Source organism: Luedemannella helvata (genome assembly GCF_039528415.1).
In the GTDB taxonomy this organism is placed as follows: Bacteria; Actinomycetota; Actinomycetes; order Mycobacteriales; family Micromonosporaceae; genus Luedemannella; species Luedemannella helvata.
In genome coordinates this window covers 1-114,370 of the sequence record NZ_BAAALS010000014.1, presented here as the reverse complement: position 1 = coordinate 114,370, position 114,370 = coordinate 1, and the positions used below count along the sequence as shown (strand labels likewise).

Genomic DNA, 114,370 nt, shown 5'->3' with positions numbered 1-114,370 from the left:
TAGTTGACCTTCCGGGCGATCCGGGACGGCCGGCGCTCGGGCTCGTAGGGCGGCAGGCCGCGGTCCCGCGCTCCCCCACCCTCGGGGTACGACGGACCGGCCGGCGGGTAGCCACGCCCGCCGGCCGGATAGCTGCCCCCGGTGGGGGCGCTCGGCGGTCTGGGCGAGCCGTAGACGGGCGGGCTGGCGGGCACGCCACCCTGGGGCGGGTATTCCGGACGACGACCGCTGGTGGGCGGCTGCGGGCCCGGCGGCGGATAGCCGTACTGCCCCGGACCGTGGCTCGGGTAGCCAGCGGCGCCGTAGCCACCCGGCGCGCCGGGATAGGCCGCGTCGTCCCCGCGGTCCGAGCTGTCGAGCTTGCCGTCCATCACGGGAATCAGGGTAGTTGGCTGCGCGCCGTAGCGACATCCGCCTCAGTGGTGGACGTGAGATCATTTTCCGAAACACCACCGGTCAGCGACCGCCATCCCGTGAAACAACCGACGCGAAACGGCCCCCGGACCGAAGTCCGGGGGCCGTCGAGCGAATCACGGTGATCAGGCGGGCTGCTTCTCGCGGCGCTCCTTGATCTTGGCCTTCTTGCCACGGAGCTCGCGCAGGTAGTAGAGCTTGGCGCGACGCACGTCACCGCGCGTCACGACCTCGATCCGGTCGAGGGCGGGGCTGTTGAGCGGGTAGGTCCGCTCGACGCCGACGCCGAAGCTGACCTTGCGGATCGTGAAGGTCTCCCGCAGACCCGAGCCCTGGCGACGGATGACGACGCCCTGGAAGATCTGGATCCGGGAACGGTTGCCCTCGACAACCCGCACGTGCACCTTGAGCGTGTCGCCGGCGGCGAACCCGGGCAGGTCGGTCCGCAGCGACTGGGCGTCGAGGGCGTCCAGGGTGTTCATCGCATGTCCTAGGGCTCACGGCGCGGCGGTACCGCGCGGAAAACGGTCTTGGGTGAAACTGGCGCGCGGCGGAGCAAGCCACCTGCGGCAACCCCACTACTTTGCCACATCGACCTCTGTTACCGGAAATCCGGGTACCGGATAGCCGGCCGAAGTCAGCGTCGTCACATCGTGCTTGCTCAGCTTAGCGGGGTCGAGCGCGGCCAGCAGGTCGGGCCGGCGCTGCGCCGTGCGGGTGAGCGCCGCCGCCCGCCGCCAGCGCGCGATGCGGCCGTGGTCGCCCGACCGGAGGACGTCCGGCACCTCGCGCCCGCGCCACACGGCCGGCTTGGTGTAGACCGGGGTCTCCAGCAGCCCGTCCGCGTGCGACTCGTCGACCAGGGAGTCCGCGTTGCCGAGCACGCCCGGCAGCAGCCGGGTCACCGCCTCCATGATCACGAGTACGGCGACCTCGCCGCCGAAGAGCACGTAGTCGCCCAGGGAGATCTCGCTCACCCGCCCGCGCGCGGCGGCCTCGTCGAGGACGCGCTGGTCGATGCCCTCGTACCGGCCGCAGGCGAAGACCAGGTGCGACTCGGCCGCCAGTTCGTGGGCCGTCCGCTGGGTGAACAGGGCCCCGGCCGGGCTCGGCACGACCAGGTGCGCGCCCGGGGGAAACACCGCGTCCAGCGCCTCGCCCCACGGCTCGGGCCGCATGACCATGCCCGGACCACCGCCGTACGGGGTGTCGTCCACCGTGCGGTGCACGTCGTGGGTCCAGTCCCGCAGGTCGTGCACGGCGACGTCGAGCAGGCCGGCGGACCGCGCCTTGCCGATGAGCGACAGGTCCAGCGGGGCGAGGTACTCCGGGAAGATCGTCACGATGTCCGCGCGCATCCGGAACCCTCACTAAAGATCAAATAAGCCATCGGGCGGGGTCAGCACGACCCGCCCGGCCGCGATGTCGACCTCGGGGACGATCGCCTTCACGAACGGCACGAGAACCGTCTTGCCACCGGTCAGTCGCACGTGCAGCAGGTCGCTCGCCGGTGCGTGCTCGACGCGGACCACCTCGCCGAGCTTGTCCCCCGCGACGTCGACGGCCGTGAGCCCGATCAGCTGGTGATCGAGAAACTCGTCCGGATCGGACGGCTCGGGCAGATCCGCCGTGTCGACGCACAGCAGCACGCCCCGCAGCCCCTCGGCGACCGTGCGGTCCGCGATGCCCTCGAAGGCCACCAGCAGCCAGCCCTGATGCGGCCGCGCGCTGGCGACCGTCAGCGGGCCGGCCGGCGCCGGATCGGTGATGAGCACCGACCCGGCGGCGAAGCGCGCCTCGGGCTCGTCCGTGCGCGGCTCCACGGAGACTTCCCCGCGGATGCCGTGCGGGCGCCCGACGCGCCCGACCACCACAAGCATCGGAGATCAGTACGCGTCGACGATGTCGACCCGCACGCCCCGGCCACCGACCGAGGTGATCACCTGCCGGAGGGCCTTGGCGGTACGACCGCCGCGACCGATCACGGTGCCCAGGTCCTCGGGGTGCACCCGGACCTCGAGACGCTGCCCACGCCGACCGTCGATCATGCGTACGCGGACGTCGTCGGGGTGGGTGACGATGCCCTTAACCAGGTGCTCCAGTGCCGGCCGGAGCGCCACGTCAGCTCTCCGCACCGGCGTCGGCAACGGCCTGCTCCTCGGACGCGGCCTCGGCCGGAGCCTCGGCAGCCTTCTTCTTGGCCGGGGCCTCCTTCTTGGCCTTCGGCGCCTCGGCGGCGAGACCGGCGGCGGCCTGCGCCTCGGCCTCGTACGTCGCGGTGCGGCTGGCCTTCGGCGCGGCGACCTTCAGCGGCTCGGCCGGAGCCGGCAGGCCCTTGAACTTCTGCCAGTCACCGGTCTTGGAGAGGATCGCCACGACGGGCTCGCTCGGCTGGGCGCCGACGGAGAGCCAGTGCTGCACCCGCTCGGAGTTGACCTCGATGCGCGAGGGCTCCTCCTTCGGGTGGTAGAGACCGACCTGCTCGATCGCCCGACCGTCCCGCTTGGTGCGGGAGTCGGCGACGACGATGCGGTACTGCGGGTTGCGGATCTTGCCCATCCGCAGAAGCCGGATACGAACGGCCACGGTTTTTTCGCTCCTGAGTTGGTAAAGCTGAGCGTGCTTCCCGCGCCCGTGGGGTTGGGTGCGTTGGCTACTCGTGGACTGACGCGCCGGCCGGGTAGAGGGCGCGGACGGCTCGTCGGATACCAGCGAACTATTCTGCCAGATCGGACGGGACGACTCGAACGCAGGCGGCCCAGGACAGGAGAAGTGGCGTTATGGCCCTGCATGTGCGCGGCGTCCTGCTTCCCGAGGACGAGACCCGTGATCTGTGGCTGGTCGGCGATCGGGTCAGCCTGACCCCGGTGGCCGGCGCCACCACGGTGGTCGACGGCGGGTTCATCCTCCCCGGGCTCGTCGACGCGCACTGCCACATCGGCATCCGGCCCGGGGGCGCGCCGATCGAGTCCGTCGCCGAGGCCCGCAAACTCGCCACGGTCGATCGGGACGCCGGCGTGCTGGCGATCCGCGACGCCGGCTCGCCCTACCCGTACCCCGAATTGGATCATGATCCCGACGTGCCGCGGCTGGCCCGCGCGGGGCGACACGTCGCGGCGCCGCGCCGCTACCTGCGCGACATCGGCGTCGAGGTGGGCGACGACCGGGTGGCGGCGGCCGTGCGGGAGCAGGCCGGGCTGGGCACCGGGTGGGTCAAGCTGGTCGGGGACTGGATCTCCCGCGAGGCCGGCGACCTGGCGCCCGCCTGGGACGCCGCCGCGATGGCCGACGCGGTGGCCGCGGCGCACGCGGCGGGCGCCCGGGTGGCGGTGCACACGTTCGCCGAGGAGTCGGTCGCCGCGCTGGTGCGGGCCGGGGTCGACTCGGTCGAGCACGGCACCGGCCTGTCGGGCGACGACATCGCCGAGATGGCCGCGCGCGGCACCGCGCTCGTGCCCACGATGATCAACATCGCGACGTTCGGCTCCATCGCGGAGCGGGCGAAGGACAAATTCCCGGGGTACGCGCGGCACATGCTCGCGCTGCGCGACCGCCACGCGCGGGTGGTCGCCGACGCGTACGCCGCCGGGGTGCCCATCTTCGTCGGCAGTGACGCGGGCGGCGGCATCATGCACGGACGCGCCGCGGACGAGATGATCATGCTGAACTCGGCCGCCGGCATGAGCGCGCCCGACGTGCTGGCCGCCGCGTCCTGGGGCGCCCGGGCGTGGCTCGGCTTCCCGGGCCTCGTGGAGGGCGGGCTGGCCGACCTGGTCGCGTACCCGAGCGACCCCCGTCGCGATCTCGGGGTCGTCCGCGCCCCCTCGCGCATCATCTTGCGCGGACGCGTTATTCGATAGCCCCACTTCGATATTTGGGGCACCTCGCACACCACTCTCTGTGAAAGCATGGTCGCCGGAGGTGTGCGCCATGCCGGAATGGAGACAACGCAGGCCACATATGGGCGGACCTCGGCCGGATGGCGCGCCCGCGTGAGCCGGCCGGTGATCCTCATCAACGGCCTGCCCGGCGCCGGTAAGACGACCCTCGGGCGCGGCCTGTCCCGCCTGCTGCGCCTGCCCTTGTTCAGCAAGGACGTCATCAAGGAGGCGCACGCCGACGTGCTCGGCGTCGACGCGCCCGACGAACGCCCCCAGCCGGCGTGGAACCAGGCGCTCGGCGCCGCGGCCACGGAGACCATGTGGGCGCTGCTGCGCCACGCGAACGGCGGCGCTATCTGCGACAGCGCCTGGCTGCCCAACACCCGGGACCTCGTCGTGCGCGGGCTGCGCCGGGCCAACGTGGCGCCCGCGGACATCCTGGAGATCTGGTGCGAGGTGCCCGCTGCCCTCGCCCGGCGCCGCTTCGAGGCCCGCGCCCCCAGCCGCCACCCCATCCACGGCCAACAGGTCGGCCTCGACCGCAAGTGGGCCACCTGGCAGGCCGAGGCCGGCCCGCTGGCGTTCGGTGACGTCCTCCAGGTCGACACCACCCGTGAGGTCGACATCGACGCCCTGGCGGCCGAGGTGCGCGACCGGGTGCTCGCCGGCGGAACGTCCGCGTCACGGTAGGCGGCTAAACTCCGCGCTCGTGACGGGGACATGGCCCGCGGGCCGGTTGGTGCTGCGGCGCCACTTCATGCGCGACAACCTGCTCGCCCGCGTGTGGGCCGGCCGGGTCGCCGCCGACGACGACACCGGACTGTGGCTCTGGATCGCCACGGGCAGCGACTACCGCGACATCGGGGCTGCCGACGGGCGCGCCTTCCGCGAGGTTCCGTTCGGCGAGTGGGGACGCACCGGGAAGGCGCTGAAGTCGTTGACCTGGCGCAACGACGTGCTCATGCTGCACCCGCGCGCCGGGGCGTACTCGCTGTGGTTCTTCTTCTCCCCGACCGGGGACTTCACGGGCTGGTACGTCAACCTGGAGGAGCCGGTCACGCGGTGGGACGACGGCGCGGCGGCCGGCATCGACACGGTCGACCAGGACCTCGACATCGTCGTGGCGCCCGATCGCACCTGGCGGTGGAAGGACGAGGACGAGTTCGCCGACCACCTCGCCCACCCGGACATCTACTGGGTCGACGACCCCGAGTCGGTGTGGGCGGAGGGAAAACGGGTCGTGGGCCTCATCGAGTCGGCCGCCTTCCCCTTCGACGGCACGGGCTGCGACTTCCGCCCGTCCCCATCGTGGACGGCGCCGACCTCCCTACCGGCAGGCTGGGACAGGCCACGCGCGTAGGAAGTCCGCCGCCGAGAATGGCCCTACCGAATTCGGCATCCCATTCGGTAGGTAACTGCCCTTTGGCGCTTTCATTGGCCGGCTGTTTTCTGGGGTCATTCCAGGCTGGTGAGCTGCATTGATGTATTCAATTCTGTAAGTTCCAGGACCTGGTCTTGGGCCTTAGCCCCGCCGCCCTGCGCAAACCCGATCGCGCACCCACTGTCTGATCAGTCAGAGACTTCTCGCCGTCTTCAGCGGGCGCTCAGAATTCATGAACGCCTATCCGTAGAGGTGACCCATGTCGACCGCGACCGAACGCGCACTCATCGCCACGCCGGCGCCGGTGCGCTGGCGAGTTGGCCATGCCGGTTTCGTGGTGGCCGCCTGGCTCGCCGTGGTCGGCACGGCGCTGCTGGTGCGGCCGGGCGACGCCATCCGGCCATACGCGCTGTTCGCCCACCTGATCAGCCTCGCCGTCGGGTTCGGCGCGGTGCTCTGCGTCGAGCTCTACAGCCTCGCCTGGCTTGCCCGGCGTACGACGCTGGAGCGGGTCACCACCCTGGCTCTCACCCTCGATCCGCTCATCTGGCTGGGCCTCGTCGGGCTGGCCGGCAGCGGCCTGCTGCTCGGCCCGAACCTGGCCCGCCCGCTCACGGCCGTCAAGATGGCCCTGGTGCTCGTGGTGGGCCTCAACGGCGTACGCGCCCGGCGCCTGGGCCACGACCTGCGCGGGCTGCTCGACGAGCACACCGCGAGCCTGGGCCGGCACGCGGCCGGGCGGCGGGTGAACCCGGACGCCGCCGTCGCCCTCGAGGTGGGCGCGCCCCCCGAGGCGGTCGCGCCGGCCGCGGCCTCCCCGAAGGTACCCATGAGGATTTTCCTCCGGGCGGCGAGCATCTCGGCCGTGTCCCAGGCCGCGTGGTGGGGTGCCGCCGTGATCGGGTTCCTGACCACGACGGGCCGGTAGCTACTTCTCCGGCCTCTTGTACTTCGAGAAGTCGAGGTTCGGCAGCTTCAGGCCGGGCGGCAGGCCGCCGGCTCCGTCCAGGGCGCCCGGGTCCAGGCCCGGCGGCAACTGCGGCATGCCGGGGGGCATGCCGCCCGGCAGCGCGGCGCGCCCGGGACGGCCGCCCGAGCCCTTGCCGCCCTTGCGCTTGTTCTTGGGCGACTTCGTGGCCTTGCGGCGGCCGGGCATGCCCATCATCGGGCCCATCTGCTTCATCATCTTCTGCGCGTCGGCGAAGCGGTTGAGCAGCTGGTTGACGTCCATGACGGTGACGCCGGAACCGTTGGCGATGCGCAGGCGGCGCGAGCCGTTGATGATCTTCGGGTCGTTGCGCTCGCCGGGGGTCATCGACCGGATGATCGCGGTGACCTTGTCGAAGTGCTTGTCGTCCAGCTCGGCTAGCTGGTCCTTCATCTGACCCATGCCGGGCAGCATGCCGAGCAGGTTGCTGATGGGACCCATCCGGCGTACGGCGATGAGCTGGTCGAGGAAGTCGTCCAGGGTGAAGGTCTGGCCGCCCATGAGCTTGGCGGCCATCTTCTCCTTCTGGTCGGCGTCGAACGCCGACTCGGCCTGCTCGATGAGCGTGAGCATGTCGCCCATGCCGAGGATCCGGCTGGCCATCCGGTCGGGGTGGAAGACGTCGAAGTCCTCCAACTTCTCGCCGGTCGAGGCGAACAGGATCGGCGAGCCGGTGACCTCGCGGACGGACAGGGCGGCACCGCCGCGCGCGTCGCCGTCGAGCTTGGAGAGCACGACGCCGGTGATGCCGACGCCGTCGCGGAAGGCCTCGGCCGTGGCCACCGCGTCCTGACCGACCATGGCGTCGATGACGAAGATGACCTCGTCGGGCTGCACCGCGTCGCGGATGTTCGCCGCCTGCCGCATCATCTCGGCGTCGATGCCCAACCGGCCGGCGGTGTCGACGATCACGATGTCGCGCATGGTGCGCCGGGCGTGCTCGATCGAGTCCCTGGCGACCTGGACGGGATCGCCGACGCCGTTGCCCGGCTGCGGGGCGTACACCTCGACGCCCGCCCGGCCGCCGAGCACCTGGAGCTGGTTGACCGCGTTGGGTCGCTGCAGGTCACATGCGACGAGCAGCGGCTGGTGGCCCAGGCCCTTGAGGTGGCGGGCCAGCTTGCCGGCCAGCGTCGTCTTACCGGAACCCTGGAGACCGGCGAGCATGATCACGGTCGGCGGGTGCTTGGCGAACTGCAACCGCCGCGCCTCGCCGCCGAGGACGTTGACCAGCTCCTCGTGCACGATCTTGATGACCTGCTGGGCGGGGTTGAGCGCCGCGTGCACGTCCGCGCCGCGAGCGCGCTCCTTGAGCCGGGCGATGAACGCCTTCACCACGGGCAGCGCGACGTCGGCCTCCAGCAGCGCGAGACGGATCTCACGCGCGGTCGCGTCGATGTCAGCGTCGGTGAGCCGGCCCTTGCCCTTGAGCTTGGCGAAGATCCCGGTCAGGCGGTCGCTCAGCGTGTCAAACACGGCAGATTATCCCCACAAGTCTGATTCGGCTCGGTCGGCACGCGCCCGACCCCCTCACAGGGTAGCCGCCGCCCGCCGCGCGCCCCGACTCCGTACCCAAAGATCAAGATCATTACGAGTACGCCCGGGAGGGCGGGCACTCCGGGCGCGCATGTGGCCGGTGGAGGGAGTCCGCCGAGCCGCCAAAGGCATGACTTTGGCGACGGCGAGCGGCCCGCACCTCACCAAAAGCATGACTATGGCGGCGGCAAGCGGCCCGCGCCACGCCAAAAGCACGACTTTGGCGGCGGCGCGCGACCCCGACCTCGCCAAAGACACGACTATGGCGACGGCAAGCAGCCCGCGCCACGCCAAAGACACGACTATGGCGACGGCAAGCAGCCCGCGCCACACCAAAAGCACGACTATGGCGAACCCGAACGGCCTGCGCCTCACCAAAAGCATGACTTTGGCGGCGGCAAGCGGCCCGCGCCTCACCAAAAGCACGACTTTGGCGAACCCGAACGGCCTGCGCCTCACCAAAAGCATGACTTTGGCGGCGGCAAGCGGCCCGCGCCTCACCAAAAGCACGACTATGGCGGCGGCGAGCGACCCCGACCTCGCCAAAGGCACGACTTTGGCGACGGCGAGCAGCCCGCGCCACGCCAAAGGCACGACTATGGCGAGGGAGAGCGTGGGACACGCCACCAAAAGCGCGACTTTGGCGAAGGTGAGCGCCTTCCACGCCACCAAAAGCGCGACATTGGCGAGCGGGAGAGTGCGGACCCGCCGGCGCGGAACAGCCACAACGCTGCACGGAGGCGCGTAGGGGTCAGCCCGGGGCCGCCGCCGCCAGCATGGCTCGTTCGATGCGGGCGCGGGCGTCCGGGTCGCTCCAGTCGCCGTTGAGGTAGAACGCGTCCACGACGTCCGCCCCCAGGGTCGAGATGCGGGCCGCCCGGATGTCCGCGCCCGTCTCCTCCAGCGCCCGGGCGATCCGGAACAGCAGTCCGACGTCGTCGCCGGCGCGCAGTTCGAGGATCGTGGCGTCCGTGGCGCCGTCGACCGCCCACACGACGCGCGGCGGTGGGGGTGGGGTGCCGCCGCGGCTCGCGGAGCGCTGGCGGCTGGCCCGGGCGCGCGCGGCCAGGGCGTCGTCGACCCGCAGTTCGCCGCTGACGGCGCGGCGCACGTCGCCGACGAGGCGTTCGCGGTCCGGGCCGGTCGCGTCGCGGGGCTGCACGCGGCAGACCACGACCGCCACCGCGCGGTCGATGTCGCCGCCCACCGGCACGGTCGTGGCGTCCACGGACACGACGTCGAGGCGGTGCAGGGTGAGGCAGCCGGCCACGGCGGCGAGCAGGCCGGGCCGGTCGTGGGCGGCGACGACCACCCGGTCGGGTGCCAGTTCGACCGCGGGCAGGGCGCCTGCGGCGAGGGCGGCGAAGCGGGCGTCCGTGGCCGGCGGCGGGGACACGACGCCGCTCTCCAGCGCCGTACGGACCCGGTGGACGAGGTCGGCGACGAGCCGTTCCTTCCAGGCCGACCAGGCGGCCGGGCCGGTCGCGGCGGCGTCGGCACGGCTGAGGGCGTGCAGCAGGTCGAGGGTCTCCACGTCGCGTACGCAGTCGACGACGTGGCGGACCGTCTCCGGGTCGGCGAGGTCGCGGCGGGTGGCGACCTCGGGCAGCAGCAGGTGCCAGCGCACGAGCGTGCCGATGACGTCGGCGTCCGACTGCGGCAACCCGATCGACAACGCCAGGCGCGTCGCGACGTCGACGCCGACGATGGAGTGGTCGCCGGGCAGGCCCTTGCCGATGTCGTGCAGCAGGGCGCCGATGCTGAGCAGGTCGGGGCGGGAGACGTCGCGGGCGAAGCGGGCGGCGTGGCCGACGGTCTCGATGAGGTGGCGGTCGAGCGTGTACCGGTGGACCGGGTTGTGTTGCGGGGCGCTGCGGATGCGGGCCCACTCGGGCAGCCACGTGCTGACGAGCCCGAACCGGTCGCAGGCCTCCCACGTCTCGACGAGTGCCGGGCCGGAGCCGAGGAGCTGGGCGAACGCCACGCGCGCCGGCGCCGGCCAGGGGCGCGGCAGCGGCGGGCAGCGCCGGGCGAGCCATTCGAGGGTGCCGGGCGAGATGCGCAGCCCGTTGCGGGCCGCGGCCGCCGCCACGCGCAGCGACAGGGTCGGGTCGACCATCGGGGTGACGGCCGCCCGGGCGAGGACGACCTCGCCGTCCTGGGCGACCACGTCGGGCGCGACCGGCACACGTACGGCCGGGGTTGTCCTTCGCGGACCGCGACGCTGCACGGCCAGCCAGCGTTCCGCGGCCCGCAGGGCGTCGTCGACGGCGTACGCGATCGCGCGGGCGTCGTCGGTGACCCGGCGGCGCAGCGCGTCGCCACCGCCGGGAAGCTCCAGCATGGCGCTGACCTCGGCGAGGTCCTGCGCGAAGAGGCGGTCGCGGCGGCGGCCGGCGACGAGGTGCAGGGCGTCGCGCGCGTCGAGCAGGCGGGTGTAGGCGGCGCGTACGGGCGGCCGCCAGGCGTCGGCGACCTGGGCGTACCCGACGCCGCGCAGGACGCGCACGTCGCGCAGGCCGCCGCGGGCCTCCTTGATGTCGCCGTCGAGCAGGAACGCCAGCTCGCCCTGCACCCGCCAGCGGTGCGTGGTCAGCTCGCGCAGCATGGGCAGGTGGTGGCGGGCCTTCTGGCGCCACTGGGCGAGCGTGAGGTCGCGCAGTTGCGCGGTCAGGTCCGCCGACCCGGTGAGGTGGCGCCCGTCGAGCAGGCCGAGCCCGGCCTTCGTGTCCTCGGCGGCGACGCTGAGCGCCTCGTCGAGGGTGCGTACGGAGTGGTCGAGGGTCAGCCCGGCGTCCCAGATGGGATACCAGATCTTCTCGGCGATGGCGCCGATCTCGCGGACGCCCCGGTGGACGAGCACGAGGTCCAGGTCGGCGTAGGGCGCCATCTCCACCCGGCCCAGGCCGCCGAGCGCGACGAGGGCGACCTGGTCGGCGGCGTCGCCCACCCCGGCCTGCGACAGCGCGGCTTCGAACAGATCGGAGAGCCAGACGTCGAGCGCCGCCGCACGCTGCTCGCGTGCGGCGGCGCCAACGCCGGTTCGACCGATCATGGATTTGGGGTCGGACTCCACGGGGTTCGGGTCTCCATATCCATGATCAAGAATGGTCAGGGCTAGAGCGCGTCGAGCCCGCGCTCGCCGGTGCGGACCCGGATCACCTCGTCCACCGAGGACACCCAGACCTTGCCGTCGCCGATCTTGCCAGTACGGGAGGCGCTGACCACGGCGTCAACGACCTTCTCCACATCGATCTCGTCGATGAGGACCTCAACCCGGATCTTGGGCAGGAACTCCACCGTGTACTCGGCACCCCGGTACACCTCGGTGTGGCCCTTCTGCCGCCCGTATCCCTGAACCTCGCTGACGGTCATGCCCGCCACGCCCATGGCGTGCAGAGCCTCCTTGACCGCATCGAGCTGGTGCGGCTTGATGACCGCGGTCACCAGCTTCATGCTCAACCCCTCCATTTCGAGGACGCTCCGTCGACCTTAGCCTGCAACCTTTTCGGCGGGGGTATCCGCCGAAGACTCCGGAGCTGCCCCGGAGGGGGAGATGCCCGCGAGGGCGAAGGCGCCGGCACTGCTGCCGCCGCCGGCCGGCGAGGTGTCGTACGCGCTCTCCGCGTGCTCGGCCACGTCGATGCCCTCGACCTCGGCCTCCGCCGAGACCCGGAACCCGATCGTGTACTTGACCGCCAGGGCGAGGACCGCCGCGATCACGAACGAGTACACCGTGACGATGCCGCTGGCCTCGAACTGCCGCAGCAGCTGCGCGCCGCCGCCGCCGTAGAACAGGCCGTTGTCGGCGCCCAGCGCGTCGGTGATCGCGCCGTTGACGGCGTCGTTGGCGAAGAAGCCCAGCGCCAGCGAGCCGATCCAGCCACCGACGAAGTGGACCGCGACCACGTCGAGCGAGTCGTCGAAGCCCAGCTTGTACTTCAGCGCCACGGCCAGCGAGCAGACCGCACCGGCCACGATGCCGAGCACCACGGCGTAGACCGGCGAGATGAAGCCACAGGCCGGGGTGATGGCGACCAGACCCGCGACCGCGCCGGAGGAGGCGCCGACGAGGGTCGGCTTGCCGTCGCGGATCCACTCGACCAGGATCCAGCCGAGCAGCGCGGCAGCCGTGGCGACCTGCGTGTTGACGAAGGCGACCGCGGTGGTGCCGTCGACCGTCAGCTCGGAGCCGGCGTTGAAGCCGAACCAGCCGAACCACAGCAGGCCGGCGCCGAGGGCCACGAACGGCACGTTGTGCGGCTTGAAGCTCTCCTTCGGCCAGCCGACGCGCTTACCGAGCACGAGCGCCACGGCCAGGGCCGCCGCACCGGCGTTGATGTGGACCGCCGTGCCACCGGCGAAGTCCAGCGCGTGGATCTCGGCGCCGATGAAGCCGCCGCCCCAGACCCAGTGGGCGACCGGCACGTACACGAGGGTGAACCAGCCGAACGCGAACACGAGCCAGCCGGCGAACTTCGTCCGGTCCGACATCGCGCCGCTGATCAGGGCGACCGTGATGATGGCGAACATCATCTGGAAGCCCATGAACGCGTAGACCGGGATGCCGGTGGTGCCCCAGATCTCGGCGAAGATCGTGTCGGTCTTGTCGCCGGTGTACTGGGTGAAGCTACCGATGAACTTGTTGAGGCCCTCACCGTCGTTGCTGCCGAAGGCGAGCGAGAAGCCGTACAGGAGCCAGAGCACGGAGATGAGCCCGATGGACGAGAAGCTCATCATCATCATGTTGAGCACGCTCTTGGACCGGTTCAGGCCACCGTAGAAGAAAGCCAGCCCCGGCGTCATGAGCAAAACGAGTGCAGACGATACCAACAGCCAGGCAGAGTTACCTGTGTCGATCGTCGGTGCTTCAGCGAGCAGGAGCACGCTGCCCCTCCTTGGATTGAGTTTCCTCCCTTCCGACGCTGGCAGCGATGCCGGTACGTCGGATGGCGGGAAGCGTCGCGTACCGCTGTTTCGCGCAAGGTCCCCGATAGGTTTCCAGACAGTCACCGTGTGTTTCGTACGTGTGAAGGCCGACACACCTGTCGGGGTCAGGGGTCATTCACGTGACCATGGAGAGGGTTTACCGGCCGCACTAGCATCGCGGTCATGCCACGACCCCGGGTCCTCCTCACCACCGTGACCGCGCTCCTCGCCGTACTCGCCGCCGTGGGCTGCGGCCCCAAGAAGGAAGCGCCTGCCACCTCCCTGCCGGCCGGATCTGAGCTGCTCACGAAGGCCTCCGCCAAGATGAAGGAGGTGACCGACGCCCACGTCGTCATCACCGTGGACGGCACCCTGCCGGACCTGCCGATGAAGAAGGCGGACGGCGTGCTTACCCGTGCGGGCGATGCCAAGGGCACCGTTCAGTTGGAACAGTTCGGCCTCCTGGTCGAGCTTTCCTTCGTCATCGTGAACAAGACCGCCTATCTCAAGGGCCCCACGGGCGGCTGGGCCACTCAGCCGATGAGCCAGCTGACCGGCGTCTTCGACCCGGCCGCCGTGCTCGACCCCGACCGCGGGGTCGCGAACGTGCTGGCCACAGCCACCAACGGCGCCACCCAGGGCAAGGAGACCATTTACGGCAAGGAGACCTACAAGGTCTCGGCCGCCTTCGCCGACGCCGCCATGGCCCAGCTCCTGCCCGGCATCGGCACCGGGATCACCGGCCACGTGTGGCTCGACACCGCCGACTCGACACTGCGCAAGGCCGCGTTCGTCGTGCCCGGCACGGACAAGCCCGCCACCGTCACGATCACCGTCGACCAGATCAACTCCGGGGCCACGATCAGTGCTCCCTGACCTGGTCGCGGCCCCGCGCGCGGGGCGGCGGACGGCCATCGGCGTCACCGGCGCCGCCGTGCTGCTCGCCGCCCTCGACGCGTACGTCGTCGTGACGATCCTCGTCACCCTGGCCAAGGATCTCAGCGTCCCGGTCAACCACCTGGAGCGGATCACCCCGGTCGTCACGGGCTACCTGCTCGGCTACGTCGCCGGCATGCCGCTGCTGGGCAGCCTGTCCGACCGCTACGGCCGCCGCCCGCTCATCCAGGTGTGCCTGGCCGGCTTCGCCATCGGCTCGGCGCTCACCGCGCTCGCCCCGAGCGTCGGCCTGCTCGTCGCCGGCCGGGCCATCCAGGGCCTGGCCGGCGGTGCCCTGCTGCCCGTCACGATGGCGCTGGTGGGCGATCTGTTCGCCGCCGCGTCGCGCTCCGTCACCCTCGGGGTGGTCGGGGCCGCGCAGGAGCTGGGCAGCGTGCTCGGCCCTCTCTACGGCGCGGGCGTGGCGGCCTGGCTGGGCTGGCGCGGCATCTTCTGGATCAACGTGCCGCTCACGGTGATCGCGATGGTCGCGGTCCATTTCGCCCTCAGACCCTTCCGGGGTACGTCCGGCAGCGCGCCGCCCGCGAGCGCGGACGGTGCCGGCGTCCCGGGAGTCCGCCCGGCGTCCGGCGTCGATGTCGTCGGCGGGCTGCTCCTCGCGGGGGCCCTCGGCCTGCTCGTGGTCGGCCTGCACAACCCCGACCCGGAGCACGCCGTACTGCCGCCGTGGGGTCCGGCCACGCTGGCCGCCGCCGGGGTCGCGTTCCTCGCGTTCCTCGCCTGGGAGGTGTTCGCCGGCCGCACCGGGCGGGCGCGCCTGTTCGACCCGACCGGGGTCGCGCGCGGGCCGTTCCTCGCCGCACTGGGCGCCAGCTTCGCGGCCGGCACGGCCCTCATGGTCACGCTCGTCGACGTGGAACTCGTGGCACAGACCGCCCTGCGGCTGGACTCGACCGGCGCGACGCTCGTGCTGGTCCGGTTCCTGGCGGCACTGCCCGTCGGCGCGGTCATCGGCGGGTGGCTCGCGCCCAGGGCGGGCGAGCGCTGGGTGACGTTCGGCGGGCTGGGCGCGGCCGCCGCGGCGTACGCCCTGATGTCGCGGTGGCCGGGCGACGTGCTGGCCGCACGGTACGACCTGGGGTTCGTGAGCCTGCCCCGGCTGGACACCGATCTCGTCCTGGCGGGCCTCGGCCTGGGCCTGGTGATCGCGCCACTGTCGTCCGTGGTGCTACGGCTCGCCCCCGCCGCCCGGCACGGCACCGCCTCGGCGGCCATCGTGCTCGCGCGCATGATGGGCATGCTCATCGGCGTCGCCGCGCTCACCGCGTGGGGGCTGCACCGGTTCAAGGAGCTGACCGCCGACCTGGCCACACCGCTGCCGTTCGGGGTGACCCGCGAGGAGTTCCAACGCCAGTCGGAGGCCTACGCGGTGGCGCTCAACGCCGCGCTCCGCACGGAGTACTCGGAGATCTTCGCCGTCACCGCGGTGGTGTGTGCGGTGGGCGCTCTGCTCGGCCTGTGCCTGTCGGACCGGGCGGCGGCCGCCGAACCGTCGCCGTAGCGCCGCTCATGGCGGCCGCGTCCCGGGCCGGCTCACGGCCGGCCCGGGACGCGTCGCGCGCTACAGGCGCTGGAGCATCGCCCGCATCGTGGCGATCTCCGCCTGCTGGCTGGTGATGATCTGCTGGGCGAGGGCCTTCGCGTCCGCGTTGGCGCCGCCGGCGAGTTCGGTCTCGGCCATGTCGATGGCGCCCTCGTGATGGGCGATCATCAGCGTGGCGTAGAGCCGGTCGAACTCCCGGCCGCTCGCCGCCCGCAGCTTCGCCATGTCGGCCGCGCTCACCATGCCCGGCATGCCGTGGCCCATGGTGGCGGGCATGTGCGTCGGCCGGCCCCACGCCGTCAGCCAGCCGGACATCGTGGCGATCTCCGGCGCCTGGGCCGCCCTGATCTGCGCGGCCAGGCTCGACAGCTCCGGGTCGCTGGCCCGGCCGGGCGCGAGGTCGGACATTTCCACGGCCTGCTGGTGGTGCGGGATCATCATCTGGGCGAACATGACGTCCTCCTGGTTGGCCACCACGGCGCCGTCCGACGCGATCACCGACGGACCTGACATGTGCGGCATCCCGCTGTGGTCGCCCGCGCAACCACCCAGGACGAGCGCGAGCGCCGCGAGCACGGCGGCAGTACGAAATCGGGACATTTCTGACAAACCTTTCTGGAAATGGGTACGAGGACAGGACGCGCGGGCTGTCCTACGTACGCATCACCGCGACGGTTGCCAGCCGGAGGCCGCATCCTCGGCCGGGCGGCCCCCGGGCCGGTCGGGCCCGGCCGGCGGCAGGGGACGGCGCCTCGGGCGCCACCTGCCGCGCGCCGCGCACCACCAACGCCGCCAGGACGGCCAACCCGACAGCCGCGAGAACGGCGAGGCAGACGCTCCATGCCGGCAGGCCGTCCCGAGGCCCGGGCGCGTCGCGCGCCAGGGTGCCCTCGCCCGCCGGTGGGACAACGGCACCGTCGGGGACCGCGCCGGCGTGGGGGGCGGAGTGTGGGGCGCCGAGATGACCGGCGGCCAGGTGGTCGGGGCCGTGGTGGCCCATCGTGTGCATCGCGGAGACACCCAGCGCCGTGCAGCACAGCAGCACGAAGCGGGCCACCCGCCCGCGAAGCGCCGCCATCACGACCACCGGTTCACGCTAACCCACGCCCGCCGCCGCCCTCGTCACCCGGAGGCGGGTAGGTCAGCGCAGCGCCGCTTCCAGGGCGTAGCGCTCATGGTCAATGAGTCGCAGGTCGCGCATCGGGCGGCGCAGGTGGCCCTTGTGGACGATCCGGACGAACGCGGGTTCGCCCGCGGCCGCCATGCGGCGGATGCCCTCGACGTGGTCGATGATCCGGGCGCGGATGGCGCCGACCAGGCGGTGCCGGTCGCGGGGGATCAGGCCGTACGCGTTGGCGAACAGGCGCAGCCGGCGGGGCCGGTCCGGGCTGTGCCAGCCGAGCGTCACGGAGTCGTTGTCGGAGAACAACGGCACCCAGGTCCAGGCCGCGTACGCGACGTCGTAGATGCGCGCGCCCGGCGAGGCCAGGTCGAAGTCGATCAGCGCGATGGTGTCGTCGGGGCGCCAGATGACGTTGTGCGGGGCGGCGTCGTGGTGGCAGATGACCTCGGTGCCGGGGGGCGGAGGGCCGAACGAGCGCCACACCGCCCCGGGCGGCGGGCGGAAGCCGTACTGGGCGTCGTGGAAGCGGCGCAGCATCGTGGCGACCGCGACGAGGGCCTCATCGGTGACCCAGTGCGGCTGCAGGGGGTACGACCCGCACTCGCCCTCCAGGTAGGAGAGCACCTCGCGGCCGCGCTCGTCCATGCCGAGCGCCCGGGGGGCGCCGGTGAACCCGACGCGCTCCAGGTGATGCAGCAACGAGTGCACGGCGGGCGTCCACGGGCCCGCGTTGCGGCGTACCGTGTCCCCGACGCGCACGACCGTGCTCGTGTTCCCGCCCAGGAGCGGGATCTCCTGCTGCACCAAGGTTCGACGCCCCTCCCCGCGCCCACCGTGCGGCGAGCCGCCCGGGTCTGACCAATCTAGTCGGTACCCACCAGCGGGCGGTCCGACGCATGGCATGCCTCACTCCGCGAGGAGTGCGTCCACGAACGCCGCGGGCTCGAAGGGGGCCAGGTCGTCCGGACCCTCCCCGAGGCCGACCAGTTTAACCGGAATGCCGAGCTTGCGCTGTACGGCGATGACGATGCCACCCTTTGCGGTACCGTCCAGTTTCGTCAGCACGACGCCGGTCACGTCGACCACCTCGGTGAACACGCGTGCCTGCTCAAGGCCGTTCTGACCGGTGGTGGCGTCGAGGATGAGCAGGGTCTCGTCGACCGGCCCCTGGCGGCTGACGACCCGCTTGACCTTCCCCAGCTCGTCCATGAGGCCGACCTTGTTCTGCAGCCGGCCGGCCGTGTCGATCAGCACAGTGTCCACGCCGCTCTCCGTGCCCCGCTTCACCGCGTCGAACGCGACCGCGGCCGGGTCGCCGCCCTCCGGCCCGCGCACGACCTCAGCGCCGACCCGGCTGCCCCAGGTGGCGAGCTGGTCGGCGGCAGCGGCCCGGAAGGTGTCGGCCGCGCCGAGCACGACGGAGTGCCCGTCCGCGATGAGAACGCGGGCGATCTTGCCGCAGGTGGTGGTCTTGCCCGCGCCGTTGACGCCCACGACGAGGACGACCGCCGGGCGGCCGTCCGCCGAGTCGCGGTGCGGCGTGGCCTTCAGGCCCCGGTCCATGCCGGGGTCCAGCGCGGCGAGCAGCTGGCTTGCCAGCATGGCGCGCAGGTCGGCGGCCGTCGCGGTGCCCTGGACGCGGGCCTGCTCACGCAGCTTGCCGACGATCTCGCGGGTCGCCTCCACGCCCACGTCGGCGGTGATGAGGGTGTCCTCGACCTCGTCCCATGTGTCGTCGTCGAGCTTGTCGCGCGACAGCAGCGCGAGCAGCCCCTTGCCCAGCGCGTTCTGCGACCGGGACAGCCGGGCGCGCAGGCGCACGAGGCGGCCGGCGGTCGGCTCGGGCTTCTCCAGCGCCGGCGCGGTCTCCACCGGCGGCGGGGCGGGCGCCGGCGAGACCGGTCGGGTCGGCGCCGGTACCGTGCCGGCCTCGGGCGCCTGCGCCTCCTCGACCTCGGCGGGCGGCGCGGTCGTCAGCGTGGCGTCGTCGCGCTCCCGCAGCCGTTCCCGGCGCTGGCGCCGCAACGCGGGCAGCAGGAACGCCGAGGCCATCAGGGCGAGGAAGATCACAAGTACGATCCACGACTGCGTGTCCATGGGGGAAATCCTGACAGACGCTCCGGCCCAACCGGCATGCGCCGTCGCGCGGCGGGGCGCGCGTCACCCGGGCAGGGCAGGATGGGGTCATGCCTGCCGACATCCCCTGGACCGCGCCGCCGGTCGAGCGCCGCAACGAACCCCTCGTCGCCGACGAACGCGCCATGCTGGAGGGCTGGCTCACCTGGCAGCGCGACACCCTGCTGTGGAAGTGCGCCGGCCTGACCGGCGAGCAGCTGGCGCTCGCCTCGGTCGAGCCCTCCAACCTCACCCTGCTCGGGCTCGTCCGCCACATGGCGGAGGTGGAGCGCGTGTGGTTCCGCATACGCAGCGCCGGCCAGGACGTCGGCCCGCTGTTCCTCACACCCGACAACGACGACGCCGATCTCACGGACGGCACCCCGGCGTCCGCGGAGGCGGACTTCGCCGCGTTCCGCCGCGAGTGCGACCTCGCCGACGAGGCGGCCGCCGGCCTGCCGTTGGAGCACACGTTCCCGTCCCCCCGGTCCGGGAAGCCGATCAGCCTGCGGTGGGTGTACGTGCACATGATCGAGGAGTACGCCCGCCACAACGGCCATGCCGACCTCATCCGGGAGCGCATCGACGGCAGTACGGGCGACTGACGCGCCGGCCCGCCGCCGCGCCCTACCATCGGACGGCATGATCCGGAAACGTCGATGGCTGGTCGGGGTGGCGGCCGCCCTGCCGGCCCTGGTGGTGACCTGCCTCGGCGCGGCGTTCGTACTGCTGCCGGGCGCCTCGACCGAGGCGATGCCGGCGTCGATCACCGAGAACGGCGTGGTCTACGACCGGGCCGAGCTGATCACGTTCCGGACGGTCTTCCGCGACTCCGTGACCGTCCGGATCCCGGTGACCACGCGCCCGATCGTCGTCCGCGGATCGTGCACGCTGGCCCGGCTCCACGGCAGCCACGCCAACTCCGCGCTGCTCCTCGACGTGCCGACCAGCTACGTCGACGGGAGGAACGTCCCGGAGACGAACGGCGCCGACGTGCTCCACTGCTTCGCGGGCCGGCCGCCGGACCTGACGACGACCATCGACCCCGGCTGGCTGCCCCGCGAGGGCGACCGGCTGCGGCTCACCTGGACCGAGCTGGACACGCGCGCCGACGCCCCGGCGGACTCCCCCGCCTCCTGGGCGCTGGCCGTCTACGTGGCGCGCTAGCCCCACAACACCCGTGCGCGAGCGGGTCGCCGGGAACGCTGCCAACGCGCCCGAGCCGCGCGGACGCTCAAGGCGTCCGGAGCCTTGAACCGGCCTGGTAGCCCTGGGTACCGCAGCGGTTCACAGCACCCGCGGGGCCCTCCCCACGCTAGAGGCCCAGCGCCGCCCGCAGGTAGGGGAGGTCGGCGACGCCGTTCCACCGGTAGGCGGACAGCCCCGCCGCCCGGGCGCCGCGCACATTGCGGTCGTCGTCATCGACGAACAGGCAGTGAGCGGGCGACCGGCGCAGCGCGTCGCACACGATCGCGAAGAACTCCCTGCTGGGCTTGTGCGCACCCACGACGGACGAGTTCACGACCACGTCGAACGCGTCGGCGACGCCGAGCAGCTCCAGGTCCGCGTCGAGCCGCGAGGTCGCGTTCGTGGCAAGAGCCACGGGTACCCCCGCCGCGCGCACCTCGGCGACGAAGCGGAGCACGTCCGGGTCGATCTCGCCCCGGTACGCCATCCACTCGGTCACGAGCGCGCGGGCGGCGTCCGGGTCGAGCTGGTGCTGGTGGGTCAGCTCCTCGGCGATCGTGCCGGCCCACTCCTCGTGGCTCTGCTTACCGACAAGCACCGGGTTGAGCACGCGATGGTCGAACGCGACGGCGAGGATCGTGCCCGCGTCGAGGCTGGCGGCGGCCTCCAGCGGCGCGCGTACGGCAGGGTCGAAGTGGCGCAGCACCCCGTCCAGGTCGAGGACGAGGGCGTCGGGGCGGGGCTTCACGACTCATCGTCCTCGCGCAACCGCTGGCTGATGACCTGGGTCACGCCGGCCTTCATGGTCACGCCGTAGAGCGCGTCGGCGATCTCCATCGTGCGCTTCTGGTGCGTGATGATGATCAGCTGGCTCTTCTCGCGGAGCTGGGCCAGCAACGTGATCAGGCGGCCGAGGTTCACGTCGTCGAGCGCCGCCTCGACCTCGTCCATGATGTAGAACGGGCTGGGCCGCGCCCGGAAGATCGCCACGAGCAGCGCCACGGCCGTGAGCGAGCGCTCGCCGCCGGACAGCAGCGACAGCCGCTTGATCTTCTTGCCGGGCGGGCGGGCCTCGACCTCGACGCCGGTCGTGAGCAGGTTCTCCGGGTCGGTGAGGATGATGCGGCCCTCGCCGCCCGGGAACAGCACCGGAAAGACCTGCTCGAACTCGCGGGCCGTGTCGGCGAACGCGGAGGCGAACACCTCCAGGATCCGGTCGTCCACGTCCTTGACGACCGTGAGCAGGTCGCGCCGGGTGGCCTTGAGGTCCTCCAGCTGGTCGGAGAGGAACTTGAAGCGCTCCTCCAGCGCGGCGAACTCCTCCAGCGCGAGCGGGTTCACCTTGCCGAGCAGGGCCAGCTCCCGGTCGGCCTTGGCGGCCCGCTTCTCCTGCGTGGCCCGGTCGAACGGGATGGGCTCCGGGGCCGGCTTGCCGGCCGCCTCGGCGGTCGCGAGGTCGTGCGGGGTCGGCGGGACGAGCTGCTCCGGGCCGTACTCGGCGACGAGGGTCTCGGCGTCCAGGCCGTACTCCTCGGCGGCGCGGTTCTCCAGCGCCTCGATGCGCAGCCGCTGCTCGGCGCGGGCCACCTCGTCGCGGTGCACCTTGGAGGTCAGCCGCTCCAGCTCGACGGCGTGTTCGCGCGCTGCCGCCCGTACCCCGGTGAGTTCGTTTTCGCGGGCGGACCTGGCCTGCGCGACGGCATCGCGGTGCGCGGCCGCCGCCGCCAACGCGCGGCCCGCCTGCCGCAGGGCCACGTCCGCGCCGAGCACCACGGCCTTCGCGATGAGGGCGCCCCGGGCCCGGGCGGCGCGGCGGGCGGCGGTGCGCTCGCGCGCCTGCCGCTCGTTGTGCGCCTGCCGGATGAGGGCGTCGGCCCGACCGGTGATCGCGGCGACGCGCTCCTCGGCCGTTCGCACGGCGAGCCGTACCTCGATCTCCTGCTGCCGGGCGGCCGGCACGGCCGCGGACAGCTCGTCGCGTTCGGCCGTCGACGGGTCCTCGTCCGTGGGGGTGTCCTCGGCGATGCGCAGCCGCTCCTCCAGCTCGGCGAGGCCGGCGAGGTCGCGGTCGCGTGCCTCCTCGGCCTTCTGCCGGGCCTGCACGATGCGGTCGGCCTCGGCCTGCGCGCTGCGGGCGGCGGCACCCAGCTCGGCGAGCTGACGGGCGGCGGCATTGCGCTCGCCCTCGGCGGCCCGCTTCGCGGCGGCGGCCCGGGTGACGGCCTCCTTGGCCTCGGCGGCCTCCTCCCGCACCTCGGCCAGCTGCTCCTTGAGTTCCGCCTGGAGCTGCTCGGCCTCGGCGCGGCGCTGACGCGCCTCCTCCACCGCCGCCTGCACCTCGATGAAGCTCTGCTGCCGGCACGACCCGCCGACGACCTCGCGCACCCCGAGGACGTCTCCCTCGGCGGTCACCGCGCGCAGGTTCGGCGCATAACCCAGCAGAGTACGGGCGGCAGCGACGTCGGGGGTGAACACGACATCGCCGAGCAGGCCGGTCACCGCCGCCCGCAGCGTCGCCGGGGCGCGGACGACATCGAGCGCCCAGCGCGAACCTTCGGGCAGCGCCATGTCCGGGCGTCGCCACCCGGGCGCGGCGTCGGCCGCGCCCGCGCCGGCGACGAGCAGGGCAGCGCGGCCGGCGTCCTCGGTCTTGAGCAGCTCGACGGCGCTCTGCGCGCCGTCCAGGGTGGACACGGCGACCGCGTCGGCGAGCAGGCCGAGCGCGGCGGCCAGCGCCGCCTCGTGGCCCGGCTCGACCGTGAGCAGCGCGGCGACGCTGCCGAGCAGGCCGGGGACCTTCTCAGCCCGGGCGAGCAGAGCGCCCGCCCCGTCCTTGCGCTTGAGGCCGATCGCGAGGGCCTCCTCGCGCGCCTTCCACTGGGTCGCGTCCTTCTCGGCGGCCCGCTCCTCATCGGACAGCCGCCGGATCCGCGCGTTGATCTCCTCAGCCCGGCGCTGCGCCTCGGCGTGGGCGTTGTCGAGCGCCACGTCGCCCCGGTCGGCCTCCGAGGCGCCCTCCTGCGCCACCTCGTACGCCTCCTGGGCGGCCTCGGCGCGCTCCATCGCCTCGCCCAGCGACGCGGTGAACCGGGCGATCTCGTCGGCCGCCGCGTGCGAGCGGGTGCGCATCGCGTTCACCTGCCCGGCCAGCTTGGCCAGGCCCTCCCGCTTGTCGGCGATCGCCTTCACGGCAACGACGAGCGCCTTTTCGGCCTCGGCCAGGCGGCGCTCCAGCTGCTGGCGCTTGGCGACGGCCTCGTCGAGGCGTTCCTGATGCGTCTCCAGCGCGGCGCGCAGCTCCTCCTCCTGCTCGCGGGCCTCCTCGGCCTCGGCGAGCAGCTGCTCGGGATCGCGGCCCGGCCGCTCGTCGTCGACGGCCGTGCTGAGGTTGCGCAGCCGCTCGTCGGCCAGCTGATGGGTGGCGCGCAGCCGCTCCTGGAGGGTGGCGAGCTGGAAGTGGGTGTCCTGCGCCCTGGCCAGCACGGGCGCGTCCTCGGCGAGGGCCGCCTCCAGTTCGGCGAGGCGCTCCTGCACCTCGGCGTGGGCGGCCTCCACCTCCTCGCGGCGGGCCCGCAGCGCGGCCTCGTCGGCGACCTCCCGGTCGACCGTGGTGCGCAGGGAGATGTAGTCGTCGGCGAGCAGGCGCAGCTTCGCGTCGCGCAGGTCGGCCTGGATGCCGGCGGCCCGGCGGGCCACCTCGGCCTGGCGGCCCAGCGGCTTGAGCTGGCGGCGCAGCTCGGCGGTCAGGTCGGTGAGCCGGTTGAGGTTGGTCTGCATCGCGTCGAGCTTGCGCAGCGCCTTTTCCTTGCGCTTGCGGTGCTTGAGGACGCCCGCCGCCTCCTCGATGAAGGCGCGCCGGTCCTCCGGCTTGGCGTGCAGGACCGCGTCGAGCTGGCCCTGACCCACGATGACGTGCATCTCCCGGCCGATGCCGGAGTCGGAGAGCAGCTCCTGAATGTCCAGCAGGCGGCACCCGTTGCCGTTGATCTCGTACTCGCTCTCGCCGGAGCGGAACATCCGGCGGGTGATCGAGACCTCGGTGTAGTCGATGGGCAGAGCGCCGTCGGTGTTGTCGATCGTGAGGGTGACCTCGGCGCGGCCGAGCGGGGCGCGCCCGGACGTGCCCGCGAAGATCACGTCCTCCATTTTGCCGCCGCGCAGTGCCTTGGCGCCCTGCTCGCCGAGCACCCAGGAGATCGCGTCGACGACGTTGGACTTGCCGGAGCCGTTCGGCCCCACCACGCAGGTGATGCCGGGCTCCAGTTTCAGCGTCGTCGCGGAGGCGAAGGATTTGAAGCCCTTCACCGTCAGGCTCTTGAGATGCACGGGTCTCCGTGGGTGGTAGCTGTCCGACCTCTCGGCAGAGTACCCCGAGGAGGGCAAAAGGAAGCGCGCCGACATCGGGGTCGGCGCGCAATCTTCAACGTGTCCTAGCTGGGGCTTACTGCCTGTCTACGAGGTGGTGACGCTCAGGCGAGCGCCGGCTCCTCGATCCGCAACAGGCTATCCGTATCGACCGAAGCCACCAGGCGATCATTCTCCGCCCGCAGCCGCAGTACCTCGAACTCAAGCTCCCGCACGCGGGCACGCAACTTCGTGACCTCGTCGAGCATGCGCCGGTCCGGCGCACCGCCCACGTGGCCGTAGAGGGCCTTCGCCATATCGTCTCCTTGTCAGCGCCACCGGAACCCACCGGTCAACGCGCGCCCCTCATCGGCAGCCAGCACGCACCCTCGTGCGCGCACGGCGGGGCGCGTCTGGCGACACCCCCATAGTCCGCCCGAGCACCGACCTCAGTCAAGTTCCGCGCCGGGACATGCCGTCACACCCCTCCCGCTCTCGATGTCCGTTTACTGACAAAGCCGCGTACGGGGGACAACCACTCGTTGCGACCTATATGACCGTGTCTCTGGCCCCACTCCTGCCGCTGTGCACGCACCCCGACGACGACCCCGGCACCTGGTCGGCCGCCACCCTCACCGCTCCCACGCTCGGCGCCGTCGTCGTCGTGCGGCTGCCGGTCGCGTCCGCGGCCCCGTCCCTCGGCCCGGCCATCGCCCGCATCGTGCGCGCCGGCAGCGCGGTCCTCGGGTACGTGAGCCTCGCATTCGCCACCCGGCCTGTGGCCGAACTCACGGACGAAATCGCCCGCTGGTCGCAGTCGGGCGCCACGGGGATCTTCCTCGATCACGCCCCCGCCGGCCCGGCCCACCTCGGCGCCCTCCGGCTCGCCCAGCGCGCGGCGCTGCGGGCCGGCCTGCGCCGCGTCGTGTTCAACACGGCCGGCCCCGCCGACCCGCTCTGCCGCGAACTCGACGCCGTGATCTGCAGCTTCGAGGGCTCGTGGCCGCAGTACCGCGCCTGGGACGGGTACGGGTCGCTGCCGGGCGACGGGCACCTCGTCTACGGCGTACCGCCCGAGGAGCGCGGCAAGGCGCTGACCCTCATGCGCCGCCGGGGCGCGGGCCTGGGCCTGATCACCGACCTGGGCTGGCCGAGCGGCATGCAGTCACTGCTCGCCGCAGCGGCGGCCGAGGTCCGCTGACCCCGTCAACGGCGAGGGCGGGGTTGGCACTTCGGGCACGAGTACGAGGAGCGGTTCATGAACGGCTCCCGGCGGATCGGGGCGCCGCAGCGGCGGCACGGCTCACCTTCGCGGCCGTAGACGTTCAGCGAGCGTTCGAAGTACCCGCTCTCGCCGTTGACGTTGACGTAGAGCGCGTCGAAGCTCGTCCCGCCGGCCTTGAGCGCCTCGCGCATCACGTCGGTGACGTGGCCGAGCAGCCGCGCCGCCGCCGGCCGGGTCAGGGCGTCCGTCGCCCGGGCGCCGTGCAGGCCGGCCCGCCACAGCGCCTCGTCGGCGTAGATGTTGCCGACCCCGGAGATCAGCGACTGATCGAGCAGGGCGCGCTTGACCTCGGTGCGACGCCGGCGCATCGCGGCGACCACGACGTCGGGGTCGAACAGCGGGTCGAACGGGTCGCGGGCGATGTGCGCGATCTCGGCGGGCAGGTCGGCCCCGCCGACGGAGACTGCCAGCCCACCGAACGTGCGCTGGTCGACGAAGCGCAGCTGAGGGCCGTCGTCGGCGAACGCGAAGCGGATGCGCAGGTGCGGGCCGTCCGGCTCGGTGGCCGGCAGGAGCAGCATCTGGCCGGACATGCCGAGGTGCCCCACGATGGCGTCGCCGCTGCTCAGGGGCAGCCACAGGTACTTGCCGCGCCGGCGTACCCCGACCACCGTCTGGCTGAGCAGTACCGCGGCGAAGTCGGCGCCGCCGGTCGCGTGGCGGCGGACGGCCCGGGGGTGCAGCACGTCGACCGTGGCGATCGTGCGCCCGGACACCCAGCGGTCCAGGCCCTCGCGGACCGTCTCGACCTCGGGCAGCTCAGGCATCCGGCTCGCCCTCCACGGGGGACACCGGATCCAGGTTGAGCGCGAGCCACGCGGCCTCGGCGGCGCGCTGCTCGGCCTCCTTCTTCGTGCGCCCCTGGGCGCCGCCGTGACGGGCGCCGGCCACGACGGCCCAGGCGGTGAACGTCTTCGCGTGGTCGGGGCCGGTCTCCTCGACGTGGTAGTCGGGCACGCCCAGGCCCCGGGCGGCGGTCAGTTCCTGCAGGCTGGTCTTCCAGTCCAGGCCCGCGCCGAGGCGGCCGGCCTGCGCCATGACGGGCCCGAACAGCCGGTGGATCACCACACTGGCCACGGGCAGTCCGTGCTCCAGGTAGACGGCGCCGAGCAGGGCCTCCAGCGTGTCGGCGAGGATGCTCTCCTTGTCGCGCCCGCCCGTGGCCTCCTCGCCCTTGCCGAGCAGCAGGTACGGGCCCAGCCCGTACGCGCTGAGGCCGCGCGCGACATCGGCGAGCGCGCGGGAGTTGACGACGCTGGCCCGCAGCTTGGCCAGCCGACCCTCCGCGAGGTCGGGGTTGTCCTGGTAGAGCGCGGTCGTCACGACCAGGCCGAGGACGGAGTCACCGAGGAACTCCAGCCGCTCGTTGGTGGGCAGGCCGCCGTTCTCGTACGCGTACGACCGGTGGGTGAGCGCGCGCTGCAGCAGGTCTTCGGAGATGCCGACGCCGAGCGCGGCCTCCAGGTGGGTGGTTGACGGGCGCACGTGCCGCTCTTCCGGGGCGGAACGGGACTTCACCAGGGCACCTCCGCGGGCTTGGCCGAACCGCTGACGGACCCGATCCGGCGCGGCATGTCCGCGCGGACGAGGTGGGCGGCGAGCGCGATACCCGAGGCGATGTCGCCGCCTCCGGCCGCGCCGTGACAGACGACGACCGTGCCGGCCACCCCGAGCAGGGCGGCGCCGCGCGGGGCGTCGGAGGAACTGGGGACGCTGGCGTGGCGGCCGCTGCCGCCCGCTGTCGCGATGGCCGCCTCAACGCCCTTGAGCAGGACGTTTCCGGTGAATCCATCGGTGACAACGACGTCGGCGCGGGCGCCGGAAATGACCTCGTCGCCCTCGACCAGCCCGACGTAGCGGGACTGGGCGGGCAGCGGGTAGGTGCGCAGCGTGCGTTCGGTGGCGCGGCGCAGGCGGTCGCCCTTGCCGGGCTCGCTGCCGACGGAGAGCAGGCCCACGCGGGGAGCGGGTACGCCCAGGATCGCCCGGGCGTACCCGACCCCGAGCACGGCGTGCTGCACGAGGTCCACGGGGCGGACCTCCATGCCGGCGCCCACGTCGAGCAGGAGGACGGGCCCGGCGGCGCCGGGCAGGACAGCCGCGAGGGCGGGCCGCCGGAAGCCGGGGGTACGGCCGATGCCGATGACGGCGGCGGTGACCGTGGCGCCGCTGGCGCCCGCGGAGACCAGGCCCTGGGCGCGCCCGGCGGCCACGGCGGACGCGGCGGCGGCGATGGTGGTCGCGTGGTCGGCGCCGCGGGCGGCCGGTTCGGCCATCGCGACGTACTGATCAGCGACGAGAACCTCCACCCGCTCGCGGGTGGAGGTGTCGAGGGCAGCCGTCACCTCGTCGGCCACCCGGCGGGGGCCGACGAGAAGGAGCTGAAGTTCCGGATCGGCTTGGCAGGCTCGCAGAGCGCCGTCAACCACGACGGCGGGGGCATCGTCCCCGCCGAGGAGGTCGACGGCGATCCGCGTCCCGGCAGTCCGCCCGGGCGCAGGTCGCGTCACCCGTGTCCCGGGCTCAGACCTCGATGACCTGACGACCGTTGTACGTGCCGCAGACCGTGCAGACCGCGTGCGGCAGCTTCGGCGAGCGGCACTGCGGGCAGGCGACGGTGGCGACGGGGGTGGTCTTCCACTGCGCCCGGCGCGACCGGGTGTTGCTGCGCGACATCTTGCGCTTGGGAACGGCCACGGCTCTTACTCCTAGGTCAGGCTCGCTGCGATCTTCAGCGAGTCAGGTCGTTCAGTTTGGCCCAGCGCGGGTCGACCGCCTGGTGGCTGTGGTCGGCTGGCAGGTTGTCCCAGGGCTCGCCGCACTCGGAGCACAGCCCCGGGCAGTCCTCCCGGCACAGCGGGTTGGCCGGCAGCGCGAGCACCACCGCGTCCCGCACGGCCGGCTCCAGGTCGATCAGATCGCCCTGCATCCGGCCGACCTCGTCCTCGTCGGTCGTCTCGTCCGTCGTGCTGTGCGCGTAGGCGTACAGCTCCGCGATCGTCACGTCCAACGTGTCGTTGATCTCGCGCAGGCAGCGGCCGCACTCCCCCACGAGCGGCCCGGTGACCTGGCCGGAGACGTACACGCCTTCCGACACGGAGGTCATCTGCAGCCGCAGCGAGAGGTCGGCACCCGCCGGCACTCCGATCAACTCCAGGCCGAGATCCTGCGGCGCGGGCACCACCCGGACAACCTCACGCATAGCACCCGGGCTGCGAGGCAGGTCCCGGGTATCGAGGACCAGCGGCGCGCGCGGGTCGAGGTGGGTTATCGAATGTTCACGCATCGTAGGCTCCGACCAGAAGTGGCCGACGTAAGACACTACCTGAGCGGCGGCGGCACCGTCGAATCGCCCCGCGTCGCACTAGAACGGCAGGGGCCGTTCGTCCTCGTTCGGGGCGAACGTACCGATCTCGCGCAGCGCGTGCATCTTGTCGCGACCGCGCTCGATCGACGCCAGCGACCGGGTCAGGAACTGCTCGAAGTTGGCCAGGGTCGTGTCGACGTACTCGTCGACCTCCTCGCGCAACCGCTGCACCTCCGACCGGGCCTCGCCCATGATCCGGTTGGCCTCGTGCTCGCTGGAGACGACGACCTCGCTGTGCGACACCAGCCGGGCGTGCTCGGCCTCGCCCTCGGCGATGATGCGGTCCGCCTCACGCTGGCCCGCGTCGAGGATCTTGTCACGCTCCTCCAGCAGGGCCGAGGCCCGGCGCAGCTCCGCCGGCAGCTCGCTGCGCAGCTGGTCAAGAAGGCCGATCAGCTCGCCGCGGTCGACCATGCAGTTGCGCGACATCGGCACCTGACGCGCGCCCTCCACGAACGCGATGATCTCGTCGATGCGGTCGATGGGATCCACCGGGCGTCACTCCTCCTGTCCAGGAACTCACCTATTCTGCTGCCGTCGCCATGGCGGCGCCCAGCCGCCACGTCGGTGAGCCTTGGACAGCCGATCGGTCGTCATTGCGGGCGCAACCGGTCGGTCAGCCGCCGGGCCACCGTGTCCGGCACGTGGGCCGACACGTCGCCGCCCCATTTCGCCACGTCCTTGACGAGGCTCGACGACAGGAACGAGTGCACCGGGTTGGTCGGCATGAACAGCGTCTCCACCCCGGCCAGGCCGATGTTCATCTGCGCCATCTGCAGCTCGTAGTCAAAGTCGCTGACCGCCCGCAGGCCCTTGACGACCACCATGGCGTCCTGCGCCCGGCAGAAGTCCACGAGCAGTCCCTGGAACGTCTCGATCCGCACGTTCTCGTAGGGCTTCGTCACCTCGCCCAGCATCTCGATGCGATCCTCGATGCTGAACAGGCCCATCTTCGACTGGTTCACCAGCACCGCGACGATCACCTCGTCGAAGATGCGCGCACTGCGGCTGATGATGTCCAGGTGGCCGTTTGTCACGGGGTCGAACGAGCCCGGACAGACCGCCGCCCGCCTGATATCGCTGGTCACGCTGCGCGACCGTACCAGAGCATGGTCTCGCCGTAGCGGCGACCACGCTCGGCGGTGATCCCGTCCACCCAGGTCAGCTCCGGTGAGCGTGCCGAACGTTCGACCACGACGACCGCCCCGGGCGCGAGCCACCCGTTGCCGACCAGGGCGTTCAGCGCCGCGGTCACCTCGCTGTCCGCGAGGGCATAGGGAGGGTCGGCAAAGACCACGTCGTACGCCGTGTCCGGCGCGCCGGCCAGGACGGCGGCGACCTTGCCGGTGGCGAGCCGCACGGTCGCGCCGAGCTTGAGGGTCGCGATGTTGGCCCGCGCCGTGCGGGCGGCGCCGGGGTCGGACTCGACGAGCAGCACGTGCGCGGCACCTCGGGAGGCCGCCTCCAGCCCCACGGCCCCCGAGCCGGCGTAGAGGTCCGCGAAGTGGCAGCCGGCCAGGTCGACCATGGTGTCCAGCGTGGAGAACAGCGCCTCCCGGACCCGGTCGGAGGTGGGCCGCGTGTCCCGCCCGGCCGGCGCGGTGATCCGCCGTCCGCCGTGCGTGCCCGCCACGATCCTCGTCACGAGCGCGAGGCTACCCGCCCGCCGCCGCTCAGCCCTTTTCGAGGTATTCGGCGCGCTCCTCGTCGACGAGCTTGGCGACCGACGCCGCCAGCGCCGGATGGTCGCTCAGCTCGGGATCGTCGTCGATGAGCCGGATGGCCTCCTCGCGGGCCTCGCCGATGAGCTTGGCGTCGCGCAGCAACGACAGCAGACGCAGGTGGGAGCGGCGCCCGGACTGGCTCGCGCCGAGCACGTCGCCCTCGCGGCGCTGCTCAAGGTCGAGCTCGGCGAGCCGGAACCCGTCCAGGGTGGAGGCCACCGCGTCGAGGCGTTCGCGCGCGGGCGACCCCGGCGGCGCCTCGCTCACCAGCAGGCACAGCCCGGGGGCGCTGCCCCGGCCGACGCGGCCGCGCAGCTGGTGCAGCTGGGAGATGCCGAACCGGTCGGCGTCCAGGATGATCATGACGGTGGCGTTGGGCACGTCGACGCCGACCTCGACGACCGTGGTGGCCACGACGACATCGAGCTTGCCGGCCGCGAAGGAGCGCATGACCGCGTCCTTCTCGTCCGGGGGCAGGCGGCCGTGCAGGGCGGCGATGCGCAGCCCGTGCAGCGGCCCCTCCCGCAGCAGCGGCTCCACGTCGGACACCGCGAGCGGCGGCCGGCGGGCCGACTCGACCGCCAGATCGGCGTCCTCGCCGGTGGCGGCGGCGTCGCCGATGCGGGGGCAGACCACGTAGGCCTGGTGGCCCTTGGCGACCTCCTCGCGCAGGCGCTGCCAGGCGCGGTCGAGGTAGGCGGGCTTCTCGGCGGCGGGCACCACGTGGGTGGCGATGGGCGAGCGACCGCGCGGCAGCTCGGTGAGGCTCGCCACGTCCAGGTCCCCGAAGACGGTCATGGCGACCGTACGCGGGATCGGGGTGGCCGTCATGACGAGCACGTGCGGCGGCCGGTCGGCCTTGGCGCGCAGGGCGTCGCGCTGTTCCACGCCGAAGCGGTGCTGCTCGTCGACGACGACCAGGCCCAGGTCGGCGAAGTCGACACCCTCGTAGAGCAGCGCGTGGGTGCCCACCACGATCCCGGCGGCCCCGGAGGCGACCTCGTCGAGCGCGCGGCGCCGCACGGCGGCGCCCTGCGACCCGGTCACCAGCGCGACCCGGGTGGCCGTGTCGGCGGAGTCCAGCTCCCCGGCCCGGCCGAGCGGCCCGAGCAGCTGGGTGATGCCCCGGTAGTGCTGGGCGGCCAGCACCTCGGTCGGGGCCAGCAGTGCGGCCTGCCCGCCGGCGTCGACGACCTGCAGCATGGCCCGCACCGCGCAGACGGTCTTGCCGGAGCCGACCTCGCCCTGCAACAGGCGGTGCATGGGATGCGGCCGGGCCAGGTCGGCGGCGACCTCCTCGCCGACAGCCCGCTGCCCGGCGGTCAGCTCGTACGGCAGGGCCGCGTCGAACCCGCTCAGCAGGCCGTCGGCCTTGACCGGGCGCGGCGTGGCCGGCCAGTCCGCGGCCCGCCGCTTGCGCTGCACGAGCGCCACCTGCACGGCGAACGCCTCGTCCCAGGCCAGCCGGTGCCGCGCGATGGCCAGCGCCTCGCGCGAGGTCGGATGGTGGATCTCGCGGAGCGCCTCCAGGAGGGGCATGAGCCGGCGCTCGCCCCGGATCCGGCCGGGCATCGGGTCGGGCAGCGGCCCGAGAGTGTCCAGCGCCAGGCGTACGCACTTGCCGATCTGCCAGGTCTTCAGCGCCGAGGTGGACGGGTACACGGGGATGAGCGCCCCCGCGTACTCCGTCAGGGAGTCCTCGCGGTCCTCATCGCCCAGCAGCACGTACTCCGGATGGGTCAACTGGCGGCGGCCCTGGTACTCGCCGACCGTGCCGGCGAACAGTCCCCACCGCCCGGCGGTCAGCTCCTTCTCCCGCCACGCCAGCGCGCCGGCCGACTTGCCGAAGAAGGTGAGCGTGAGGATGCCGCCGGAGTCGTCGCCGACGATCGCGGTCAGGATCGCGCCGGGCCGGTTACGCATGCTGCGCACGCTGGCGCCGTGGACCTGGGCGAGGACGGTGGCCTCCTCGCCGACGGACAGTGCCGCGATGTCGGAGTGCTCGCCGCGCTCCTCGTACCGGCGCGGGAAGTGGTAGATCAGGTCCCCCACGGTGACCAGGTCCAGCTGCGCGGCCAGCGACTTGGCGACGGACGCGCCGAGCACGGACTTGAGCGGGGTGTCCAGCGAGCTCTGCGTGGCGGTCATTCCACTCCCAGCAGCAGCGGGCGATCGGACTGGCCGCCGTGGTAGGCGCGCGCCTCCACGAACGGCCACGCGGTGGCCAGGTGCGCGGTCAGCGTCGCGGCGAGCCCTTCCGGGGCGTCCGCGCCGGTCACGAGCGTGACCAGCTCGCCGCCGCCGGACAGCATCCGGTCGAGCGCGGTGACGCAGACCTCGGTCAGCTCCCGGCCGATGACGTTCACCTCGCCGTCGACGAGCGCGATGTGGTCGCCGGCGGTCGCCCGGCCGGCCACGGTGAGCGCGTCGCTCTCGGCCACGGATATCTCCGCGTACCGGCACGCGCCGGCCGCCTCGGCCATGGCGATGATGTCGTCGCCGAAGCGCCGGCTGGCATCGCGCACGGCGAGCGCCGCGAGGGCCTGCACGGGCGAGCGGGTGGGCACGACCCCGACCTGCACGCCCTCGACCCGGACGGTGTCGGCCGCCGCGGCGGCCGCGGCGCGCGCGTCCGGATCGTCGGGCAGGACGACGACCTGGCGCCGGCCGGTCGCCCGGATGGCGGTGAGCAGGTCCGCGGTGGTCGGGGCCACATGGTCGGTCCAGGCCGCGACGCCTTCGCCGGCGAAGAGGTCCGCGAGCCCGGGACAGCCGCGCGCCACGACGACCACGGCGACACCCTCGGGTACGCCGGCGTGCGCGTGGTTCGCCGCCACCCCGTCGGCGAACCGGGTGACCGAGATGCGATGGGGCCGGCCGGCCCTGATGCCGGCCTCGATCGCCGCGCCGACGTCGTTGACGTGCACGTGGACGTTCCAGACGCCGTCGCCGTCGACGGTGCCCACGGCGTCCGCCCCGACGATGACGAGCGAGTCGCCGAGCGTGGACAGCTCGACGCGCAGCCCCGGCATCCGTGCGGCCGGCGCCTCGAGCAGGTACTGCACCTCATAGGCGTACGCCTCGGAGCCGGTCTCGCGGGCGACCGTGCCGGGCCGCGCGGCCGGGCCGACCAGGTCGGCCGTCGGTGGCCGGTCGGCGATGATCTCGGCCAGCGCCTCAAAGATGATCACCAGGCCCAGGCCGCCCGCGTCGACGACGCCGGCCCGGGCCAGCGTCGGCAACTGCTCCGGCGTGTGCCGCAGGGCCTCGACCGCAGCCTCCGCGGCCGCCACGGCGACGGCGGCGAGGCCGCCCGCGCCAGGGGTCGCCGCGTCCCGCGCGCCGCCCGCCGCCGCCTCGGCGGCCTTGGCTGCGGCCTCCGTGATGCTGAGCATGGTGCCGGGCATGGGGTGGGCGACCGCGGCGACCGCGGCGTCGTGGGCGGCCCGCAGGGCGTGGGCCAGGCCGGCTCCGCCGGCCCGGTCGACCCCGGCGAGCGCGTCGGCGGCGCCGCGCAGGAGCTGGGAGATGATCGCCCCGGAGTTGCCCCGGGCGCCGATCACCGCGCCGCGGGCGAGGCAGCCGAGCGCGGCGCCGAGGCCGTCAAGGTCGGGCCGGTCAGCCAGCGCCGCGTCGGCGGCCGTGACGGTGAGCACCAGGTTGGTGCCCGTGTCGGCGTCGGGCACCGGGAAGACGTTGAGTTGGTCGATCTGGCGCTGGTGTCCGCGCAGCGCCGCCAGCCCGGCCGCGCTCCAGCGGCGGATCACCGCCGCGTCCAGACTCTCCAGCACGGGCTGAGCGTAGTGCGACATGCCGACAATGTCCCCGCACGGGCCGGGTAGGCTCCGGACGAGGTGGCGCCGGACCCGATTCGCGGGCCGGCCCCCGCATCAGCTAACCTAGCGAGGTTGCCTTTTTCCGGGCAGCCGCAGTGTGGCCATGAGACCTGGCCTGATCATCAGAACACCCTTGGAGATACCCGTGGCTAGCGTGTGTGACGTTTGTGGCAAGGGGCCCGGCTTCGGCCACAACGTGTCCCACTCGCACCGGCGTACCAACCGCCGCTGGAACCCCAACATCCAGACCGTGCGGGTGCCCGCCGGTGGTGGCAACCGCAAGCGCCTGCAGGTCTGCACGTCGTGCATCAAGGCCGGCAAGGTCGTCCGCGGCTGATCGCCTGATCGGCGACACAAACCTGACGTACGAACCGCCGGCGCCCCGAGGGGGCGCCGGCGGTTTCGCGCTGCCTACAGGTCGCGGCCGTAGCTGACGCAGAGCGGGTCGTCGCGGTAGTGCCCGTAGTTGGGGATGCGGGTGTAGCCGGCCTTCTCGTAGAGGGCGATGGCCTCCGGCTGCGGCAGGCCGGTCTCCAGCACCACGCGGCGCATGCCGCCCTCGCGGGCGGATTCCTCGATGGCGGCCAGCAGCGCCGCCGCGACCCCGCTCTTGCGCGCGGCCGGCGCCGTGTACATCCGCTTGATCTCGGCGACGTCCTCGGGGATGCCGGGCTCACTGAAGTGCGACAGGGTCCGCCACCCGCCGCAGCCGACCGGCTCGCCGTCGCGCCACGCGACGAGGAACAGGCCCTCCGGCGGGTCGAACTCGACGGCCTCGACGGGCGTCTGGTCGCCCTCGCCGTCACCCCCGTACCGCTCGCTGAGTTCCGCCATAATCGCCGCCACGAGGGAGCGTGCCACCGGCGCCCCGTACCTGGTCGGCTTGATCAAAATATCGCCCACGGCGCATACGCTACGTGTAATTCGGCTCTCTGCAAAAGGGAGTTCCCGTCCGTACCCTGCGCAAATAAGCCGTCGCTGGGCGTCACTAACAGTGACAATCAGCGGAAATGCTCCCAGCCGAGCGGCGAATCAAGGAACGCCCGGCCGTTCACGGTGACCCCCTCCCCCTCCCGCGCGGCACCGATGACCAGCCAGTCCTCACCCAATCGGGTGCCCGCCGGGAAGGTCGCCACGAGAGGGTGATCGTCACCACCCGCGAGCACCCAGGTGTACGGGTCGACCCCGAGCGCGCTCGCGGCGTCCCGCATCGCGGGCGGCACGTCGAACGCCTCCCGCTTGATGTCGATCGCCACCCCGCTCGCGCGCGAGATGTGACCGAGGTCCTGGAGCAGCCCGTCCGACACGTCGATCATCGAGGTGGCGCCGAGGACGGCCGCCGCCGGACCCGCCCAGTAGGGCACCTGCGGCCGCCGGTACGCCTCCACGAGCATCTTGGGCGAGCGGAACCCGCGGGACAGCACCGTGCACCCGGCCGCCGCGTAACCGACCCGGCCCGCCAGCGCCACCACGTCGCCCGGCCGCGCCCCGTCGCGGCGCACGGGGGCACGCCCGCCCAGGTCGCCGAGCGCCGTCACCGCGATGGTGAGCACCGGGCTCGACGACATGTCGCCGCCGACCACGGCCGCCCCGACCAGCTCGCATTCGGCGCCCAGCCCGTCGGCGAGGTCCTCCGCCCAGCTCACGTCGAGGTCCGGCGGCGCGCACAGCGCCACCAGCAGGGCCGTCGCCACGCCGCCCATCGCGGCCACGTCGGCGAGATTCGCGGCGGCGGCCCGGTGCCCCACCTCCACCGCGCTGGACCAGTCGCGGCGGAAGTGCCGCCCCTCGACCAGGACGTCCGTGCAAGCGATGACACGCCCGTCCGGCGCGGCGACGAGGGCCGCGTCGTCCCCGGGGCCGAGCAGCGTGGTGGGCGCGCTGGCCAGCCGGGCCGTGACCTTGGCAATGAGCCCGAACTCCCCCGCCGACGCGACGCTCACGCCGTCACCTCCGCCACGTTCCGGCACGGGTACGAGTTCGACCTGAGCTGATGATCCGCTCGCTGATGATCCGCTCGCTGACGCTCGCTCATTGGTTCGCCTCCATATGGCTGTTTCCTCACTGAAAATGGCCCATTCGTTGATCCTCCCCTCGGCATGGGACCTTATGTTTCGTTAGTCTCACAGCCGGCACGTACGCGGCGAGGGAAGTGGAGACGTGTCGTGGTCCAGGCGTACATCCTCATCCAGACGGAGGTCGGCAGAGCGCGCGAGGTCGCGTCTGTCATTCGAGAGATGCCTGGGGTCCTGCGCGTCGACGCCGTCACCGGCCCGTACGACGTGATTGTCCTCAGCGAGGTGCACAGCGTCGACGAACTCGACCAGCTCGTCCTCAGCAAAATGCACGTCATCGGGGGCATCCAGCGGACGCTGACCTGCTCCGTGGTTCACTTCTGAGGTCATGCCGAAAGATCCTGCCCGCGCCAGCGCCGCCCGACTCGCCACGCTCATCGCGCTACCGGTCGCGCTGCTCGTCGGCGCGGCGTCGCTGTGGTGGACGGGCGCCCTGGGCGGCCGCGAGCCCGCCGCCCCCGCGGCGTCCGGCCCCCAGGCCTCGTCGGCCGTGCGGGTGCCGGAGACGCCGTTGGTGGGCACGGCCGCGGCGGTCTGCCAGGCCGTGATCGCCGAGCTTCCCGACACCGTACGGGCGGCGCAGCGCCGCCCGGTGGAGGCCGACACGGCGGCGGTCGCGGAGCAGGCGGCCGCCTACGGCGACCCCGCGATCGTGCTGAGCTGCGGCGCCCCGGCCGCCGCCAACCCGTCCGGCACGTACTTCGGCCTGTCGGGCGTGTGCTGGTACGCGGCCCAGGCCAGCGCCGACACGACCGTGTGGACGACCGTGGACCGGCAGGTCCCGGTGCGCGTCACCGTCCCGGCCGCCTACGACCCGCCGGGCCAGTGGGTCATCACCTTCAGCGCCCCCATCGCCGCGGCGGACCCGCCGCTGGCCGACCCGCCAGCGGGCTGCGTCAGCGCCCCGATCGCCACGCAGTGAGGCCCCGGTCACAGGGGTCCGGGTGATAGCCTCCGGTCCACCAATTCAACATCCGACAGGGGAGCGCTCGGCGCTGAGAGTGCGGTTCGTCCGCAGACCCTCACAAACCTGATCTGGGTAATGCCAGCGCAGGGAGTTCGGGAGGACAGATGACACACCCCACCCCCACCCGGTGGCGCACGCTGGACATCGTGGTCGCGTCCGTCATCGCGGTCGCGTTCGGCGTCGTCTTCTGGGGCTGGAACCAGCTCTACACCGGCGTCGAGGGCGCCTTCACCGCGTTCCCGCCGGCCAAGGGCGCGATCGCCGGCGTCTGGTTCCTGCCGGCCGTGCTGGGCCCGCTCGTGATCCGCAAGCCGGGCGCCGGCGTGTTCACCGAGACGGTCGCGTCGACCGTCTCCGCACTGCTGGGCGCCCAGTGGGGCTTCACGACCGTGCTCTACGGGCTGTTGCAGGGCGTCGGTGGCGAGGCGGCCTTCGCGGGCACGGCGTACCGCTCGTTCCGGCTGCCGGCGGCGCTCGTCGGCGGCACGCTCGCCGGTCTGGCGGCCGGTTGGCTGGACGTGGTCATGTACTACGCCGACTGGTCGCCCGGCTGGCAGGTGGCGCACGTCGCCATCACGGCCGCGTCCGGTCTGGTGATCGCCGGCCTGGGCGGCTGGGCGCTCACCCGGGCACTGGCGCAGACGGGCGCGCTCGACCGCTTCCCCTCGGGCCGTGACCGGTCGCTCGTCTAGCCCGGTCGCGCACGTCGAGCTGCGCGGGTTCGGCTGGCGGCATGCGGGCCGCCGGGCCTGGGCGCTGCGCGGCGTGGACCTGCGCGTCGAGCGCGGCGAGCGGGTGTTGCTGCTCGGCCCGTCCGGGGCCGGCAAGAGCACGCTGCTCGCCGCGCTGGCGGGCCTGCTGGCCGCCGATTCGGGCGAGCAGGAGGGCACCCTCACGGTCGGCGGCGCGGACCCGCGCGAGCGCCGCCACCGCACGGGCGCGCTCTTCCAGGACCCGCAGACGCAGCTGATCATGGCCCGCAGCGGCGACGACGTGGCCTTCGGTCTGGAGAACCTCGGGGTACCCCGGGAGGCGATCTGGCCGCGGGTGGCCGAGGTCCTGCGCCTGGTCGGCTTCCCGTACGGTCCGGACCGCCGGACCGACGCGCTGTCGGGCGGGGAGCAGCAGCGCCTGGCGCTGGCCGGGGTCCTCGCGCCCGACCCGGACCTGCTGCTGCTCGACGAGCCGACCGCCAATCTGGACCCGGCCGGCGGCGTCCTGGTCCGCGAGGCGGTGCGCGCGGCCCTGGAGGCGGCCGGCGCCACGCTGGTGCTGGTGGAGCATCGCGTGGCCGAGTCGCTGCCGCTGGTCGACCGGGTGGTCGTGCTCGAACCGGGCGGCGGCGTCATGGCCGACGGCCCGCCGGAGGCGGTGTTCGCGGCGCACGGCGGGTCCCTGGCCGAGGCCGGCGTGTGGGTCCCCGGCGTCCCCATCGCGACCCGGCGCTCCACCGTCCCCGCAGGCGACGCCCTGCTCACGGCAGAGGCGGTCGGCTTCCGCCACCCGGGCGCGGCCCGCCCGGCGCTCGCGGGCGTCGACGTGAGCGTCCGCGCCGGCCGCGCGCTGGCCGTGACCGGGCCCAACGGGTCCGGTAAGTCGACGCTCGCCCTGATCCTGGGCGGCCTGCTCGGTCCGACGACCGGCGCCGTGCACGCGACGGCGGCGCTCGGCGCGAGTCTCGTGGGCCGGCCGCCACACCGGTGGCGGGCGACCGACCTGACCACCCGCATCGGGTCGGTGTTCCAGGACCCGGAGCACCAGTTCGTGACGTCGCGGGTGCGCGACGAGCTGGCGCTGGGGCCGCAGCGTACCGGCCGCTCGCCGGCCGAGGTGTCGGCCACCGTGTCGCGGCTGCTGGACAGCCTGCGCCTGGACAGGTTGGCCGAGGCCAACCCGTACACCCTGTCCGGCGGGGAGCAGCGGCGCCTCAGCGTGGCGACCGCGCTGGCCACCGCGCCGCGCGTACTCGTCCTGGATGAACCCACGTTCGGCCAGGACCGCCGCACCTGGCTGGAGCTGGTCGACATGCTGGCGCGGCTGCGCGACGAGGGCCGGGCGGTGGTCGCGGTGACCCACGACCCCGACGTGGTCGAGGCGCTGGCCGACGACCGGCTGGACCTGGCGGCGGCGCCGTGAGGTTCGCGGAGCCGATCGCCGACCCGGCCGCGCCGCTGGCCCGGCGCAACCCGACCGCGAAGGTCGCGGCCGCACTGGTGGTGACGGTGGCGCTCGTCGTGTCGCTGGACCCGGTCGCGCCGGCGGTGGCGCTGGCCGTGGAGCTGGCGGTGCTGCCGCTGTTCGGGCTGCGCTACCGGGCGCTGGCGGCGCGGTTCTGGCCGCTGCTGGTGGCCGCCGGCGGCGCGGCGCTGACCTACCTGGTGTTCGGGCAGCGCACCGGCGAGGTGCTGGTCAGCGCGGGACCGTGGGTACTCACGACCGGCATGCTGGTCAGCGGGGCGAGCCTGGTGCTGCGGGTGTTCGCGCTGGCGCTGCCGGGCATCGCGGTCTTCGCCAGTACGGATCCGACCGACCTGGCCGACTCCCTGGTGCAGAACGCGAAGATGCCGGCCCGTTTCGCGCTCGGCGCGCTGGCCGCGCTGCGCCTGCTCCCCTTACTGGGCAACGACTGGGAGATGCTGCGCATGGCGCGGCGGGCGCGCGGCGTCGACGCGGGCGGCAACCCGCTGGCGCGGCTGCGCATGTTCGCCTCGATGACGTTCGCGATGCTGGTGCACGCGATCCGGCGCGGGACCCAGTTGGCCACGGCCATGGACGCGCGCGGCTTCGACTCGGGGCTGCCCCGCAGCTACGCGCGCGAGCAGCCGTTCCGGGCGGCCGACGCGGCGCTCGTGGCCGGCGCGGTGGCGCTGTCCATCGTGGCCGTCGCGGCGAGCGTCGCCACGGGCGTCTTCAACCCCGTGTTCCGGTAGTCGTGTCCGCGCGACGACCACACGCGACCGGTGCTAGGCGAAGTGGTCCAACGGGCCGTGGCCGGCGCCCAGCGACCATCGCGCGCCGGCGGTGACCGCCCGCTGCACGTAGGTCTTCGCCGCCGTCACCGCTTCGGTCACCGCCAGGCCCTTGGCCAGCCCGGCCGCGATCGCCGAGGCGAACGTGCATCCCGTGCCGTGGTTGTTGGGCGTGTCCACGCGGGGGGCGCGCAGCTCATGGATCGTCGAGCCGTCCCACACGACGTCGACGGCCTCGCCGGCCGCGTCACTCACCGCGTGGCCGCCCTTGACCACCACGACCGAAGGCCCCAGCGCGCCGAGGGCGACGGCCGCCTCCCGTTGCTCGGCGAGGGTGCCGATCGAGCCCTTCACCAGGACCTCGGCCTCCACCAGGTTGGGTGTCACCACGGTGGCGTGCGGCAGCAGCTCGGCCACGTAGAGCCGCTCGGCCGCCGGCTCCAGCAGGCGGTCGCCGCTGGACGCGACCATCACCGGGTCGACCACGAGCGAGGGCAGCCGGCCGGCGGCGGCGAGCTTGGCGACCGCGTGCACGATGCCCGCGGTGGCCAGCATGCCCGTCTTGGTCGCGGCCACGGGCAGGTCCTCGAGGACGGCCTCCGCCTGGGCGAGCACGAACTCGGCAGGGACGGCGTGCACGCCCCGCACGCCGACCGTGTTCTGCGCGGTGAGTGCCGTGATGGCGCTCGTGCCGAACACCCCGAGCGCGGCGAAGGTCTTCAGGTCGGCCTGGATGCCGGCGCCGCCGCCGGAGTCGGAGCCGGCGATCGTGAGCGCGACGGGCGGGTTCATGCGGGCACCTCCGCTAGGGCCGCCAGGTAGGCGGCGACGATGGCCGGGTCGCGCATCGCGGGACCCATGACGGCGACGCCGTACGCGCCGGCGCGCCGGCAGTCGGCGACATGCTCGGGCAGCACGCCGCCCAGGGCGAAGACCGGGACCTGACCGCACAGGGAGGCCAGGCCGGACGGGCCCAGCGCGGGCCCGTAGCCGGGCTTCGATGCGGTCGGGTAGATCGGCGAGACCGTGACGTAGTCGCAGCCCTCGGCCGCCGCGCGGGCGACCTCGGCCGCGTCGTGGCAGGACCGGCCGACGAGCGCCGGGCGCGGCCCGGGGAAGGGATCGCGCGCGGCGAGGTGCACGCCGCCGGCCGGCCAGCCGGGATCGCGGGGCGGCCCCGCGCCGACCGGGCCGCCAGGCACCGCAGCGCCGCCAGGCACGCCAGCGCCGGCCGGGCCGCCGGCCACGATCAGGGTGCCGTCGACCGGGGCGAGGAGGGCGGCGAGGTCGGCCGCGAGCGCGCGCCGCCGCGCGTACGGCTGGTGTTTTTCGCGGAGGACGACGGCGCGCACGCCGCGGTCGATGGCCCCGGCCACGACGAACGTCAGCGGACCCGCCGCATGGGTGGCGTCCGTGAGGAGCAGGAGGCGCGGCAGCATCTACAGCTCCGGGAAGCCCGCGATCTGGGTGGATGCCTCCGCGTGCCAGCGGCGCGGGATGCGGCCGGCGCGGTAGGCGGCGCGGCCCGCGCGGATGGCGTCGCGCATGGCGATCGCCATCAGCTCGGGGTCGCGGGCCCGCGTCACCGCCGAGGCGAGCAGGACCGCGTCGCAGCCCAGCTCCATGGCCAGCGCCGCGTCCGACGCCGTGCCGACGCCCGCGTCCAGGATCACCGGGACCTGCACGGCCTCGCGGATGAGCGAGATGTTGTGCGGGTTGCGGATGCCCAGGCCGCTGCCGATCGGCGAGCCGAGCGGCATGACGGCCGCGCAGCCGATGTCCGCGAGCCGCCGCGCGGTGATGGGGTCGTCGTTCGTGTACGGCAGGACGGTGAACCCGTCCGCGACGAGGCGCTCGGCGGCGTCGAGCAGCTCCACCGGGTCGGGCAGCAGGGTGTGCTCGTCCCCGATGACCTCCAGCTTGACCCAGTCCGTCTCGAACGCCTCGCGGGCCAGCTTCGCCGTCAGCACCGCCTCGCGGGCGGTCATGCAGCCGGCCGTGTTGGGCAGCAGCTTGACCTTGCTGCGCTCCACGACCTCCAGCAGCGGGGTGCCCGCCGAGGCCTCGACGCGGCGCAGCGCGATCGTCACCAGCTGGGTGGCCGACCCCACGATGGCCTTTTCCAGGACCTCAAGGCTGGGTACGCCCCCGGTGCCCAGCAGCAGGCGCGAGGCGAAGTCCTCGCCCGCAATGGTCAGCACGTCATCCATGATCAGCCTCCCGCCACCGGCGCCAGGATCTCGACCTTGTCCCCTTCGGACAGTGCCGTGCTGTCCCACTCGCTGCGCGGGACCACCTCGCTGTTGCGCGCGACCGCGACGCGGCGCTGCTCGTCCGTACGCGCGCGCACCAGTTGACCCACCGACCAGCCGTCGGTGACGTCAGCCGGCTGGCCGTTGATGACGATGTTCATGACCGCTCCCTGAACCGGTCCGTACCGAATCCCCGCGCCGCCTCGGGCAGCGCGCCGTCCGCGATCAGCTCGGCGATGGCCTCCCCGGTCACGGGCGCGAGCAGGACGCCGTTGCGGTAGTGCCCGGTCGCCAGGACGAGGCCGGGCAGGTCGCTGTCGCCGAGCAGCGGCGCGTTGTCCGGGGTACCCGGGCGGAAGCGCACCAGCGTCTCGGTCAGCTCGCACTCGGTCACCCCGGGCACGACCTCGATGGCGTCGCGCAGCAGCTCGTACACCCCGCCGGCCGTCACCGACCGGTCGAAGCCCTGCTCCTCGACGGTCGCGCCGATGATGAGCTGGTCGTCGCGCAGCGGCACCAGGTAGACGGCCCGGCCGCGCACGAGCGCGCGGACCGTGCCGTCGAGCAGGCCGGCCGCCCTGCGCAGCCGCAGGATCTGACCCTTCACCGGCCGTACCGGCAGCGGCGGTACGCCCGGCAGCGACGCGCTCCACGCGCCGAGGGCGAGCACGACCGTCCCCGCGGCGATGGTCGTCCCGTCGGCCAGCCGCAGCCCGGTGGCCCGGCCGTCGGCCGTGACCAGTGCCTCGACCCCGGTCGTGAGGACGGTCGCGCCGGCCTGGCGGGCGGCGACCGTGAGCGCGTCGCGCACGGCGCGGGCGTCGACGGAGTGGTCGGACGGGATGCGCACCGCGCCGCGCACCCGCGTGGTCAGCGACGGCTCGACCCGGCGGGCCTGCGTCGGGGTGAGGCGCTCGGCCGGCAGGCCCAGCTCCAGGTGGAAGGCGTGCAGGTCGTCGAGGACGCGCGTGTCGTCGGCGTCGAAGCCGACCTGCAGCGTGCCGGCCGTGCGCAGGGCCACGTCGACGCCGGTCGCCTGCTGGAGTTCGGCGACGAACGCCGGGTACCGCTTCAGGGACGCCCGGGCCAGGCCGAGCAGGCGCTCCTCCCCGTACGTGGCCTCCGCGACCGGGGCGAGCATGCCGGCGGCGGCCTGCCCCGCGCCCTGGGTGGGGTCGGCGTCGACGACGGTGACCCGCAGCCCTTTCTTCGCGCAGCGCCAGGCGACGGACATGCCGATCAGCCCGCCGCCGGCCACGACGACGTCGTTCATCGCGTCACCGCCTTCAGCAGATCCGCCGTCGCGGCGGCCGGGTCGGCCGCGTCGGAGACCGCCGTGACGACGGCGACGCCGTGGGCGCCGGCGGCCATCAGGTCCGGGACCCGGTCCAGCGTGATGCCGCCGATGGCGATCACGGGGACGTCGACCGCGCGCGCCACCGCGCCGATCCCCCCGGCCCCGAGCGGGTCCGGCAGCCCGTCCTTCGTGGACGTGGCGTAGGCCGGGCCGATGCCGAGGTAGTCCGCGCCCTCGGCGACCAGTCGCGCGGCCAGGACCGGCTCGCGCGCGGTGCCGCCGATGAGGTGCCCCGGCCCGGCGACCCGGCGGACGGCTTCGATGGGCAGGTCCGTGTTGCCGAGGTGGGTGCCGTGCGCGCCGATGGCCAGCGCGATGTCGACGCGGTCGTTGACCACGCAGGTCGCGCCGTACTCGTCGCACAGCGCCATCAGGCGGCGGCCGAGGTCGTAGAGGTCGCTGTCGGTGACGCCCTTGACCCGCAGCTGGGCCACCGGCGCCCCGGCGGCGAGCGCCGCGCCGGTCGCGGCGAGCGCGTCGCGACCGTCGCGGGCGTCCGTGAGCACGTGCAGCCGCCCGATCACGACGCGACCTCCTCGCTGGGCGCCGGGACGGGCACGCGCCGCCTCGCGGGCAGGCACACCGCCACCGTCAGCAGGGCGGCGACCGCCAGGCTGACCAGCGACGCCGACCAGCCGTTGCCGGGGTCGATGCCCAGGTCGGTCTGCCGGGCCGTCCACCAGGCCGTCCAGCCCGACCCCACGCCGGAGAAGTACGTCGGCAGGGTCAGCTGGTACGCCACGAAGCCGGCCACCCAGGGCAGGAGCAGCCACGGGCGCGCCGGGGCGGTGTCCGACACGTCCCACGCGCCGCGCGGCATCACGTAGTACGCCACGAGGAACACCCCGACCAGCGGCACGAACACCGCGCCGATGAGGAACAGGAACGGCTCGTAGGCGGCGATGTCGAAGGTGAAGGCGAGCAGCGTCGCGACGCCGCCGACCGCGAGGGCGAGGATGCGGCGGTCCAGCCGGCCCGACAGGTTCTGCGCCGACACGGCCGTCGAGTAGATGTTGGCGAACGCCTCGTCCACCTCGACGAAGACGAGGACCAACAAGGCCACGAACCCCAGCGGTACGGCCAGCAGCGCGCCGATCACGTCCAGCCCGGCGGCCCCGTACGCGGCCAGGGCCAGCGCGCCGAGGGTGAAGAACGCGATGGTCGCCATGCCGTATCCGACGGAGGTGCCGGCGAACGCCGCCCGGCCGCCGCGCACGTGGCGGGTGTAGTCCGCGGCGAGCGGGAACCACGACACCGGCAGCGCGATGACGATGTCGACCGCGGTCCAGAACGATCCGGCGCCGCCGTCGGTGAACGCGGGCAGCGGGTGGGAGAGGACCTCCACGAACAGGTAGACGACGCTGGCCAGGGCGGCCCACACCGCGTACCGGGCGAGGACCCGCACCGCGCCGAGCGGACGCAGCGCCATGAGCGTGGCCAGCACGCCCGCGCCGAGCACGAACGGCCAGCGCGGCGCGTCCAGCAGGCGCGACGCCGCCTCGGCGATGATGACGATCTCGAACGTGGCCCAGCCGACGCACTGCACGATGTTGAGCGCGGTCGGCAGGTAGGAGGCGCGCCGCCCGAGCAGGCCGCGCAGCAGCACCATGGCCGGCGCGCCCTCCCGGGCGCCGGCGGCGGCGCCGAGCCCGAGCAGGAGCGCGCCGATGACCGCGCCGACGACGATGGCGGCGAAGGTCGGCCCGAGCGGTCGCCCGGGCAGGATGACGTAGGCCGCGGCCACCGGCAGCAACAGGCTGATGCCCAGGTTGCCCCACAGGCCGAGGGTGTCGCGGAAGCCGAGCAGCCGGGGGGCCGGCTCGGCCAGGGTCAGAGGCGCGTCGGCCTCGAGGGTGGCAGGGGTGCCCATGTGAAGAATCTCCCTACGCCGGCATTACCCGGTCAGGTTCCAACGGTCGGCGGAAGATTCATCCGCCCTCTCAGCCCGGTGATCCCCGAGCTCCCGTTCACAACACCCGCCACTGTACGCCAGCGTGCGACCGTGTCCCTATGTCTCTATCATAGAGACATAGCGGGTACCATGGCGTTATGTTAGCGACAAGGTGCTGCGATGATCTACGCTGATCCGCCACTCACCTCCGAGGATCAAGCCGTGCTCGCGGAGATCCACGGCATGCGCCGGGAACTCGCGAGCGTCATGCGCGCGCCGAAACGCTGGCAGGGCGGATTGCGGCGCACCATGCTGGCGCGGGCCATCCGCGGCTCCAACAGCATCGAGGGGTACATCGTCGCGGAGGACGACGCAGCGGCGGCGCTCGACGACGACGCGCCGCTGAGCGCCGACGAGCGCACCTGGGCCGAGATCCGCGGCTACCGCCAGGCGCTGGGTTACGTGCTGCAGATGGCCGGCGATCCTCACTTCACCATCGACACGTCCGCCATGCGCGGCATGCACTTCATGATGCTCGCCCACGACCTCACGAAAAGCCCGGGTCAGTACCGGACGGGGCAGATCTTCGTGCACGATGAGAACCAGGGCGCCGTGGTCTACGAGGGTCCGGAGGCCGGGCGGGTGCCAAGCCTCATGACCGAACTCGCTGCCAGCCTGCAGGCGGACGTCGACACGGACCCGCTCGTGCGCGGCGCGATGGCGCACCTCAACCTCGTGATGATTCACCCGTTCCGCGACGGGAACGGACGTATGGCCCGGGCGCTGCAAACGCTGGCGATCTCGCGGCAGTCCATCATCGAGCCGGCCTTCTCTAGCATTGAGGAGTGGCTGGGCCACAACACGGAGGACTACTACCGGGCGCTCGCCCTCACCGGACAGGGCTCGTGGCGGCCGCGTGGCGACGCGCATCTGTGGGCGGCGTTCAACCTCCGTGCGCACCACATGCAGGCACAGACCGTCGCCCGGCGGATGGACGAGGCGTCCGCCATCTGGATCGAGCTGGACGACCTCGTCAACGCGCATCGCCTGCCCACGCGACTGACCGAGCTGCTCTATGAGCTCGTGCTCGGCTACCGGGTGCGCCGCTCCGGCTACATGCACCTGACCGGGATCGAGACGCGCACCGCGACCCGCGACCTCGGCCGCCTCGCCGAACTAGGGCTCGTGGAGGCCCGGGGCGAGACACGCGGCCGGCACTATGTGGCGGGACAGACGCTTCGCGAGCTACGGCAGCGGTGCCGTGAGCGCCGGCCGGCACTGGCCGACCCGTACCCGTGGATGCGGCGTCATCTCGCGACGGGTGAACACTGACCGACGGCGGCGGTAGAAGTCCCGGCCACAGGGTCCAGGACGATCAACTCTGCGTACGCCGACGACTACCAGAGCTCGAAGTCTGGTCCGGCCGCATGACAGCCGACCCGCCCATGTGCGATTATCGCACTATGGCCGACCAGGGAGAATGGCCGGATATCGGCGAACGCATCCGGACCGCGCGGCTAGCCGCCCGCCTCTCGCAGAGCGAGCTGGCCGCCGCCATCGGGCTCGATCGCACCATGATCGCCAAAATGGAGGCAGGCTCCCGCCGCGTCGACGCTCTCGAACTCGCCAGGCTCGCCACTGCGCTGGGCGTACCGATGGCCACCTTCCTGGAGCGTGGGCCACTCGTGCTGTCCCACAGGTCGATGACCCTCACCGAGGACACCGACACCGAGGCCGGACGGGAAACCGTCACGCTCGACATCGCCCTGGCGACGTGGTTCCGGGAACTGCGCCAGCTCATCGGCATCGGCATGCTCACGCCACGGCCGGTCATGAGTTACCCCCACAAGGTCACCTCCGCGGAGGACGCGCGTCGGGCCGCGATGTGGCTGCGCGACGAACTGCACCTGGCAGACCAACCGATCGACAGCATGATGAGCCTGTGCGAACAGTGTGGACAGCAGGTTCTTGTCACATCGCTGCCCGGCGATGGCGCTTCGGCGATCGACGGCGACCTGGCGGCGGCTGTCGTAAGCCTCCAGGGTGACCCTGGCCGGCGCCGGGCCACAGCCGCCCATGAACTGGGACACATGCTTCTCGGGGACGAGTACTCCAGCGATCTCGGCGTCAACGCCTCGCGCGAGAGCCGGGAGGCGGTGATCAACGCGTTCGCGGCCGAACTGCTCATGCCGATGTCGGCCTTCGCCCGCCACAAGGCGTCCGGCGAGCCGATCACGCGTGATCAGCTCCTTCGGCTCGCCGCGACGTACCGCACCTCGTGGTCGCTGACCGTCCGGCAGGCGCGGGCGGCGGGCCTCGGTCCGTTCTCACCGCGAATGGTCCAGGCAAGTCCGACCCGAGCCGAGTTTCTCGAGGCCATCGGGTGGACTCCGCAACCAGATCTCGATTCCATCCGGGTGCCACCGGCATTCGCGAACGCCGTCATGCGAGCGTGGCGGGACGGCTACCTCACGCGCACCCGCGTCGTCGAACTCATGCACGGTCAGATCGAGGAGAACGATCTGCCGCGAGACGCGGAGGGCGATGTCGCGCCATGACCGCCGCCGCCCCCGGAACGCAGCGTCGCCTGTTCTTCGACACGATGTGCCTGTCGCACTTCGCCCGCGCGGAGCGTTTGGACGTGCTACGGGACCTGACGCTGGACCAGGACTGTTGGACGACAACCGTCGTACGCAGCGAGTTGGCGGCAGGCGCCGTCCACTATCCGGAACTGGCGCAGACGCTGTCCCTCGATTGGCTCCAGATCGCACGGCTGGACGCTCAGGACGACCTGCGGTGTTTCGCCACGTGGGCGGAGCGACTCGGTGCACAGACGCGCGATCAGGGTGAGGCCAGCATCTTCGCCGCCGCTGAGCGCCACTCCGGCATCGCCATTACCGATGACCGCGAGGCGACCAGAGTGGCCCGCCGGTACGGGGCCGAGGTCCACGGAACGATATGGCTGCTCGCCGCAGCCTGTCGCGGCGGCAAGTTCACCGTCGTGAACGCGGGCACCGTCGTTGACGCACTTCGGCGAAAAGGTGCCCGGCTGCCGTGCACCGGCGACGAGTTCGGACGCTACGCCGCCGGCCACGGCCTCCTCGCCGGTCCGTGAGACGGTGCATGTGCCTGGTGATCGCATATGGCTCGGGCGGCGGGTGTGGGACGGTCCAGCACCGTCCGAACGCTCAGGACTCCGGTGGGGGCACCGGGTTGGGGATGGCGCCGCCGAAGCGGCGGTCGCGCTGGGCGTACAGCTCGCAGGCGTGCCAGAGGTGGCGGCGGTCGAAGTCCGGCCACAGGGTGTCCATGAAGATCAGCTCGGCGTAGGCGGACTGCCAGAGCAGGAAGTTGGACGTGCGCTGCTCGCCGGACGGGCGCAGGAACAGGTCCACCTCGGGTACCTCAGGGTGGTAGAGGTAGCGCGCGAAGACCTTTTCGTTGATCTTGTCTGGGTCGACCTTGCCGGCCGCCACGTCGCGGGCCAGAGCGGCGGCCGCGTCGGCCACCTCGGCCTGGCCGCCGTAGTTCACGCAGAACTGCAACGTGAGCGTGGAGTTGTGCCGTGACATCTCCTCGGCCGTCTGCAGCTCGGAGATCACGCTCTTCCACAGCCGGCCCGCCCGCCCGGACCACACGACCCGTACGCCCAGCTCCACGAGCTGGTCGCGGCGGCGGCGGATCACGTCGCGGTTGAAACCCATGAGGAAGCGGACCTCCTCGGGCGAGCGGCGCCAGTTCTCCGTCGAGAAGGCGTAGGCCGACAGGTACGGGATGCCGAGCTCGATGGCACCCTCGACCGTGTCGAACAGGGAGAACTCCCCCCGCTCGTGGCCCTTCGTGCGGGGCAGTCCGCGCTCCTTGGCCCAGCGGCCGTTGCCGTCCATGACGATGGCGACGTGCCTGGGCAGCACCTCGGCGGGCAGCGCCGGCGGGCGGGCCCCGGAGGGGTGCGGCGTGGGCGGCTTCAGAGCGACGGGAGCGGCGGTGCGGCGGCCCCGGCCGAGGGATCTGATCACGTGCGCTCTCCATTGCTCGTACGGTCGACCAACGGCAGCGAGCGTAGTCCCCGTTCCAGGTGCCACTGCAGGTGCGCGGCGACCAGGCCGCTGCACTCCCGGCGCGGGCCGGCCTCGCTGGCGTCCGCGATCTTCCAGTCCCCGTCGGCCAGGGCGACCATGAGCTCCAGGGTCGCGGGGGCGGGCCGGGCGGCGCCGGGCGGCCGGCAGTCCGGGCACACGGCACCCCCGGCCGGTACGGAGAACGCGGCGTGCCGGCCCGCCGTCCCGCAGACGGCACAGGCGCTCAGCGCGGGCGCCCAGCCGGCCGTGGTCATGGCCCGCAGCAGGTACGCGTCGAGCACGAGCGGGCCCGCGTGCTCGCGCAGCGACAGGGCGCGCAGCGCGCCCAGGGTCAGCAGGAACAGCCGCAGGGACGGCTCGCGCTCGATCGGAGTCAGCCGCTCGGCGGTCTCCGCGATGGCCGACGCCGCCGTGTACCGGGGGTAGTCGTCGAGGAAGCTGCGCCCGTACAGGTCGATTCCCTCGACCTGGCTGACCATGTGCAGCGAGCGTTCGATCGTGGCCGGGTTGACCGTGGCCGACCCGGCGAGCTGGACGTCGACGTGGCCGAACGGCTCCAGCCGGGCGCCGAAGCGCGAGGTCGTGCGGCGCACGCCCCGGGCGACGGCCCGGATGCGGCCGTGCCGGCGGGTGAACAGCGTGATGATCCGGTCGGACTCACCCAGCTTCTGCGCGCGCAGCACGATCGCGTCGTCGCGGTACAGCTTCGTGCGCATGCCGGGCATCGGACCATTGTGCCGCGCCGGGGCGCGGGGCGGGCACGCTGACCTGGCGCAGCGGTCCCACGGCCGGCGACACCGGCACGCCGACCAGCGGCGCGGGGACCGCCGCGGCGGCGAGCGCCGGGGCGCGCACGCCCGGGACGGGCAGCGCGGGCGCGCGCAGCGACGGAACGGGCCGGGGCGCTCCCGGCAGCAGCCGCACGGGGCGGCGGGCGGCGACGTCCTCGATCCAGCCGAACGCCAGGATCGCGACGACGATGAGTACCGCCGCGCCGGCCACCCGCCACGCGACCCCGCCGGATCCGACCAGGTGCACGCCCGCGGCGGCGAGCAGCGCACCCGTGCCGACGATGGCCGCCTGGTGCCACAGGTACACGGTGACGGCGCGCGCGTTGAGGACGGCCACGACGCGGCGCACGCTCGGCAGCCGGTCGATGAACGCCAGGTCACGCGGGGCGAAGCCGACCAGCAGGAGCACGAACGCCATGGACCACAGGGCGTCGGCGAGCGGCATGTCGTTGAGGTCCCACGGCCGCGCGCCCGGGTGGGTGAGGCCCCACGCCGCGCCGGCCAGCGCGAGGGCGCCCGCGACGGCGCCGAGCGCCCACGGCCGGACCTTCGCGAGCAGGTTGTCGTGGTGGGCGAAGCCGAGCAGCCAGCACCCGAAGTACAGGCCGAAGTCGGCGACCACGCCGTGGACCGGCAGGCCGAGGTCCACGGCGGCCCGCAGCGCGAGCGGGACGACGAGCATCGGCACCGGCCAGCGCCGGAACGCCCACAACGCGACCGGCGACAGCAGCACGAACCACAGGTACTGGCGGATGTACCAGAGGACGCCGAGCACGCTGGTGCCCCAGCCGTTGGCGACCGGGTCCTGCAGCGGCAGCACCCAGTGCAGCAGGTGCCAGCCGACCGGCAGCCCGCCGAACAGCAGCATGGCCGGCACGAACACGGCGCCGACGAGCCAGAAGGGCGGCAGCAGGCGGCGCAGCCGACGACCGACCGCGCGCACGCCGTGCCGGTCGAGGGAGGCGGCCATGAGCGAGCCGGCCATCGCGAACATCACCCCCATCGCCGGAAAGACGATGGTCAGCGCGGCCCACCCGGTCGCGTGATAGAGCGCTACCCGCACGATGGCGACGGCACGCACGACGTCAAAGTAACGGTTGCGCATCGCCTCGCCCTACCCTGACGGCGCTCGACGGAAACCCGGGTCACCCGCATCCTGGGACAGGGTCATCCGATCGTGGGATCATTGAATTCCCAGGGATTCTACATTGACGCTCATGAATTTTTGAAGGTCCGCCGGGTGACGGCTGCCGCGTCTCAGAAGCCGAGGCGGCGCAGCTGGCGCGGGTCGCGCTGCCAGTCCTTGGCGACACGTACGTGCAGGTCGAGGTAGACGCGGGTGTCCAGCAGGTCCTCGATCTCGCCCCGGGCGCGGGTGCCTACCTCGCGCAGGCGGCTGCCGCCCGCGCCGATGACGATCGCCTTCTGGCTCGGCCGCTCCACGTACACATCCGCGTAGATCTTCGTCACCGCACGCGGTCCGGCGTCCTCGTCCGGCCGTTGGATCTCCTCGACGAGTACGGCGATGGAGTGCGGCAGCTCGTCGCGGACTCCCTCCAGCGCGGCCTCGCGGATCAGTTCCGCGATGAGCACCTGCTCCGGCTCGTCGGTGATCATGTCGGAGGGGTACAGCTGCGGCGACGTCGGCAGGTACGTCGCCAGCACGTCGACGAGCACGTCGAGCTGGTCGCCGCTCACCGCGCTCACCGGTACGACCTCGGCGAAGTCGCCGAGCTGCGAGACCTCGACGAGGCGCTGCGCCAGCTCCGCCTTACCCACGAGGTCGGTCTTCGTGACGACCGCCACGACGGGCGCCTTCAGCTCGGCGATCTCGGCGGTGATGAACCGGTCGCCGCGCCCGATCTCCTCGTCGGCCGGCAGGCACAGGCCGATCACGTCGACCTCGCTCCACGTCTGGCGGACCAGGTCGTTGAGCCGCTCGCCGAGGACGGTCTTCGGCTTGTGCAGCCCGGGGGTGTCGACGAAGACGAGCTGCGCGTCCGGCCGGTGCACCACGCCGCGCACCACGTGGCGGGTGGTCTGCGGCCGGGTGCTCGTAATGGCGATCTTCTGCCCGACGATCGCGTTGACGAGCGTGGACTTGCCCGCGTTCGGCCGGCCGACGAAGCAGGCGAAGCCCGCGCGGAACGAACCCACGCCCGTCCCCCGGTGACCCGCCCCGCTCATGCCCCGACCGGACCGGTGAGCGTGCCGAGCACGGTGCCGTCCGGCGCGGCCGCGTGCACGGGCGCGTCGGCGGACAGGTCGCGCACGGCCGCGTACCCCTCGCCGTCCACGGTGGACGCCTCCGTCACCACAGCGGCCGCCTCGATGACGGTCGCGCCCGCGGACACCGCCTGAGCCACCGCGAGCTGCAGCGCCGACAGCGTCAGCGACGGCAGCCCCACGGTCGACGCCGCGTACGTGCGCCCGTCGCCGTCGCGGACGGCCGCGCCCTCCAGCGCGGTGGTGCGCGCCCGGGCCGACCGGGCGAGCGTCACCAGCTTCGCGTCCTCGGCGCTCAACGGGGCGATGTCGGTGTCCAGCTCAGGCATGAACGGTGCCACTCCTCAGGCGTCGGCGGTCTGCTTCTCTTCGTGTTCGGCAGCCAGCTCGGCCGGGCTCTCCCGGGTCACGAGCATGGTGTCGATGCGGTTGCGGCGGCCCGTGGCGCCCTCGGCCTCCAGGCGCAGCCCGGCGATGGTGGCCACCGCGCCCGGGATCGGCACCCGGCCGAGCGCCTGGGCGAGCAGCCCGGCGACCGTCTCCACCTCGTCGGCGGGCAGCTCGACGTCGAACAGCTCGCCAAGGTCCTCCACGGGCAGGCGCGCGGTCACGCGTACCCGGTTGTCGTCGAGGCGCTCCACGGGCGGGCGCTCGTCGTCGTACTCGTCGGTGATCTCCCCGACGATCTCCTCAAGGATGTCCTCGATGGTGACCAGCCCGGCCGTGCCGCCGTACTCGTCGACGACGATCGCCATGTGGGTGCGTGCGGCCTGCATCTCCCGCAACAGCTCATCGACGTGCTTGGACTCCGGCACGTACGCGGCGGGGCGCATGACCTGGCGCACCTCCTCGGTCGCCGGCTGCTCGCGCCGCACGAGGTCCTTGAGGTAGGCGATGCCGAGCACGTCGTCGACCGTGTCGCCGATGACGGGCAGGCGGGAGAAGCCCGAGCGCAGCGCCAGGGTGAGGGCCTGCTTGACGGTCGAGTCGGACTCGACCCAGACCATCTCCGTGCGCGGCACCATGACCTCGCGGGCGATCGTGTCGCCCAGCGCGAAGACCGAATGGATCATCTCGCGCTCGTCGTGCTCCACCACGCCGCGCTGCTCGGCCAGGTCGACCAGCTCGCGCAGCTCCACCTGGCTGGCGAACGGGCCCTCCCGGAAGCCGCGGCCGGGGGTGACCGCGTTACCGATCCGGATGAGCAGGGTGGCCAGCGGCCCGAGCGCGCGGCCGAGCCAGCGCACCAGCGGCGCCATGGCCGCCCCGACGGCGTACGAGTGCTGCCGGCCGATCGTGCGCGGGCCGACGCCCACGGCCACGAAGCTGACCACGCTCATGACGCCCGCGGTGAACAGGGCCGCGGGAAAGTCCGTGCCCCACGCGTCAAAGGCCAGAATCGCGACGAGGACGGTCGCCGTCAGCTCGCACGCCAGTCGCAGGAGCAGCAGCAGGTTCGTGTACCGCGGCACGTCGGCGGCGATGATCTGCAACGACTTGGCGCCGCGCCGGCCCTCCCGGGCCATCTCGGCCGCGCGGGCCGGGGACACGGTCGACAGGGCCGCGTCCGACATCGCGAAGATGCCGGCCAGGACGACCAGGACCACCGAAACGATGATCAGAGTGGCCTCGGACACCCTCGGCTCCTCATCGGGCGGCTCGCCACCCCTCCAGCAGCTTGGCCTGCAGGCCGAACATCTCGCGTTCCTCGTCCGGCTCGGCGTGGTCGTAGCCGAGCAGGTGCAGCACGCCGTGCACCGTCAGCAGGTGCATCTCGTCGGCCGCGGTGTGCCCCGCGGCGGCCGCCTGCTTGGCCGCCACCTCGGGGCACAGCACGATGTCGCCCAGCAACGCCGGCTCCGCGCCGGTCTCGGCGGGGCCGTGGTCGATGGTGCCCTCGTCCATCGGGAAGGCGAGCACATCGGTGGGGCCGTCGCCGCCCATCCACCGATGGTTCAGCTCGGCCATGTACCCGATGTCGACGAGCAGGATGCTCAGCTCGGCGAGCGGGTTGACGCCCATCTCGTCGAGGGCGTACCGGGCCACCGCCAGGATGGCGTCCGTCTCGACGGCGGCCCCGGACTCGTTGGCGATCTCAATGGACACGGTGCGAGTTTCCCCTGGTTCAGTTCAACGCCTGCGCGCGGCCCGGCCGCCACGACCCTGCACGGCGTGCACCACCGGCGGGGCCTCCTGCTCGGCGTCCCACCGCGCGTACGCGTCCACGATCTCACCCACGAGCCGGTGACGGACGACGTCCGCGCTGGAGAGTTGCGCGAAATGCACGTCCTCGACCTCGTTGAGGATGTCCCGCACCACCCGCAGGCCGCTCTTCGTGCCGCCGGGGAGGTCGACCTGCGTGACGTCGCCGGTCACCACGATCTTCGAGCCGAAGCCGAGCCGGGTGAGGAACATCTTCATCTGCTCGGGCGTGGTGTTCTGCGCCTCGTCCAGGATGATGAACGCGTCGTTGAGGGTCCGGCCACGCATGTACGCCAGCGGCGCGACCTCGATCGTGCCGTTGGCCATGAGCCGCGGGATCGAGTCGGGGTCGATCATGTCGTGCAGCGCGTCGTACAGCGGGCGCAGGTACGGGTCGATCTTCTCGTTGAGCGTGCCGGGCAGGAAGCCCAGCCGCTCGCCGGCCTCGACGGCCGGCCGGGTGAGGATGATCCGGTTGACCTGCTTGGCCTGCAGGGCCTGGACGGCCTTCGCCATGGCCAGGTAGGTCTTGCCCGTGCCGGCGGGGCCGATGCCGAAGACGATCGTGTGCTCGTCGATCGAGTCCACGTACTTCTTCTGGCCCAGCGTCTTGGGGCGGATGGTTCGCCCGCGACGGGAGAGGATGTTGAGGGTCAGCACCTCGGCGGGCCGCTCGGTGGTGCCCTCCTCGAGCATGCCCACCGTACGGCGGACGGCGTCTGTGGTCAGCGTCTCGCCTTTCTCGATGAGTTCCAGCAGTTCGGCGAAGATCCGCTCGGCCAGAGCGTTGTCGGCCGGCGCGCCGGAAATGGTGATCTCGTTGCCACGCACATGCACGTCGCTCGCGACCGTGCGCTCGATCAGGCGGAGGATCTCGTCGTTCGAGCCGAGCAGGCTCACCATCTGCTGCGGATTATCGACCGTGATCTTGGTCTGCACGCGCGGCTGTGCCGCTGGGGGTGGACTGGCGGTCATATCTCGGCCCGGCGGGCCTAAGCCACCTGCTCTCCGCAACTCGACAGCACTGGACCCCTCCTATGGTATCGGGCCGACCCCCGGAAACGTCTAACGGATAAGTCGGACCATTCGCGCCGCTTTCCGTCACGGCTGCCGGACGTCGTACCCATCGAACGTCTCCTGCACACGCGTGAACCGGTACGTCGCCCAGTGCATCCGCACCACCGCGCCGGTCGCGTCGCGGGTGAGCCGCAGGAACTCGCCGGCCTCCCGCCCGGAGACGGTCCGCAACAGGTCACGGTCCACCGGCTCGAAGACCGCCGGCGGCTTGCCGGCCGGATCGTCGGCGCCGCGCGCCCGCAGCGTCCCGTCCTTGTAGAAGAAGACGTACTCGAAGCCCTCGCCCCACCAGCGGCCGAGGATCGAACGCAGGTCGGGCGGCGCCGCCGCACCGGGCGCCCACGGCGTGATGTCGACCGGGTCGTCGGCCTCGGCGGCGGCCAGCAGCTCGTGCGGCAGGTTCAGGATCGGCACGGCGGTACCCGAGGAGCCCAGCACGGCCGCCCCGAACGCGGGCGGGGTGTCCGGGCCGCCCCGACGCCCGTACGCGCCCGCCAGGAAGCCCGGCATCGCGCCGTCGTGACCCACGTGCGTGATCCGCTCGCCCTGCGGGATGATCAACAGCCCCAGGCCGAACCCGGCCGCCCACAGGCTCTCGTCGGTCGTCGTGCGCGGCCATCGCATTTCGTCGAGCGTCTGCGCGCGCAGCACGGCGCCGGTCGGATCGACCACGGCCGGGTCGACGAGGAACGCGGCCCACCGCGCCAGATCGGCGGCCGTACCCCACAGCTGCGCGGCCGGTGCGGCGGCGCCGAAGTTTATGGGCGGCTCGGGCCGCGAATGATCCGAGTACGTGTCCACGAGGTACCCGACCGCGCCGCGCGGCTGCCGGTCGGGGCTGATGCTGGTCAGCCCGAGCGGCTTCGTGACCTTCTCGGCGAGCACCTCGGCCCACGTGCCGCCGCGCCGCTTCGCGACCGCCTGGCCCAGCAGCGCCATCGCCAGGTTGGAGTAGTGGAACCGGCGCGCGGGCGGCAGGGCCCGCTCGACGCGCGCGAGATCGGCCAGCAGTCCGCGCTCGTCCGGGGCGATCAACGTGTCCCACACGTCGCCGAACGGCTCGCGTTGCAGGCCAGCGGTGTGCGACAACAGTCGCCGGACGGTCAGCTCGCCGTGCCGGGGCACATCGAGGTGCCGGCCGATCGGGTCGTCGAGCTCGATCAGGCCTTCGTCACGGCACTGCATGACGAGGACGGCCGTGAAGGTCTTCGTCACCGAGCCGATCCGGAACCGGGTGTCCGCGTCGAGCGGCTCGCCCGGCACCCCGCTGTCGCCGACCTGCAACGTCCACAGCGGCCGGTCGCCCCGGTGCACGGCCACCGACAGCGCGGGCACCCGCGCCTGAGCCTGCGTGCGCCGCACGATCCGTGCCAGCCGCCGATTCTCGCCCGTCCCACTCACCCGCGGCAGCCTACCCGCCCCTCTCACGGGCAGGGGTGCGCGCGTCGAAGCCGCGAGGGTGCGCACTCCGGCCGCGGGCCGCCGGGGGCGTCAGCCCGGAGGCCAGGTGAGAGGGCGGCCCGAGAGGACGTGGGCGTGCACGTGGTGAACCGTCTGGCCCGCCGCCGGGCCGGTGTTGAAGACCAGGCGGAAGCCGTCCGTGGCGCCCTCGGCCGCGGCCACCTCGGCCGCCGAGGCGAGCACCTCGGCCGCGAGGTTCGGGTCGGCGCCGACGAGCGCGCCGACCGTCGGGTGGTGGTCGCGGGGGATCACGACGACGTGGCTGGGCGCCTGGGGGTTGATGTCGCGGAACGCCAGCGTCGTCGGGGTCGAGTGGACGACCGTCGCGGGGATCTCGCCAGCGACGATGCGACAGAACAGACAGTCGTTGCTCACACGGCGCATCCTAGGCCGTCCGGGCCGTAACTACGCCCAGCGGCCCAGGCGGGCGCTCAGGACCGCGAGCGCGGCGACACCGGCCGTGGACGTGCGCAGCACCTCGGGCCCGAGCCGGACGGCCCGGGCGCCCGCCGCCTCGAACGCCGCCAGTTCCTCGCTGGCGACGCCGCCCTCCGGACCGATGACGAGCACGACCTCTCCAGCGGCGGGCAGCTCCACCGCCGCGAGGGGCGCGGTTGCCGACTCATGGAGCACCAGGCCGAGCGCGGCCGAGCGCAACCGCGCGGCGAGAACCGTGGTGGACGCCGCCTCGGCCACCACCGGCAGCCACGGGCGGCGGGCCTGTTTGGCGGCCTCCCGCGCGGTGTCGACCCAGCGTTGGCGGGATCGCTCGCCGCGCTCCTCGCGCCACCGGACCACCGAGCGGGCGGCCGCCCACGGGACGATCTCGTCCACGCCCACCTCGGTCATGGCCTGGACGGCCAACTCCCCCCGGTCCCCCTTGGCGATGCCCTGGGCGACGACGAGCCGGACCGCGTGCGGTGGCGCGTACTCCCGAGCGACGACGCGCACCGACAGGGTGCCGCGCCCGACGGCGGTGACGACCGCGGACGCCGTGGCGCCCCGGCCGTCGGCGAGGATCAGCTCCTCGCCGACCCGCAGGCGTTGCACCGTGGCGGCGTGATGGCCCTCGGGCCCGTCCAGCGTGCACAGCTCACCGGACGGGACCTCACTGACCAGGAAGAGCGGCTTGCTCACGCGTGCCCGTTGAACGCGTCCCGGATCGAGGAGAACAGGCCGCCCTTCTGGCGGGAGACCTCGGCGAGCTCCTCGCCGCGCAGCGAGGCGAGTTCGCGCAGGAGGCGCTCCTGCTCCGGGTCGAGCTTCGTGGGCGTCCGCACGTCGAGGTGGACGTGCAGGTCGCCACGGCCGGTGCCGCGCAGGTGGGGCACGCCCCGGGCCCGCAGCCGCATGGAGGCGCCGGGCTGGGTGCCGGCCTTGACGTCGACCGTCTCCTCGCCGTCGAGGGTCTTGATGGTCAAACGGGTGCCGAGCGCCGCGGCGGTCATCGGCAGAGTGACCCGGCAGTGCAGGTCGTCGCCCTTGCGGGAGAAGACGTCGTGCGGGCGCTCGTGGATCTCGACGTAGAGGTCGCCGGCCGGGCCGCCGCCGGGGCCGACCTCCCCCTGGTTGGCCAGGCGGATGCGCATACCGTCCTCGACGCCCGCCGGGATCTTCACGGTGAGCGAGCGGCGGCTGCGCACCCGACCCTCGCCGGCGCACTGCGGGCACGGGTGCGGGATCGTCGTGCCGAACCCCTGGCAGGTGGGGCAGGGGCGGGCGGAGACGACCTGGCCGAGGAAGGTCTTCTGCACCGACTGGATCTCGCCGCGGCCGGCGCACGTCTCGCAGGTCTGCGGGTGGGTGCCGGCGGCCGTGCCGGCGCCGCTGCACGTGGTGCACAGCACGGCCGTGTCCACCGTGATCGGCGCGTCCACCCCGAACGCGGTCTCGTGCAGGTCGAGGTCGAGACGCAGGATCGCGTCCGCACCGGCGCGCGTGCGCGGTCGCGGGCCGCGCGAGCCGCCCCCGCCGAAGAACGCGTCCATGATGTCCTGGAACCCGACGAACGGGCCCGCGCCGCCGGGACCCGGTCCGCCGCCCTGCGGGGCCAGCGGGTCGCCGCCCAGGTCGACGATCTCCCGCTTGCGCGGGTCGGAGAGGACCTCGTACGCGGCGTTGATGTCCTTGAACTTCTCGTGCGCCGCCGGGTCCGGGTTCACATCCGGGTGGTATTCCCTGGCCAGTTTGCGGTACGCCCGCTTGATGTCATCGGGAGACGCCTCGCGCCGCACCCCGAGGATGCCGTAGTAATCCTTGGCCACGTGAGTCCCAAGTCCTCTTCTCGTCAGCTGCCCTCGAGCACGTCGCCAAGGTAGCGGGCGACGGCCCGCACCGTGGCGATGGTGCCCGGGTAGTCCATCCGGGTGGGCCCCAGCACGCCCAGGCCGCCCACCATGGTGTCGCGCGGGCCGTAGCCTGTGGCGACCACCGAGGTGCTGCGCAGGTCAACGATCTCGTTCTCGTCGCCGATGCTCACGTGCGCTGTGGTCTGGCGCACCTGGCCGAACAGCTTGAGAAGGATGACCTCCTCCTCAAGGGCCTCCAGCACGGGTCGCAGGGACCCGGCGAAATCCAGCACGTTGCCCCGGGCGAGGTTCGCGGTGCCCGCGATGGTCACCCGCTCCTCGGCGCGTTCGACGAGCGTTTCGAGCAGTACGGTGGACAGCGACGCCATGGCGCCGCTCAGTTCGGGACGGACCTGCTCGTGGAAACCCTGCACGAGGACGGGCGCCTCGGCGAGGGGACGCCCGACGAGCGCCTCGTTCATGGTGGCACGGAGTTCGACGACGTCGTCGGCGCCGACCGGGCCGGGCACGTCGACGAGCCGCTGCTCGACCCGGCCGGTATCAGTGATCATGACCACCATCAGCCGGGTCGTGGAGATCGAGATCAGTTCCAGGTGGCGGACCCGGCTGCGCGACAGGCTGGGGTACTGCACGATCGCGACCTGGCGGGTCAGCTGCGCGAGCAGCCGGACAGTGCGATGCACCACATCGTCGAGGTCGACCGCCCCGGCCAGGAACCGCTCGATGGCCCGGCGCTCGGCCGGGGTGAGCGGCTTGATGCGGGACAGCTTGTCGACGAACAGGCGGTAGCCCTTGTCCGTGGGGACCCGGCCGGCGCTCGTGTGCGGCTGACGCAGGTAGCCCTCCTCCTCGAGGACCGCCATGTCGTTGCGCACGGTGGCCGGGGAAACGCGCAGGTTGTGCCGCTCGACCAGCGCCCGGCTGCCGACCGGCTCCTGGGTGGCGACATAGTCCTCGACAATGGCGCGGAGCACGTCGAGTTTGCGGTCGTCCAGCGCCATCCCGTCGTCCTCCCCTCTCCTCGCCCGCGTTGGCACTCCGAAACGGTGAGTGCCAGTCTACGTCGCGCTGGCCATGGACCGCGACGCGCGTAGCGTGGCGTGACAGGCACTCACGGTCGCGACACTCAGGGGGCGCGCATACTAGCGCGAAAATCCCGATAGCCCTACGGTGACCCCCATGACTGAGCCTCCCCTCAACCCGCCGCCTCCGCCGCCGCCCGGACCTGGGCTGCCGCCGGCCGGCTACGCCAACAACGATGAGAAGACCTGGGCGCTCGTCGCCCACTTCGGTGGTGCCGCCGGCGCCCTTATCGGCACGGGCTGCGCAGGCTGGATCGCGCCGCTCATCGCGTTGCTCGCCAAGGGCAACGAGTCGCCGGCGGTGCGCCAGCACGCGGTCGCGGCGCTGAACTTCCAGATCCTGGTGTCGATCGTCGGCATCATCGGCTGGATCACGACCTGCATCCTCATCGGTTTCGTGATCTGGCTCGCCGCTATGGCCGTCGGCATCATCTTCGGCGTCCTCGCCGGTCTCAAGGCGAACGAGGGCCAGTTCTACAAGTACCCGATCTCGGTACCGCTGGTGAAGTGACCACGCTCATGACCGGGGTGCCGCGCGGCGCCCCGGTCACGGCAACAGGTCGCGCACGACCGCGTCGGCGAGCAGCCGCCCGCGCAGCGTCAGCACGGCCCGGTCGCCGTCGAGGCGCAGCAGGCCGTCCTCCGCGAGCCGTTCGGCGTCCGCCGGCCGCGTCAGCCTGTCCAGCGGGAGGCCCTCGGCCAACCGCAGCCGCAGCATGACCTCCTCCATGTGCCGCTCGTCAGCGGTGAGCGTCTCCCGGCCCGCCGCCGGCGATAACCCGTCGGCGAGCGCCGCCGCGTAGCGCGCCGGGTGGCGCACGTTCCACCAGCGCACGCCGCCGACGTGGCTGTGCGCGCCGGGCCCGAAGCCCCACCAGTCGCCGCCGCGCCAATAGATCAGGTTGTGCCGGCACTCCTCGCCCCAGTTGGACACCTCGTACCAGGTCAGGCCCGCCGCGCTCAGCGCGGCGTCCGCGGCCAGGTAGCGGTCCGCGGCCACATCGTCGCTCGGCGCGGGCAGCTCACCACGGCGTACCCGCGCCGCGAGGCGCGTGCCGTCCTCGACGATCAGGGAGTACGCCGAGACGTGGTCGACGCCGGCCGCGATCGCGCTGTCGAGGGAGGCGGCGAAGTCCTCGGCGCGCTCCCCCGGCGTTGCGTAGATGAGGTCGAGGTTGACGTGCTCGAACCCCGCCTCGCGCGCCTCGACGGCGGCCCGCGGGGCGCGGCCCGGGGTGTGCTGGCGGTCCAGCACCTTCAGCACGTGCCCGGCGGCCGACTGCATGCCCAGCGAGATGCGGGTGTAGCCGGCGTCACGCAGCAGGCGCAGCGAGGCCGGGCCGACCGACTCCGGGTTCGCCTCGGTCGTGATCTCCGCGTCCGGCGCCAGGCCGAACGTCTTGTCGATCGACTCCACGATCCGGGCCAGGTCGCCGGGCGGCAGCAGGGTGGGCGTCCCGCCGCCCACGAAGATCGTCTGGGCGGGCGGCGCGGCGCCTCCGAGTACCCGCCCCGCCAGCTCGATCTCCCTGGTCAGGGTGTCGACATACGCCGCCTGGCTGGCACCGCCGCCCAGCTCGGCCGCCGTGTACGTGTTGAAGTCGCAGTAGCCACAGCGCGAGGCGCAGAACGGCACATGCACGTAGACGCCGAAGCCGCTCGCGCCGATGCGCCGCGTGGCCGAGTCGGGCAGCGACCCGTCGGGCGGGGCGGGGTCGCCGTCGGGCAGCGTGCTGGGCATGCCTCCCAGTGTGCCGTAGCGTGCGGTGATGACCAGCCCGACCGTGGACCTCACCGTAGACAACGCTGTGGCGACCCTCACGCTCAACAGCCCGGCCAACCGCAACGCGCTGTCGTTCCGGCTCATGGATGAGCTGGCCGCCGCGCTGGCCGCGGCCGTGGCGGACCCGGCCGTACGGGTGATCGTGCTGTCCCACGCCGGCCCGGTGTTCTGCGCCGGGGCCGACCTGCGGGAGACGTCGGCGGCGGTCGCCGCCGGCACGCCGCTGCCGGTGATGCGGGTCGCGGAGCTGCTCGCGGACTTCTGGGAGTGCCCGAAGCCGGTGATCGCCCGGGTCGGCGGTCCGGCGCGGGCCGGCGGGCTGGGCCTGCTGGCCACGGCTGATCTTGTCGTCGCTGCCGAGTCGGCGACGTTCGCGTTCACGGAGGTGCGCCTGGGCGTCGTGCCGGCCGCGATCTCGCCGGTCGTCCTGCCGCGGCTCACCCCGCGCGGCGCCGCCGAGCTCTACCTCACGGCCGAGCCGGTCACGGCCGCCCGGGCCGCGGACTTCGGGCTCGTCACCGCGGTCGTCGGCGGCGACGGGCTGGACGCGGCCGTCGCGGCGTACGCCACCGCGCTGGTGAAGGGGGCGCCCGGCGCGCTCGAGGCGACCAAGCGGCTGTGCCGCGACGGGGCCGGCGCGGTGCTCGGCGAGGGTCCGGCGCCGTCCGCGATGCGCGCGCGCCTCGTGGCGGCCGCCGCCGTGTCCGCCCGCACGTTCGCCGGGGCGGAGGGCCGCGAGGGATTGGCCGCCTTCGCCGACAAGCGACCGCCCACCTGGGGCGTGACACCCGACCGGTGACACGCGCGGGCGCACCCCGCATGATCACCCGCGCCGGCGACACTCGTTAAGGCGAACGTGAGTAGACGAACGATTCGCGGCGCGGTCGTGGCGCTGACCGTCGCGGCCGGTTGCCTGGTGAACGCGCCGACCGCAGCGGCGGGGACGGCCGTCGTGCACTCGGACTTCGAGAGCGGCACGTTCCAGAACTGGGCCGCGCTGTCGAGTCCCACCGTCATCACCAACACCTCCGGCGTGGCGCACAGTGGCAGCCGCAGCCTGCTGGTGTCGGGGCGGTCGGCCATCGCGCACGGGCCCGCCCTCGACGTGACGGGCGCCATCCGGGTCGGCATCCGCTACCAGCTGTCCGTGTGGGTGCGGGCGCTGAGCGTCGCCGCCAACGTCAACGTGACCGTGAGCCAGACCTCGGCGGCGAGCGAGTCGGCCGTGCAGGTCGTCAGCAACGTGACCGTCGGCCCGACCCGCTGGGTGCGGCTGCGGGGGATCTACACGCCCCCGATCGGCTACGACCGGTTCCGGGTGCGCGTCGAGACCGGCAACGGCGTGGAACCGTTCTACATCGACGACTTCGTCCTGACCGTCCTCGAGTCGACGCAGCAGCCGGTCGTCACCGGCCCCGCCAACGGCGCCGCCGTCACCGACCGGCCGACCATCGCGGGCGTCGGCGCGCCGTTCACCACGGTGACGGTCGCGGAGGGCAGCTCCGTGCTGTGCTCGGCCCGGGTCAACGCCTCCGGCGACTGGCGGTGCGTCCCGTCCACCGTGCTGTCCACCGGTACGCACACGGTGACCCCGACGGCGCGCGACGCTATCGGCATCGCGACCGCGGGCCACCCGGTGACCTTCATCGTGAACCAGGCGAGCGCCCCGGCGGCCCCGGCGATGCCCGTGATCGGCTCGCCGCGGATGGGTGCCACGCTGGCCGGCGGGCGGGTGCCCGTCTCGGGTACGGCCCCCGCGTCCACAGTGGTCACCGTCTCCGAGGACGGCCGGGCCCTGTGCACCGCGCAGGCGGGTACGGACGGGGCGTGGAGCTGCACGCCGGGCGGGCCGTTCGGCCCGGGCCGGCACATCCTCTACGCGACCGCCCGCGACTCGTCGGGCCGGCTCAGCGCGGCACGTCCGGTGACCTTCTATGTGGACACGCTCGTGCCGTGGCCGCCGGCCGTGCACTCGCCCGCCCCGGGCGCGATCGTGCTGACCCGGCAGCCGTACGTGTCGGGCGTGGCGGAGCCGGGGGTGACCGTACGGGTGACCATCGACGGCGTCGTCGCCTGCGTCGTCACGGTCGCCGCGAACCGCACGTGGAGCTGCGTGCCCCGCGAGTCGGTGCCGAACGGGCGGCACACGCTGACGGCGACCGCGGTCGACGCGGCCGGCAACTGGAACACGTCACGGATGACGACATTCTTCGTCAACGTGGTGTAGCGCCGCATACTCATGGCCTCCGGTGGCGCGGCCCGGCTAGGGTGGCCACCGGAGGTCAGGCATGCGGCTTCGGTCCGTGGTGGGGGTGCTGGTGGTCCTCGCCGTGATCGCTGGCGTGGGCGCCTTCGTCGTGCTGCGACGCGTCGGCCCGAACCTGCCCGGGCTGCTCCTGGGCCAGGCGTGCAGCGTGCGCGCCGACAGCGGCGCCGTGTCGCTGGACACCGGGCAGATGGCGAACGCGGCGACCATCGCGGCCGTGGGGCTGCGGCGCGGCGTGCCGGAGCGCGCCATCGTGGTCGCGCTGGCCACCGCCCTCCAGGAATCCGAGCTGCGCAACCTCACCCACGGCGACCGTGACTCGCTCGGCCTGTTCCAGCAGCGCCCGAGTCAGGGCTGGGGCTCCGCGGAGCAGGTCCGCGACCCGCGCTACGCGGCCGGCAAGTTCTACACCGCCCTGCTCAAGGTCAAGGGCTGGAAGGACATGCGGGTCACCGAGGCCGCCCAGCGGGTGCAGCGCAGCGCCTATCCCGAGGCGTACCAGAAATGGGCCGACGAGGCGCAGGTGCTCACGGACGCCCTCGCCGGGCACGCGGCCGGGGCGGTGACGTGCCTGCTGTCGGGCCAGCCGGGCAGCCGCGGGCCGGTGGCCGCGGAGCGGCTGAGCGCCGCGATGCGCAAGGACTGGGGCGACAAGCTCACCATCGCCGGCACGGCGAGCACCGGGGTGGAGCTGGCCGCCCCGTCCGACAGGGCGGGCTGGCAACTGGCGCACTGGCTGGTGGCCCACGCGAACGAGCGGGGCGTGCGGGTCGTGCGGTTCGGTACGCGCGAGTGGCGCTCCGACGGGCGGGGCTGGCAGCGCGTCGACGCGGCGGGCGGCGGCGCTGGCGAGCGGGTCGTTGCGGAGGTCTTCGCCCCGGCGTAACCGGCGCCCTACGGCGCGTGAGGCTGGTCACAGCGCCGAGCTATCCGCACGCCTCGCGGGTGACCGCGCGCCGACAACCGCCGTTAGGATCGGCCGGTCACCCCGTTCCGCCCTACCCATTTAAAAGGGGAGGAAATGACCGCTTCATTCGATTATGGCGGCCGCACCGGCTACGAGCCGATCAGCGAAGTCGACCGCAAGGAGTTCCACGAGCAGGGCTTCATGCTGCTCCGGAACGTCCTCACCGAGGACCACCGCGCGGCCCTCGAAGAGGCGGTCGACCGCGTCTACGCGGAGGAGAAGGCGGCCGGCCGCGTCAAGCCCGACGGCACCCTGCACCTGCTCGGCTTCCTGGAGCGCGACGAGCTGTTCGGCCAGCTGCTGACCCACCCCACCACCTTCCCGTACATGTGGGGCCTGGCCGGTTGGAACATCTACTCACACCACAACCACCTCGACGTCACTCCCCCGGCCGCCGAGCCCGAGAAGCCCTACTGGGGCTGGCACCAGGACGGTTACCGGCAGAACTCCGACCCCGAGACGATGGACCCGACCGTCCCCCGGCCGATGTTCTCCCTCAAGGTCGCCTACGTGCTGTCCGACCTGTCGGAAACCGGTCGGGGCGCCACGAAGGTCATCCCGGGCAGCCACCTGTGGAACTCGCTCGACCGGCCGAAGGACCTCACCGTCCACAACCCGGACCCCGAGGGCACGGTCGAGATCACCGCGAACCCCGGCGACGCGTTCATCTTCGACCGCCGCCAGTGGCACTCGCGCTCGACGAACCTGTCGACGATCACCCGCAAGATGCTCTTCGTCGGGTACACGTACCGGTGGATCCGCCCGCTCGACGAACTGCACCCGGACGTCAACGGCGAGTGGTACGCCAACCGGACCCCGGTGCAGCGCCAGCTCATCGGCGAGGGGGGCCACACGGCCAACTTCTGGGGCATCAACTGGGACGGCTACATCGACGAGGAGATCCCCCTGCGCAAGGAGCTCAAGACCAGGGGCCTGCTCGACCGCAACATCCCCTGGCTCCGTTAGGAACCACAAACGAATGGCCCCGGCGGGTCCGACCCGTCGGGGCCCTTCTGTTTGGTCAGCCCGCCGCGTAGGCGTCGGCCTGCAGGCCGTACAGGTCGGCATAGCGGCCGCCCAGCGCAAGGAGGGTGTCGTGGTCGCCGACCTCCACGAGGCGGCCCGCGTCCATCACGAGGATCAGGTCGGCGCCGGCCACAGTGGAGAACCGGTGCGACACGATCAGCGTGACCGCGCCCGTGGCGGCGGCCGACGCGCGGGCGCGGGCCATGTACCGCTCAAAGATGGCGTTCTCGCTGGGCGCGTCCAGCGACGCGGTCGGCTCGTCGAGCAGGAACAGCACGGGCCGCTGCCGCATGCTGGCCCGGGCCAGGGCCACCTTCTGCCACTGTCCCTCGGACAGCTCGACGCCGCCGAACTGCCGGCCCAGCTCCGTGTCCAGGCCCTGGGGCAACTTGTCCACCAGGACCTGCGCGTCCGCGTCGGCGACGGCGCGCGCGATGGCCGCCGGATCGCCGGCCCGCTCGACGTCGCCCAGGCCGATCGACTCGGACATCGTCGTCAGGTAGCGGCCGAAGTCCTGGAACGCGGCGCTCAGGCGGGACCGCCACGACGCCGTGTCCAGGTCGGCGAGGTCGACGCCGTCCACCCGGATGGCACCGGCCGTGGGGCGGTAGAACTTCGCCAGCAGCTTCACCAGCGTCGTCTTTCCCGATCCGTACTCGCCGACGACCGCCACCACCGAGCCCGCCGGCAGCCGCACGCTGACGTCGGCCACCGCGAGCCTCTGCGACGTTGTGTCCTCGGCCGGGTAGCCGAAGCTGACGCCGTCGAGCGTGATGCCGTCGCGCAGCGCCGTGGGCGCCGGCAGGGCGGGCCCCGTGCCGGCCGCCGCCGCGCGGTGTCCGCGCAGCCACAGCAGCGGCCCGATGACGCGGCCGGCGCCGCCGACGGCCGAGGTGCTGCGCACGGCCGTCTCCACGGCGAAGCGCAGCTGGGCGCCGACCGTGATGGCGAGCACCAGGTCGCCCGCGGTGCCGGACGTCATCACGACGAGGGCGAGCGCGCCGAGGAAACCTACCCCGAACACGAGCCAGCCAGTCGCGCTCCAGCCCGCCGCGGCGAACCGGGCGCGGGTCCTGATCCGCAGCCACTCGTTCCAAGCGACGCGCTGGCGCTCGACCAGCTCCTCTGCCACCCCGGCGACGCGGATCTCCTTACTGGACGACGCGGTGGTCGCCAGGCTGAACAGGTGCCGTTCCACGCGGCGGGCCTCCGCCGCCGCCGTCTCGGCGCGCTGGATGCGCGGTCGCCCGATCTGTTCGAGCCCCAGCGGGGCGGCCGCGAACACCAACAACCCCAACAGGTACGGCGAGACGCTGCCGAGCACGGCGAGGCTCAGCGCCAGGCGGGTCACCAGGCTCACGGCCTCGATCGACGACCAGGCCGAGTTGATGACCGCGTACGGCTCCGCACGGACGATGTCGAGCCGGTTGAGGAACTCGGGGCGCTCCAGGTGTTCCAGCGTCTCGATGCCGGTCGCGATCTCCAGGGTCTCCGGCTGGATCTGGGTGATGGCGACGTACTCGACGAGCGTCGTGTGCGCCGAACCGGCCAGGCTGCCGGCCACGAGCTGCAACGCGTACGCCAGCGCGGCGCCCACGGCGCCCACCGCGATCGCGGTCGCGTCGGCGCGGCCGGTCCCGTCCACGATCTCCCGCAGCGCGAGACCGACGGCGACGAACGACACGACGTCCACGACCAGCAAGAACATCAGCGCGCTGGCGACCCAGGGCGCCATCCGGAAGGACCGCCCGATCATCTCCCGCCAGATCGCGAGGGTCGCCTTGGCGCCGGGTCTTTCGGTCACCCTTCCATCTCCTCGATACGGTCGTCGTAGCCGCGGGTGAAGCGCTCGGCCTGCAGGGCGAACATCTCGGCGTACCGGCCGTCGCGTTCGATGAGTGAGTCATGGGTGCCGTCCTCGACGACGCGACCGCCGTCGAGCAGCACGATGCGGTCGGCCTGGCGCACGGTCGACAGGCGGTGCGAGATCAGCACCACGGTGGCGTTGCCGCGCGCCCGCATGAGCCGCTCGAACACGTCGAACTCCGTGCGTACGTCCAGGTGCGCGGTGGGCTCGTCGAGCACGAGGACGCGCGCTCCCCGATACACCGCGTACAGGGCCCTGGCCAGCGCGACCTGCTGCCACTGGCCGCCGGACAGGTCGACGCCGCCGGTACGGTCGCGCGCCAGCGGCGTGTCCCACCCGTCCGGCAGTTCCTCGACGAGGCGCAGCGCGCCCGACTCCTCGGCGGCCTGCTGCAGGGCGGCCCCGTCGAGCGCGCCGCCGTGGCCGAGCCGCACGTTGTCGCGGGCCGGCAGGTGGTAGCGGACGAAGTCCTGGAACACGATCGCGAGCCGGCGCCGCCACCCGGGGATGCCGCCGGTGGCCGGGTCGGCGATGTCGACGCCGTCGGCGGTGATCCGGCCGGCCGTCGGCTCGTACAGCCCGGCGAGCAACTTCGTCATCGTGGACTTGCCGGCGCCGTTGAGGCCGACGACGGCGAGCATCTCGCCGGGACGCAACTCCAGGTCGAGCCGGTCGAGGACGAGCCGGTCGGCGCCCTCGTATCCGAAGCTGACGCCCTCGAACCGGACCAGGGGCGGCGGACCACCGTCGGCGTCCTTCGTCGCCGTCTGAGCGGGCGCCGGTAGCAGCTCGCGGACCTGCTCGTACGCCCGCATTACCACCCGCGCGCCGGCGATCTTCACGGCGTCATACGTCCAGAACGCGGCCGTGTACACCGCCCAGGCCGCCGTGAGTACCGCGGTCTCGGTGGCGATCGTGGCCCGCCCGTCGGCCGTCCCGCGCGCCACCACGTAGTACACGAAGGAGATCGGCACGAAGATCAACACCGCGGTGCGCCACTTCTGCAGGTTCTGCCGGCGCTCGTCGGCGTACACCGGCTCCAGGTACCGGCGCACCAGCGTCCGGTACCTGTTGACGAGCCAGTCGCCGAGGCCGAAGACGCGCAGCTCCTTGCCCTCGGCCAGGGATGTGGCCACCCGGCCCCAGTACGTGAAGCGCCGCTCGGTGGGCGCCTGCGCCTGCCAGATGACGTAGTGCCGGCGGGTGACGTGCAGCAGGTGCAGCCGGTTGAGCAAGGCGGGGATGACCAACGCCGGCACGAGCCACCACGCGTACCCGGCGAGGATGGCCGCGGCGGCGGCCATGCCGAGGTAACGGATCGGCCGGTGCAACTGGACGACCGCCCCGTCGGAGGGCTTCTGCTCGGCCCAGGTCACCGGGTCCGCCGCCGCCGTGCGCAGCAGGTCCTGCACCTCGGGCCGTTCGAGGACGGCGACGGTCTGCGCGCCGGTCGCGAGCCTGGCCACCCGCGCCCGGTGCGCGCCGTCCATCTGGCCGCAGGCCAGAAACTCGACGGGCTCGAACACCGCGCCGAGACCCTGATCGGCCATGATCACAAAGCCGAGGATGAGCAGGGGCACGACGACCGGGCCGAGCCCGTTGCCGTCGACGTGCGCGATGAGCGCCGCGGTCGCCAGGGCCGTGGCCGCCGGCAGCATCGAACGCAACAGGTAGCCCAGGATCAACGTCACGAGCACCGCCGGCCGTACGTCCCGCAGGGGGCGCGCGAGCAGCAGCGCGTTCCGTAAGATCATTTCTTCCCCGTCCCGCCCGCGCCGTCGCCGACCGGCAACGCTGGTTTCGAAACGGGGATTCGACAAGGGGTTTTCCGCACAGCAGAGCGAGGGGCATCCGGCCCACCATCCGGATGCCCCTCAGGTTCAGGTGTTCGTCAGTACGTGCTGCGCCGACCGCCGGCCAGCGAGACGGTGAGCATGACGCCCACGGCCGCGAGGCCAACCTGGATGAGCAGCTCGATCCAGTCCACGCCGTTCGTCGTGGCCACGCCCAGCGAGCGGGCGATCGCGGTGCCCAGAAGGGCCGCGCCAACACCGATCAGCATGGTCAGCCACAGCGGGATGCTCTGCCGGCCCGGGACCACCAGGCGCCCGAGGGCACCGACGATGAGGCCGACGATGATGGCCGTGATAATTCCAGTGACAGTCATGACGCCTCCAAATCCGGGGCTTTCTCAAGCCTTCGTTATCGCTCGACCGGTTAGTGCCCGAGCGTGGAGAGCGTCAAACGCGCGCATGCGTCGACAATCGCGCTATCCATCGTGGAGAAGGCCATCTTCGGCGCCTTGACCAGCGGAAACCAGGAATATTCGAGGGACTCGCCCGGATCGATCTGGATGCGGTCCGCGGGGAGCCAGGCCAGGAAAAAGCAGTCGAGTACGGGCAGCAGCTCGCCCTGGAACTCATACCCGCCTATGTACATGCCGACGAAGTCGCCCAGTTCGACAGTGACGCCGAGCTCTTCCCGGCCCTCCCGCAGGGCGGCCTCGCGCGGATGCTCCCAGCCGTCGCAGAACCCGCCCGGCGTCTCCCACAGGCCGGCGTTGGGCTCCATCGCCCGCCGCAGCGCCAGGAAGCGGACGCGCTGCGACGGCGGGCCATCGAGCACGATCAGGCTCGCCGTCGGCCGGGCGTTGACGAACAGGGCGTACCCGCAGATTCCGCAGGTGGTGGGCGGGTGAGCGGCCAACGGCGAACCGCAGCGCGGGCAGTGTGCCGCGTTCGTCGTCACTGTCCGGTCGTCACTTCCTGGTCGTCACTTCTTGGTCGTCACTTCTTGGCGGAGCCCTTGGCATCGGGGGCGTCGGAGGTGGACAGCGCGGCGATGAAGGCCTCCTGCGGCACCTCGACCCGGCCGACCATCTTCATCCGCTTCTTGCCCTCCTTCTGCTTCTCCAGCAGCTTGCGCTTACGGGTGATGTCACCGCCGTAGCACTTGGCGAGCACGTCCTTGCGGATGGCGCGGATCGTCTCGCGGGCGATGACCCGCGACCCGATCGCCGCCTGGATCGGCACCTCGAACTGCTGGCGCGGGATCAGCTTCTGCAGCTTGGAGGCCATCGTCGTGCCGTACGTGTAGGCCTTGTCCTTGTGCACGATCGCGGAGAACGCGTCGACCGGCTCGCCCTGCAGCAGGATGTCCACCTTGACCAGATCGGCGGCCAGCTCGCCGGAGGGCTCGTAGTCGAGGCTCGCGTACCCCTTCGTGCGCGACTTGAGCTGGTCGAAGAAGTCGAAGATGATCTCGCCGAGGGGCAGCGTGTAGCGCAGCTCGACCCGGTCGGCCGACAGGTAGTCCATGCCCTGCAGCACGCCGCGCCGGCCCTGGCACAGCTCCATGACCGCGCCCACGAAGTCGTTCGGGGTGAGCACGGTCGCGCGGGCCACCGGCTCGTACACCTCGGCGATCTTGCCGGTCGGGTACTCGCTGGGGTTGGTCACCACGGTCTCGGTGCCGTCGTCCGTGATGACCCGGTAGACGACGTTCGGCGCGGTCGCGATGAGGTCGAGGCCGAACTCGCGCTCCAGCCGCTCCTGGATGATCTCCAGGTGGAGCAGGCCGAGGAAGCCGCACCGGAACCCGAAACCGAGCGCCGCGCTGGACTCCGGCTCATAGGTGAGGGCCGCGTCGTTGAGCTTGAGCTTGTCGAGGGCGTCGCGCAGCTCCGGGTAGTCGGAGCCGTCGAGCGGGTAGAGGCCGGAGTAGACCATCGGCTTCGGGTCCTTGTAGCCGCCGAGCGGCTCCTTGGCCGGCCTGTTGTTGATGGTCACGGTGTCACCGACGCGGGACTGGCGCACGTCCTTCACGCCCGTGATCAGGTAGCCGACCTCGCCGACGGACAGGGCCGACGACTTCACCGGCTCCGGCGAGATGACGCCGATCTCCAGCAGCTCGTGCGTGGCGCCCGTGGACATCATCTTGATCCGGTCGCGGGCCTCCAGCCGGCCGTCGACCACCCGGACGTAGGTCACCACGCCCCGGTAGATGTCGTAGACCGAGTCGAAGATCATGGCCCGGGCGGGCGCCGCCGCGTCGCCGACCGGCGGGTTCATCTGCCGCACGATCTCGTCCAGCAGATGCGGGACGCCCTCCCCGGTCTTGCCGGAGACCCGCAGGCAGTCCTCCGGCTCGCAGCCGATGAGGTGCGCCAGCTCCTCGGCGTACTTCTCCGGTTGGGCCGCCGGAAGATCGATCTTATTGAGTACGGGAATGATGTGCAGATCGTTCTCAAGCGCCAGGTAGAGGTTGGCCAGGGTCTGGGCCTCGATCCCCTGGGCCGCGTCGACGAGCAGCACGGCGCCCTCGCAGGCCGCGAGGCTGCGACTCACCTCGTAGGTGAAGTCGACGTGCCCCGGGGTGTCGATCATGTTGAGGACGGCGTGCTCGCCCTTCCGGTCCCCCTCGCGGATCCGCCACGGCATGCGGACGGCCTGACTCTTGATCGTGATGCCGCGCTCACGCTCGATGTCCATCCGGTCGAGGTACTGCGCGCGCATCTGCCGGGCGTCAACCACCTCGGTGAGCTGCAGCATCCGGTCCGCCAACGTCGACTTTCCGTGGTCGATGTGGGCGATGATGCAGAAGTTGCGGATGCGCTCCGGTGGGGTGGCACCGGGGCCGGAGGCGCCGGCATCGGGCGTCGGTGGCACGTGTGTCCGTTTCCTCGTCGGGTCTGACTAGCTATAGTCCCATGCCGGGCCGGACGGCCGTTCCTGGTGCCGCCCGTTTTGGTCTGTCCCTCGGCGACCTGGTAACCTGGCTGTTCGCGCGCCGCGCTGAGTGCTGTGTGCGCATCAGACTGCACTACGGATAAAACCCACTACGGAACAGGACGAGGCTGTCGCGTGGCGAACATCAAGTCTCAGATCAAGCGCAACCGGCAGAACGAGAAGGCCCGGCTGCGCAACAAGTCGGTGAAGTCTTCCCTGAAGACCGCCGTCCGCAAGGTCAACGCCGCCGCTGCGGCGGGCGACACCGAGACGGCGACCGCGCTCATGCGCGCCGCTTCGAAGCAGCTCGACGTCGCCGTCAGCAAGGGCGTCATCCACAAGAACCAGGCCGCCAACCGCAAGTCGGCGATCGCGAAGAAGATCGGCGCGCTCAGCGCCTGACGGGTGCCGAAAGCCCGGCGGTGTGCCGGGCTCAGCTCCGCACTCAGCGCTCCCCGCAGCGGTAGAGCGCGACAATTTCGATCGTGGACCAGATCGGGTGCGTGACACCCGGCCTGGTCCACGACTCGTTTACCGGCCGTGCCGACCAGGTGACGGGCTCAGCCCGCGCCGCTGAAGCGCCCGCGATTGAGTCGGGCCCGCGCCACGCGCAGCTGGTCGAGGGCCCCGCGTCGCAACCGGCTGATGCTCTCGGCGGGCGGGCCGACCGCTGCGGTCTGCGTCCGCTGAGCGGGCCTGGTCACGGCGAACGGCGGCGGGCTGTCGGCGGGGTCGACGGGCATGGGCCACGCGCCGACGGCCCGCCGGACGCTGCCCGCCGGCGGCTGCACGGGCGGGCGCGCTCCCGCGGGTACGGGCGCGACGCCGCGTGCCACCCGACCACGTGAGCCATGGTCGCCGGCCGTACGCGTACCGGCGGGGCCACGACCCGGCGCGGGCCCGGCATCGTCGCGCACCATCACACGTTCGCCGCGGTTCGCGTCGCGAGCCGACGCGGCGGTGGACCGGGAGACCTGCACGGCCTTCCACCGGTCGGCTACGGAGTTCTGGCTGTCGCGCGCGGCCGACCCGTACCCGGGACGGCGCTCGGCGAGGTCGCCCGACGCGTGCCGCCCGCGGTGGGCGTGGGCGGTCCAGGCGGCGAGCGCCGACGCGACACCGGCGCGGAGCGTGGGGAGCGCGTCGACGAGCTTGACGGCGCCGGCGACGAGCAGCGGCAGGCTCAGGCCGAGCCACCAGGGCGCGAGTTCGGACAGGGCGAGCAGCGCACCCAGCAGGATCATGCCCTCCAACAGGCCGAACCGGGCTAGCGGCCCCGGGTTGAGGCGCCGCAGCCGCAGCATGCGGGCGTACAGAGGGCGGGTCACCGGTCGCTCCCGGAGCGGGCCGCCGCGACCGCGATCACGGCCCGTTCGAGGGCGTACGACCGGTCGTCCGCGCCGCCCTTGACGGCGGCGTTGCAGTCGGCCGCGACGCGCATGGCGTCGACGAGGCCGTCTGCGGTCCAGCCGCGCGCCTGCCGCTGCGCCCGCTCCACCTTCCAGGGCGGCATGCCGAGCGTGCTGGCCAGCTGGTACGCGTTGCCCCGGCCCGCCCCGGCGACGCGCGCGACCGTACGGATGCCGTCGGCCAGCGCGTCCGCGATCGGGACGGGGTCGACGCCGATGTAGAGCGCCCAGCGCAACGCCTCCAGCGCGCCGCCGACGTCGCCGACCATCGTCGCGTCGGCGACCGTGAAGCCGCTGACCTCGGCCCGCCCCCGGTAGTACCGGGCGATCGTGGCGCTGTCGACCCGCCCGCCGGTGTCCGCCACGAGCTGGGCGCACGCGGCGGCGATGTCGCGCAGGTCGTTGCCCACGGCGGTGAGCAGCGCCTCCGCGGCGGCCTCCGGGCAGGTGCCCCCGAGCCGGCGCACCTCGGCCCGGATGAAGTCGATCCGTTCGCGGTGCTTGGTGAGCTTCGCGGCCGTGGTGACCTCCGCCCCGGCGGCCCGTACGCCGTCGGCCAGGGCCTTGCCCTTCGCCCCGCCCGCGTGGCTGAACACCAGCGTGATGTCGGGGTCGGGATCGCCCACGTAGGACAGCAGCGCGGCCGCGAGGTCCTTCTTCGCGTCCTGGGCCGCCTGGATGACCACGACCCGGCGGCCCCCGAACAGCGACGGGCTGACCACGTTCTCGAACTCGGCCGGGGTGGTGTCGGCGGCCCGGTGCTCGGAGACGACGGTGTCCGGGTCGGCGGCCCGCGCCGCGGCGATCACCTCGTTCACCGCCCGTTCCGCGAGGAATTCCTCGTCGCCGACGACGAGGTGGAGGACTCCAGGGGTACCGCGGGTCACGCCGCCATCCTCGCACGTCCGCGGGCCGATACCCGGGACCCGGACCATGATCAGTGACTGTCTGACCGGTCGACCGGCCCGCCGCGCCGGATGACCGACCACCGACGGTGGATGGCCGGGTCACCACGCCGATCCCGCCGCCGACCGCCACGACCGCCAGCTCGCCGTCAACATCCGTACGCAGGACCCGGGCGCCCGCGCGCCCCAGCCGCTCCAGGAGCCCGGGGTTCGGATGGCCGTACCGGTTGCCGGCCCCGGCGCTCACCAGCGCCACCCGCGGTGCGACCGCGTCGAGCAGCGCCTCCTCCTGCTCAGCGGAGCCGTGGTGGGCGACCTTGAGAACGTCGGCGCGCAGCTCGGCGGGGCCGGCGGCGAGCAGGTCGCGCTGCTCATCGACCTCCGCGTCGCCCGTCAGCAGGATCCGGACCCCGGCCACGTCGGCCCGCAGGACGAGTGAGTTGTTGTTCGGGTCCGAGTCGGTCCCGGTGAGGGGCCGCACCGGCCCCAGCACGGTGAGCGTCAGCCCCGGCCACGACCACCGCCAGCCCGGGCCGGGCCGGTGCACGGGTACGCCCGGCAGCGCGGCGCGGACGGCTGCCACCCGGTCGGCCGGCTCGGCCAGCACCGGCGCAGCGACCGCCAGGATGTGCCTGCCCCGGGCGACGCCGGGCACGCCGTCGACGTGGTCGGCGTGGAAGTGGCTCAGCACCAGCAGCTCCACCCGGTCGATGCGGAGCCCGCGCAGGCAGCCGTCCACGAGCGACGGTTGGGGGCCGGCGTCGACCACGACCGCGCCGCGCGACCCGACGGGCAGCACGAGCGCGTCGCCCTGGCCGACATCGCACGCGACCACGAGGGCCCCGGGCGGCGGCCACCCGCCGGCCAACACCCGTACGGGCAGCCCGCCGACGGCCGCGCCCACCGCCACCACGAGGGCGATCCGCCGCGGCGCCCGCCACCCGGTCGCCATCAGCAAAGCGAGCGTCACCGTGGCGAGCAGCAGCCCGCCGGTGAGCCCGTCGGGCCACGGCAGGTTGCCGGACGGCACGTCGGCACCCCGGTGGGCGATCGCCACGAGCCAGCGGGCGGGCCAGCTGGCCAGCCAGGCCAGGAACTCGGCCGCGCCCGGCCAGACCGGCGAGACGGCGGCGGCCAGCACGCCGAGCACGGTGGCCGGCGCGACCGCCGGGACGGCCAGCAGGTTGGCCGGCACGGCCACCGCGCTCACGGTGCCGGACAGCGCGGCGACGACCGGCCCGCAGGCGACCTGGGCGGCGGCCGGGACGGCGAGCGCCTCCGCGACCACGCCGGGCACCCGGCGGGCCACCATCGCGTCCCGCCAGCGCGGCGCCAGCAGCACGAGCCCGCCGGTGGCCAGCACGGACAGCGCGAAACCGGGATCGCGGGCCAGGTCGGGGTCGACCAGCACGAGCACGAAGGTGGCCGCCGCGAGGGTCGGCGCCGCGGCCCGCCGCCGTCCAGTGCCGAGGGCCAGCAGCCCGACGGCGCCCATGGCGGCGGCGCGCAGCACGCTCGGCGAGGGGCGCGCGAGGATGACGAACCCGACGAGAACGAGCGCGCACACGGCCACGCACGCCCAGGGTCCGGCCCGGCAGCGCCGGCATACGACGAGCACCACCGCCAGGATGATCGCGACGTTGGCCCCGCTGACGGCGACCAGGTGGGTGAGCCCGGTGGCGCGGAAGTCCTCCGCCAGCGCCGGGTCCAGCCGGCTGGTATCGCCGATCACCAGGCCCGGCAGCAGGCCGCCCGGCTCGTCGGGCAGCGGGGCAGCGGCGTCCTGCAGCCCGCCGCGCAGCCGCCCGGCCGCCCGCTGCGCCCACGGCGGCTCGCCGAGCCTCTCCGGCGCCTCGCGTACCCGCAGCACGGCGGCCGTGAGGTCACCGCCCCGAGGCTCGACGAACCGCCCGTGGGCGCGGACCCGCTGGCCCGGCAGCAGCGACGCCCACGCGGGGTCGCTGGCCAGCACGAGGACCCGCACGTCGAGCGCCAGGCCGGCGTCCACCCGCTCGAGCCGCCCGCGCACGAGGTACGTGGCCGGTCCGGCCGGACCCACCAGGCGTGCCGGGTCGTCCGACACGACGAGCCGCGCCGACACCTGCGAACCGTCGGCCACCAGGCTCGCCAGTGCGGGCGCGTCGCGCGCCGAGGTGCGGGCCGCGACGGCCACTCCCGCGCAGAACACCCCCAGCAGTACGCCCGCGAGCGCGCCGAGCGCGGCGCCCCGACCCGGCGCGCGCACCAGCAGCGCCCACGCGCCGGCGGCGAGGACGGCCGCGCCGGCGGACACCACGAGCGCCGTCCGCGCCGATGCCGGAACGACCGCCACGGCGGTGAGCCAGGCGCCGGCCGCCAGGCCGTATAGGCGCAGGTCGGGCGGCGGCCGATGCGCACTCACACGGTCACCAGGTCCTTGAGCTGGGCGAAGCGCGTGTCGCCGATGCCGGACACCTTGCGCAGGTCGCCGACGGAACGGAAGCCGCCCTGCGCGGTGCGGTAGTCCAGGATCCGCTGCGCGAGCACCGGCCCGACCCCGGGCAGCGTCTGCAACTCGTCCAGCGTGGCGGTGTTGAGGTTCACCGGCCCGCCACCCCCGGCTGAGGCACCGGGCGCCGCCGGTCCGTTGTCGACGACCACACCCGGCGGCGGCGTCACGCCGACCGCGAGAAGCTCGCCGTCGATCACCTTGCGGGCGAGGTTCACGAAGGTCAGGTCGGTGCCGGGCAGCGCGCCCCCAGCCGCCGCGATGGCGTCCGCGACCCGGGCGCCGGCCGGCAGCCGCACGAGGCCGGGCCGGCGCACCCGCCCGGTCACCGACAGGACGATCTCCACCGCGCCGCTCGGCGGGGCCACCGCCGCGACGGATGAGGCGGGGCCGGCCGACCACGGCGCCGGTCCGGTCTCCACAGAGGACGGTGGCACCGGCGTCACGGCCGGGCGCGCCTGCCAGGCGAGGAAGCCCGCCACGAGGGCCACGAGGGCGGCGACCACCCCGAGCGCCCGCAGGCCCGCCCGCCCCGGATTGAGCGCGGACACCCGCCGCCACCACGGCTCGTCCGGCTCCGTGGGGCCCGCCGGCCCCGGCACGTGCCCCCTGGGCATCCGATCGGTCAACATCCCGCCGACGCTAGGGCGGCGACGAGCATGATCAACCCCGCCTGTGGACGGCGGGGGCCCCTGTGGACAACCGCGAGCGGCGCCCTTCCCCCGGGGTACGGTCGGCTATTCGGCCCGGTGCACCACGATGCCGACAAGGCCCGGTCCCGCGTGGGCACCGACTACGGCGCCGACCTCGCCGACGAGAAGGGAGCGCAGCCGATGACCCAGCCGCTCCCGAACGGCCCGCGCCACGCCCTCGGCCCGGTCGGCGGCTACCAGATGGTGCACGACGACGTCGACCTGCCCGTCGCCGGAAGCCTCGACCGCCAGGTCGACCAGCCGTGCCAGGGCCCGGCCAGCGGTGCGGACCTTCTCCCGCACCCGCACCGTGCCGCCCGCGATGTCGAGGATCGGCTTCACGGCCAGGGCGGTGCCCAGCAGCGCGGAGGCGGCCCCCATCCGGCCGCCGCGGCGCAGGTGTTCCAGGGTGTCCACATAGAACAACGTGCTCGTACGCGCGGCGGCGGCGAGCGCGGCGTCGCGTACGCAGGTCTGGTCCTGACCCGACGCGGCGGCGGAGGCGGCCGCGACGGCCGGGAACCCGACGCCCATCGCGGCGGATCCGGCGTCGACGACCGTGACGCGGTCGCCGAAGGCGGCCGCCGCGACCGTGGCCGCGTCGACCGTGCCGGACAGGCCGGCCGCCAGGTGCACCGAGACGACCCCGGCGGCCCCGCCGTCGAGCAGCTCGCGGTACGTGCTGGCGAACAGCTCAGCGGACGGCCGGGACGTGGTGACGTGCTCACCCCGGGTGGCGAGGGCGCGGGCCACGTCGGCCGGAGTGATCTCGCTGCCCTCCCGGCCGCTGCGCCCGGACAGCGTCACGGTCAGCGGCACCACGGTGATGTGGTGCCGCTCCGCGAGGTCGGCCGGGAGGTAGGCGGTGGAGTCCGTGACAACCGCGATGGACACGAGATCGCACGGTAGCCGATCGCGTCGATCCCGGCGCGGACGCGGCGTCGGCAGGTCAGATACGGCGCGCCGAGACGACCTTGAAGAGGATGCCCTGCATGCAGCTGCTGTACATGCCGACGGCCTTGTACCCGCGCACCTCCAGCCGGGCGCCCGGCTGGGACATGCCGTCGTCGAGGCCGATGAGCTGGTAGCCCAGGCCGTTGTCGGCGTTGAGGATCAGGCAGCCGCCCTCGACGCCCTCCACGAGGGTGCCGCGCAGGGTCACCAGCTGCTGCGTGGACTCGGGCCCGGTCGACCGCGGCGGCGTTCCCGTGACGTCCGGGGTCCGGATCGTGGTTGGCGCCAGGGTCGACGGCGTGGCGGCGGAGGTGGCCGGCGACGGCGGCGACTGGGCGCTCGGGCCCGCGTCGCACGCCGCGGCCACGGCCAGCACCGCCAGCAGGGAGGCGGTGCCGAACCGAGCGGTCAGGCGTCGGCGGGCGTCCATAACGATTGGACGCTACCCCGGCCCGGCCGGTTCCGCACCGCCCGCTAGTGCGGGCCGACGTTGTGCGCCCGCAGCTGCCAGCCGCGGTGCTGGGTGAGCCGCAGATCGCTGACGTGGCAGTTGCCCAGCGCCCCGAGCGAGCTGGCCACGCCGGCCGGCCAACCCAGCAGGCCGGCCACGCCCTGGCGGGCCGCGCCGCCGTGGGTCGCGACGACGGCGGTGCCGTCGCCGACCCGGGCGGCGATGTCGCGCAGCGCGGCCGTCACCCGCCGGCCCAGGTCAGCGGTGCTCTCCAGCGGCAGGTCGGCGGCGTCGCCCATCGCCCGCCAGTGTGGGTACTGGTCGGGGTAGCGCTCGGCGATCTCCGCGCCCGTGAGCCCCTGCCAGGGGCCGAAGTGCCGCTCGCGCAGCCGCTCGTCGAACTCGACCTCGTGGCCCGTCAGGGACGCGAGGGCGGCGGCGGTGCCGGCGGCCCGGCTCAGGTCGCTGGCGAAGATCAGATCAGGCTTGAAGCCCGCCAGCCAGGCGGCCGCGCGTTCGGCCTGCGCGACGCCCACCTCGTCGAGTTCGACGTCCGTCTGTCCCTGCACCCGATCGGTGGCGTTCCAGGCGGTCTGCCCGTGGCGCCAGATCAACAGCCGGGTCACGAAGAGACGCCCGGGGTCGCCTCCACAGCGTCGCGGTCGACGAACGGGATGCGGGCACAGTCCTTCCACAGCCGGTCGAGGGAGTAGAAGTCGCGCTCCTCGGTGTGCTGGATGTGCACCACGATGTCGACGTAGTCGAGCAGCACCCAGCGGCCCGCCCGCTCGCCCTCCCGCCGGACAGGCTTCGCCTTCTCGGGCAGCGCGAGCAGGCGCTCCTCGATCGCGTCGACGATCGAGATGACCTGACGCTCGTTGGGCGCGGAGGCGATGAGAAAGGCGTCGGTGATGACGAGCTGGTCGGCGACATCGATGATGACGATGTCCTCGGCCTTCTTGTCCGCGGCGGCCTGCGCCGCGGCCAGGGCCAGCTCGTGGGCGCGCTCAGTTGCGGGCACTGGATCCCTTCCCGATCTCGGTGAGTGGTGAGCCTGTCTAGCGTCTCACGGGCGCCCGACAGGATGCCGCCCAGTTACCCGCGCGGGCCTCCTGCAAAACCGCCGAAAGACGCGTCAACGGTACAGATGTCGCTTCGCGATGTACTGCACCACACCGTCCGGGACCAGGTACCACACCGGGTCGCCGACGGCCACGCGCGCCCGGCACGCCGTCGACGAGATCGACATGGCGGGCACCTCGATGAGGCTCACGGTGTCCTCCGGCAGGTGATCGTCGGAGAGGTCGTACCCGGGCCGGGTCACCCCGATGAAGTGGGCCAGCTCGAACAGCTGGTCCGCCTCGCGCCACGACAGGATCCGGCCGAGCGCGTCCGCGCCTGTGATGAAGAACAGCTGCACGTCCGGCCCGTACTCGGCGCGCAGGTCACGCAGGGTGTCCACCGCGTACGTGGGGCCGGGGCGCTCGATGTCGACCCGGCTGACCCGAAACCTCGGGTTCGAGGCGGTCGCGATGACCGTCATCAGGTACCGGTCCTCGGCCGCGCTCACGGACGAGGACGACTTCTGCCACGGCTGGCCGGCGGGCACGAAGACCACCTCGTCGAGGACGAACCGGCTCGCGACCTCGCTCGCCGCGACGAGGTGACCGTGGTGGATCGGGTCGAACGTGCCGCCCATGATCCCCACCCGGCGTACGGGTGGCCGGTCGGCGCTCACGTCAGTCGGCGGGCGGCCACAGCCCGCGCCAGGTCATCGGTCTCGTCGGCGGCGGCCCGGCGCAGGGTGGGGTCGAGGTCCGGCCGGGCCAGCATCGCCCGCGCGGCGGCCAGCGTCGGCTCGTCCACCGCGTAGCGGGGGAACGCCGTCAGACCCAGCTCCTGCATCACGTTCGTGGTGCGCCAGGTCGCCACCTCCGGCATCTCGGCGAAGTACCGCGCCACGTACGGCGCCGTCAGCTCCTCCTGATCGGCCTGCCAGAACCCGGTCGCCGTGGCCAGCAGCAGCCGCTGCGACAGCTCCCGGTCCGCCACGATGATCTCCCAGGCGGCCGCCTTGGCCACCGGGTCCGGCCGCGCCGCGCGGCAGGCCGCGGCGTGCTCGGCGCCCTGAGCGCTGCGGTCGCGGTCGTACTCCGCGTCGATCTCGGCCGCCGACAGGTCACCCAGCGCGGCGAGGCGGCCCAGCACGAGCCAGCGCAGCTCGGCGTCCATGGCGAGGCCCTCGGGCGTGGCCGCGCCGGACAACCAGTCGCGCAGCAGCCGCACGTCGCCCGGACCGGCGGCGGCCACCAGGCCGCGCGCGGCCGCCAACTGCAACCCGCTGCCCGGCGCCGCCTCGCCGAGGGCACCCCGGCACGCGGCCGCGAGGGCCGCGAGGGCGGCGGGCCGGGCGCTCGGGCTCACGTACCGGCGGGCCACGTCGCCGACCGCGAACGCGACCACGTCGCGGTAGATCGTGACATCGCTCTCGGCCCGCAGGCCGGCCGCGGCGAGCGTGACGAACTCACCCGGGCGCAGGCTGGCGTCGCGCACCAGGTCCATGGCGGCGCCCCAGGCCAGGGCGCGCGCCAGCGGGTCGACCAGGCACGGCAGCACCCGGGGCAGCGCCGCCGTGCTCGCCGCGTCGAAGCGCACCTTCGCGAAGGTCAGATCGCCGTCGTTGAGCAGCAGCAGGTCACCGGGAGCCACACCGGTGAGCGCCGGCACGGGCGTACGGCCGCCGTCGGTCTGCGGGTCCAGGTCGATCTCATGCCGCTCGCGCAGCACCACGGCACAGGACGAGTGGACCGCGTCCGGGTCGTCGGCGTCGACCGCCATGGCGTACACGCCGACGCCGATGCGGTGCGGCCGCAGCACCGGGTGCGAGTCCGGCGCGGTCTGCTCGACCTCCACGGAGGCGTACCGGCCGTCCGGGCCGAGTTCGACGACCGGGCGCAGCGTGTTGACCTGCGCCTCCCGCAGCCAAACCCGCGCCCAGCCGGTCAGGTCGCGCCCGCTGCTCGCGGACAGGGCGGCGAGCAGGTCGGCCAGCGTCGCGTTGCCGTACGCGTGGGCCTGGAAGTGTTCGCGCAGCCCCGCGAAGAAGGCGTCGTCGCCGAGCCAGGCCACGAGCTGGCGCAGCACGGACGCGCCCTTGGCGTACGAGATGCCGTCGAAGTTCATGAGCGCGTGCTCGGTGTCCGCCACGCGCTCGGGGGCGATCGGGTGCGTGGACAGGCGCTGGTCGGCGCGGTAGCCCCACGCCTTGCGGCCCAGCGCGAAGCTCACCCACGCCCCCGTGTACTGCGTGGCCTCGGCGGCGACCCGGTAGCCCAGGTACTCCGCGAAGGACTCGTTGAGCCACAGGTCGTCCCACCAGCGCATGGTCACGAGATCGCCGAACCACATGTGCGCCATCTCATGCGCGATGATCATCGCCCGGGTCTGCCGCTCGAAGTCCGTGACGGCGGCCCGGAAGACGTACTCATCCCGGAAGGCCACCAGGCCGGCGTTCTCCATGGCACCCCAGTTGAACTCGGGCACGAACGCCTGGTCGTACTTGCCGAACGGGTACCGGATGCCGAACAGCTCGTGGAACCGGTCGAGGCACCGGCGGGTGATGTCGAACAGCTCCTCGGCGTCCTTGTCGAGGTCCTCGGCGAGGGAGCGGCGGCAGTAGAGGCCGAGCGGGATGCCGTCGTGCTTGTCGGTGCGCACGTGGTAGGGCCCGGCGATCACACAGGCCAGGTACGTCGGCAAGGGGCGGGTGGGGGTGAACTCCCACCGCCCGCCGTCGAGCTGGCGGCCCGCCCCGTTCGCGGCGACGAGCCAACCGGCCGGCGCGTCGACCGTGACCGCGAGGGACGCCTTGAGATCCGGCTGGTCGAAGCACGCGAAGATCCGCTGCGCCTCGTCCAGTCCGGACTGGGCTGCGAGGTAGACCTCGCCGTCGGCCGGGTCGACGAAGCGGTGCAGGCCCTCCCCCGTGCGCGAATAGAGCATGGTGGCGCGCACGATCAGGGTGTTGTCCGCGGCCAGCTCGGTCAGCGGGAACCGGTTGCCGTCCAGGCTGGCCGGGTCGAGCGCCACGCCGTTGAGCACGACCTCGTGCAGGGTGGCCGGCTTGATCTCGATGAAGGTGTCCTGCCCGGGGGCGGCGCAGGTGAAGTGGGCCGTCGTGGTCGAGGTGAACGTGTCGCTGGTCGCCGCATCGCTCACATCGAGATCTACGTGGTACGACCGTACGCGGAGCAGGTGGGCCCGCGCGGCCGCCTCATCCTGGGTCAGGCTCGCCATTCCGAGAGCCTACGGTGTCCGAGGGGAGCCGGGGCCACCGACGCCGCAGGTGGCGATCATCACGAGTCCCCACCACGCGGCACGAGGTCGCGGATGGCGGCCATGCGGGTCACCCGGGGTGCCAGCGCGCGCAGCCGCAACGCGAGATCGACCGCGGACAGGACCGGCTCGTGGCCATCCGGCGCCAGCCCCAGCCACAGCCGCAGCCAGTCCGCCACCTCCGTCCACCGCCAGGCCGTGGGTGGGCCGGCCACCGCCGGTTCGGGAAACCGGCCGCGGCCCGGCGCGACGCTCACCCACAGCCGCACGGCGGTGCGCGAACGGCCCGTCCGGTCGGCGATGTCGTTGACGGTCACGAGGTCCTCGTCGATCGCGCCGACCGGCGGCAGGCCGAGCACGTCAAGGTCACGGATGGCGCTCAGCATCGCGTCGAGCGGCGTCGGCGCGGCACGCCGCACCCAGATCCGCGCACCCGGGGTGTCCGGGTCGCGCGCCACGACCATGTCGTCATGGCCGCCGAGCACCGCGTCGAGCTCCGCCGCCGTCAGCATGCGCGCCACGCGCAGCGAGAAGTCCTGCATGGCCGCCCCCTCCCCGTCCGGTTGCCGTGCACCCAGCAAACCAGCACGCCGCGCGCCCGGGAGGGGCCAGCGGGCAACGATTCCCGACCCGGGAGGGGGCCAATTGATCTCCGTACCTGCTACCGTGAACCCATGCTGCGTACGACGAACTGGTGGCGCCCGACCGGGCGGCCCATCCGACGCGCGTAGCCTTCACCGACCACGCGGCCGCCCCACCGGGCGGCCGTTTCGCGTTTTCCGGACGGCGGCCGGCTCGGGGCGGCCCCGCCGAACGGAGTACCAGATGATCACAACGCAGACCGCGCCGCCCAGCGTGGCCCAGCCGGCCACGACCCGGCGGCTGTCGGGCTTCAAACCGACCGGCCGCCTGCAACTGGGCAACTATCTCGGCGCCATCCGGCCCATGGTGGACTCGCAGCGCGACCACGAGCCGATCGTCATGATCGCGAACCTGCACGCGCTCACGGTCGAGCACGATCCGGACCGCCTGCGCGAGCACACCACGCGGATGCTGGCGACCCTGCTCGCCGCCGGCGTCGACACCGCCCGCACCACCTGCTACCTGCAGTCGGACGTACCGGAGCACGCCGAGCTGCACTACCTGCTGGAATGCGCGACCGGCTACGGCGAGGCCGCCCGAATGATCCAGTTCAAGGAGAAGTCGCGCGGCAACGCCACCGTGCGCCTGTCGCTGCTCACCTATCCGGTCCTCATGGCGGCCGACGTGCTGCTGCACGACACCGACGAGGTACCCGTCGGCGACGACCAGACCCAGCACCTGGAGCTGGCCCGGGACGTGGCCAACCGGTTCAACACCCGCTACGGCCGCACGTTCGTGGTGCCGCGCGGCGTGACCCCCGCCGTGGCCGCGCGGGTCATGGACCTCGCCGACCCGAGGTCGAAGATGGGCAAGACCGCGACGACCGACGGCGGCGTGATCTTCCTGCTGGACCCGGCCGACGTGATCGCCCGCAAGGTTGCGCGGGCGGTCACCGACCCCGCCCCCGACGTGGCCTACGACCCCGACCGGCGGCCGGGCGCGGCGAACCTGCTGGAGATCCTCGCGGCGCTGCGGCCGGGGACGACACCGGCCGGCCTCGCCGGGGAGTTCAGCTCGTACCGGCAGCTCAAGGACGAGGTCGCCGAGGCCCTCGTGGAGACGCTACGGCCGCTGCGGGCCCGCTACGACGCGCTCATGGCCGACCACGGACACCTCGAACACGTACGCCGCTCGGGCGCCGCGGCGGCGCGCGAGCGGGCCGCCCGCACGGTGGCCCGCGCGAAGGACGCGATCGGCATCCCCTGAAGAGCGGTCCGGAGACCCGGCGGATCGCCGCGATCCGCCGGGTCGACCCGGTATACCACCGGCCATAGACTGATCTTGATCACCAACCGCCGCGACAGGGGTCGCGGAGCGTGACAAGCAGGCGATAGCCTGCCGTCCCCGTCGTTGACCCCTCGAGGTACGCCCAGGATGCGTTGGACCAGCTGGCTGCCGCGCCGCACGTCACTGAGGATCGGGCTGGCCCTCGGCGCCACGGTCGCCGTGGCCGTCCCCGTGGCGTTCGCGGCCGCGAGCGACCGGCCGGCCGGGCAGCGAACGGCACCGGTCCCGCCCAGCGCCGAGGCCCCGGTGGCCACGCCCAGTCCGAGCGCCCGCCCGAAAGCCTCGCCCTCCCCGGTCGCGAAGCCGTCCGTCACGCTCGACATGGACGGCTGGTACTCCTGGGCGATCATCGACCGCGCCACCGGCAGGGAGTACGGCTCGACCAACCGTGGCCAGACCCGGTTCTCGGAGTCCGTCATCAAGGCCGGGCTGGCCGCCGAGTTTCTCCGGCGGGCGGACGCCAGCGGCGAGGAACCGCCGGCCTACCGGATGGACCAGCTACGCAGGATGATCCGCGACAGCAGCGACCACATGGCCGACCAGATCTGGGCGGCGATCGGCCAGGAGGACGGCTCCCGGGCGATCTTCCGCAACTGCCGGATGACGGACGCCGGCGTGTTCCCCGACATGTGGAGCCAGACGTACGTGTCGGCCCGCGACCTTTCGCGGCTGGCCGACTGCATCGCGGACGGCCGCGCCGCCGGGCCACGATGGACCCCCTGGCTGCTCGACGAGATGCGCAACCTGCGCGGCATCGGCGACTTCGGCATCGGGTACGCGGTGGCCGCGGACGCCCGCGCCCGGGTCGCGAAGAACGGCTGGTTCCTGCACGCCGACCACCGTTGGCAGGTCAACTGCATGGCGGTCACCGACGGCTGGGCGCTGGCGGTCCTGACCAACTACCCCGAGCGGCACGGCATCCGGTACGGCGGTTCGATCTGCCAGAAGGTGGCCGAGCGGCTGCTGCCCACCATGGCGCTCCTGCGCGGCTAGCGGCCCCCGCGGGCCCGTCCGCAGCAGGGCCACGGACAGCACCCCGAGCATGAGCAGCTCCACCCCGATGAGCGCCCGCTCGACCAGCCCCATCATCACCCGGTCGCCCGGGAACGCGACATACCAGAACACCACCAGACCCATCGCCACGACCGCGCACAGCGCCGTGACGACCCGCCGCGTCCGCGTCCACATCGGAGTACGGGCGCCGAGGCGGGCCAGCAGGAACGTCACGACCGGCAGCACCACGAACGCGGACACGGACGCGTAGCGGTGCACCTGCGCGGCGGTCGACATCGTGGTGGCCGTGATGGGATCGGTCGGCACGACCGCGGCGACGACCAGGCCGACCGACCACACGCCGACCAGCGCCGCGTGCCCGGCGCGCACCCGGGCGCCCGCCGCCGCGAACGCGGCCAGCAGGGCGGGCGCGCCGAGTGCCAGGGCCACCATGGCGACCTCGATCGCGGTACCCCGGTCCGACAGCGCGTAGTCGCTGACGGTCAGCGTCAACGGGTCGTAGCCGGGACCCACCCCCAGGTGCCCGACGGCCGCGGCGGCGACAGCCACGACCAGGCTGAACAACGACAGGGCGGCGTACACGCGGGAGGTCATGCCTCGATGGTTCGCCGCCGCGCGCCGGCCCGGAACCGGGGAACGCCCTGCTCCGGGCCCTGAACAATCGTCAGGGACGCACCGGATGAGCCGCTGGTCGCGGCCTCAGGGTGGGGCTAGCCCCCGTCGTCGCCCTCGGGTTCGTCCCCCGCCTCCGCACCGGCGTCGGGGCCGCCGGCCTCCGCCTCGGCGTCCTCGAAGCGACGCCGGCGGGCCTTGCGGGCGGCGAGCCGCTGCGCGGCCGTCGGCCGGTGCGTCTGCTCCTCGAAGCGCCAGTCCGTGCCGCGCTGGCTCGGCGTGTACTCGTCGCCGGCGACGACCGTGGGCTGCCAGTCGAACTCGCGATCGCCGATGCGCACCGGGTCGCCCGGCTGGGCGCCCGCCTTCGCCAGCGCGTCCTCGACGCCGAGCCGGTTGAGCCGGTCGGCCAGGTAGCCGACGGCCTCCTCGTTGTCGAAGTTGGTCTGCAGCACCCACCGGCGCACCTTGTCCCCGTGCACCACGAACGTGCCGTCGTCCTCCCGGGTCAGCGTGAAACCGGAGTCGTCCACCGCGCGCGGGCGGATCACGATGCGGGTCGGTTCGGCCGCCGGAGCCTCGGCGCGCTGCTCGTTCACGATCTCCGCGAGCGCGAACACGAGCTCCTTGAGCCCTTCGTGGGTCACGGCGCTCACCTCGAAGATCGGCCAGCCGTGGTGGGCGAGGTCGGCACGCACGATGTCGGCCAGGTCGCGCGCGTCCGGCACGTCCATCTTGTTGAGGACGATGACGCGCGGCCGGTCCGCCAGGCCCCCGTACGCGGCCAGCTCCTCCTCCAGGACCTCGATGTCCTCGACGGGGTTGCGGTCGGTCTCCAGGGTCGCGCAGTCGACGACGTGGACGAGCACCGCGCAGCGCTCGATGTGGCGCAGGAAACGCAGGCCCAGGCCCTTGCCGGTGGCCGCGCCGGGGATGAGGCCCGGCACGTCGGCCACGACGAAGGTGTCATTGCCCGCGCGCACGACGCCCAGGTTGGGCACCAGCGTCGTGAACGGGTAGTCGGCGATCTTCGGTCGCGCCGCGGAGATCGCCGCGATGAGCGACGACTTGCCCGCCGACGGGTAGCCCACCAGGCCCACGTCCGCGACGCTCTTCAGCTCGAGCACGACGTCGATGTGCTCGCCCGGCTCGCCCAGCTCGGCGAAGCCGGGGGCGCGCCGGCGGCTGTTGGCCAGGCCCGCGTTGCCGCGACCACCCCGACCGCCCCGCGCGATCTCGAACGTGGTCCCGTTGCCGATCAGGTCGGCCAGGACCTCGCCGTCCTCGGTCTGCACCACGGTGCCGTTGGGGACGTGCAGCACCAGGTCGGACCCGTTGGCCCCGTCCCGGTTCTTGCCGGCGCCGCCCTTGCCGTTCTCAGCGCGGACATGGGGTTTGAAGTGAAAATCAAGAAGCGTGTGTACGCCCGGATCGACGGTGAGCAGCACGCTGCCGCCGTGCCCACCGTTGCCGCCGTCCGGGCCGCCGAGCGGCTTGAACTTCTCGCGGTGGATGGAGACGCAGCCGTGCCCCCCGTTGCCCGCCTGCACATGCAGGACGGCGCGGTCCACGAAGCTCGTCACGATGCCATCCTCTCAGGCCCTTTCGGGCGGTAAACACGGAAACGGCGGGCCGGGATAGCGCCCGACCCGCCGTTTCGGCGTCGTGTGTGTGCGGCCAGGTCAGCCCTGGGCCGGCACGATGCTGACCGTCTTGCGGCCGCGCCTGGTGCCGAACTGCACGGCACCGTCGGCGAGCGCGAAGAGCGTGTCGTCGCCGCCACGGCCGACGAGGTCGCCCGGGTGGAACTTGGTGCCGCGCTGGCGGACGATGATCTCGCCGGCGTTGACGACCTGGCCACCGAAGCGCTTCACGCCGAGCCGCTGGGCGGCGGAGTCGCGGCCGTTACGGGAGCTGGACGCACCCTTTTTGTGTGCCATGTCGGCGCCTACTTCCCGCTCGAGATGCCGGTCACCTTCACCTGCGTCAGCGGCTGGCGGTGCCCCTGACGCTTGTGGTAGCCGGTCTTGTTCTTGAACTTGTGAATCCGGATCTTGGGGCCCTTGGTGTGGGCCACCACCTCGCCGGAGACGGCCACCTGGGCCAGCTTCGCCGCATCGGTCACCAGGTTGTCACCGTCGACGAGCAGGACCGCGGTCAGCGACAACGTGTCACCCGGCGCGCCAGCGAGCTTCTCCACCTCGATGACGTCGCCCTCGGCAACCTTGTACTGCTTGCCGCCGGTCTTGACGATCGCGTACATGGGACGCGGACTCCCTGTCGTTAAAGTGATGACTCAGCAGGTCTGCTGGAGGTCGGTCTCGGCCACCGCGGCTACAGAACACACGGCAGCCTGACGCACGAGGTGCGCCATCGGCAAGAGTACGGCATCACGAGCCCACATCCCAAACCGGGGTACGACGCGGGGCGGGCCACCGCGGCCCGCCCCGTGTCACAGGTCACCGGCTAGCTAGCCGGGCAGAGCGCCTGGATGTCGGCCACGGCCTTGTTCAGGGCCGGGTCGTTGAGCGCCTTCTCCAGGCCGGCCGCGTCCTTGATGCTGGCCAGCTCGGACGACTTGGCGAACATCACCTTCTGCAGGTTGTCCAGCGCCGCCTTGAGCTCCGGGTCGCCGGCCGCGTCGGTGCTGGCCGTCTCGGCCGCGGTCGCGTACGCCTGCAGCGCCGACTGGGCCGCCTTGTTCGCGGCGGCCGGGTCCTCCGAGCTGCCCGCGGACACGATCGCCGCCAGGAACTCGGTGGCGGCCTTGTCCATGGTGCCCTTGATCTTGGCGCAGGTCGCCTGGCGGTCACCCGCCGGGGCCGACGCCGGAGCCGAGGTGGCGGTCGCGGCGCTGGTGGCCGTAGTGGTCGTGGTCGAGCCGTTGTCGGCGCAGGCGGTCGCGCCGAGCAGCACGGCAGCGGCCAAGGCCGCGCCGGTGAGCAGTCGCTTCGTCACGTCAGAACTCCTCTGTTTCCCATCCGGAGGGGCGCGGGCCCGCGGCTGCGGGCCCGCGCGGTGTCGAGTACGGATACCCGACTCTGGTCACAGTGATGCGCGGGCGTCTCACGCCCCGCAGAGCGCGTCCATCGCGTCGTTGGCGGCCTTGACGTCCGGGTCGTTCTCGATGTTCTCGAGCTTCTGCACGTCCTCGACCGTCTTGATGGCGGAGGCCTTCTTGGACACCGCGAGGACCCAGTCCTCGAGCGCCTTCTTGACCGTCGGGTCCTCGACCTGCGACGACGCGACCGAGAGGTCGGTGACGAACGTCGTGGCGGCCTTCTGGATGTCCTTCTGTACGGCGGCCGCGTCCTTGCCGCTCGTCTGCGCCGTGGTGGCCGCAGCGAGAAACTTGGTGAAGGCCTTGCCGACGGTGGCCTGGGCCTTGTCGCACTCGGCCTTCGGGGCGGTGCCGGAAGCGGGCGCGCTGGTCGCCGGCGCTGCGGCGGCGGTCGTAGGGCTGGTGGTCGTGGTGTCGCCGCTGCTGTCGCACGCGGCGCCGGCCAGCAGGACCCCGCCGAGAATCGCGACGGCGATCAAGCGGTTCTTCACGATGTACTCCTCGCGTCTTCCGGGTCAGACGCAAAGGAGAGTAGGACTACCCGACAACCGACGAACGGCAGATGTCCGACAAATTCGACGATCGCAATAAGATCGTTACTCCGTCGGGATTGCGGTCCGGGTGTCCGACCTGCTCACGGCCCTGGTCACGCGGCGAAGTGTCGCGGTTACGTCGTAGTGCCGGAGAACACACGCGACGCCACCAGCGAAGCCCGGCGCCCACCCGGAAGGGCGCGCGCCGGGCAGGCCGGGTGACCGCTACGGGCGGGTACGCCGGCGCGCGCCGCCCCGCCGGGTGCGCCGCCGACCGCCGCCGGCCGACTCCTCGCCGAGGTCGTCGTCGTCCGCGTCCTCGTCCGCCGTGGCGGGCACCAGGTCCGGCTCGGCGTCGTCGTCATCCGCGTCCGCCGTACGCGCGCCGGACGCGGCGACCGCCTTGACGCGCTCGGCGACGTTGCCGCGCGGCTTCTCGGGCACGGGCTCGGTGTGGATGATCAGGCCGCGGCCCTTGCAGTGCTCGCACGGCTCGCTGAACGCCTCCAGCAGGCCCTGGCCGATGCGCTTGCGGGTCATCTGCACGAGGCCCAGCGAGGTGATCTCGGTGACCTGGTGCTTGGTCCGGTCACGGCCCAGGCACTCGGTGAGGCGGCGCAGCACGAGTTCCCGGTTCGACTCCAGCACCATGTCGATGAAGTCGATCACGATGATGCCGCCGAGGTCGCGCAGGCGCAGCTGGCGCACGATCTCCTCGGCCGCCTCCAGGTTGTTGCGGGTGACGGTCTCCTCGAGGTTGCCGCCCGCGCCGGTGTACTTGCCGGTGTTGACGTCGATGACGGTCATCGCCTCGGTGCGGTCGAACACCAGGTGACCGCCCGAGGGCAGGTACACCTTGCGGTCGAGGCCCTTGAGGATCTGCTCGTCGATGCGGTACTCGGCGAAGACGTCGCCGGCGCCGGTGTGCCGGCGCACCCGGGCCACCAGGTCCGGCGAGACGTGGTGCAGGTACGCCTCGACCTCGTCGTAGACGTCGGAGCCCTGGACGACCAGGTCGCGGAAGTCCTCGTTGAACAGGTCGCGGACGACCCGGATGACCAGGTCGGGCTCGGAGTACAGCAGGGCGGGCGCGCCGCCGTCGCCGGCCTTGGCCTGGATGTCCTCCCATTGCGCCTGCAGCCGCTTGACGTCGCGCGCGAGGTCGTCCTCGCTGGCACCCTCGGCGGCCGTGCGGACGATCACGCCGGCGCCGTCGGGTACCAGGCTCTTGAGCACGTCGCGCAGCCGGCGGCGCTCGACGTCGGACAGCTTGCGGGAGATGCCCGACGCGTTGCCGTGCGGCACGTAGACGAGGTGCCGGCCGGACAGCGCGATGTGGCTGGTCAGCCGGGCACCCTTGTGCCCGACCGGGTCCTTGGTGACCTGGACGAGCACGGAGTCGCCGGACCTGAGCGCCTGCTCGATCGAGCGCGCGCGGCCCTCCAGCCCGCTGGCGTCCCAGTTGACCTCGCCCGCGTAGAGCACCGCGTTGCGGCCGCGGCCCACGTCGACGAAGGCGGCCTCCATGCTGGGCAGCACGTTCTGGACCTTGCCCAGGTACACGTTGCCGACCATGGTCGACGCCGACTGGCGGGTCACGTAGTGCTCGACGAGGATGCCGTCCTCGAGCACGGCGATCTGGGTGCGGTCGCCCCGGCTGCGCACGACCATGACCCGGTCGACCGCCTCGCGGCGGGCCAGGAACTCCGACTCGGACAGGATCGGCGGACGGGTCCGGCGCTGCTCGCGGCCGTCGCGGCGGCGCTGGCGCTTGGCCTCCAGGCGGGTGGAGCCGGAGACGCCCTGCACCTCGTCGCCGCCGCCCTTGCGCTTGGGCTCGCGAATCTTGACGACGACGTGCTCCGGGTCGTCCGGACTGGCCTCGTCGGCGCCGGCTCCCCGACGGCGGCGGCGACGGCGACGGCGGGTCAGCGAGTCGCTGTCCTCGGCCTCCGCCTCGGCCGGCTCCTCGCCCTCGTCACCGGGCTCCTCGTCCTCGGACTCGGCGGCGTCGAACTCGTCGGCGGGCCCGCGACCGCGACCCCGGCCACGCCGGCCACGACGGCGCCGGCGGCGGCCGCTGGCGTCCTCGTCGTCGTCCTCGTCGGCCTCCGCCTCGGCGGGGGCGACCTCCTCGGCCTCGACCTCGACCTCGGCCTCGACCGGGGCGGCCTCGCCGCGCCGGCGGCGCCGGCGGGTGGGCCGCTCGGCGGCGGCCTCCACCTCGGGCTCGCCGGCCTCGTCCGACGACTCCTCCGCGCGGGCCGGCACTACGGCGCCGGGCTCGGGGGCCATGAACAGCACGGGTATGGCCGGGGCGGCACCGCGCCGGCGCGCCGGCGGCTTCCGCTCCTCGACAGCCGGCTCCTCCGCGACGGCCGGTTCCTCCTCGACGGCGGCCCCGTCCGCCACGGGCGCCGGGGTCACCGGCTCCTCGACGGCCGGCACCGGCTCCTCGGTGCGGGCCGCGGTGCGGCGGCGGGTCCGCCGGACGGGCGCCTCGGGCGCCGCCTCGGCCGCCTCCGGCACCGTCTCGGCCGCGTCCTGCCCGGACACGCCGGTTTCGTCTTTTTCTACCGTTTTGCGGCGGGTACGCCGCACCGGGCGTGCGGGCTCCTCAGCGGCCGCCTCACCGCCGGCGGCCGCGGCCGTCTCGCTGGTCGGGGCGGCCTCGTCGGCCGCCTTGGCGACGCGACGGGTACGGGTGCGCTTGGCGGGTGGGGCGGCGGGCTCTTCGGTCGGAACCGGGTTTTCCGCTGCCTCAGGACCGTTGACCTCAGGCTCGTTGTCGAGCATCCGGACGTTCTCTCCAGTTCTGGTTGCCCCCGGGCGCGATTTACGCTGCCACGCAGGAGCCGCCGTCATGCTTGCGGAAGCGCGCCGAGGCGAGCCACCGAAGTCTGCCTTGCGCCGTCAGGCTGACGGCGCTCCGTCGACGCCACGCTCGCGGTCCGCCGCTAGCGGATCAACGATCTCACCCTGCGCGGTCAGCCCGCCCTGGGCGAGCCGGGTCGCCCGAGGCGGCACCGGCGGCACCAGGTCGGCCACTACACGCAGGCCGGCGAGGACGTCATCGGGACGTACGGACGGGGTGACCTGCCGTACGACAAGGTCGAGTATCGCACACACACCGTCACCGTCCCCGGAGGTCCGGGTGACCCCGGCCGGAACCGCCCCACCTGTCACACCAGCCACGAGCGACACCACCGCGCCCCGCACGTCGAAGCTACGCAGGCCCTGCTTGGTCAGCCGCTCCACGGTCACCTCCGGCGCCGCGAGGAACGCCGTGACCGCGTCCGCCAGGTCCCCGGGCGCCACGCCGGTCAGCTCGACGCGCCACGCGGACGCCTCGATCCGGTCGCTGAGCCCGCCCGGGGCGCCGACCGGCACGGCGTCCAGGACGTCCAGACCGGGCGACAGCGCCGCGTCGAGGGCCTTGACGAGCGCGTCCGGCTCGACCGGGGCGCGCAGGCCGATCTCCAGGTACTCCGCCTCGCTCGCGGTGCCGGTGGGCGCCGCGCTCGCGTACGAGATCTTGGGGTGTGGGGTGAAACCCTGCGAGTACGCGATCGGCACCCCGGCGCGCTCGATCGCCCGCTCGAAGGCGCGCGCGAAGTCCCGGTGGGACGTGAACCGCATCGGCCCGCGCTTCGCGTACCGGATGCGCAGGCGCTGTACCACCGGAGCCTGATTCGACTCCGGCTGATTCTTCTTACCGATGGTGAACTCCTGTTAGGCGGGGGTGCGCAGGCCCTCGACGGGCGTGAGCGGCAGCAGCTTGCGGCCGGTCGGCCCGATCTGGATCTGGGTGTCCATGCTGGGGCACACGCCGCAGTCGAAGCAGGGCGTCCAGCGGCAGTCGTCCTGCTCGTACTCGGTCAGGGCGTCCTGCCAGTCCTTCCAGAGCCATTCCTTGTCCAGGCCCGAGTCGAGGTGGTCCCAGGGGAGCACCTCCTGCTCGTCGCGCTCGCGGGTGGTGTACCAGTCGAGATCGATCCCGAACGCGGGCAGCGTCTCGGCGGCGGCGGTGACCCACCGGTCGTACGAGAAGTGCTCCGACCAGCCGTCGAAGCGACCGCCGGACTCCCAGACGCGGCGGATGACCGCCCCGACGCGCCGGTCGCCGCGCGAGAGCAGGCCCTCGATCAACGACGGCTGCCCGTCGTGGTACCGGTACCCGATCGCCCGGCCCAACGACTTGTCCGAGTTGATAGCAAACTTGAGCTGCTTGAGCCGGTTGTCGATCACCTCGGGCGACGCCATGGCCGCCCACTGGAACGGCGTGTGCGGCTTGGGCACGAACCCGCCGATCGACACCGTGCACCGGATGTCGCGGGAGCCGGTCGCCTGCCGGCCCGCCTTGATCACCTCGTGCGCCAGGCGCGCGATCTGCAGGACGTCCTCGTCGGTCTCCGTGGGCAGGCCGCACATGAAGTACAGCTTCACGTTGCGCCACCCATTGGTGTACGCGGTGACGACGGTGCGGATGAGGTCCTCCTCCGTCACCATCTTGTTGATCACCTTGCGGATGCGCTCGGAGCCGCCCTCGGGCGCGAAGGTCAGGCCGGTGCGCCGCCCGTTGCGCGACAGCTCCTGGGCCAGGTCGATGTTGAACGCGTCCACCCGGGTCGAGGGCAGCGACAGCGACACGTTCGAGCCCTCGTACTGGTCGGCCAGGCCCGAGCAGATGTCGCCGATCTCGCTGTGGTCCGCGCTGGACAGCGACAGCAGCCCCACCTCGCGGAAGCCGGAGAACTCCAGCCCCTCCTTGACCATCTGGCCCACGGTGGTGATCGACCGCTCCCGGACGGGCCGCGTGATCATGCCCGCCTGGCAGAACCGGCAGCCGCGGGTACACCCGCGGAAGATCTCCACGGCGTACCGCTCGTGGACGGTCTCCGCGAGCGGGACCAGGGGCTTCTTCGGGTACGGCCAGGCGTCGAGGTCCATGGTCGTGCGCTTGTGCACCCGGAACGGCACGTCCGCCCGGTTGGGCACGACCCGCTGGATGCGGCCGTCGGGCAGGTAGTCGACGTCGTAGAAGCGCGGCACGTACACCGACTCCGTACGCGCCAGGCGCAGCAGCAGCTCGGTGCGCCCGCCCGGCGAGCCCTCGGCCTTCCACTGCCGGACGAGCGCGGTGATCTCCAGCACGGCCTCCTCGCCGTCGCCGAGCACGGCGGCGTCGATGAAGTCCGCGATCGGCTCCGGGTTGAACGCCGCGTGCCCGCCGGCGACGATCACCGGGTCGGACTCGTCCCGGTCCGCGGCGATCAGCGGGATCCCGGCCAGGTCGATGGCGGTGAGCAGGTTCGTGTACCCCAACTCGGTCGCGAACGAGACACCGAACACGTCGAAGTTCTTGACGGGCCGGTGGGCGTCGACCGTGAACTGCGGCACGCCGTGCTCCCGCATGAGCGCCTCAAGATCGGGCCAGACGGCGTACGTCCGCTCGGCCAGCACGTCGGGCTGCTCGTTGAGCACCTCGTAGAGGATCTGGACGCCCTGGTTGGGCAGCCCCACCTCGTACGCGTCCGGGTACATCAGCACCCACCGGACGGTCGCGGCGGACCACTCCTTGACGGACGCGCCCAGCTCCCCGCCCACGTACTGGATGGGCTTGCTCACCCGGGGCAGCAGCTGCTCCAGCTGGGGCCACACGCTGGTCGCACTCTCGACGGACAACCCGAACCTCCACCCACAATTCAACCCATCGAGAGTACGCGCAGAACCCCTCCGCACCCCAATCGCCCACCGCCACGCCCCCCGACGTGCCCACACCGTGCCCGCCCTGGGCGACGTTTGGGTGGTTCCGCGCGTAATTCCGGGCGGAGTAACACGCGGAACCGCCCAAACGTCGGCCGAAGACCGACGGAGAGCGGGCGAGGGCGCGGGCGGGAGCGGGTGGGACGGGGGTCAGCGGGCTATGCGGGGGGCGTACCTCGGGACGTATTCCTGGCCCGTCAGCTTCTGGATCTCGGCCATGATCTCGTCCGTGATGGCGCGCAGCGACGAGCTGTCGTTCTCCCGGTCGCCGAAGTACATCGGCTTGCCGAACTTGATCGTCACCGGCCCCAGCTTCGGGATGACCCGCCCGATGGGCTGGATCTTGTCCGTGCCGATCGTGCCGACCGGGATCACCGGCACGCCCGCGTCGAGCGCGAGCCGGGCCGCGCCCGTCCGCCCCCGGTAGAGCCGCCCGTCCGGCGAGCGGGTGCCCTCCGGGTAGACGCCGACCAGGTCACCGCCCTTGAGCGCCGGCACGGCCGCCTCGAACGCGTTGAGTGCCGCCCGGCCGCCCTCCCGGTTGACCCGGATCGCGCCCAGGCTCTCCATGAGGTTGCGGTTGAACCAGCCGGTGAGGCCGGTGCCCGTGAAGTACTCCGACTTCGCCCAGAACGCGATGTGCCGGCGCACGACCGCGCCCATGAACACCTCGTCGGCGACGGACAGGTGGTTGCCGGCCAGGATCGCCCCGCCGGTTTCCGGGATGTTCTCGAGGCCTTCGACCGTGGGCCGCCACGCGATCCGCATCGCGGGCGCCACCGTGTACATGCCAATGGTGTACAGCAGCGGCACGCGTACTCCTTACGACAACCCAGGACGTCGCCACCACTGTAAAGGATCGCCAACCCGGGCGCCCCGTCCGGCCGCTGACCGGACGGGGCGCGGTTTGTGGATTCAAACGGCCGCTACCCGGCCAGACGATCCAAGATCCAGTTATGACCGGCGGGTCACCGTCACCCGGACGGTGTCGCCCTCGCCGGCCTCGCCCTCGAACGCGCCGTCGCCGGCCACGCCGAGGGTCACGGCGTCCGCGAGGACCTCGCCGGCCACGAACTCCCGGTGGGTCTCCACGGCCGCCCCGACGGCCGCCGGCGCCTCGACGACGACCGTGATCCGGTCGGAGACGTCCAGGCCGGCGGCCCGGCGGGCCTGCTGCACGACGCGGATCACGTCACGGGCCAGGCCCTCGGCGGCGAGGTCGTCGGTCACCTCGGTGTCCAGCACCACGACCCCCGCCGACAACGGCGCCGAACGCTCGGGCTCCGCGGCGACGAGCTTCAGGTCGTACTCCCCCTCCTGGAGGGTGACCCCGGCGGCGAGCGGGCCGGCGTCGGTCAGCGACCAGTCGCCTGCCTTGACCGCCTTGATGACCTGCTGCACCGCGCCGCCGACGCGCGGCCCCAGCGCCCGCGGGACCACCGTGAGGACCTGCTGGCAGTAGGTCGACACGTCGTCGGCGAAGTCGACCGACTTCACGTTGACCTCGTCGGCGATGAGGTCCGCGAGCGGGCGCAGGTCCGTGGCGTGCGGCGTCGCGACCGTGAGCGTACGCAGCGGCAACCGCACCCGCAGGCCCTTGGCCTTGCGCAGCGACAGCGCCGCGGAGCACACCTCGCGCACCTGGTCCATGGTCGACACCAGCCCGTCGTCGGCGGGGAACTCGTCGGCCGAGGGCCAGTCGGTCAGGTGCACCGAACGCTCGCCGGTGAGGCCGCGCCAGATCTCCTCCGACACCATCGGCGCGAGCGGCGCGACGACCCGGCACACGGTCTCCAGCACGGTGTGGAGCGTGTCGAAGGCCTGCGCGTCGCCGGCCCAGAACCGGTCGCGCGAGCGGCGCACGTACCAGTTGGTGAGCGCGTCGAGGTAGGTGCGCACGGTCCCGCACGCCCCGGTGATGTCGTAGTCGTCCAGCTGCGCCGTGACGTCCGCGACCAGGTCACGGGTCTTGGCCAGGACGTACCGGTCGAGCCGGTGCGTCGAGTCCGTCCGCCGCGTCGCCGTGTACCCCTCCGCGTTGGCGTACAGCGAGAAGAAGTACCAGACGTTCCACAGCGGCAGCAGCACCTGGCGCACGGAGTCTCTGATGGTCGCCTCGCTGACCACCACGTCACCGCCGCGCAGCACCGGCGAGGACATGAGCGTCCAGCGCATGGCGTCGGCGCCGTAGACGTCGAACATCTCGTACACGTCGGGGTAGTTGCGCAGGCTCTTGGACATCTTGCGGCCGTCGGAGCCCAGCACGATGCCGTGCACCACGCAGGAGCGGAACGCCGGCCGGTCGAACAGCGCCGTGGCGAGCACGTGCAGCGTGTAGAACCAGCCGCGCACCTGCGGCTGGTACTCCACGATGAAGTCGCCAGGGTAGTGGTGCTCGAACCAGTCGGCGTTCTCGAACGGGTAGTGCACCTGCGCGAACGGCATGGACCCCGACTCGAACCAGCAGTCGAGCACCTCCGGCACCCGGCGCATGGTCGACTTTCCGGTCGGGTCGTCCGGGTTGGGCCGGGTCAGCTCGTCGACGAACGGGCGGTGCAGGTCGGTGACCTTGACGCCGAAGTCCTTCTCCAGCTGCTCCAGGGAGCCGTAGACGTCCACCCGCGGGTAGTTCGGGTCGTCGGACTTCCACACCGGGATCGGCGAGCCCCAGAACCGGTTGCGGCTGATCGACCAGTCGCGGGCGTTGGCCAGCCACTTGCCGAACGAGCCGTCCTTGACGTGTCCCGGGGTCCAGTCGATCTGCTGGTTCAGCTCGACCATCCGGTCGCGGAACTGGGTGACCGCCACGAACCACGACGACACCGCCTTGTAGACCAGCGGCGTGTCGCACCGCCAGCAGTGCGGGTACGAGTGCGTGTAGGTCTCGTGGCGCAGCACCACGCCGCGCTCCTTGAGGTCGCGCGTGACCGGCTTGTTCGCCTCGAAGACCTGCATTCCCTCGTACGCCGGGACGAGCGCGGTGAACTTCGTGTGGTCGTCGACCGTCACGATGGTGGGGATGCCGACCGCGTTGCACGCGTTCTGGTCGTCCTCACCGAAGGCGGGCGCCATGTGCACGATGCCCGTACCGTCCTCGGTGGTGACGAAGTCGCCGCTCAGGACCTGGAACGCGTTCGGCCCGGCCTGCTCGACCAGGAAGTCGAACAGCGGGGTGTAGCGGCGGCCCACCAGCTCCGACCCGCGCACGGTCGCGACCGGCGTCCAGTCGCCCAGTTCCTTGGCGTAGGCGCCCACGCGGGCGGCGCCCACGTAGACCCGCTCACCCTCCGGGCTCTCCAGCAGGGTGTACTCGATGTCGGGCCCGACCGCGACGGCCAGGTTGGAGGGCAGGGTCCACGGCGTGGTGGTCCACACCGCGAGCTTCTCGCCGGTCTCCAGCTCGAACTTCACCGTCAGCGCGGGATCCTGCCGGTCGCGGTAGACGTCGTCCATCCGGGTCTCGGTGTTCGACAGCGGGGTCTCGCACCGCCAGCAGTAGGCCAGCACGCGGAAGCCCTCGTAGATGAGGCCCTTCTCGTGCAACGACGCGAACGCCCACATGACGCTTTCCATGTAGGGCAGGTCGAGCGTCTTGTAGTCGTTGGCGAAGTCGACCCACCGGGCCTGGCGGGTGACGTAGCGCTCCCACTCCTGGGTGTAGCGCAGCACGGAGGCGCGGCAGGCCTCGTTGAACCTGTCCACGCCCAGCTCGAGGATCTCGGCCTTGGTGGAGATGCCGAGCTGCTTCTCGGCCTCGACCTCGGCGGGCAGGCCGTGGGTGTCCCAGCCGAACCGGCGCTCGACCCGGCGCCCGCGCATGGTCTGGTAGCGCGGCACCAGGTCCTTGGCGTACCCGGTCAGCAGGTGGCCGTAGTGCGGCAGGCCGTTGGCGAACGGCGGGCCGTCGTAGAAGACGTACTCGTTGGCGCCGTTCTCGCCGGCGGGGCGCTGCTCGACGCTCGCGACGAAGGTCTTGTCCGCGGCCCAGTAGTCGAGCACCTCCCGCTCGACCCGGGGCAGGTCGGGGCTCGCCGGTACGCCGGTGCCGGACGTGTGCTTCGGGTAGGCCATGGCCCGCTCGCTCTCCTCCTGCGTGGCGACGGTCGTCGTCGACGACTGCCGTTCCTCACGCGAGGACGAGCCTGGTTGCCCGCGGTACCACCTCGCTTGGCCATCCGGGGATGGCCCGCTCGTCGTCAGCTGTGACGGGCTGGTCCCGTCCGGTTCTACTGGGGCTCGCGCCTGTTCTTCCGGAGGCTCACCGGTGATTGCCGGGTCGAAGCCGTTGCCCGCCAGATTACCCGAGCCGGCGCCGGTCCGGCGAACGGGTTAACCGCGCGCCACCCGCCACAGCACGACGTCCTGCACCCGCTCCGGCGGCCCGAACAGTTCCGTGAGGGCCGCCTGCAACGCCGGCCCGTTGTGGCGGTCGGGGGCCAGGACGATGAGGCCGGCGTTCCAGTACCGCAGGTCGTCCAGGGCCGCCTGGCGGTCCAGCTCGGTGATCTTCGGGACCTTGCCGGTGCGATTCACCATACGCAGCAGGTTGCTCAGCGGCCGGGGCGTCGAGGAGAACTGGGCGCCCTGCCCGTCCGGGGTCGGGATGATGAAGTACCCGCCGGGGGTCTCGAAGCCCATCCGGGTGTTGGCGAGCCAGTGTGCCCCGTCCATCGCCCCGCTGTAGGGCACCGGGGCGGGCACGATCGTGGTCCCGGCCGGCAGGTGCTCGCGCCAGGTCCCGGACGTGAAGAAGGCCGGCAACGGCGGCGTCTCGGTCGTCGCGAGCGTGGTGGGCGCGATCGGCGCGAGGGCCACGACCAGGGCGAGCGTGCCGAGGACCCGGGCGGCCACGGCCACCGGCCGCCACCGGACCGGTCGCGGGGCCGGCCGGCTCCACAGGCGGTCGGCGAACAGGGCCAGCACGAGGCCGATCAACGGGATGAGGACGAGCGACAGCCGGGTCGACATGGTCAGGTCGAACGGCGGGATCAGCCGCAGCAGCGCCCACGGCCCGTTCAGGTGGCTGTCCTGCCCATTGATCATGATCTCGGTGCCCAGCGAGAGCACGAAGAACACCGCGATCGCGATGCCCGCGAGCCGGGCCGCCAGGCTGGAGCGCCACAGGACGACCACCGCGAGCGGTACGAGGATCACCAGGGGCCAGCCGTAGAAGGTGTTCTCCTCGGTGACGTTGCGGGCCAGCCCGTCGGCCGTCGCCGCGCTGCCGAACCACGACTCCCGCGCGTACGCGGTGTAGGAGGCCAGGTCCGCGTAGTAGCGCTCCGGGTCGAACGGCAGGCCGTGGTAGCGCTGCGGGCCCAGGAACTGGAACCACAGCGGGTACGCCAGCAGGACCAGCGCGACGCCCGCCGCGACCCCGAGTCCGCCCAGGAAGGGCCGCCACACGGCGAACGCCTCGCGCGGGCGCATCGCGATGTAGGACAGCACGAGTACGCCGCACGTGAACGCGGTCAGCAGCAGCACCTCCTCGCCGATGAACACCTGGTAGGTGATCAGCAGACCGAGGACGACGCCGTTGCGCACGGCCCGCCCGGGCTCGCGCAGGCGCATCACCCGCCACACGATGAACGGCACGAGGAACTGGGTGGCCATCTGGAGGTGGCTGCCGACGGACTGCGAGATCATGCCGGGGGCGAAACCGCAGAACGCGCCGCCGAGCAGGGCCGCGGCCCGGTTCGTGACGAGGTGCCGCGAGAACACGAAGTAGTACGCCCACGCGGTACCGGCGATCGCGAAGATGAGCAGGATCTTGAAGGTGACCATCGGCCCGAAGGCCAGCGTGATGGGGGTGAGCGGGATACCCAGGCCGAGCACGGACGTGTTGCCCATCATGTTCACGCCGTCCGGCGTGTTCATCGTGTGGGTGTAGAGCGGGTTCTCCCAGGACGTCACCGAATGCGCGGAATGCGCCAGGAACCACTCGAAGAGCGCGTTGTCCGCGCCGCCGAGCGCGGCCAGCATGCGGCCGCGCAGATCGGTCCACAGGGGCAGGGTGATCGCGACGGCCGCCGCGACGTAGCCGAGCGCGGCGCCGAGGTCCCACGCCAGCCGCCGGCCGCGCCCGGCCCGCGTGGGACCTGGGCGCCCGTCGGCGGCGCTGTCGGCGTCCGCTTCCTGCCCGACAAGAACCGGACCGCTCACGTCACACCGGGTGCTCGGGAAACCAGAGGGCGATCTCCCGCTTGGCGCTGTCCGGCGAGTCCGAGGCGTGCACCAGGTTCTCCCGGTTGGACAGGGACAGGTCGCCCCGGATCGTGCCCGCGGCCGCCTTGCGACCGTCGGTCACGCCGATCAGGGCGCGCACCACGTCGATGGCCTGGTCGCCGCTGAGGATCAGCGCCACGAGCGGGCCGCTCGTCATGAACGCCTTGAGCGGCGGGTAGAAGTCCCGGGCCACGTGCTCCGCGTAGTGGGCGTCGGCCAGTTCCGCGTCCATCGTCCGCAGCCGCATGGCCTCGATGGCGAGGCCCTTGCGCTCGAACCGGCCGATCAGCTCGCCGACCAGGCCGCGACGGACGGCATCCGGCTTGATCAACACCAGCGTGCACTCGGTCACAGGGTCACCCTTCTCGTGCCGCGGACTGGCTCCGCAACCGCACCGAGCGTAGCGGTCGAGGCGAACGGGTCCTCACGATCCCCCTGCCGGGTGCGGTCCGGCCCGCCCGCGGCGTCCGAAGGTTGCCAGCACCCGGACACCACCCGCCGCAAGATCACGTTCGGTGGACCGGCGACACGCCGTGCGACCAGCACCGCCGCCGGGACCCGGCCGCGCCCCGGGGAGCGGATCCGGCGGACTGTCCACTACGTACACATCGACCCGGGCGGGTCGGCTGTGTTGAAATTCTTCCAGGCTGCCGAACAGGCGCTGTCACTCGCGCGCGGTGGGGAGGTCGTGATGCGCAAGAGGCGTGGCCGCAAGCTGACCGACGGCCAGTGGATGACGGTCGCCGCCGCGGCTCTCGTCGCCGTGTTCCTCACGGCGATGGGCGTCGGCGCCGCCAACATCAACCTGGTCCTGGTCGCGCTGCTGCTGGTGGTACTCGTCGCGATCGGCGTGGTCCTCATCGGATACAAGCAGTCCGATCCGCTCGTGTCGGGGCAGGGCACGGTGGTATGGGCCTCCGCGCCCCCCGCGAAGAACATCATCGGCACGGCCGACATGGAACTCGACGTGGCGCTCGGCGACAGCCCGGCCGTACGGGTGCGGGTGCGCTCCAACAACACCCCCGTGCACAAGTGGCCCCGCCGGGGCATGGTGCTGCCGCTGGTCGCGTCGGTGCGCCGCCCCGACAAGCCCAGGATCTTCTGGGACCGGGTGGCCCCGCTCGGCTCCGCCGACCAGCCGGCACCCCCGCCGCCGGAGGAGCCCGCAGGTCCCCCGACGGCGTACATCCCGCCCGTCTTCACCGCCTTCCGGGCCGACGCGGGCGCGCCGCCGCGCGAGGACGAGGTGTACTACCACGCGGCCGACGCCGAACCGGACCGCGAACCGGCGTACCACCTGGTCCCGCCCGCGCCGGGCGCCGAGGCCGACCCCGACCCGGCGGGCGCCTCCGCCGCCGGGGGCCCGTGGCAGTCCCCGCCGGGCGCCCGCCCCGCCGGGACGACCTATGTCGCCGCGTCCGCGCCGGTCGACGTGGCCGCGCCCCCGGTCGCGGTCGCATCCCCGGTCGATGTCGCATCCCCGGTCGACGTCGCGGAGTCCCCCATCGGGGTCGCGGAGCCCCCTGTCGAGACCGCGACGCCCTCGGTCGAGCCGCTGGCGGAGCCGCGCCCCGCGAGCCCGTGGGCCGAGGCCGCCGGCGGGCCGGTCCGCGGCAGCGCCGCCATCCCGCTGCACGACCCGAACCTGCCACGCTTCGCCGACGACGACCCGTACGCGGCGCCGCCCGAGGCCGCCGGCCCGTTCACGGACGAGGACCTCTGGGCCCCGCCGCCTCCGGAGGCCCCGGCCGGGCCGGACCCCTTCGACGCCCACGCCGACGAGGCGACCAGCCTGGTCGACGAGCCCCGGCCGGCCGCGCCGGAGCCGGAACCGGAAGCGGAAGCGGAACCGGTCGACCAGCTGCCCCGGCGGGTACCGCAGCAGCGCGACGACCAGGACCGCTTCCCGTCCCCGGAGGTGATCGTCGGAGAGGTGCTCGGCCAGCGGGCGGCCGTCGGCCAGACAGTGCACGGCGTCGGCACGAAGCTCTACGTGGCCGACATCGACCGGGCGCGGCGCTTCTACCGCGACGTCATGGGGTTCACCGAGGTGGCCGCCGCCGGCGGGCGGGCCGAGTTCAGCTTCCCGGGCGGCCGGGTGCTGCTGAGCCGGGTGGCGGAGAACCCCGTCCCGGCCCGCAACCTGCGCCGGCTGCTCCTCGACGTCACCGACATCGCGGCCGTCTACCACGACCTCGAGCGCGAGGGCGTGGCGTGCCGCAGCCGCCCCCACCGCAGCGGCGGCGACGGGCGCACGGAGATCTGGGTGGCCACGCTGGAGGACCCGGACGGCAACATCATCGAGCTCAACGAGCCGATCGCGTTCGGCGCCCGCAAGGCCTGACCGTCACCACGAGCCGGCGAGCGACCCCTGGGTCAGCGGAGGACCGATCGGCGCACCCGGAGTACATAGGCCCACAAAAGACCGAAAACCACCCCGAGTACGCCCAGCGACGCGTGGAACACGAACCCGCACACCACCAACGCGACCTGCACGACCACCCCGGCCCACCACGCCCAGGCCCGGCGCAGCAGCCCGGCGAGGGCCAGGCACACGACGGCCAGCACGATGATCGCGGTGATGGCGAGGCCGGTGAGGTGGACGCCGAGTACCTGCATGGGCCGGATTGCCAGCAGCAGCACCAGCCCTTCAGCGACCAGCGCGCCGGCCCCCACGCCGCGCACAGCGGCACCCGGGTTACGCAGCCCCGACGTCGGCCCCGACGCGCCACCCGCTTCACCGCCGCCGCCCGGCTCAAGACCGCCACCCGGCTCAGCGCCGCTGACCGGCTCGCCACCAACCGGCCCGGCCCTGTCGGCCGGATCCGGGCCGTCGGGCGCGCCGTCGCGTTCGCTCATCGGGCCAGGAGCCGTCGGGCGTCCGCCACGGTCACCACCGAACCGGTGATCAGCACGCCGACCCCGCTCAGCTCGCCCTCCACGTCCGTCTCCGCGAGCGCCACCGCCGACTCGATCGCGTCCGGCAGGTCGGCCGCCACGTGCACCCGCTCCTCGCCGAACACCTCGATCGCCAGGCCGGCGAGCTCGCGCGCCGGCATGGCCCGCGGCGACGTGTTCTCCGTGCAGACGACGACGTCGAGAACGGGTTCCAGGAGGACGAGCATGGCCATGGCGTCCTTGTCCGCGAGCACGGCCAGCACCCCGACGAGCCGGCTGAACGAGAACTCCTCCGTCAGCGCCGTGACCGTCGCGGTCATGCCGTGCGCGTTGTGCGCGGCGTCGAGGAGGATCGTCGGCGCGCTGCGCACCCGCTCCAGCCGGCCGGGCGACGAGACGCCCGCGAAGCCCTCCCGCACCATGTCCGCGTCGAGCAGCCGCCCGCCGAGGAACACCTCGACGGCCGCGAGCGCCACGGCCGCGTTCTGCGCCTGGTGCTCCCCGTGCAGCGGCAGGAAGATCTCGTCGTACGTCCCGCCCAGGCCCTGGATCGTCAGCACCTGCCCGCCCACGGCGACCGCGCGGCGGACCAGCCCGAACTCGTTGCCCTCCCGGGCCAGGGTCGCGCCGACCTCGACGCAGCGCTCCACGATCGGCCGCATCGCCTCGTCGGTCTGCGTCGCGGTCACCACGGTGGCGCCCGAGTGGATGATGCCGGCCTTGGCGGTCGCGATGTCCTCGATCGTGTCGCCGAGCCACTCGGTGTGGTCGAGCCCGATCGGCGTCATGACGCACACCCCGGCCTGCAGCACGTTGGTCGCGTCGTCCGCGCCGCCGAGGCCGACCTCGACCACGGCCACGTCGACGGGCGCGTCGGCGAACGCCGAGAACGCCATCGCCGTGGTCATGTCGAAGTAGGTCAGCGACTCGCCGTCCTTCTCGTCGAGCAGCGCGGCGATCGGCGCCACCTCGCCGTACACCTCGACGAAGCGTTCCTCGCTGATCGGCGCGCCCTCGATGCTGATGCGCTCGCGCACGGTCTCCAGGTGCGGGCTCGTGTACCGCCCGGTGCGTACCCCCTGGGCGCGCAGCAGCCCGTCGATGATGCGGGCGGTGGACGTCTTGCCGTTGGTACCGGTGAGGTGGATCGACGGGTACGCCCGCTGCGGGCTGCCCAGGGCATCGAGCAGTCCCTGGATGCGACCCAGATCAAACACCATCCGGGTGTACCCACGGGCGTTCAGTTCCGCCTCAACCTGCGCGTACTCCGTACTCATGACGTGGGAAGCGCCTCCAGCGCGGCGGCGATGCGGGCGAGATCGGCCTCAGCCACCGCGAGCCTGTCTTTGATTTTGGCGACGACCGCGTCGGGCGCCTTGTCGACGAAGGCCGGGTTGCCGAGCTTGGCCCGGCACTGCGCGGCCTCCTTCTCAGCGGCGGCGCGGTCCTTCTCCAGCCGGGCGCGCTCGGCGGCCACATCCACGGTGCCGCGCGTGTCCAGCTCGACATCGACCCCACCGGCGATCGCGAGGCTGGCCGTGGCGGCGAAGCCCTCCTCCGGAGCGTCGAGCCGGGCCAGGGAGCGGATCAGCGGCTCGTGGGCCGCCAGGCCCGCGCCGGGCAGGCCGCGCAGCGTGGCGATGACCCGCTGACCGGGCTTGAGGCCCTGGTCGGAGCGGAACCGGCGCACCTCCGTGACCACCCGCTGCAGCGCGGCCAGCTCGGCCTCGGCCGCGTCGTCGAGGTAGGCCGGGTCGGCGCTCGGCCACGGGCCGCGCACCAGGGTCGCCTCGCCGGTCAGCGCCGACCACAGCTCGTCGGTCACGAACGGGATCACCGGGTGCAGCAGCTTGAGCAGCGCGTCCAGGACGTGGCCCAGCACCCGGCGGGTCGCGTCGGCCGCCGGGCCGCCCGCGCCGAGCACGGGCTTGGCCAGCTCCACGTACCAGTCGCAGACGTCGTCCCACGCGAAGTGGTAGAGGGTGTCGCAGACCTTGGCGAACTCGAACGCCTCGAACTGCTCGTCGACCTCGGCGATGACGTGCTGCAACCGGGACAGGATCCACCGGTCCACGCTGGACAACTCGGCATGCTCGGGCAGCGGACCCTGCGTGGTCGCGCCGTTCATGAGCGCGAAGCGGGTGGCGTTCCACAGCTTGTTGCAGAAGTTGCGCGAGCCCTGGCACCACTCCTCGCTCACCGGCACGTCCGCGCCCGGGTTGGCGCCGCGCGCGAGGGTGAAGCGGGTCGCGTCCGCGCCGAACCGGTCGATCCAGTCGAGCGGGTCCACCACGTTGCCGAACGACTTGCTCATCTTCTTGCCGAACTGGTCGCGCACCATGCCGTGCAGGGCGACCACGTCGAACGGCTGGCGTCCGTCCATCGCGTAGAGGCCGAACATCATCATCCGGGCCACCCAGAAGAACAGGATGTCGTACCCGGTGACCAGGACGCTCGTCGGATAGAACCGGGCCAGCTCGGGGGTCTCGTCGGGCCAACCCAGCGTGGAGAACGGCCACAGCGCGCTGGAGAACCACGTGTCCAGCACGTCCTCGTCCTGGCGCCAGCCCTCCCCCGTCGGGACCTCGTCGTCGGGTCCGACGCAGACGGTCTCGCCGTCCGGGCCGTACCAGACCGGGATGCGGTGCCCCCACCACAGCTGGCGGGAGATGCACCAGTCGTGCATGTTGTCGACCCAGGCGAAGTACCGCTTGGCCAGCTCCGCGGGCTCGATGCGCACCCGCCCGTCGCGCACGGCGTCGCCGGCCGCGCGGGCAAGCGGCCCGGTGTTGACGAACCACTGCAGGCTCAGCCGCGGCTCCACGGTCGTCTTGCACCGTGAGCAGTGCCCGACGCTGTGCACGTAGGGGCGCTTCTCGGCCACGATGCGGCCCTGCGCGCGCAGGGCCGCGACCACCGCCGGGCGGGCCTCGTAGCGGTCCAGGCCCTGGAACGGCCCGTGCACGGTCACGACCGCCCGCTCGTCCATGATCGTGATGGACGGCAGGTTGTGGCGCTGGCCGATCTCAAAGTCGTTCGGGTCGTGCGCCGGGGTCACCTTGACCGCGCCGGAGCCGAACGCCGGGTCGACGTGGGTGTCGGCCACGATCGGGATGCGCCGCCCGGTCAACGGCAGCTCCACCTCACGCCCCACGAGGTGCTGGTAGCGCTCGTCGTCCGGGTGCACGGCCACGGCCGTGTCGCCCAGCATCGTCTCCGCCCGGGTCGTGGCGACGACGATGCTGTCGTCACCGTCGCCGTACCGGATGCTGACCAGCTCGCCCTCGTCGTCGCTGTGGTCGACCTCGATGTCGGACAGCGCCGTTAGGCACCGCGGACACCAGTTGATGATCCGCTCCGCGCGGTAGATCAGGTCGTCGTCGTACAGCTTCTTGAAGATCGTGAGTACGGCCCGGGAGAGGCCGTCGTCCATGGTGAAGCGCTCGCGGTCCCAGTCGACGGAATCGCCCAACCGGCGCATCTGGCCCAGGATCGCCCCGCCCGACTCGGCCTTCCACTGCCACACCCGCTCCACGAACTGCTCGCGGCCCAGGTCGTGGCGCGACAGGCCCTCGCTGGCGAGCTTGCGCTCGACGACGTTCTGGGTGGCGATGCCGGCGTGGTCCATGCCCGGCAGCCACAGCGCCTCGTAGCCCTGCATGCGCCGGCGGCGCACGAGCGCGTCCTGGATGGTGTGGTCGAGCGCGTGCCCGACATGCAGCGAACCGGTCACGTTCGGCGGCGGGATGACGATCGTGAACGGGGGCCGGTCGCTCGTCGCGTCGGCCCGGAAATACCCGCCCGATACCCACTGCTCATACCGGCGGCTCTCTACCTCGGCCGGCTGGTAGGCCGCGGCGAGGGGCGCCGGGGCGCCGGGAGTGTGGTCGGTGTGGGCATCGGAAGCGACAGTCACGCCCTGGAGTCTACGGACCGGGCAGGGGTGCGGCCGAGGACGCCCCTCCGCTACCCGGCGTCGCTGGCACGGCCCCATTATGCTGCGGGGATCCCCGGAAGGAGCCCCCTCATGTCCGACCAGTCCCCCAGCGCGGGCCCTCCCGTGTACGGATCGGCGCCCGCCGCACCTGTCGCGCACGGCTCCGCCGTGGTCCAGCCGGCCGGCCGCGGCTACGCGCCCGCCGCGGCGCCACCCGGATCCGTGCCGCCCGGCGCGGTCGGCACGTGGGGCGACTACCCGCCCCCGCCCCGCAAGTCCCGCAGGACGCTCTGGATCGTCCTGGGCATCGTGGCCGTGCTGCTGATCGGCGCCGGTACGGCCGCCGCCGTGTGGCTGGTCCCGGCCATCACGGGCGCGCTCGAGGAGCAGGACGCCACGCTGCGCACCCCGGACACGGTCGCGGGCCTCACGAAGAGCACGGACGCGACCCGCCAGAGCACGGCCGAGGAGCTCAAGAGGCAGCTGGAGGCCGAGATCCCGTCGTCGACCAGTTCGATGGCGGCCTTCTACGAGGACCCGGCGGACGCGAAGAAGGTCGTCATGGTCTACGGCGTCACCGCGAAGATCAGCTCCCCCACCAAGGAACTGGACGAGGCCTTCTCCTCGGCCGGCACAAGCATGTCCGTGACGGACGTCCGCACGGTGGACGCCGGTCCGTTAAGCGGCGAGGCGAAGTGCGGCAAGGGCAACACGCAGGGCCTGGACCTGACGCTGTGCGGTTGGGCCGATCACGGCAGCCTCGCCCTGGTCGTCTTCTTCAACCGGGACGTGGACAGCAGCGCCGTGATGTTCAAGCAGATCCGCAACGAGGTTCTCGTCCGCAACTGAGCCAGGACCGCCGCACCCTTCGCAACGGAGACCCTTCTGATGTCTGACCCGCAGTCCCCGTACCTGCCGCCGAGCGGGCAGCAGCCGCCCTGGCGCGACAGCGTCAACAACGAGCCGCCCACCGAGGTCCCCGGCCAACCGCCGGCCTACGGCTCCCCGACGTACGGCACGCCCAGCTATGGTGCGCCGTCATCCGGGGCACCGACCTACGGCACGCCCTCGTCCGGGGCACCGACCTACGGCACGCCCTCGTCCGGGGCGCCCAGCTACGGCACGCCGGCGGGCCCGACCAGCTACGGCCCGCCGGCCTACGGCGCTCCCAACGACGAGCCGCCGACGTACGTGCCGACGAGCCAGCCGGGCGCCGGCCAGCCCTACGCCCAGCCCGGGACGTACGGTCAGCCGCCGACCTACGGCCAGCCCTCGGCGTACGGCCAGCCCCCGACGTACGGCCAGCCCTCGGGCATCGAGCCGACGACGGGTCAGCCGGCGCAGGGCTACGCCCAGTCCGGGTACGGCGCGTCGGGTTACCCGGCGCCGGGCGGGTATGCCCCGGCGCCGAAGCGGTCGCGTACGGGCCTGTGGGTCGGGCTGGCGATCGGCGTCGTGGTGCTGCTCGCGCTCTGCGTCGGCGGGGCGGTGATGCTGCTGCGCTCGGGCGACGACAAGACCACGGGCACGGGCACGCCGACGGCGGTCGCGACGACCAGGCCGCCGGCCGCCGGGGCTGACGCGGAGAAGGGCGCCACGGTCAGCACGCCGGCCACCCTCGCGGGCCTGACGCTGTCCAAGGAGCCGAGCCTGCAGAAGACGGCCGAGGACCTTGAGGCGGAGCTGAAGTCGAGCATCCCGAACGCGAGCAGCGCCGCCGCCGGCACGTACCAGGACCCCAGCGATCCGACCGCCCTGGTGATGGTGGCCGTGGTCGCGGTGGACAACGACACCCCTGAGGCCCTGGTCTCCGGTGCGTTCGTCGGCATGCGGTCGCAGCTCGACGTGAAGAACGTGAAGGACATCGACCCGGGTCCGATGGGCGGCATCGCGCGCTGCGGCACGGCGACCATGCAGGGCATGCCGCTGACGGTCTGCGTCTGGGGGGACCACGGCAGCCTCGGCCAGATCTACTTCCTGAACCGTTCCCTGCCCGAGAGCCAGAAGCTGTACCCGGACATCCGCAAGGGCGTACTGCACCGCAAGTAGCCCGGAAACACCAATGGCGCGTGCTCCCAGCTGTGGGCACGCGCCAGCAGACGCGAGCGGTCACGTGGGGCCTGACCAGCTCATTCGCTACCGGACTGGGCATCTGTCCATGTCTGGGCGACCGCAGGAAATACGCAGTCGGTGACGTAGGCGTGGAACTTGTGCATCAGCTGAACCACATGGTCGCCGTGGCCGAGGCCGGTTCGCCTGAGAGGAAGATCGTCAACAATGGTCAGATCGAAGTGAATACCAATCGGCAGGTCGGCACCGCCCTCGATGTAGTAGAGCACGGACCCATCCGCGAATAACCCGTCGCCGGACGAGAATCTGGGGGACTCCGAGCCTTCTTCGTACGGCCATGAGATCCCGTTCGGAACAAACGCAGCTACCGTGAGGTGCCGGTGTTTGTCCACATTCCACAGATTGTTCATTCGACGCAGCAGGTCACTTCTGGAGAGAAGACGCGCGAAGGGGTTGGTGCTGTGGTAGGCGACCGTGTTGGGATCAGTGAACGGCTGAACTACACGCAGCGCGCCCACGCCACGCTTTCCCCACAGCCGGTCCCGGCCCCGCGCGCGAACGTACCGGTTGAACTCGCTCTCCGAATCAAGGATGGGGAATGCGGGCAGCCGCTGCTCCTCGGGAGTGAGCGGTCTGCCAAGATTCCGCTCGGCCATCGCGTACGCGAGATTGTCCAATGCGGCACGCAGATTGTTCACGATGTCGGCCACCACCACGCTGATGAGGGTGGGTGGCGTCTGTTTGATGTGGAAGCGCGACAACGTGCGGTTGGGCGTGTCGGTGGGTTCGATCGCCACTGAGTAGGGTTGCGCAGCCACGAAGTCCCGGACAACCCGATCCAGCTCATCCATGTGGTGACGTGCCCGCCTCGCCTTCACCACCCACGGTGAGTCGGGGTCGGACCACCAGGGAGCAAGCGGCATTCGGCCATGGTGCGGGGTTGAGACAGCACTACGCAATGTCTTTTGCGAGGACCCCGAGAGCCCGCCTCATCATGCGGGTCGCGGTGCCGCACGACTCTGATGGAGAAATAGTTCAGGGCCACCCTGGGGGTGGCCCTGAACTGAATGTTTGTCCGGCGGCGTCCTACTCTCCCACACTCT

General features: G+C 72.6%; 109 protein-coding genes, 3 pseudogenes and 2 riboswitches. Of the genes and pseudogenes, 30 read left to right on the top strand and 82 right to left on the bottom strand.

Translation table 11 applies throughout. From position 1 onward, the window contains the following. Window positions 1-539: 539 nt before the first annotated feature. The 5 genes from rplS to rpsP all read right to left on the bottom strand — a co-directional run bounded on the left by rplS (window position 540) and on the right by rpsP (window position 3,000). Window positions 540-896, bottom strand: coding sequence for a 50S ribosomal protein L19 (rplS, locus tag ABD191_RS15900; RefSeq protein WP_344082267.1), 357 nt, complete (start codon window positions 894-896; stop codon window positions 540-542). Between the two features lie 96 nt (window positions 897-992). Next, entirely contained in the window at window positions 993-1,772 is a 780-nt protein-coding gene (gene trmD / locus ABD191_RS15895) for a tRNA (guanosine(37)-N1)-methyltransferase TrmD (RefSeq protein ID WP_344082265.1), read from the bottom strand. Between the two features lie 12 nt (window positions 1,773-1,784). Then, window positions 1,785-2,294, bottom strand: coding sequence for a ribosome maturation factor RimM (gene rimM / locus ABD191_RS15890; protein ID WP_344082263.1), 510 nt, complete (start codon window positions 2,292-2,294; stop codon window positions 1,785-1,787). Between the two features lie 6 nt (window positions 2,295-2,300). After that, complete coding sequence (locus tag ABD191_RS15885) at window positions 2,301-2,534, bottom strand: RNA-binding protein (RefSeq protein ID WP_344082261.1); 234 nt, start codon at window positions 2,532-2,534, stop codon at window positions 2,301-2,303. Between the two features lies 1 nt (window position 2,535). After that, window positions 2,536-3,000, bottom strand: a complete 465-nt coding sequence (rpsP, locus tag ABD191_RS15880) for a 30S ribosomal protein S16 (RefSeq protein WP_344082259.1) — start codon at window positions 2,998-3,000, stop codon at window positions 2,536-2,538. A gap of 194 nt (window positions 3,001-3,194) precedes the next feature. On the opposite strand from rpsP, the gene ABD191_RS15875 reads away from it, so the two are divergent. From ABD191_RS15875 to ABD191_RS15860, 4 genes are all read left to right on the top strand, one after another. After that, the gene (locus ABD191_RS15875) at window positions 3,195-4,274 is read left to right on the top strand and encodes an amidohydrolase family protein (protein WP_344082257.1); all 1,080 of its coding nucleotides are present in this window, start codon (window positions 3,195-3,197) and stop codon (window positions 4,272-4,274) included. Window positions 4,275-4,406: 132 nt separating this feature from the next. Continuing rightward, on the top strand, window positions 4,407-4,985 hold the full coding sequence (locus ABD191_RS15870; RefSeq protein WP_344082255.1) for a P-loop nucleotide/nucleoside kinase family protein: 579 nt from the start codon (window positions 4,407-4,409) through the stop codon (window positions 4,983-4,985). Between the two features lie 19 nt (window positions 4,986-5,004). Beyond that, complete coding sequence (locus tag ABD191_RS15865) at window positions 5,005-5,655, top strand: ribonuclease FAU-1 family protein (RefSeq protein WP_344082253.1); 651 nt, start codon at window positions 5,005-5,007, stop codon at window positions 5,653-5,655. A 280-nt stretch (window positions 5,656-5,935) separates the two neighbouring features. Beyond that, window positions 5,936-6,604 (top strand): hypothetical protein, encoded by a 669-nt coding sequence (locus ABD191_RS15860; protein ID WP_344082251.1) that lies wholly within the window; start codon window positions 5,936-5,938, stop codon window positions 6,602-6,604. Here the strand turns inward: ABD191_RS15860 and ffh are convergent, their stop codons facing one another. Next, window positions 6,605-8,140 carry a signal recognition particle protein gene (gene ffh / locus ABD191_RS15855; protein ID WP_344082249.1) on the bottom strand — a complete coding sequence of 512 codons (1,536 nt, stop codon included), beginning with the start codon at window positions 8,138-8,140 and terminating at the stop codon, window positions 6,605-6,607. Between the two features lie 190 nt (window positions 8,141-8,330). On the opposite strand from ffh, the gene ABD191_RS15850 reads away from it, so the two are divergent. Beyond that, on the top strand, window positions 8,331-8,948 hold the full coding sequence (locus tag ABD191_RS15850; protein ID WP_344082247.1) for a hypothetical protein: 618 nt from the start codon (window positions 8,331-8,333) through the stop codon (window positions 8,946-8,948). A 3-nt stretch (window positions 8,949-8,951) separates the two neighbouring features. Here ABD191_RS15850 and ABD191_RS15845 read toward each other — a convergent pair whose 3' ends face one another. The 3 genes from ABD191_RS15845 to ABD191_RS15835 all read right to left on the bottom strand — a co-directional run bounded on the left by ABD191_RS15845 (window position 8,952) and on the right by ABD191_RS15835 (window position 13,087). Then, window positions 8,952-11,255, bottom strand: a complete 2,304-nt coding sequence (locus ABD191_RS15845) for a [protein-PII] uridylyltransferase (protein WP_344082244.1) — start codon at window positions 11,253-11,255, stop codon at window positions 8,952-8,954. A gap of 62 nt (window positions 11,256-11,317) precedes the next feature. Then, entirely contained in the window at window positions 11,318-11,656 is a 339-nt protein-coding gene (locus tag ABD191_RS15840; RefSeq protein WP_344082242.1) for a P-II family nitrogen regulator, read from the bottom strand. Window positions 11,657-11,692: 36 nt separating this feature from the next. Continuing rightward, entirely contained in the window at window positions 11,693-13,087 is a 1,395-nt protein-coding gene (locus ABD191_RS15835; RefSeq protein WP_344082240.1) for an ammonium transporter, read from the bottom strand. A gap of 225 nt (window positions 13,088-13,312) precedes the next feature. Between ABD191_RS15835 and ABD191_RS15830 the strand changes: the two genes are divergently transcribed. Then, on the top strand, window positions 13,313-14,005 hold the full coding sequence (locus ABD191_RS15830) for an LppX_LprAFG lipoprotein (protein WP_344082238.1): 693 nt from the start codon (window positions 13,313-13,315) through the stop codon (window positions 14,003-14,005). Further along, window positions 13,995-15,587 carry an MFS transporter gene (locus tag ABD191_RS15825; protein ID WP_344082236.1) on the top strand — a complete coding sequence of 531 codons (1,593 nt, stop codon included), beginning with the start codon at window positions 13,995-13,997 and terminating at the stop codon, window positions 15,585-15,587. The genes ABD191_RS15830 and ABD191_RS15825 overlap by 11 nt, the downstream gene beginning before the upstream one ends. A 60-nt stretch (window positions 15,588-15,647) precedes the next feature. On the opposite strand, the gene ABD191_RS15820 is transcribed toward ABD191_RS15825, so the two are convergent. The 4 genes from ABD191_RS15820 to ftsY form a co-directional block, all read right to left on the bottom strand. Continuing rightward, window positions 15,648-16,229 carry a DUF305 domain-containing protein gene (locus ABD191_RS15820; protein ID WP_344082234.1) on the bottom strand — a complete coding sequence of 194 codons (582 nt, stop codon included), beginning with the start codon at window positions 16,227-16,229 and terminating at the stop codon, window positions 15,648-15,650. Window positions 16,230-16,281: 52 nt separating this feature from the next. Continuing rightward, window positions 16,282-16,716: a hypothetical protein gene (locus ABD191_RS15815; RefSeq protein WP_344082232.1), complete on the bottom strand. Its 435-nt coding sequence runs from the start codon at window positions 16,714-16,716 to the stop codon at window positions 16,282-16,284. Between the two features lie 54 nt (window positions 16,717-16,770). After that, window positions 16,771-17,559: an aminoglycoside phosphotransferase family protein gene (locus tag ABD191_RS15810; RefSeq protein ID WP_344082230.1), complete on the bottom strand. Its 789-nt coding sequence runs from the start codon at window positions 17,557-17,559 to the stop codon at window positions 16,771-16,773. 99 nt (window positions 17,560-17,658) lie between these two features. Next, window positions 17,659-18,849 (bottom strand): signal recognition particle-docking protein FtsY, encoded by a 1,191-nt coding sequence (gene ftsY, locus ABD191_RS15805; RefSeq protein WP_344082228.1) that lies wholly within the window; start codon window positions 18,847-18,849, stop codon window positions 17,659-17,661. A 101-nt stretch (window positions 18,850-18,950) separates the two neighbouring features. Here ftsY and ABD191_RS15800 point away from each other — a divergent pair, with 101 nt between their 5' ends. Together ABD191_RS15800 and ABD191_RS15795 are read left to right on the top strand one after the other, a co-directional pair. Next, window positions 18,951-19,472, top strand: coding sequence for a DinB family protein (locus tag ABD191_RS15800; RefSeq protein WP_344082363.1), 522 nt, complete (start codon window positions 18,951-18,953; stop codon window positions 19,470-19,472). A gap of 37 nt (window positions 19,473-19,509) precedes the next feature. Further along, complete coding sequence (locus tag ABD191_RS15795; RefSeq protein ID WP_344082226.1) at window positions 19,510-20,034, top strand: hypothetical protein; 525 nt, start codon at window positions 19,510-19,512, stop codon at window positions 20,032-20,034. Window positions 20,035-20,182: 148 nt separating this feature from the next. On the opposite strand, the gene ABD191_RS15790 is transcribed toward ABD191_RS15795, so the two are convergent. From ABD191_RS15790 to ABD191_RS15780, 3 genes are all read right to left on the bottom strand, one after another. Continuing rightward, on the bottom strand, window positions 20,183-20,803 hold the full coding sequence (locus tag ABD191_RS15790; protein WP_344082224.1) for an HAD family hydrolase: 621 nt from the start codon (window positions 20,801-20,803) through the stop codon (window positions 20,183-20,185). Further along, window positions 20,800-24,381, bottom strand: coding sequence for a chromosome segregation protein SMC (gene smc / locus ABD191_RS15785; RefSeq protein WP_344082222.1), 3,582 nt, complete (start codon window positions 24,379-24,381; stop codon window positions 20,800-20,802). Before smc ends, ABD191_RS15790 begins: the two co-directional genes overlap by 4 nt. 143 nt (window positions 24,382-24,524) lie before the next feature. Next, window positions 24,525-24,716, bottom strand: coding sequence for a hypothetical protein (locus tag ABD191_RS15780; protein WP_344082220.1), 192 nt, complete (start codon window positions 24,714-24,716; stop codon window positions 24,525-24,527). A 236-nt stretch (window positions 24,717-24,952) separates the two neighbouring features. Here ABD191_RS15780 and ABD191_RS15775 point away from each other — a divergent pair, with 236 nt between their 5' ends. Beyond that, window positions 24,953-25,600: a spherulation-specific family 4 protein gene (locus ABD191_RS15775; RefSeq protein WP_344082218.1), complete on the top strand. Its 648-nt coding sequence runs from the start codon at window positions 24,953-24,955 to the stop codon at window positions 25,598-25,600. 5 nt (window positions 25,601-25,605) lie between these two features. Here the strand turns inward: ABD191_RS15775 and mutM are convergent, their stop codons facing one another. The 10 genes from mutM to ABD191_RS15725 form a co-directional block, all read right to left on the bottom strand. Beyond that, entirely contained in the window at window positions 25,606-26,451 is an 846-nt protein-coding gene (gene mutM, locus ABD191_RS15770; RefSeq protein ID WP_344082216.1) for a bifunctional DNA-formamidopyrimidine glycosylase/DNA-(apurinic or apyrimidinic site) lyase, read from the bottom strand. Beyond that, a complete protein-coding gene (gene rnc / locus ABD191_RS15765) occupies window positions 26,444-27,202 on the bottom strand; it encodes a ribonuclease III (protein WP_344082214.1) in 759 nt (252 codons plus the stop codon). The genes mutM and rnc overlap by 8 nt, the downstream gene beginning before the upstream one ends. Further along, entirely contained in the window at window positions 27,199-28,194 is a 996-nt protein-coding gene (locus tag ABD191_RS15760; RefSeq protein ID WP_344082212.1) for a phosphate acyltransferase PlsX, read from the bottom strand. The genes rnc and ABD191_RS15760 overlap by 4 nt, the downstream gene beginning before the upstream one ends. Window positions 28,195-28,207: 13 nt before the next feature. Then, window positions 28,208-28,381 (bottom strand): 50S ribosomal protein L32, encoded by a 174-nt coding sequence (gene rpmF, locus ABD191_RS15755; RefSeq protein WP_344082210.1) that lies wholly within the window; start codon window positions 28,379-28,381, stop codon window positions 28,208-28,210. Window positions 28,382-28,415: 34 nt separating this feature from the next. Next, entirely contained in the window at window positions 28,416-28,970 is a 555-nt protein-coding gene (locus ABD191_RS15750) for a YceD family protein (RefSeq protein WP_344082207.1), read from the bottom strand. A gap of 78 nt (window positions 28,971-29,048) precedes the next feature. Next, window positions 29,049-29,543, bottom strand: a complete 495-nt coding sequence (locus ABD191_RS15745) for a hypothetical protein (protein ID WP_344082205.1) — start codon at window positions 29,541-29,543, stop codon at window positions 29,049-29,051. Between the two features lie 101 nt (window positions 29,544-29,644). After that, entirely contained in the window at window positions 29,645-30,139 is a 495-nt protein-coding gene (gene coaD / locus ABD191_RS15740; protein ID WP_344082203.1) for a pantetheine-phosphate adenylyltransferase, read from the bottom strand. Further along, on the bottom strand, window positions 30,136-30,696 hold the full coding sequence (gene rsmD / locus ABD191_RS15735) for a 16S rRNA (guanine(966)-N(2))-methyltransferase RsmD (protein ID WP_344082201.1): 561 nt from the start codon (window positions 30,694-30,696) through the stop codon (window positions 30,136-30,138). Before rsmD ends, coaD begins: the two co-directional genes overlap by 4 nt. Before the next feature lie 28 nt (window positions 30,697-30,724). Further along, window positions 30,725-32,923, bottom strand: coding sequence for an ATP-dependent DNA helicase RecG (recG, locus tag ABD191_RS15730; RefSeq protein ID WP_344082199.1), 2,199 nt, complete (start codon window positions 32,921-32,923; stop codon window positions 30,725-30,727). Beyond that, on the bottom strand, window positions 32,920-34,566 hold the full coding sequence (locus tag ABD191_RS15725) for a DAK2 domain-containing protein (protein WP_344082197.1): 1,647 nt from the start codon (window positions 34,564-34,566) through the stop codon (window positions 32,920-32,922). Before ABD191_RS15725 ends, recG begins: the two co-directional genes overlap by 4 nt. Window positions 34,567-34,756: 190 nt before the next feature. Between ABD191_RS15725 and rpmB the strand changes: the two genes are divergently transcribed. After that, window positions 34,757-34,948 (top strand): 50S ribosomal protein L28, encoded by a 192-nt coding sequence (gene rpmB / locus ABD191_RS15720; RefSeq protein WP_344082195.1) that lies wholly within the window; start codon window positions 34,757-34,759, stop codon window positions 34,946-34,948. 74 nt (window positions 34,949-35,022) lie between these two features. On the opposite strand, the gene ABD191_RS15715 is transcribed toward rpmB, so the two are convergent. After that, the gene (locus ABD191_RS15715) at window positions 35,023-35,514 is read right to left on the bottom strand and encodes a GNAT family N-acetyltransferase (protein WP_344082193.1); all 492 of its coding nucleotides are present in this window, start codon (window positions 35,512-35,514) and stop codon (window positions 35,023-35,025) included. A gap of 98 nt (window positions 35,515-35,612) precedes the next feature. Further along, a complete protein-coding gene (locus ABD191_RS15710; protein ID WP_425560726.1) occupies window positions 35,613-36,581 on the bottom strand; it encodes a thiamine-phosphate kinase in 969 nt (322 codons plus the stop codon). Window positions 36,582-36,776: 195 nt separating this feature from the next. Between ABD191_RS15710 and ABD191_RS15705 the strand changes: the two genes are divergently transcribed. The 5 genes from ABD191_RS15705 to ABD191_RS15685 all read left to right on the top strand — a co-directional run bounded on the left by ABD191_RS15705 (window position 36,777) and on the right by ABD191_RS15685 (window position 40,583). Further along, window positions 36,777-37,010 carry an Lrp/AsnC family transcriptional regulator gene (locus ABD191_RS15705; protein ID WP_344082189.1) on the top strand — a complete coding sequence of 78 codons (234 nt, stop codon included), beginning with the start codon at window positions 36,777-36,779 and terminating at the stop codon, window positions 37,008-37,010. Between the two features lie 4 nt (window positions 37,011-37,014). Then, window positions 37,015-37,608 carry a DUF3515 family protein gene (locus tag ABD191_RS15700; RefSeq protein WP_344082187.1) on the top strand — a complete coding sequence of 198 codons (594 nt, stop codon included), beginning with the start codon at window positions 37,015-37,017 and terminating at the stop codon, window positions 37,606-37,608. 47 nt (window positions 37,609-37,655) lie between these two features. Next, window positions 37,656-37,761, top strand: a riboswitch (TPP riboswitch). Further along, on the top strand, window positions 37,758-38,345 hold the full coding sequence (locus ABD191_RS15695; RefSeq protein WP_344082185.1) for an ECF transporter S component: 588 nt from the start codon (window positions 37,758-37,760) through the stop codon (window positions 38,343-38,345). It overlaps the preceding riboswitch by 4 nt. Continuing rightward, window positions 38,326-39,789, top strand: a complete 1,464-nt coding sequence (locus ABD191_RS15690) for an ABC transporter ATP-binding protein (RefSeq protein WP_344082183.1) — start codon at window positions 38,326-38,328, stop codon at window positions 39,787-39,789. The genes ABD191_RS15695 and ABD191_RS15690 overlap by 20 nt, the downstream gene beginning before the upstream one ends. Continuing rightward, the gene (locus tag ABD191_RS15685) at window positions 39,786-40,583 is read left to right on the top strand and encodes an energy-coupling factor transporter transmembrane component T family protein (RefSeq protein ID WP_344082181.1); all 798 of its coding nucleotides are present in this window, start codon (window positions 39,786-39,788) and stop codon (window positions 40,581-40,583) included. Before ABD191_RS15690 ends, ABD191_RS15685 begins: the two co-directional genes overlap by 4 nt. 33 nt (window positions 40,584-40,616) lie before the next feature. Here the strand turns inward: ABD191_RS15685 and thiD are convergent, their stop codons facing one another. From thiD to ABD191_RS15650, 7 genes are all read right to left on the bottom strand, one after another. Beyond that, window positions 40,617-41,414 (bottom strand): bifunctional hydroxymethylpyrimidine kinase/phosphomethylpyrimidine kinase, encoded by a 798-nt coding sequence (gene thiD / locus ABD191_RS15680; RefSeq protein ID WP_344082179.1) that lies wholly within the window; start codon window positions 41,412-41,414, stop codon window positions 40,617-40,619. Then, window positions 41,411-42,061 carry a thiamine phosphate synthase gene (locus ABD191_RS15675; RefSeq protein ID WP_344082177.1) on the bottom strand — a complete coding sequence of 217 codons (651 nt, stop codon included), beginning with the start codon at window positions 42,059-42,061 and terminating at the stop codon, window positions 41,411-41,413. The genes thiD and ABD191_RS15675 overlap by 4 nt, the downstream gene beginning before the upstream one ends. Further along, on the bottom strand, window positions 42,062-42,832 hold the full coding sequence (locus tag ABD191_RS15670) for a thiazole synthase (protein WP_344082175.1): 771 nt from the start codon (window positions 42,830-42,832) through the stop codon (window positions 42,062-42,064). It lies immediately after the preceding gene. 2 nt (window positions 42,833-42,834) lie between these two features. Beyond that, window positions 42,835-43,035 carry a sulfur carrier protein ThiS gene (gene thiS / locus ABD191_RS15665; RefSeq protein WP_344082173.1) on the bottom strand — a complete coding sequence of 67 codons (201 nt, stop codon included), beginning with the start codon at window positions 43,033-43,035 and terminating at the stop codon, window positions 42,835-42,837. Further along, on the bottom strand, window positions 43,032-44,147 hold the full coding sequence (thiO, locus tag ABD191_RS15660; protein WP_344082171.1) for a glycine oxidase ThiO: 1,116 nt from the start codon (window positions 44,145-44,147) through the stop codon (window positions 43,032-43,034). Before thiO ends, thiS begins: the two co-directional genes overlap by 4 nt. Further along, window positions 44,144-44,755 (bottom strand): thiamine phosphate synthase, encoded by a 612-nt coding sequence (gene thiE / locus ABD191_RS15655; RefSeq protein ID WP_344082169.1) that lies wholly within the window; start codon window positions 44,753-44,755, stop codon window positions 44,144-44,146. Before thiE ends, thiO begins: the two co-directional genes overlap by 4 nt. Beyond that, window positions 44,752-46,101 carry a purine-cytosine permease family protein gene (locus ABD191_RS15650; RefSeq protein WP_344082167.1) on the bottom strand — a complete coding sequence of 450 codons (1,350 nt, stop codon included), beginning with the start codon at window positions 46,099-46,101 and terminating at the stop codon, window positions 44,752-44,754. Before ABD191_RS15650 ends, thiE begins: the two co-directional genes overlap by 4 nt. Next, window positions 46,095-46,205, bottom strand: a riboswitch (TPP riboswitch). Its footprint overlaps the gene before it by 7 nt. Before the next feature lie 97 nt (window positions 46,206-46,302). Here ABD191_RS15650 and ABD191_RS15645 point away from each other — a divergent pair. The 3 genes from ABD191_RS15645 to ABD191_RS15635 all read left to right on the top strand — a co-directional run bounded on the left by ABD191_RS15645 (window position 46,303) and on the right by ABD191_RS15635 (window position 49,237). Further along, window positions 46,303-47,454, top strand: a complete 1,152-nt coding sequence (locus ABD191_RS15645) for a Fic family protein (protein ID WP_344082165.1) — start codon at window positions 46,303-46,305, stop codon at window positions 47,452-47,454. A 95-nt stretch (window positions 47,455-47,549) separates the two neighbouring features. Continuing rightward, window positions 47,550-48,680 carry a helix-turn-helix domain-containing protein gene (locus tag ABD191_RS15640; RefSeq protein WP_344082163.1) on the top strand — a complete coding sequence of 377 codons (1,131 nt, stop codon included), beginning with the start codon at window positions 47,550-47,552 and terminating at the stop codon, window positions 48,678-48,680. After that, entirely contained in the window at window positions 48,677-49,237 is a 561-nt protein-coding gene (locus ABD191_RS15635; protein ID WP_344082161.1) for a PIN domain-containing protein, read from the top strand. The genes ABD191_RS15640 and ABD191_RS15635 overlap by 4 nt, the downstream gene beginning before the upstream one ends. A 73-nt stretch (window positions 49,238-49,310) precedes the next feature. On the opposite strand, the gene ABD191_RS15630 is transcribed toward ABD191_RS15635, so the two are convergent. From ABD191_RS15630 to hrcA, 13 genes are all read right to left on the bottom strand, one after another. Beyond that, window positions 49,311-50,141 (bottom strand): isoprenyl transferase, encoded by an 831-nt coding sequence (locus ABD191_RS15630; protein WP_344082159.1) that lies wholly within the window; start codon window positions 50,139-50,141, stop codon window positions 49,311-49,313. Next, complete coding sequence (gene recO / locus ABD191_RS15625; protein WP_344082157.1) at window positions 50,138-50,929, bottom strand: DNA repair protein RecO; 792 nt, start codon at window positions 50,927-50,929, stop codon at window positions 50,138-50,140. Before recO ends, ABD191_RS15630 begins: the two co-directional genes overlap by 4 nt. Next, complete coding sequence (locus ABD191_RS15620) at window positions 50,862-52,100, bottom strand: acyltransferase family protein (RefSeq protein ID WP_344082155.1); 1,239 nt, start codon at window positions 52,098-52,100, stop codon at window positions 50,862-50,864. Before ABD191_RS15620 ends, recO begins: the two co-directional genes overlap by 68 nt. A gap of 152 nt (window positions 52,101-52,252) precedes the next feature. After that, on the bottom strand, window positions 52,253-53,182 hold the full coding sequence (era, locus tag ABD191_RS15615; protein WP_344082153.1) for a GTPase Era: 930 nt from the start codon (window positions 53,180-53,182) through the stop codon (window positions 52,253-52,255). Beyond that, window positions 53,179-53,550, bottom strand: a complete 372-nt coding sequence (locus ABD191_RS15610; protein WP_344082151.1) for a cytidine deaminase — start codon at window positions 53,548-53,550, stop codon at window positions 53,179-53,181. Before ABD191_RS15610 ends, era begins: the two co-directional genes overlap by 4 nt. A gap of 15 nt (window positions 53,551-53,565) precedes the next feature. Further along, entirely contained in the window at window positions 53,566-54,858 is a 1,293-nt protein-coding gene (locus ABD191_RS15605) for a hemolysin family protein (protein WP_344082149.1), read from the bottom strand. 10 nt (window positions 54,859-54,868) lie between these two features. Continuing rightward, the gene (gene ybeY / locus ABD191_RS15600) at window positions 54,869-55,327 is read right to left on the bottom strand and encodes an rRNA maturation RNase YbeY (protein ID WP_344082147.1); all 459 of its coding nucleotides are present in this window, start codon (window positions 55,325-55,327) and stop codon (window positions 54,869-54,871) included. A gap of 24 nt (window positions 55,328-55,351) precedes the next feature. Further along, window positions 55,352-56,398 (bottom strand): PhoH family protein, encoded by a 1,047-nt coding sequence (locus tag ABD191_RS15595; RefSeq protein WP_344082145.1) that lies wholly within the window; start codon window positions 56,396-56,398, stop codon window positions 55,352-55,354. A gap of 126 nt (window positions 56,399-56,524) precedes the next feature. Continuing rightward, window positions 56,525-57,901, bottom strand: coding sequence for a serine hydrolase domain-containing protein (locus ABD191_RS15590; protein ID WP_344082143.1), 1,377 nt, complete (start codon window positions 57,899-57,901; stop codon window positions 56,525-56,527). Window positions 57,902-57,991: 90 nt separating this feature from the next. Further along, complete coding sequence (locus tag ABD191_RS15585) at window positions 57,992-58,336, bottom strand: HIT domain-containing protein (RefSeq protein WP_344082141.1); 345 nt, start codon at window positions 58,334-58,336, stop codon at window positions 57,992-57,994. A 30-nt stretch (window positions 58,337-58,366) separates the two neighbouring features. Next, entirely contained in the window at window positions 58,367-59,098 is a 732-nt protein-coding gene (locus ABD191_RS15580; protein ID WP_344082139.1) for a 16S rRNA (uracil(1498)-N(3))-methyltransferase, read from the bottom strand. Further along, on the bottom strand, window positions 59,095-60,225 hold the full coding sequence (gene dnaJ, locus ABD191_RS15575) for a molecular chaperone DnaJ (protein ID WP_344082137.1): 1,131 nt from the start codon (window positions 60,223-60,225) through the stop codon (window positions 59,095-59,097). The genes ABD191_RS15580 and dnaJ overlap by 4 nt, the downstream gene beginning before the upstream one ends. Window positions 60,226-60,248: 23 nt before the next feature. Continuing rightward, window positions 60,249-61,271 carry a heat-inducible transcriptional repressor HrcA gene (gene hrcA / locus ABD191_RS15570; RefSeq protein WP_344082135.1) on the bottom strand — a complete coding sequence of 341 codons (1,023 nt, stop codon included), beginning with the start codon at window positions 61,269-61,271 and terminating at the stop codon, window positions 60,249-60,251. Window positions 61,272-61,449: 178 nt separating this feature from the next. Between hrcA and ABD191_RS15565 the strand changes: the two genes are divergently transcribed. Next, window positions 61,450-61,863: a DUF4870 domain-containing protein gene (locus tag ABD191_RS15565; RefSeq protein ID WP_344082133.1), complete on the top strand. Its 414-nt coding sequence runs from the start codon at window positions 61,450-61,452 to the stop codon at window positions 61,861-61,863. 36 nt (window positions 61,864-61,899) lie between these two features. Here the strand turns inward: ABD191_RS15565 and hemW are convergent, their stop codons facing one another. After that, complete coding sequence (gene hemW / locus ABD191_RS15560) at window positions 61,900-63,093, bottom strand: radical SAM family heme chaperone HemW (protein WP_344082131.1); 1,194 nt, start codon at window positions 63,091-63,093, stop codon at window positions 61,900-61,902. A 28-nt stretch (window positions 63,094-63,121) separates the two neighbouring features. On the opposite strand from hemW, the gene ABD191_RS15555 reads away from it, so the two are divergent. From ABD191_RS15555 to ABD191_RS15540, 4 genes are all read left to right on the top strand, one after another. Continuing rightward, window positions 63,122-63,934, top strand: a complete 813-nt coding sequence (locus ABD191_RS15555) for an enoyl-CoA hydratase-related protein (protein WP_344082129.1) — start codon at window positions 63,122-63,124, stop codon at window positions 63,932-63,934. 57 nt (window positions 63,935-63,991) lie between these two features. Continuing rightward, window positions 63,992-65,362, top strand: a complete 1,371-nt coding sequence (locus tag ABD191_RS15550; protein ID WP_344082127.1) for an Ig-like domain-containing protein — start codon at window positions 63,992-63,994, stop codon at window positions 65,360-65,362. A 61-nt stretch (window positions 65,363-65,423) separates the two neighbouring features. Next, window positions 65,424-66,287, top strand: coding sequence for a hypothetical protein (locus tag ABD191_RS15545; protein ID WP_344082125.1), 864 nt, complete (start codon window positions 65,424-65,426; stop codon window positions 66,285-66,287). Between the two features lie 135 nt (window positions 66,288-66,422). Then, window positions 66,423-67,334: a phytanoyl-CoA dioxygenase family protein gene (locus ABD191_RS15540; protein WP_344082123.1), complete on the top strand. Its 912-nt coding sequence runs from the start codon at window positions 66,423-66,425 to the stop codon at window positions 67,332-67,334. A 55-nt stretch (window positions 67,335-67,389) separates the two neighbouring features. On the opposite strand, the gene ABD191_RS15535 is transcribed toward ABD191_RS15540, so the two are convergent. From ABD191_RS15535 to lepA, 5 genes are all read right to left on the bottom strand, one after another. Further along, the gene (locus ABD191_RS15535) at window positions 67,390-69,198 is read right to left on the bottom strand and encodes an ATP-binding cassette domain-containing protein (protein ID WP_344082121.1); all 1,809 of its coding nucleotides are present in this window, start codon (window positions 69,196-69,198) and stop codon (window positions 67,390-67,392) included. Next, on the bottom strand, window positions 69,195-71,015 hold the full coding sequence (locus ABD191_RS15530) for an ABC transporter ATP-binding protein (RefSeq protein WP_344082119.1): 1,821 nt from the start codon (window positions 71,013-71,015) through the stop codon (window positions 69,195-69,197). Before ABD191_RS15530 ends, ABD191_RS15535 begins: the two co-directional genes overlap by 4 nt. 137 nt (window positions 71,016-71,152) lie before the next feature. Continuing rightward, on the bottom strand, window positions 71,153-71,428 hold the full coding sequence (locus ABD191_RS15525) for a GlsB/YeaQ/YmgE family stress response membrane protein (RefSeq protein ID WP_344082117.1): 276 nt from the start codon (window positions 71,426-71,428) through the stop codon (window positions 71,153-71,155). 50 nt (window positions 71,429-71,478) lie between these two features. Then, a complete protein-coding gene (locus ABD191_RS15520) occupies window positions 71,479-72,009 on the bottom strand; it encodes an NUDIX domain-containing protein (protein WP_344082115.1) in 531 nt (176 codons plus the stop codon). Window positions 72,010-72,047: 38 nt separating this feature from the next. Then, a complete protein-coding gene (gene lepA, locus ABD191_RS15515; protein ID WP_344082113.1) occupies window positions 72,048-73,928 on the bottom strand; it encodes a translation elongation factor 4 in 1,881 nt (626 codons plus the stop codon). Window positions 73,929-74,123: 195 nt separating this feature from the next. Between lepA and rpsT the strand changes: the two genes are divergently transcribed. After that, window positions 74,124-74,390, top strand: a complete 267-nt coding sequence (gene rpsT, locus ABD191_RS15510; RefSeq protein WP_344082111.1) for a 30S ribosomal protein S20 — start codon at window positions 74,124-74,126, stop codon at window positions 74,388-74,390. Between the two features lie 158 nt (window positions 74,391-74,548). Here rpsT and ABD191_RS15505 read toward each other — a convergent pair whose 3' ends face one another. The 11 genes and pseudogenes from ABD191_RS15505 to ABD191_RS15455 form a co-directional block, all read right to left on the bottom strand. After that, a complete protein-coding gene (locus tag ABD191_RS15505) occupies window positions 74,549-75,316 on the bottom strand; it encodes a hypothetical protein (RefSeq protein ID WP_344082375.1) in 768 nt (255 codons plus the stop codon). Next, complete coding sequence (gene holA / locus ABD191_RS15500; protein WP_344082109.1) at window positions 75,313-76,332, bottom strand: DNA polymerase III subunit delta; 1,020 nt, start codon at window positions 76,330-76,332, stop codon at window positions 75,313-75,315. Before holA ends, ABD191_RS15505 begins: the two co-directional genes overlap by 4 nt. Window positions 76,333-76,399: 67 nt before the next feature. Then, window positions 76,400-78,703, bottom strand: a pseudogene (locus tag ABD191_RS15495) (ComEC/Rec2 family competence protein); the annotation flags it as partial. Beyond that, a pseudogene (locus ABD191_RS15490) lies at window positions 78,700-79,335 on the bottom strand (ComEA family DNA-binding protein); the annotation flags it as partial. The pseudogenes ABD191_RS15495 and ABD191_RS15490, both read right to left, overlap by 4 nt. A 192-nt stretch (window positions 79,336-79,527) precedes the next feature. After that, window positions 79,528-80,376, bottom strand: a complete 849-nt coding sequence (locus ABD191_RS15485; protein ID WP_344082107.1) for a DegV family protein — start codon at window positions 80,374-80,376, stop codon at window positions 79,528-79,530. Window positions 80,377-80,431: 55 nt separating this feature from the next. Continuing rightward, window positions 80,432-80,866 carry a hypothetical protein gene (locus tag ABD191_RS15480; RefSeq protein ID WP_344082105.1) on the bottom strand — a complete coding sequence of 145 codons (435 nt, stop codon included), beginning with the start codon at window positions 80,864-80,866 and terminating at the stop codon, window positions 80,432-80,434. Between the two features lie 44 nt (window positions 80,867-80,910). Beyond that, window positions 80,911-81,513, bottom strand: a complete 603-nt coding sequence (locus ABD191_RS15475; protein ID WP_344082103.1) for a histidine phosphatase family protein — start codon at window positions 81,511-81,513, stop codon at window positions 80,911-80,913. Continuing rightward, window positions 81,510-81,908, bottom strand: a complete 399-nt coding sequence (gene rsfS / locus ABD191_RS15470; RefSeq protein WP_344082101.1) for a ribosome silencing factor — start codon at window positions 81,906-81,908, stop codon at window positions 81,510-81,512. The genes ABD191_RS15475 and rsfS overlap by 4 nt, the downstream gene beginning before the upstream one ends. A gap of 114 nt (window positions 81,909-82,022) precedes the next feature. Continuing rightward, the gene (gene nadD / locus ABD191_RS15465) at window positions 82,023-82,625 is read right to left on the bottom strand and encodes a nicotinate-nucleotide adenylyltransferase (protein WP_344082099.1); all 603 of its coding nucleotides are present in this window, start codon (window positions 82,623-82,625) and stop codon (window positions 82,023-82,025) included. Continuing rightward, window positions 82,622-85,183, bottom strand: coding sequence for an aminopeptidase N (pepN, locus tag ABD191_RS15460; RefSeq protein ID WP_344082097.1), 2,562 nt, complete (start codon window positions 85,181-85,183; stop codon window positions 82,622-82,624). Before pepN ends, nadD begins: the two co-directional genes overlap by 4 nt. A gap of 59 nt (window positions 85,184-85,242) precedes the next feature. Next, window positions 85,243-85,764: a helix-turn-helix transcriptional regulator gene (locus tag ABD191_RS15455; protein ID WP_344082095.1), complete on the bottom strand. Its 522-nt coding sequence runs from the start codon at window positions 85,762-85,764 to the stop codon at window positions 85,243-85,245. Between the two features lie 283 nt (window positions 85,765-86,047). Here ABD191_RS15455 and trpS point away from each other — a divergent pair, with 283 nt between their 5' ends. Together trpS and ABD191_RS15445 are read left to right on the top strand one after the other, a co-directional pair. Next, window positions 86,048-87,070, top strand: coding sequence for a tryptophan--tRNA ligase (gene trpS, locus ABD191_RS15450; RefSeq protein ID WP_344082093.1), 1,023 nt, complete (start codon window positions 86,048-86,050; stop codon window positions 87,068-87,070). Window positions 87,071-87,238: 168 nt separating this feature from the next. After that, on the top strand, window positions 87,239-88,144 hold the full coding sequence (locus ABD191_RS15445; RefSeq protein WP_344082091.1) for a serine hydrolase: 906 nt from the start codon (window positions 87,239-87,241) through the stop codon (window positions 88,142-88,144). Between the two features lie 90 nt (window positions 88,145-88,234). Here ABD191_RS15445 and ABD191_RS29270 read toward each other — a convergent pair. From ABD191_RS29270 to ndk, 13 genes and pseudogenes are all read right to left on the bottom strand, one after another. Further along, window positions 88,235-88,759 (bottom strand): annotated as a pseudogene (locus ABD191_RS29270) (DUF998 domain-containing protein); the annotation flags it as partial. Window positions 88,760-88,875: 116 nt separating this feature from the next. Then, a complete protein-coding gene (gene obgE / locus ABD191_RS15430; protein ID WP_344082085.1) occupies window positions 88,876-90,360 on the bottom strand; it encodes a GTPase ObgE in 1,485 nt (494 codons plus the stop codon). A gap of 99 nt (window positions 90,361-90,459) precedes the next feature. Then, complete coding sequence (rpmA, locus tag ABD191_RS15425; protein ID WP_344082083.1) at window positions 90,460-90,717, bottom strand: 50S ribosomal protein L27; 258 nt, start codon at window positions 90,715-90,717, stop codon at window positions 90,460-90,462. An 8-nt stretch (window positions 90,718-90,725) separates the two neighbouring features. Continuing rightward, window positions 90,726-91,040, bottom strand: coding sequence for a 50S ribosomal protein L21 (gene rplU / locus ABD191_RS15420; protein ID WP_344082081.1), 315 nt, complete (start codon window positions 91,038-91,040; stop codon window positions 90,726-90,728). A gap of 203 nt (window positions 91,041-91,243) precedes the next feature. Then, window positions 91,244-91,735 carry a hypothetical protein gene (locus tag ABD191_RS15415; protein WP_344082079.1) on the bottom strand — a complete coding sequence of 164 codons (492 nt, stop codon included), beginning with the start codon at window positions 91,733-91,735 and terminating at the stop codon, window positions 91,244-91,246. Window positions 91,736-91,843: 108 nt separating this feature from the next. Then, window positions 91,844-92,329, bottom strand: a complete 486-nt coding sequence (locus tag ABD191_RS15410) for a hypothetical protein (RefSeq protein ID WP_344082077.1) — start codon at window positions 92,327-92,329, stop codon at window positions 91,844-91,846. Window positions 92,330-92,596: 267 nt separating this feature from the next. Further along, complete coding sequence (locus ABD191_RS15405) at window positions 92,597-95,167, bottom strand: Rne/Rng family ribonuclease (RefSeq protein WP_425560725.1); 2,571 nt, start codon at window positions 95,165-95,167, stop codon at window positions 92,597-92,599. Window positions 95,168-95,284: 117 nt separating this feature from the next. Beyond that, complete coding sequence (locus ABD191_RS15400; RefSeq protein ID WP_425560729.1) at window positions 95,285-96,010, bottom strand: TIGR03936 family radical SAM-associated protein; 726 nt, start codon at window positions 96,008-96,010, stop codon at window positions 95,285-95,287. A gap of 93 nt (window positions 96,011-96,103) precedes the next feature. Next, complete coding sequence (locus ABD191_RS15395; protein WP_344082071.1) at window positions 96,104-98,056, bottom strand: TIGR03960 family B12-binding radical SAM protein; 1,953 nt, start codon at window positions 98,054-98,056, stop codon at window positions 96,104-96,106. A gap of 231 nt (window positions 98,057-98,287) precedes the next feature. Then, window positions 98,288-98,950 carry a lysophospholipid acyltransferase family protein gene (locus ABD191_RS15390; RefSeq protein ID WP_344082069.1) on the bottom strand — a complete coding sequence of 221 codons (663 nt, stop codon included), beginning with the start codon at window positions 98,948-98,950 and terminating at the stop codon, window positions 98,288-98,290. A gap of 141 nt (window positions 98,951-99,091) precedes the next feature. Continuing rightward, window positions 99,092-102,208, bottom strand: a complete 3,117-nt coding sequence (gene ileS, locus ABD191_RS15385) for an isoleucine--tRNA ligase (RefSeq protein ID WP_344082067.1) — start codon at window positions 102,206-102,208, stop codon at window positions 99,092-99,094. A gap of 258 nt (window positions 102,209-102,466) precedes the next feature. Further along, window positions 102,467-104,299, bottom strand: coding sequence for a hypothetical protein (locus ABD191_RS15380; RefSeq protein ID WP_344082065.1), 1,833 nt, complete (start codon window positions 104,297-104,299; stop codon window positions 102,467-102,469). A gap of 1 nt (window position 104,300) precedes the next feature. After that, on the bottom strand, window positions 104,301-104,714 hold the full coding sequence (gene ndk, locus ABD191_RS15375; protein ID WP_344082063.1) for a nucleoside-diphosphate kinase: 414 nt from the start codon (window positions 104,712-104,714) through the stop codon (window positions 104,301-104,303). Between the two features lie 339 nt (window positions 104,715-105,053). On the opposite strand from ndk, the gene ABD191_RS15370 reads away from it, so the two are divergent. After that, complete coding sequence (locus ABD191_RS15370; protein ID WP_344082061.1) at window positions 105,054-106,706, top strand: VOC family protein; 1,653 nt, start codon at window positions 105,054-105,056, stop codon at window positions 106,704-106,706. 32 nt (window positions 106,707-106,738) lie between these two features. Here ABD191_RS15370 and ABD191_RS15365 read toward each other — a convergent pair whose 3' ends face one another. The 3 genes from ABD191_RS15365 to ABD191_RS15355 are packed head-to-tail and all read right to left on the bottom strand — an operon-like array spanning window position 106,739 to window position 111,176. Next, window positions 106,739-107,221, bottom strand: coding sequence for a DUF4233 domain-containing protein (locus tag ABD191_RS15365; RefSeq protein WP_344082059.1), 483 nt, complete (start codon window positions 107,219-107,221; stop codon window positions 106,739-106,741). Further along, the gene (locus tag ABD191_RS15360) at window positions 107,218-108,537 is read right to left on the bottom strand and encodes a bifunctional folylpolyglutamate synthase/dihydrofolate synthase (RefSeq protein WP_344082057.1); all 1,320 of its coding nucleotides are present in this window, start codon (window positions 108,535-108,537) and stop codon (window positions 107,218-107,220) included. Before ABD191_RS15360 ends, ABD191_RS15365 begins: the two co-directional genes overlap by 4 nt. After that, window positions 108,534-111,176 carry a valine--tRNA ligase gene (locus ABD191_RS15355; protein ID WP_344082055.1) on the bottom strand — a complete coding sequence of 881 codons (2,643 nt, stop codon included), beginning with the start codon at window positions 111,174-111,176 and terminating at the stop codon, window positions 108,534-108,536. The genes ABD191_RS15360 and ABD191_RS15355 overlap by 4 nt, the downstream gene beginning before the upstream one ends. A gap of 111 nt (window positions 111,177-111,287) precedes the next feature. Here ABD191_RS15355 and ABD191_RS15350 point away from each other — a divergent pair, with 111 nt between their 5' ends. Together ABD191_RS15350 and ABD191_RS15345 are read left to right on the top strand one after the other, a co-directional pair. Beyond that, window positions 111,288-112,046, top strand: coding sequence for a hypothetical protein (locus ABD191_RS15350; protein ID WP_344082053.1), 759 nt, complete (start codon window positions 111,288-111,290; stop codon window positions 112,044-112,046). A gap of 39 nt (window positions 112,047-112,085) precedes the next feature. Then, window positions 112,086-113,246: a hypothetical protein gene (locus tag ABD191_RS15345; protein ID WP_344082051.1), complete on the top strand. Its 1,161-nt coding sequence runs from the start codon at window positions 112,086-112,088 to the stop codon at window positions 113,244-113,246. An 80-nt stretch (window positions 113,247-113,326) separates the two neighbouring features. On the opposite strand, the gene ABD191_RS15340 is transcribed toward ABD191_RS15345, so the two are convergent. Beyond that, window positions 113,327-114,118: a hypothetical protein gene (locus ABD191_RS15340; RefSeq protein WP_344082049.1), complete on the bottom strand. Its 792-nt coding sequence runs from the start codon at window positions 114,116-114,118 to the stop codon at window positions 113,327-113,329. Window positions 114,119-114,370 lie beyond the last annotated feature (252 nt).

Excerpts from the sequence above, each read along its gene's own strand:
- ABD191_RS15525 (WP_344082117.1), bottom strand. The coding sequence starts at position 71,428 with ATGACTGTCACTGGAATTATCACGGCCATCATCGTCGGCCTCATCGTC.
- ABD191_RS15750 (WP_344082207.1), bottom strand. The coding sequence starts at position 28,970 with ATGCGTGAACATTCGATAACCCACCTCGACCCGCGCGCGCCGCTGGTC.
- rpmA (WP_344082083.1), bottom strand. The coding sequence starts at position 90,717 with ATGGCACACAAAAAGGGTGCGTCCAGCTCCCGTAACGGCCGCGACTCC.
- ABD191_RS15700 (WP_344082187.1), top strand. The coding sequence starts at position 37,015 with ATGCCGAAAGATCCTGCCCGCGCCAGCGCCGCCCGACTCGCCACGCTC.
- ABD191_RS15345 (WP_344082051.1), top strand. The coding sequence starts at position 112,086 with ATGTCTGACCCGCAGTCCCCGTACCTGCCGCCGAGCGGGCAGCAGCCG.
- ABD191_RS15530 (WP_344082119.1), bottom strand. The coding sequence starts at position 71,015 with ATGATCTTACGGAACGCGCTGCTGCTCGCGCGCCCCCTGCGGGACGTA.
- ABD191_RS15480 (WP_344082105.1), bottom strand. The coding sequence starts at position 80,866 with ATGGACGCCCGCCGACGCCTGACCGCTCGGTTCGGCACCGCCTCCCTG.
- ABD191_RS15780 (WP_344082220.1), bottom strand. The coding sequence starts at position 24,716 with ATGGCGAAGGCCCTCTACGGCCACGTGGGCGGTGCGCCGGACCGGCGC.
- ABD191_RS15635 (WP_344082161.1), top strand. The coding sequence starts at position 48,677 with ATGACCGCCGCCGCCCCCGGAACGCAGCGTCGCCTGTTCTTCGACACG.
- ABD191_RS15875 (WP_344082257.1), top strand. The coding sequence starts at position 3,195 with ATGGCCCTGCATGTGCGCGGCGTCCTGCTTCCCGAGGACGAGACCCGT.
- ABD191_RS15820 (WP_344082234.1), bottom strand. The coding sequence starts at position 16,229 with ATGTCCCGATTTCGTACTGCCGCCGTGCTCGCGGCGCTCGCGCTCGTC.
- ABD191_RS15695 (WP_344082185.1), top strand. The coding sequence starts at position 37,758 with ATGACACACCCCACCCCCACCCGGTGGCGCACGCTGGACATCGTGGTC.
- ABD191_RS15840 (WP_344082242.1), bottom strand. The coding sequence starts at position 11,656 with ATGAAGCTGGTGACCGCGGTCATCAAGCCGCACCAGCTCGATGCGGTC.
- ABD191_RS15675 (WP_344082177.1), bottom strand. The coding sequence starts at position 42,061 with ATGCTGCCGCGCCTCCTGCTCCTCACGGACGCCACCCATGCGGCGGGT.
- rplU (WP_344082081.1), bottom strand. The coding sequence starts at position 91,040 with ATGTACGCGATCGTCAAGACCGGCGGCAAGCAGTACAAGGTTGCCGAG.
- ABD191_RS15620 (WP_344082155.1), bottom strand. The coding sequence starts at position 52,100 with ATGCGCAACCGTTACTTTGACGTCGTGCGTGCCGTCGCCATCGTGCGG.
- ABD191_RS15795 (WP_344082226.1), top strand. The coding sequence starts at position 19,510 with ATGATCCGGAAACGTCGATGGCTGGTCGGGGTGGCGGCCGCCCTGCCG.
- ABD191_RS15775 (WP_344082218.1), top strand. The coding sequence starts at position 24,953 with ATGACCGTGTCTCTGGCCCCACTCCTGCCGCTGTGCACGCACCCCGAC.
- recO (WP_344082157.1), bottom strand. The coding sequence starts at position 50,929 with ATGCCCGGCATGCGCACGAAGCTGTACCGCGACGACGCGATCGTGCTG.
- thiS (WP_344082173.1), bottom strand. The coding sequence starts at position 43,035 with ATGAACATCGTCATCAACGGCCAGCCGGCTGACGTCACCGACGGCTGG.
- ABD191_RS15370 (WP_344082061.1), top strand. The coding sequence starts at position 105,054 with ATGCGCAAGAGGCGTGGCCGCAAGCTGACCGACGGCCAGTGGATGACG.
- ileS (WP_344082067.1), bottom strand. The coding sequence starts at position 102,208 with ATGGCCTACCCGAAGCACACGTCCGGCACCGGCGTACCGGCGAGCCCC.
- ftsY (WP_344082228.1), bottom strand. The coding sequence starts at position 18,849 with ATGGACACGCAGTCGTGGATCGTACTTGTGATCTTCCTCGCCCTGATG.
- ABD191_RS15445 (WP_344082091.1), top strand. The coding sequence starts at position 87,239 with ATGCGTTGGACCAGCTGGCTGCCGCGCCGCACGTCACTGAGGATCGGG.
- mutM (WP_344082216.1), bottom strand. The coding sequence starts at position 26,451 with ATGCCTGAGCTGCCCGAGGTCGAGACGGTCCGCGAGGGCCTGGACCGC.
- holA (WP_344082109.1), bottom strand. The coding sequence starts at position 76,332 with ATGGTCCGGGTCCCGGGTATCGGCCCGCGGACGTGCGAGGATGGCGGC.
- ABD191_RS15455 (WP_344082095.1), bottom strand. The coding sequence starts at position 85,764 with ATGCAGGACTTCTCGCTGCGCGTGGCGCGCATGCTGACGGCGGCGGAG.
- ABD191_RS15365 (WP_344082059.1), bottom strand. The coding sequence starts at position 107,221 with ATGAGCGAACGCGACGGCGCGCCCGACGGCCCGGATCCGGCCGACAGG.
- ABD191_RS15340 (WP_344082049.1), bottom strand. The coding sequence starts at position 114,118 with ATGGATGAGCTGGATCGGGTTGTCCGGGACTTCGTGGCTGCGCAACCC.
- ABD191_RS15860 (WP_344082251.1), top strand. The coding sequence starts at position 5,936 with ATGTCGACCGCGACCGAACGCGCACTCATCGCCACGCCGGCGCCGGTG.
- ABD191_RS15540 (WP_344082123.1), top strand. The coding sequence starts at position 66,423 with ATGACCGCTTCATTCGATTATGGCGGCCGCACCGGCTACGAGCCGATC.
- recG (WP_344082199.1), bottom strand. The coding sequence starts at position 32,923 with ATGACCGCCACGCAGAGCTCGCTGGACACCCCGCTCAAGTCCGTGCTC.
- ABD191_RS15405 (WP_425560725.1), bottom strand. The coding sequence starts at position 95,167 with ATGCTCGACAACGAGCCTGAGGTCAACGGTCCTGAGGCAGCGGAAAAC.
- ABD191_RS15545 (WP_344082125.1), top strand. The coding sequence starts at position 65,424 with ATGCGGCTTCGGTCCGTGGTGGGGGTGCTGGTGGTCCTCGCCGTGATC.
- thiO (WP_344082171.1), bottom strand. The coding sequence starts at position 44,147 with ATGAACGACGTCGTCGTGGCCGGCGGCGGGCTGATCGGCATGTCCGTC.
- ABD191_RS15670 (WP_344082175.1), bottom strand. The coding sequence starts at position 42,832 with ATGGATGACGTGCTGACCATTGCGGGCGAGGACTTCGCCTCGCGCCTG.
- ABD191_RS15845 (WP_344082244.1), bottom strand. The coding sequence starts at position 11,255 with ATGATCGGTCGAACCGGCGTTGGCGCCGCCGCACGCGAGCAGCGTGCG.
- ABD191_RS15400 (WP_425560729.1), bottom strand. The coding sequence starts at position 96,010 with ATGCGGTTCACGTCCCACCGGGACTTCGCGCGCGCCTTCGAGCGGGCG.
- ABD191_RS15610 (WP_344082151.1), bottom strand. The coding sequence starts at position 53,550 with ATGCCTGAGCTGGACACCGACATCGCCCCGTTGAGCGCCGAGGACGCG.
- ABD191_RS15650 (WP_344082167.1), bottom strand. The coding sequence starts at position 46,101 with ATGGGCACCCCTGCCACCCTCGAGGCCGACGCGCCTCTGACCCTGGCC.
- ABD191_RS15565 (WP_344082133.1), top strand. The coding sequence starts at position 61,450 with ATGACTGAGCCTCCCCTCAACCCGCCGCCTCCGCCGCCGCCCGGACCT.
- pepN (WP_344082097.1), bottom strand. The coding sequence starts at position 85,183 with ATGGCGAGCCTGACCCAGGATGAGGCGGCCGCGCGGGCCCACCTGCTC.
- rimM (WP_344082263.1), bottom strand. The coding sequence starts at position 2,294 with ATGCTTGTGGTGGTCGGGCGCGTCGGGCGCCCGCACGGCATCCGCGGG.
- ABD191_RS15645 (WP_344082165.1), top strand. The coding sequence starts at position 46,303 with ATGATCTACGCTGATCCGCCACTCACCTCCGAGGATCAAGCCGTGCTC.
- ABD191_RS15640 (WP_344082163.1), top strand. The coding sequence starts at position 47,550 with ATGACAGCCGACCCGCCCATGTGCGATTATCGCACTATGGCCGACCAG.
- hemW (WP_344082131.1), bottom strand. The coding sequence starts at position 63,093 with ATGCCCAGCACGCTGCCCGACGGCGACCCCGCCCCGCCCGACGGGTCG.
- trmD (WP_344082265.1), bottom strand. The coding sequence starts at position 1,772 with ATGCGCGCGGACATCGTGACGATCTTCCCGGAGTACCTCGCCCCGCTG.
- ABD191_RS15595 (WP_344082145.1), bottom strand. The coding sequence starts at position 56,398 with ATGACCGCCAGTCCACCCCCAGCGGCACAGCCGCGCGTGCAGACCAAG.
- hrcA (WP_344082135.1), bottom strand. The coding sequence starts at position 61,271 with ATGGCGCTGGACGACCGCAAACTCGACGTGCTCCGCGCCATTGTCGAG.
- rplS (WP_344082267.1), bottom strand. The coding sequence starts at position 896 with ATGAACACCCTGGACGCCCTCGACGCCCAGTCGCTGCGGACCGACCTG.
- ABD191_RS15360 (WP_344082057.1), bottom strand. The coding sequence starts at position 108,537 with ATGAGTACGGAGTACGCGCAGGTTGAGGCGGAACTGAACGCCCGTGGG.
- ABD191_RS15350 (WP_344082053.1), top strand. The coding sequence starts at position 111,288 with ATGTCCGACCAGTCCCCCAGCGCGGGCCCTCCCGTGTACGGATCGGCG.
- thiD (WP_344082179.1), bottom strand. The coding sequence starts at position 41,414 with ATGAACCCGCCCGTCGCGCTCACGATCGCCGGCTCCGACTCCGGCGGC.
- ABD191_RS15850 (WP_344082247.1), top strand. The coding sequence starts at position 8,331 with ATGACTTTGGCGACGGCGAGCGGCCCGCACCTCACCAAAAGCATGACT.
- era (WP_344082153.1), bottom strand. The coding sequence starts at position 53,182 with ATGAGCGGGGCGGGTCACCGGGGGACGGGCGTGGGTTCGTTCCGCGCG.
- ABD191_RS15555 (WP_344082129.1), top strand. The coding sequence starts at position 63,122 with ATGACCAGCCCGACCGTGGACCTCACCGTAGACAACGCTGTGGCGACC.
- trpS (WP_344082093.1), top strand. The coding sequence starts at position 86,048 with ATGATCACAACGCAGACCGCGCCGCCCAGCGTGGCCCAGCCGGCCACG.
- ABD191_RS15830 (WP_344082238.1), top strand. The coding sequence starts at position 13,313 with ATGCCACGACCCCGGGTCCTCCTCACCACCGTGACCGCGCTCCTCGCC.